The sequence below is a fragment of the Robinsoniella sp. RHS genome (genome assembly GCF_001029355.1).
In the GTDB taxonomy this organism is placed as follows: Bacteria; Bacillota; Clostridia; order Lachnospirales; family Lachnospiraceae; genus Robinsoniella; species Robinsoniella peoriensis.
On the sequence record NZ_JNGB01000013.1, the window covers coordinates 173015 to 267308 of the forward strand.

Sequence of the window (94294 nt, forward strand, 5' to 3'; positions counted from 1 at the left end):
CTGTAGTAGAATTTAGAGACAGTTCAGAGTGATAACATCCAGCTGGTTTATTGGTTTTTAAGTGTTCTATGCCAATAGCGTACAGCATGCCACAACCCCAGGGCCCAACCATGCTGAGAAAACCAGCTTTGTATCAATAAACTGCATCCCGGAAAGAGAAGGGGGCGGACCATGGCAGGCGTTTGGAAGGCGTATAGCAGATCTGAGCATTTACTTACCTTGCTGGAGTGTTTTTTGGCGGATAGTATTCGACTGGCTCCCATCGAATACTAAGCGGGCAGTGAGCTGCGAAATGCATCAGGATTTCGGAGCGAATGCCCGCGTGCCGCCAAAAAGCGCTCCGGGAAGGTTAGAAAATGCCAGTTCTGCGGTAAGCCTTCCAAACGCCTGCCATGGTCCGCCCCCTTCTCTTTTCGCGCACTACTTCCATCTACAAAGCGTCCCCTTCCTCAGCTAAACCCAAATTAAACAATTAAATTGTGAGCCAGTATTCCGCTCCGTCTTTCGTTCTTTCCATAAACCCATACATAACCAAATAGCGCCGTAAGGTCATATAATCTTCAAAGACCGGCTTCAATATCTCATTTACCTCTTTCTCGCTATAATGCTTTCCCCTATCAAATTCTTCTGCTATTTTTCCTAAAATAACAATCTTTTTCTTTTCTTTTGGGGAGAAGTTTTTTAATACTAAAGGTGAAAGTGTTTTGAAAGATGTTTCTAAAATGTGTCGCTTTTCCTGTTCTGTAATCAGATACCGGTCATCTACGTAAATTGCTTTGTCGTGAATGGGAATAAAGGCATTCTCATTTTCAGCATGTTCTTCAAACACCTGTTCATAAATAGCAAGATATAATCTGGCCTGTTTTGCTTTTTCCCGGAATGTAAATCTCTGGCGTCTGACCGTAGAATCGGAAATACCGGATTTTTTCGCAATTTCACCGTCTGTCAATCCCGCATAAAATAACGTCATTAATTCTCTTTGATTTTGCGTTAATGTATTGTACTTCGTGTCTGAATTTACCAGCTGAGCAAAGTTACTCTCATGCTCTGCTGCAATATGTTTTGCCACCGCGTGTTCCGCCACATAAAAATGACCTCCGATTGAAAAAATCTGACCTTCCTGAAAAGTCTGATCACAATAAATACAGACATAGGCATCTTTTTCTTTGTCAAACTGATATCCCTTTTTTAACTCTTCCAATGAGAGTTTACCGTAATCCATAATTCCCTCCTGTTCTCTTTATTTATAAACCTAATATAACATTGTTTATAGAAATTGTAAACATTTTTATTTTAATTTCCATATTCGTCCGCAGTATCACTTTACTGACTAGAAAATCTGTGTACACATCTTCTGCTGTCTGTTGGAATTAACCTTAACGGTCTTCTAAATAAAAAAATGTACCAACAGGGGATTTATGTCAGCAATACAAGAATAATTGAGACCCTGTTGGGGGAGACAAAGAATCACCTCGGAATCCTTGATAGTTAAGGCTTCCGAGGTGATTCCATCCTATATCACTAAATTTAATGATTTTATCCAGTTTATGCGAGATATAAAGCATGCTCATTACAACCATGAGCAGCATTAATCCCAGCAGAACTATAAATTCCTTCTTCCTACCAGGCTTTTCAACATACTGTTATGTGTATTTCTTTTCATTCCTTTACCTTATTAAAATCTTCAATTGCCTGAAACATTGCTATCATATTCTCGGCTGATGTCTGCCCCTGAATATTGTGAACCGGGTTAAATACAAATCCACCATCTTTTGAAAATAATTCCAGACGCTCTGAAACTTCTTTATATACTTCCTCCGGAGTTCCGAAAGGAAGTGTCTTCTGTGTGTCCACGCCCCCACCCCAGAAAGTGAACTTATCTCCCCACTTCTCTTTTAGCATTTTCCCATCCATTCCCGCTGCTGAAAGCTGAACAGGATTTAAGATATCCACACCCATTTCATGAAAATCCTGCAGGAATACAGAAACTGCACCACATGTATGATAAAATGTCTTCCAATTCGTATTTTCGTGTACCCAGTCATTGATTCTCTTATAAAAAGGCTTATAAAATTCCCTAAAGCTGCTAAGTGACATAAATGGTCCATTCTGTGTACCAAAATCTGTTCCAGAAATAATAATTGCCTGCAGCTTATCACCACATGCCTGCTTAAACAATTTTGCATTTTCGATGGCTATTTCTGTCTGCATCTCATACAATTCCAATATGTAGTCAGGACAAATCTGATGTGCCATCATAAAATCCGCTATATCCCGGATTCCTCTTGGTGTTTTTACATTCGGTCCCGGAATAATAGCAAAATCGCCCAGTCCGGCAAGGGCACCGCCACCTATCATGCCATAGGAAGTATTCTGGAAAATGTCATTGCAGCGATCTTCCAGCCTTCTCAAAGCATCATCTGTCAAAATGCCAAAGTCATCTTTAAAGTCTTCCCGGGCATTGGTTGTATCCTCGTCCAATTCTATATTTCCTCTCGTGATGTGATCGAAGAAATGTCCATTCTTTGGCATTTTAGAAGCCGGCGGATAATTCATATCGCCTTTTGCATACAAATAGGTATTCCCCTGTTCATCCAAGGTGGTATTAAACATTTCCGGGACTTCAACTTCTAAACCTGTCTGCAGCCTCCAAGGCTTCCATCCTTTATTCTCAAATCCATACATCGTATCGTTTGCCGTAATATCTACTACATCCAGATGGAGAGCTTCCCGCAGATCTTCTTCGACCATTCCAAGTAATTGCAATGGCTCATTAATTTTAATTTTGTGTTCTTCCAGGTGAAGTGCTCTGCGCAATTTGTCAAGCGCATTTGCATTGATACCAGTAATAGCAGTAGATCCTAAATCAACTACCACCTTTCCTGGATCTTCATGGTTCAATGTTTTAATTAATCTTTCTCTTGAGTTCATGCTGCTCCTCCTACGTGTTCGTGCACGGTTTACATAAGTTTACTCAAATTTTTTACATACTATATTTTGTAATAATCGAGAGTTCCGTATAATTTTTTTCATTTTTTGGCATTTGTTGGAACAAAAGGTATTTTCCCATTATCTGAACGCCATCGAACCCTTGCTTATATGGTTCCTGCAAGATTGTAGCAGCAATCAAATTATTCGACAGACCCTTTTTCACTGCCTCAATTAAGTCAAACGTCACTACTTTGAAGTTTGCATTTCTGTGGGAGGGCACCGCCTTAATCCCACCGCTGACCCCTGCACCAAGAAAGCACAGACCGTCTAAATTAGGATACTCTTTTAATAGTCTCTCTGTCACTTCATATGACAATTCATCACTATCATCATTCCCTAGTATATCCACAATCCTAATATTGGGGTAATCCTTTTCTATCGTTTCTACAAATCCTCTCTCTCTTCTCTCCAGTGCCAGGTTCAGCTTACTTCCTGTAACAATGGCCACCGTTTCTTCCCTCCCCTGACTCATAAGCCCAAACAGTCCTGCTGCAACTGTTCCGCTCTTTTTGTGTTTACATCCTACATATGCAATCCGTTCAGTGTTTAAAACATCAGAGTTAATCGCTACAACTTTAATATTTTTCTTATGGAACTCGTGAATTTTGCGTATAATCCTTTCTGAGTTAATCGGAGTCATAACAAGACCGGATATCCCAAGCCCCTCCAACTCCTCCATCAACTCTTCTTCTCTTTTATCGTCATATCCTTTCATTGTCCGCCACTCGTATTCCAAACCAAATTCGCATAAGTCCTGCAGGGAATCTTCAATCCCCCTCTTGACCTCATCAAAAAATTCATTTCCCTCTGAATTTAATATGATACCTATTTTTTTCACTACTTTTGTCTTTACCAATGCTTTCGCGGCAAGATTCGGGCGGTATCCCATCTCCTCTGCCGTCTTTTTTATCTTCTCTGCTATTTCATGATTGATTCCTGAACGATTATTCAGCGCTCTATCTACAGTTCCTCTTGAAACACCTACTGCTTCTGCTATTGATTTAATTGTAACCCGCATAGTACATCTCGCCTTCCGTGTTCGTGAACGTTTTATGTTTTTAAAGTATCATACTTCATTTTTTTTGGCAAGTTGTTCCTGAAACCTTCCATATTTTTTCCATATTTATTTCCATATATTTAAAACTATTGTTATTTTTAAGCTACTTAATTTTGCAAACTAAAAAAATTACCCGAATAATTTTAGATTAATAAATGAACAGAATCGAAAATTTTGCGTTAATGTATTGTGCTTCATATCCGCATTCACGAAATGAGCAATTCATCTTGAACGAACAATTTCATTTTAAATTGGGGTTTAGCTGATTAAGGGACGCTTTGTAAATGATAGGTAGTGTACGGAAAGATGGGTGTGGGAAACTGGCATGGGCTCCGTCAGCTGGCCGCAGAACTGGTATTTTCTAACCTTTCCGAAGCGCTTTTTGGCGGCACGCGGGCATTCGCTCCGAAATCCTGATGCATTTCGCAGCTCACTGCCCGCGTGCCGCCAAAAAGCGCTCTGGGAAGGTTAGAAAATGCCAGTTCTGCGGTAAGCCTTCCAAACGCCTGCCATGGTCCGCCCCCTTCTCTTTCCGCACACTACTTCAATCTACAAAGCGTCCCCTTCCTCAGCTAAACCCAAATTTAAGAAACAGTTCCCTGTAGTACTAGTACATCATTGCATAATTTACCATTATAAACAAAAAGCGGTTTTGAAATAGAAATCTCAAAACCGCCTTCACAGTATAACGTATTAAATTTATGATACTATCATTCGTGAGCTTTAAAAAAAGGTAAAAGCCCCTGATAAGCCAATTCAAATCTTTGTTTTACAAAACGATACACGTTCTCTTTTTCTTTGTCTGCCTGATATCTTTGACGGATGTGCAGAAATTTTTCCACTTCGTCAAAACTCTGAAACACCCCGGCACCAACACCGGCGATCATAGCCGCTCCAATGGAGGTCGCTTCTTCAACATGATCCGGAACCTGAAAATCTACCTGCATAACATCAGCCAGTATCCCTGCATTTACCGGGCTTTTGGCTCCGCCTCCGGTCAGTATCATCGTATCAACGGACATTTTCCTGCGGTATGCCTTTAAAATCAATTCCAGATTCATTGCTATGCCTTCCATCGAAGCTCGGACATAATCATCCTTCTTATGCTCCGGATGAATCCCTAGATACGCTCCGCTGGTGTCGGAATTCCACCTGGGGCTTCTTTCACCCAGAAGGTAAGGCAGGAAAATCAATCCTTTTGCACCTGCCGGGGAACGTTTCATCCGTTCATCCAGCAAGTCATAGTCCTCTCCGTCACAAATTACGCTGCGGACATATGAATAAGCACTTCCTGCTGCCTGCATCGTCCCGCATGGCATGTATTTTCCTGGAATTACATGGGCAAAACAGAACAATATCTTCTCTTCGTCTGCAAAGGGAACCGAAGAAGTCCCGCCAATCCAGGCAGAGGTACCAAAGGTGGTAAACAATTCTCCATCCTTTACACATCCTGCCCCTACTGCGGAACAGGGTCCGTCCCCGCCTCCACAGATTACAAGCGTATGCTCTCCCAGGCCACAGGCAGAAGATGCAATTGCCGTTACTTTTCCGGCAATGTCCGTAGAGTTATGTAATTCCGGAAATTTATCACCGTCTATCTCTGCTGCCCCCAATATTTCCCTGGACCATTCCATTTTTTTCAGGTCCATCGCCTGGGTGCCGGAACCGTCGGAATAATCCGTGACAAATTTTCCGGTCAGGCGGAATATAATGTAGTCTTTTGCCTGAAGTACTTTATAAGTTTTCTGATAGATATCCGGCTCATGTTTTTTCAGCCACATAAGCTTTTCAATGGTGTAGCTTGGACTGACTCTGTGCCCGGTCAGTTCATAGATGCGGTCTGCACCCAGTCTTTCTTCCAATAAGGCCGCTTCCTTCACGGCTCTATGATCCGCCCAGATAATCGAATTCCGAAGGGGATTCCCCTGCTCATCTACCGGAAGGCATCCCTGCATCTGGGCACTAAAAGAAACTGCCAAAACCTGCTCAGGGTGAATACCTTCCAGAATCTCTCCGGTTGCCTTACAAAAAGCATTCCACCAGTCCAGAGGATTTTGCTCTGCCCGCTTATCTCCGGAGAAATCCACGTCATAGTAAACCACCGCACTTCGAATCATCTCTCCTTCTGCAGTAAACAGCGTTGCTTTATCTCCCGATGTCCCAAGATCATGGGCAATCAAATACTGTTTCATAAAGTCCACCTTCCTTCCTGCTTTCATACGAAACATTTTCTCTACAGATCAGTAAGAGAGACATCTCCCCTGACTGCCACCCAGTCTGCTTTAAAGTCATCCACTGCCTTCTTCACTGCCGCCATTTCAAAAGAACTGTGCATCAGCATTGGCTGTACCGTAGCCGCATGTGCACCAACTGTAAAAGCACGGTTCACCTGGCGGATATTCTTAAAGCTGGCTGCAAGAATCTTACAGGAAGATTGATTTTCGTCAATCATCTGACGGAAATCTGCAATCGTTTCTTCAAAATCAACATCCAGATTTTCCATACGGTTGCAATAGGGTGCAATGAAATCCGCTCCGGCCATAATTGCCATAAATCCTTGGATCTTTGTATAAATAGCAGTAGCAGTGACACCGATTCCCTTGGATTTTAACATCATCATTGCTTTTAATCCCTCTTCTGTAGTCGGGATTTTTATAAATACTTTATCATCCACATTTTTCAAAACTGCCTCTGCTTCTTTTAGCATCCCATCTGCATCTTCTGCAAGTACCTGTACATGGAGAGACTTTTCCATGCCAATAACTTTCCTGATTTCACGAAGGGTACCGTACAGATCCACATTCCCCTCTGCCTTAAGTATACTGGGATTGCTGGTAACCCCTGTTATTGGATAATACTGGCTGTACTTTTTAATCTCATCTAAATTGGCTGTATCAAATAATAGTTCCATACTGATCTCCTCTTTCTTTTTCTATAAGAGGATTATAATTTTTTTTCTAAGGTTTGTCAACACCATATTTACTAATGAAACTATTTTTTATTTCTTTCGTAAGTTTTAATTACTTTCTATAATTACATTGTCCCCCTGTCTTTCAGTTCTTTTGATACCACCATAATCGCAATTTTTTATTCGAATCCAATATCTCTTTCTTACGAAACCAAATGATTGCGTTTCTGCTTTTCTTATGTTATAATAAATAAAATTTATACAACGAAAGGGAATGCCAGATGAATCATCGTGAAGAAAAAATCTTAGAACTGCTTACGCTGGAAAATAAAATAGAAGTAGCCAGGCTTTCTGACCTGTTAGACGTATCTAAAGTAACGATCCGAAAAGACCTGGACAGCTTGGAAGAAAAGGGATTAATTAAAAGGGAACATGGATTCGCGGTTCTTGGTTCCCGGGAAGATATGAATTACCATCTGGCATTCCATTATGAAAAAAAGAAACAGATAGCAAGGACAGCTGCCGGCATGGTACAGGACGGGGAAACGTTAATGATCGAATCCGGTTCCTGCTGCATCCTGCTCGCCGATGAACTGGCGCGTACCAGAAAAGATCTGACTATCATTACCAACTCTGCATTTATTGCCGGGTATATCCGCCACTATCCCACGGTTCAGGTCATTCTGCTGGGAGGAACCTACCAGAAAGATTCCCAGGCTGTTGTGGGTCCGTTAACCATTCATAATGTGCGTACTTTCTTTGTAAAAAGACTTTTTATCGGGATAGACGGATTCCAGGAGAGTTTTGGCTTTACCGGAAGTAATTTAATGCGCCGGGAGGTCATCCGTGCCATGTCAGAACAGGCAGAACACACCACAATATTAACAGAATGCGAGAAGTTTTCCCAGAAAGGAGCTGTCTCTCTGCTGCAATATCATGAGGTATCCTGCCTGATCACGGATAACGGGATTTCTCCAGAAAAGGTGGAGCTCTTAAGAAGCAAAGGGGTGGATGTCACCGTCACATAAATTCAGACTGTTGACCGTTTCTTCTTCCATCCAGAACCCTGCTCATTTCCGCTCTTTTTCTATCCAGATTATAAAAATACATCAAAATTCCAATTACCAGGCACAGTCCCAGGGGTATCCAGATAAAGCTTGCTTCAATACATGCCAGAGCCTTTGGAGACTGATTTTCATTCGCCGCATAGCCGCCCCACTTCAATATTCCTCCAATCACCGCACTTGCAAGTCCCATGCTTGCTTTCACGAAGAATCCCTGGAACGCTGCAATCAGTCCTGATATATTCTTGTTCTTTTTATACTCCGAATAATCGATAACATCCGGCTGAATGGCAAAGGTCACGCCAAAGATTCCGTAAATTCCAAGTCCGGTAACGACAAGGCCTGCCAGCAGGAAAAAGGAAGTGGACCTGCCGATATAAATCATCATATCTCCTGCAATATAGATGACGATACTTAAATACATCACCCACTTCTTTCCAAATTTTCTCTGAAGAGCCGGAAGAACTAACAGCATCGGAAGTCCTGAAAGAATTCCAAGAAGTCCCACCAGGGTCAGCCATTGTGTCTTTTGGAGATTATATGTAAAATAGTAAATTACGGTGGTACTTCGGAATACATACAGTCCAAAATATAGAAAATTCAATATAAAAAATAATATGCTCTGGTCTGTCAGTCCTTTCAGGCTTTCCCGGAGTGTTACCTTTTCTTCCTGTACGGTAGAAGGAACGACCTCTTTGGTACTGAGAAAAGTAATAACAAATATAATCATTGCCACAATGCCATACAAACTCATGGTAATTAAATATCCACGGGCCTTGTCGCCTTTTCCAAAGTACTCTACTAACGGAGCTGTAATGGTCATAACAATGGCCGTTCCAAGCATGGCACAGATCATCCTGGTGGATACCAGGCAGTTTCTCTCATGCAGATCAGAGGTGAGTCTTGGCACAATTGTATTCAGCGGAATATTTACAACGGTATACGCGGTGCAGAGAAGACAATACGTAATATAAGCCCAAACGATTTTCCCTGCACTTCCCAGCTCCGGTATATAGAAAGTCGCAATGGTAAATATGGCAAAGGGTACCGCACCAATCAGAAAATAAGGCCTGCCCTGTCCCCATCTGGTGTGAGTCTTATCCACGATAATTCCCATTCCGGTATCAGTTAGAGCATCAATAAATTTTGTAACAAGCATCAGCGTACCGGCAACTGCTGCCGATATGCCGAATACATCCGTATAAAATATCATCAAATAGGAAGCCATTGTACTGAATACAAGATTGCAACCCAGATCTCCGATTCCATAACCCACTCTTTTTCTCCACTTTTTCATAATCATTCTCCTCCAAAAGACTTACTGATTTATATCTTTGACAGCTTTTTCATATCTTCTTTTAAATTTTCATATGTGGACTGGTAAACACCGTAATACGCATTGTATTTTTCGTGGTTTTGTTGATCAGGCATTATTTTTGCATCCAGAACCTGCCATTTTTTCACTTGCTCATAGGTAAGCAGACCGGTTCCGATACCCGCCAGCATTACATCCCCCATATTTGCTTCCACATCATAGATGGGGCATACTACTGGATATCCTGTTACATCCGCAAAGATCTGTCTCCATACCTTTGACTTGGTAACTCCCCCTGCCAGCAGAATGTATTCACCCAGATATTCACCGGTAGCCTCCATGGCATTTCTAAGGGAATATGCCACTGCTTCCAAAAATGCCCGGTACAGATGTGCCTTTGTATGGGTCAGTGACAGTCCCAGGATAGTACCTTTTGCATCGGAATCCCAGACAGGGCTTCTTTCCCCCATAAAATAGGGCAGCACCACAAGCCCTTCACTTCCTGCTGGAAGCTTTTCTGCTTCTGCATTTAATACGTCGTATGCCTTTGGACCGCCTGCCTTTTCCACCTCAGCTTCGAACTGGCAGATCGTATTGCGGAACCACTTCACTATCGCCCCTGCAGTAGCTCCGCCTGCAAAATAATAGGATAATTTCTTAGCATCATACAGATAGGGCCATACGATCAGGCCTTTTCCTTTTACCGGTTTATCCGAAATCAGTGCTGCGCACATGGAAGTTCCGATGGCTGCTGCATAGATACCGGAATCAAAAACGCCAAGGCCTATATTCGCAGCTCCGCAGTCAATTCCTCCTGCAATTACCGGCATTCCTTCCCACAGTCCCAGTTCCATCGCCAGCTCTTTTTTAAGTCCTCCTACAATATCCGTGGACTCCACAATCTTCTGAGGCATCATTGACATGGGAATTCCCATGGCTTCCATCATTTCTTCAGACCACTCCCTCCGGTTCATATCAAATATGCCTCCGATATTTCCCGCTGAAGAATAATCAATGGCAATTTTCCCTGTCATTTTATATATTACATAGTCATTTGGAGGGAGAAACAGTTTGGTCTTTTCCCAGTTTTCCGGTTCATGGTTCTTCATCCATAGAATCTTAGTATAGCCGTAATAGGGATCTGCCCCGTTGTGTGTGATTTCAAGCAGTTTTTCTTCCCCAATCTTCTCCAGCACCCAGGAAGTCTCTTCATCTGCACGTCTGTCCATCCAGATCATACACGGTCTGACCGGGTTCATCCGTTCGTCCAGTGGAATACCGGATCCTCCATATAATCCGCTGACTGCAATTCCCCTGATGTCCCGGGGATTCACTCCCGATTCCGCTACTGTATTCTTAATGGATGCCAACGCTGCATCCGCCCATACATCCGGCCACTGCTCCGCCCACAATGGTTTAGGGGTCAGCACATCATATTCCTGCAGGTTCTGGGCTATCAATTTTCCCTCGGTATCCATTAAAATAGTTTTTGTTCCGGATGTTCCGATATCCGTTCCTAATAAATAATTCATCTTTCTTCCTCCTGTGGGATTTTAAACTGTTCATTTTTACTGGTTCTAGAAACAGGTAAATGCTCCATCCACAACAAAATCAGATCCGGTTGTAAAGGAGCTGGTATCTCCTGCCAGATAGACACAGATAGACTGGAGTTCCTCCGGCCTGCCCATTCTGCCAAGGGGCGCCATGGCATTCCACTGTTCAATCAGAGGCTGCAGGCTAGGTGAATTCAGGGTCAGTTCAGTCCCGATATATCCCGGGCTGATACTGTTAACCCGTACATTTCTCTTCGCCCATTCAATTGCCAGTGATTTGGTCAGCTGAATTACACCCGCTTTTGAGGCATTATAGGAACACTGCGGCTGCGGCACATTTACAATATGTGCAGACATGGACGCCGTATTAATGATGGAACCGCCGCCCTGCTTTAACATCACTTTTCCCGCTGCCTGTGCCGTTAAAAATACGCCGGTCAGATTGATGTCGATCACTTTTTTCCATTGTTCGTATGTCATCTCCTCTGCCGGGATATTCATACAGATACCCGCATTGCAAAAAGCAACATCCAGCCTTCCAAATTTGCTTAATATGGTTTCTATCATCGCATCAACTTCGTCCGGTTTTGTTACATCCGTTTTAACCGCTATTGTTTCTACTCCATATTCTGCGGCAAGCTGGTCAGCCGTTCTTTTCGCCTCTTCCATATCCACATCCACAATTGCCAGATCTGCTCCCGCTTGTGCAAATGCCGTGGCAACCGATTTGCCTATTCCTCTTGCTCCTCCTGTTACAAAGATTTTTTTACCGTCCAGTCTCATCTTTTCAATAATTCCCATATCCATTCCATCCTTCCTACCGTTTTATGTAGATTCGTTTTTTCGTTTTCATTTTATACATATTCATTTTATAAAATGATTTTCTAAAATGTAATTACATAATAGCTCTTTTTATCTTCTTGTGAAAGATGGAATAATACTCAAAATTGTGTTATATTTTTTAGATAATTTTACCAAAAGTCTTTTTCTAATTACTTTACATAAAATTATATGCTATAATGATTTTGCAAATCTATTTTACATAACGAAGTGAAATCCTCGTTTTACTTTTATATAAGGAGTTATCATGGAAAAATTTTCTCTTACCGACATAAAAAAAATGAACTATTCTGACGTTTATCATTATATCTATTCCAATGATAAATGTTCAAAGCAATCTATTGCAAATGCACTGCAAATGAGTCTTCCTACTGTAACACAGCATCTGAATATGCTTCTGCAAGAAGGCTTTATTGAGACCTGCGGACAGCTTCAGTCCCAGATTGGCAGAAAGGCAGTTGCATATACCATTACCCCTTCTGCCAGAGTTTCCATCGGTGTGGAAATTTTAAAAAACAAATTGACCATTGCTGTTCTGGATCTGTATGGGCATATCTGGTTTCAGAAAATATGCCGGATTCCATTCCGGGATTCTGCAGATTATTTCAAAGATGTCAGCACGGAAATCAGACAGTTTATCCTGGAGCAGGAAATTGAAAGTAAAAATGTTCTTGGCATTGCATTTGCACTCCAGGGGCTGGTATCCCAGGACAGCCGGAACATTATTTATGGAAAGATTCTGGACTGTACCGGTTTATCCATTTCCTCGTTTGAAGAACACCTGGACTATCCCTGCCGTTTTGTACATGACGCAGAGTGCGCTGCCATGACAGAACTCTGGGATCATCCAAAGCTTTCACACGCGGTATATTTTTCACTTGGGTACCATCTGGGCGGTGCAATTATAATCAATGGGGAAATACAGAGCGGGCGCACCGGTCGGAGCGGCACAATCGAACACATGACCCTTGTTCCGGGGGGGCTTCCCTGTTACTGCGGACAAATGGGGTGTATGGAATGCTATTGTTCTGCCAATGCCCTGCTTGCCGGAAACGGGGATTCCGGAAACGAAGATCTGGATGCTTTCTTCGAAGCGAAAAATGCCGGCAGCCGGGAACAGGAAGACCGCTGGGTACGCTATCTCAATTATCTTGCCATGGCAATTAATAATCTTCACATGGTAATCGACAGCGAGGTAATCCTGGGCGGACATCTGGCACCTTACATGAACGAGCAGGATCTGGAATATCTCCATGCCCGCATGCAGAAAACTACAGCATTTCCCGAAGCGGATACATTCCTGTCACTTGGAAAGAGAAAAAGCAGCACCGTGGCTACCGGAGCTGCTCTGTACTATATAAAAGATTTTCTTCAAAATTTAAGCGGCGGGCATGATTGGTAGAATGATTGGTAGATCATATCCCTGACTTCAAAATCAAAACGAAGTCCATCCGCCATCAGTCTGAACCACGGCACCTGTCATATGCGTCGCATCCTCTGAAACTAAAAACAAAATAGATGCTGCCTGTTCCTCTGCCGTCGCTTCTCTCTCCTGCATGGTCTTCGTTTTTTGTCCTGCCATGGACTGCGCTTTTTTCGGATCTAATCCCGCATCCAAAGCCTCTTTCTGCTTTTTCATTACAAATGCATAGGCTTCCTCTACCATAGGGGTTGACGTACCTGCAGGATTTACGGAATTGATACGGATACCATAACGTGCATAATCCAGGGCGAGATTCTTAGTCAGTCCATTTACTGCATGTTTTGAAGCTACATAAGCAGGATTTCCAGGAAGTCCTGTCACTCCTGCAATGGAAGAATTGTTAACAATTACGCCGCCCCTGCCCTGATTTAAGAATTGGGACAGCTCACTTTTGCAGCAAAAATATACACTGTAAAAGTTATTTGCCATTGTAAAATCCATATCTTCTTTTTTTAAGTTATGCAAAGGACCGGGGTTTCCCATCACTCCTGCATTATTAACCGCGATATCCAGTTTTCCATAATGAGCCACTGTTTCCTGTACCATCCTTTCTGCATTTTCTTCCGTGGAAATATCCAGATTTAAGAAGATCCCATCTCCTCCGCTTTCCTTTATTTCCCGCAGCACCTCTTCTCCCTGTTCTGCCCGTATATCAACTAATACCACCTTTGCTCCTTCTGCCGCCGCTCTTTTTGCCGTTGCTTTCCCAATTCCTCTGGATGCACCGGTTATGATCATAACCATATCTTCAAATCTCCCTTTAAATACCATCGTCATTCTAAACCTCCTTTTTCAGTAGTGTATACTTAACAAGCGGATCTTAGTCCATTATTTATCTGCAATATGAATGGCCCTCAGATGTTTCTGGGTTATTGCATAAAAATAAGAAGTATATGGGCGGATCGTCACTTCCGCTCTATACTTCTTATTTTCATTTTATCTAATCCTGTTCCTGCAATAATCTCAGGTAGTGGTTCGCTTCCCTCAGTACATGGTCTGCAAGGAGCGGAAGTATAATGGAGGAAATCTCACAATCAGAAATTCCTTTTGTTCCGGCTTCTTTAAAATCACGGTATCTGCAGGTTTCCTCCAGTGTTCTCTGGGTAAGTTCATCCATTGTCATGCAATTCTTTGTATTGGCTTCTTCCAGAAGACAGGCATATTCATTCGCAAAATTATTCGCAGTTTCTATGAGTTCCGCCTCTGAAGGATCCAGTAATCCACGGATAAACAAGGCATGTTCCATCATAATCTGATTCCAGAATAATTCCATCTCTCTTCTGTTTTCAGGACATATGGTACCTTCACACTCTAATTCCCTTAAAAATGACTGATATAGCTTTGCTTCCCGGATGATATGCTGAATGAGCAACGGATAATTGGCGGTAAAAAGCCGGCATGTATTAACATCTTTTAGAATATTCTCTTTGAAATCGATTAATCCGCTTACCAGCTCCAGGGCCCTTCGGTTTAATGCTCTCGTCCGTTTTTCTATCTCTTTCACATTACAAACCTCACAGTTACACCTAAGCTGATGCTCAATCAGGGTAATGTTACTATTGATTGGGATTCCTGTAAGATGCTGGGTCTTCTTTTCTGCAAGTAATGTATAAGGCGTTACAATTTCACAGGACTCCAAAACTTCACAGCTGATAATCCCATCGCTGATTCTTGCAGTTTCTGCTAATAAATTTTCAAATTGTATTCTGTAGCATGATGCTGTCCTGATACATGCCGCATCTTTTCTCATGAACCCTGCTTCAAGAAACAGTGAATGTTCTTTCATGATTCGTGCAAAAAAACAGATGTAATTCTAACGATTGTGAAATAAAGTGATGCATATTGAATCTCCGGTAAGTTTAAGCGTTCTTTTTATTTATATGCAAGACATTACGGAAGGGGTCCGTTTGTTTGAAATTTTTATAAATTCTATTCTCCCGCCATCTAGATCAATTTCAGCTTTTCAATGATAGCTGGCTTACAAAGCCAGAGTTGCTTCCAGCATCTCTTTTGAGCGATCTACAATCTTCTTCACTTCACCCATGCTCTTCCTGGTCAAAACATCCTGGTATTTTTCCATTAATTCATAATTGGGAATACACAGATAACCATCATGATAGGATAGGAAACCATAGACCACTATAGCTGATAAAATTTCATCCCTGGTATCCAGTTGTAATTCTGATGCACTATATCCTTTTAATTTCACAGGTACCTTAATTCCTGCTACCATTTTCACAATATCTTCCCGTACTTCATCTACGTTATGTTCGATGCAGTCTGCAATCTCATTCATAGGCCCGGTCTTCGTCCAGTAATTCAAACACATACCGCGCATTAAAGCTTTACTTACAGAACGAGGATTAAAAAGGCTTTTACTATCGCTCAGATAATAACCATCATACCACTGCTTCACTTCATCAAAAGATATACTCTGACCAAGATAATCTTCTTTTTCATCTTTTGTCATGAATTTTTTAAGATGGAATCCCATTCATCCAAAATACAACCAGCGCTTTCATACCGCCCAATGGGACCCGTCAGGTATAAAAACTATTCTGCAATCGCCCACATCCGCACCGGAAGCCCCGTTGCTCCTTCAATGGGAAGAAATGCCGCAATGACTACGGCTCCCGCAGGAGGGACTTTGTCCAGATTGCACATTACCTCTACCTGAAGCTTACCCTTTTTCAAAAGATAGCGTTCACATGCAAGATCCCCTGCTTGTGCAGCCAGCTCGGATGCATCAGTATCCAGTGTCTCATGGCCGTTTGCTGCAGCATTTCTCACCTCGTAAATATACTGCAGCGCCTCCATAGACCATCCCGGAAAATGTTCACCGCCATTTTCATCGAAATTGGAAATGGCATCCATATCCGGCCAGCGGGAACTCCATCCCGTATACAGTGCCACAAAGGCCCCGTCCGGGATTTCACCGTATTTTTCTTCATACGCTTTAAGGTCCTCTACCGTAACCGCATAGTGCACATCTTGTTTTACCTTATCCGAAATATCAATAACCACTAATGGAAATACCATATCCTTAACGGAATATGCTTCCGATAAAGCTTCCCCTTTAATAAAATGCCCCGGGAAATCAATATGCGTACCAAACTGACCCGGAAATTTGAAAGACTGAATCAGACACTCCAATTCATTGCCCCAGTCATATACCGTTTTTGAAAGCTCCACTGCTCCTTCCGGTATACCGCTCCAATAAGGGCTGGTGTTGTTCAGGGGATGCGAAAGTTCAATCCAGCGGTAATTTTTCAGTTTCTCTAGTTCTTCCCATAGTTTGTACATATATGTTTCCTCCCTATCTGTTATATTTTTACAAAAAGCCATAATATAAGCTATTTGTCAGTTAAAATGTTACGTAACGTAAATATCATGAATTATGAAAGACAGCTCTGCTGCAAATCTCATATTAGGCAAAGTATAGCAGGTAACATTGGAAGTTACAAGATATATAAGATAAATTATTTTCATTTTTCTGTACTTATTTATCATCTAATTAATGAATGATATGTTTATTGCAAAGCCTATTGTATTATAGTAATATAAAATATAAAACAAAAACAGACACAATTGAAACTTAACGTTTATCTGGCAAAGAGGATTCCCAATACATTTTCTGCAGCAGATATACAATGAGGAAGGACCACTATGTATATAAAACATTATTCCAATAAAAATACCTTACTATTACGAGTTACACTGATCATTCTATCTGCTGCTGTTTCCATAACGGCAGTTATACTTTTCACCACATTGTTTCGCTTTGACCAGCAAATGAAAGTGGATGGAAAGTTATTTCCTGTAGAAATCATCGGGGAATACAGTGAAGAAGGCGGCCCCTGGAAGACTTTAATCCACCAGACTGATTTTGAAAATAAGGATCTAAGGGATATTACGGTGCGTGGTCACTTCAGCAGGGATATTCCGGAAGGAGATAAGTTCTTTATTAACATCGACCATATGCGTGTTTCCCTTAGCATAAACGGTAAAGAAATTTATGCTACCGGACCTGTAAGAAGCCAGGGAAATCCCACCCAGGCAGTTGGGAAACAGTGGGTTACCATTGTTTCACCGGGCATTACCTCCAGCGACAGTGTGGAATTAAATTTTGGCAATCTCTATGGGAATGCCTATATGATTCAGTTTGATGAATTACTCCGGCAAATGCATACCGGTGATGAACGAATGATGTTGTTTAAAGCAATAAGCAATGACGGGTGGACGATGAGCATCGGTACGATTTTTCTGTTCCTGACGTTATTTTTGCTAATCGTTGCTCTGGAATGTGCCATTTTGAAACTTAAAGGTGCACGCCGTTTTCTGTGGCTTGGATTGGTTACACTGTTTTCCTCCATCTGGTTCTATACCCTGTCTCCTGCCCCTATGCTGGTTTTGCCCTTTCCTGTATTTCTGAATGTCCTTTATGCCTTTTCCATGCAGGGAATCGCAGTATTTGTTGTACTATTTGCAGCTGAACATCTCTCCGGCTGGAGAAAGCAATCCTTATTATACTGTACCGGCCTTCTGATGCTTGTCACCCTTGCTGCAATGCTGAATCAGATATTCCTTATACAGGATCTCTATACTGCCATTAATTATTTCTCCATTCTGGACCTGCTCATTGCACTGTGGGTAATCTTCTGCCTGTTTTACGAAACACGCAGGCTGAACAACAGAGAATCTGCCCAATTACTGAAAGCCATTTTCCCTCTGGCAGTCTGTGCAGTTTTAGAATTAATCAATGGATATGTGCAGTTTTCAGAGGCCGCCATTCTATTGGGACTGGGATTAATCTCCTTTTCCCTGATTGAGGAAATCTATACCATACGAAGGATCAAAGAGAGTATGAACAGTGAAAAACGTGCCCTTATCCTTGAAAATGAGTTAAACCAAAATCGTATTTCCGTGATGCTCAGCCAGGTACAGCCCCATTTTCTCTTTAATGCCCTGCAGGGTATCAAACAGCTCTGTGACACAGAACCTGCCCGGGCTTCAGAAGCATTAGAGCGTTTTTCCTTTTATCTCAGGGGTAACCTGGATTCTTTGATGGACAAACAGCTGATTTCTTTTGAGAAGGAAATGTTTCATGTGAACAATTATCTGTATCTGGAAAAGATGCGGTTTCCGAATAAGCTGCATATCGAAACCGAGATTCTGTATCAGGACTTTCTGCTTCCCCCTCTTACGGTCCAGACAATCGTGGAAAATGCAGTGCGGCATGGAATTATCAGGAGAAAATCCGGGGGTACGCTGCGTATTAAAAGTGAGCGAACTGACGATAACATTATGATTACCATCCGTGATGACGGACTTGGATTTGATTTGGAGATTCCGAAAGAGGATGGACGTACACACGTGGGAATCGAAAATGTACGCAGCCGGCTCATGCTGCAATGCGGCGGCTCCCTGGTGGTCGAGAGTGAAGCAGGTGTGGGTACAACAGTTATAATTATTCTGCCGCAGAACGTGGAGCTGAAATCTCAGTAATTGGGGGTGTCCATTGAAAGGTTCTAAGCTCAAAGGGCTTCAGCTCAAGCTCCTGCTCATACCCGTCCAGCGGAAGGCATACCTTCACCTTTCGCCTGCGTCCTGTGCTTTCAAACAGGCGAATCACATAAGCCTCCTGACCGGCAGCCTTTCTCCAGGAAGATAGAATTACAGCGGGATCATCCACTAAGAACCTGACTACAATTGCAATACAAATAGGCTTAAAAGATTCCCAGCACTTTTCAAAACTTTTTCTTAGCATAATAGGAATCACCCCCTTTAAGTATCGAAAACTTTTGAAACACGATGAATTAGAAAGTTGAATATATAACAAAAGAAGAGGATTCTGTAAACCAGAGTCCTCTTCTTTCACTATCAAAATCATTTACAATTAAAAGTTAAAACATGTTTCTATTCCAGCTCAAATGCACCTGTATACAACTGATAATACTTGCCTTTCTCTTCAATCAGTTTATCGTGACTTCCGCGTTCAATAATCTTACCATGATCCAGAACCATAATAACATCTGAATTTCTGACGGTAGAAAGCCGATGGGCAATTACAAATACTGTTCTGCCTTTCATCAGTGCATCCATTCCCCTTTGAACAATGGATTCCGTTCGCGTATCGATGGAACTTGTCGCTTCATCCAGAATCATTACCGGAGGATCGGCTACCGCGGCACGGGCAATTGCCAGAAGCTGTCTCTGCCCCTGGGATAAGTTCCCGCCGTTTCCGGACAGCTGCGTATGATATCCATCCGGAAGCCTGGTGATAAAGTCATGGGCACCGGAAAGCTTTGCTGCTTCGATGCACTCTTTCTCTGTAGCATCCAATTTTCCATATCTTATATTTTCCATAACTGTGCCTGTAAAAAGATTTGTATCCTGGAGTACAATGCCCAGTGATCGACGCAGGTCAGCCTTTTTAATTTTATTAATATTAATACCATCGTAACGAATTTTACCGTCCGCTATATCGTAAAAACGATTAATTAAGTTGGTAATGGTCGTTTTTCCTGCTCCGGTTGCCCCAACAAAAGCTACTTTCTGCCCAGGCTCTGCATAAAGAGTAATATTCTGAAGCACGATTTTATTTTCTTCATAGCCAAAGTCCACATCGAACAGCCGTACATCTCCGGTTAATCTGGTGTAAGTTGTGGTACCATTTTCATGAGGATGTTTCCATGCCCAGGTGCCGGTACGTTCTGTACATTCCACCATCTCTCCGTTAACTTCTTTTGTATTGACCAAAGTTACATATCCTTCATCTACTTCCGGTATTTCATCAATCAGGGTAAATACCCTGTCAGCACCAGCCAGACCCATAATAACCGCATTCAGCTGGTTGGATACCTGACTGACATTTCCGGAAAATTGTCTGGTCATATTTAAAAATGGAACTACAATGCTGATGCTGATTGCCATACCCGATATGCTAACATTTGGAACGTTACTAAGAAGCAGAATACCACCAACTAAAGCAACTATTACATAGAGTACATTTCCAATATTGTTAAGGATCGGCATCAGCGTGTTGGCAAATTTATTTGCCTGCTGGGCATCGTGAAACAATGCATCATTGTAACGGTCAAAATCTGATTTACTCTCTTCTTCGTGGCAAAATACCTTTACGACCTTCTGCCCATTCATCATTTCCTCCACAAACCCCTCTGCTTTTCCCAGAGCAATCTGTTGGCGGATAAAATATTTAGCTGAATTTCCTCCAATTTTCTTTGTGACAAGCACCATAAATACCACACCGATAACGACTACAATTGTCAGCCATACGCTATAGTAAAGCATAATAGAAAATATCGTCAGCACCGTAACGGCAGATACTAAAAGCTGAGGGAAACTCTGGGATATCATCTGACGCAGAGTATCAATATCGTTGGTATAGTAGCTCATAATATCACCGTGGTTGTGGGTATCAAAATAGCGGACTGGAAGATCCTGCATACCGTTAAACATTTTCTGGCGCAGCTTTTTTAGTGTACCCTGCGTGATTACAGCCATCATCTGGTTGTAAATAACAGATGCACACAGGGACAGTACATAAAAGGTTACCAACAGCAATACCAGTCCGATGATTTTGGCAGAAACCGAATCCCAGTCACCGCTCTGCCAGCTCTGTTCTATGGTTGCAATTACATTCTGCATAAAAATAGCCGGGATGGAACTGACAACCGCATTGAAAATAATGCAGATCAGTACCACAGGCATCATTACAGGATAAAAACTAAACAGTGTCTTAATTACCCGCCCTAATACTCCTTTTTTACTCTTCATCAGAACCACCTGCCTTATTTTGTGAATTGTATACTTCCTGGTAAATCGTATTTCCTCTTAACAGCTCTTGATGGGTTCCCACTGCATTAATGGTACCTCCATCCATGACCACAATGCGGTCAGCATCCTGTACAGAAGAAGTTCTCTGTGCAATGATAATCTTAGTCGTATCGGGAATAAACTCCCGAAATGCTTTTCTGATCTGGGCATCCGTTTTCGTATCCACCGCACTTGTAGAATCATCCAGAATAATAATTTTCGGTTTCTTCAAAAGAGCTCTGGCAATACAAAGCCTCTGTTTCTGACCGCCTGATACATTGGAACCACCCTGTTCTATGTAAGTATCATATTGCTCCGGGAACTGCATAATAAATTCATCCGCCTGAGCCAGCTTACATGCTTCTATCATTTCTTCGTCTGTGGCTTCTTTATTTCCCCACCGCAGATTATCTTTAATGGTACCGGAAAACAGGATATTTTTTTGCAGTACAACTGATACCTGGTTCCTAAGGGTTTCTATATCATAATCTTTAACATCAATCCCACCTACTTTCACTACCCCTTCTGTAGTATCATAAAGTCTTGAAATCAGCTGGATTAATGAAGATTTTGATGAACCGGTTCCTCCGATAATACCTATTGTTTCTCCTGATTTTATATGAAGATTAATGTCGGCAAGCGCCATTTTTTCTGCTTTCATTGAATATTTAAAATTAACCTGTTCAAAATCAACAGAGCCGTCTGCCACTGTAAATACCGGTTCTGCCGGATTCGCCAGCGAACTGTCTTCTCTTAATACTTCAACAATACGTTTCGAAGATTCACTTGCCATGGTGATCATAACAAATACCATAGACAGCATCATCAGGCTGCTCAATATCTGAAAGCTGTATGCTAACAGAGAGGATAACTGCCCTACGTCCAAGTCCAGGCCTCTGGAAGTAATAATTGTATAAGAACCAAATGACATCACAAATATCATTACAGAATAAATACAAAACTGCATTAGCGGATTGTTAATGGCTAAAATCCTCTCCGCTCTTGTAAAGTCATTGCAGACATCTCCCGCAGCTGTTCCAAATTTTTCTTTTTCGTAGTCTTCTCTCACATAAGATTTTACAACACGCATGCCTTTGATATTTTCCTGCACAGAATTGTTAAGAGCATCGTATTTTTTAAATACCTGCTTAAATAATGGCATTACTTTTCGGATTACCAAAAAGAGTCCAAACCCCAAAATCGGGATTACAATCAGGAAAACAAATGCCATTTTCCCACCCATAATAAAAGCCATGGCAAAGGCAAATAACAGCATTAACGGACAGCGGATAGCCGTTCTCACAATCATCATGTAGGCATTCTGTACATTGGTAACATCAGTGGTAAGCCGGGTTACCAGGGATGATGTTGAAAATTTGTCGATATTCTCAAAGGAATAACTCTGTATTTTATAGTACATATCCTTTCTGATATTACGGGCAAAACCGCAGGATGCCGTTGCGCATGCAGTTCCCGCCAGTGCTCCAAAAGTCAGGGACAATCCTGCCATGACTACCAGCAGCAATCCGTATTGAAGCAGAACTATAAGATCACAGCCCGCTTTTATCTGATTGACCAGTTGCGCAATCAAAAATGGAATAATACACTCCATAACAACTTCCAAAGAAACCAATATCGGTGCCTGTATGGAGGCTTTTTTAAATTCTCTGATACATTTCATAAGTTCTTTTATCATTGCTTTTCCTATCTCCTTTTCTATTTTCCATCATCTTTACCAACAAAATAACGGGCAGGTTAATCAACCGGATTTATGTGATTAACACTACTCGTTTCGCCTTTTTAGCTTCTCTATTTATTTGTGCCCGCAACTAGTTGGGTAAATGATTACCTTCCAAAAAAATATTCTGTTCCCTTGTTCCCTGCCTGCTTTAATAATGTGAGAAATTCTGCTGCCTGCTCTTCTGTCATATCCTCTGTAATCATAGTTTCCCAGTCTGACATTACTTTGTTTATTGTGTCAAATGCCTTATAAGCTTTTTTAGTGGGATATAACCTGCTGGTGCGCTTATCATTTACAAAAGTTTCTCTGGTGAGATACTCTTCTTTTTCTAAATAATCCAAAGCTCTGGTAATATTACTTGGATGGACATAAATTAACGTCTTCAGCTTATCCTGGGTAATGCCGGGATTTATACAAATGTGGATAATGAAGACATGATGGCTGCTGTTGATATTCAGCTCTTTAAATTGTTGATCAGCGTATACATTACTTAATCTTCCTAAAATAGACAGCCACTTAAATACTTGACCCATGACAGCACCCTGCTTTCTTTTTTAGTCATTATAGCACTATATTATTGCGTGCGCAACTTCTTTTTTATTTTTTATTCTTTTTTGATTTTAATTGTGACACACAGATGTCACAATATACATGGTATGATTATATCAAAAAGGAGGTATTTATTATGAATTACGAATGGAAAAAAGAAGAAAAAGAAATATATCTGCCGAAAGCAAAGGCTGTGCTGGTCTCCGTACCCAAACAAAGATTTATATCCCTGAAAGGAAAAGGAGACCCAAACAGCTGCGAATTCAGTGAAAAAATCAGTGTACTTTTCCCTGCTGCATACAGCATAAAATCCCAATATAAAAAATATTGCAAATCCACAGCCCAGGATGTTTTATATGATAATTATTCCGTTAACCCTCTGGAAGCTGTATGGGACATGACTGAAGACGGAAAACAGTCTGACAAATTAATAAAAAGTGAACTTATTTATGAAATGATGATCGCTATTCCGGATTTTGTGCCGGACGAAGTAATTGCAGAAGGGATTGCAAATGTTAAGAAGAAAAAACCGAATCCTCTCCTGAATGAATTATCTGTGATTACCATGGAAGAACGTTTATCCGTTCAAATACTCCATAGCGGATCCTATGATGATGAACCAGCCAGCTTTAAACTGATGGATCAATTCTGTCAGGATTATAACCTCAGAAGAACCGATGATACGCATAAAGAAATATATATCGTTGTTAAAACCGTCATTCAGGCTAATTTAAAAACCGTTCTGCGCTACGATGTATGCCCAAAATAAATATGTTCCTCTTGTTACATTTATGTTAGAATAATGACATGGGGTATACCAGGAGGGATTGCTATGCAGAGTAATCGGTTGTTTGAAATTATTTATATACTGCTGAATAAAAAAAAAGTTACTGCTACGGAGTTGGCTGAGTATTTTGAAGTGTCAAGACGTACCATTTGCAGGGATATTGAGATGCTCTCTTTCGCCGGCATTCCTATTTATGCCAATAAGGGAAGATACGGCGGAATCAGCCTGCTGGACAATTTCGTTTTAGATAAATCACTGATCACTGATTCGGAACAGCAGGAAATTCTAGCATCCTTAAAGATATTGGAAGAATTGAAATATCCAAATGCCAAAGAATCTCTTGGCAGACTGGCAAATCTATTTCAAAAGACCAACGATGATTGGATTTCTGTCGATTTTTCGCATTGGGGAAGTCATACAGATGAAATCGATACTTTTTCCATAATCAAAAGCTGTATTTTACAGCAGATAATCATTGAATTTGATTATTTTAATTCTTTCGGACAAAGCAGTTGCAACCGGATAGAGCCGTACAAGCTATGGTTTAAAGAAAAATCATGGTATTTAAAAGGATATAGCCTCAAACACGAGGATTTTCGAATTTACAAAATGACACGGATTAAAAATTTAAAAGCCGCATCCCAATCCTTTGCCAAAAGGGAACTGCCTTCCGAATCTGCCGGCATAGAAATGAAATCCCCCTTTGAACTTGTGAACTTAAAACTTCAATTTTCCAGTGAAATCGCTTACCGGGTTTATGATGAATTTGATTTGGAACAGATAAAAGAAGATGAAAAAGGAAATTTAAACGTAACTGCGGAATATCCCTTAAATGACTGGGTATACGGTTATATCCTATCGTTCGGAAAAGAAGTGGTGGTTCTGGAACCGGACCATGTAAAAAAGCATATCTTGGAGATTGTAAATAAGATTACCGGAAATTATGAAAGGTGACATACTAATGGCACCTTTCTTGCGTTACCATATCACTAAAGGAGCGAAAGTCTAATGAAAATGACATTAAAAATTGAGGAGCAGATGTTTGCGCCTTGCGGGATGAATTGCATGGTCTGTTATAAACATTGTTTCACAAAAAAACCATGCCCTGGATGTATGGGTATGAATAACCCCTGTTTATTTCACTATATTTGCTGCCGGTGTCACCTTTTCTTTTATAGGCATTAAAAGATCTAACTGTAAATGTTCATCATCTTTATCGGGTTGTTCAATATGATTGTAGAAATTCAAGTGTTCCTCCAATAGGCCGCACATATGCTCCTGATCTTGCAAGTCACCTGCAAAATCATATCTTTCGTTTTTCATAATCCAATCAAGAAATGAATCCCACTCATTAAAATTTCCAAAAGTAATCATATGAGCCGCATATAAGCCTCCGCAGAATTTCTTTTTTTCAAGTGGATCTGGTACTTCCATCTCATCAGGAATCGTTACCCAAGTCTCATAACCATGATAACCTGTTTCATCAACCGGATTAGGGTGATTAAAGCCATACAGTCTCAGATCCGGTTTTAATTTACCCAAAGCACTTTCCTTTACAAACTTGTCAATTAAGAAGTTTGCATTTAATTCAGGTTCATCCCCAATACAATGAGCCGCAGCTACAGTAGCCGGAGGCAGATAGATAATTCGTACATCATTGATTTTGGAGAGGCGCTCATCTGCTTTCTTTAATTTGTCTGCGGATTGTTCTTCTTTAAAATTAATACTAATAAGACTGAGAGACTCAATAGTCGCCAGCAGTGTATCATCCTGGGATATCAAATTCTTCAGTGGCAGCTCAGTCGACTTGCTGAGTTCTTCAACAAAATGATTTAGTATATCTCTAATTGTGGAAAGAGCTGTAATTTCTTCGTCTAATTCTTCCATGTTCTTCCGGAAAATTTCGATTGCCGCTACCGCATTTGTATTATTCAATATAATAGAAATTTGGCGGACAGGTATTCGCAGCTTACGCAATAGTATGATCTGTTTCATTCGGGTAACTGCATTATTATCATAGATACGGTAGGAATATCCTTCCCGCCGGGAACTGCTGATTAATCCAACCTTTTCGTAATAGCGAAGCATTCTCGTTGAAATTCCCAAACTTCTGGATACTTGGCTTATTGTCATTTCCTCCATTTTATACCTCCTTGTTATATCTCATGTTATAGTTTATATTTTAAACTGCGACACGGTGTCAAAGTCAAGTAAAATAAGTATCTGACTCAGATGAACATCTCTTCCCATGAAATTTGGCGTTGAAAACAGAAAAACGGTTATATTTCACTCTTTTTCTAAAATTCCTCTTTGATACATTCCAAAAATATTCTTGCTAAAAGGGGATCGAACTGGCTTCCCGCATTTTTTTCTATCTCTGCACAGGCGTACTCTTTTGTTCTATTTTCATTATTAACATCGTTAGCCAATGCATCATAACTGTCTGCAATACAGCATATCCGGGCTTCCAACGGGATTTCCTCACACCGAAGGCCATCGGGATACCCTTTTCCGTCCCAGCGTTCATGATGGTATTCTGCCATAGCCCACACCGTATTCTCATATTTCTCCTGGTCTTTTTTTAACATACAGACGGCAATGTCTCCGCCGTATTCGGCATGATTATGGATCATAGAACGCTCTTTTTGTGTCAGGGGAGCCTTTTTACAAAGTATTTCTCCTGGTATTAATATTTTACCTGCATCGTGATAGAGGGCACCTAAACGAACGGCTTCTATAGAAAGTTCTCTTGCAGCCTGCGCATACGTCTGGGCAGAACACATTTTTACAAACAGGGCACAAGCGTACTTTGCAGTAAGACCTTGATGAATATAAAGATCTTTCGGCAAATTTAAATAAAGCCTTTTGAAAATTTCCTGCACATTATTTTGTTTTAATCTTTGCATAATTTTCCCTCCTTCACCAGACTGCGATTCGTATACAAGAGGCGGCTAAAAATAATTTAAAATCCGGGAAAATTTTCCTGTATATTTCTCCACTGCTTCTGTTATATTATATCTTTATAATATTAACAAATCATGATATCCGGCTTATCTTTCGCAAAATACTTTATTTTACGAAAATAACCTTTTTCCCCTTTTCCTATCACCGTTCCCAGCAGCGATCCTGACGGCTTATGACGGCTTATATTTTTATGCTGTAAGACGATTCAGCTTTAACATGGATTTTTGAATATGCTGTTTTGTAGAGTGTCCATACCATTCCAGGGTGATCTTTGCGGAACTATGTCCCAGAATCTCTTTCAATGCCTGGATATCCCCGTTTTTTTCAATAAACCTTGTGGCAAACGTATGCCGCAGTGTATGAAAGTGAATGCCCTGAAGCCCGATTGATTCAGTTACCCTGGTCAGATGATATTGTAATACTCTGGGATCCATCGCATTTCTGCCTGCCCCAAAGATATAATCACTCCCCAGGGCTTGGTTATCTTTTTTGAACTGAACCAGTATCTTCACCAGAAAACGGGGGAGGGGAATAAATCGTCTGGATGAGTCTGACTTTGTTTCCGTCAGGAGCAGTTTCGTCTTCTGTTTCTGCTGATGATACAGCGAGACTCTTTGAATACTGTGTGATACATGAATTCCCCCGGTCAGCGGATCAAAATCCTGCCAGGTATAGCCACAGCATTCCCCTACCCTGCTGCCGCTGTAAAGAGCCAATAACACTGCCAAATCCTTTGATTTTTTATCATCCAGTTTCTCTTCTATCCGCTTCTGTTCATTCAATGTCATAAATCTCGGTTTTTTCCGCTTATATTTTTTCTTTTTATAGGGTAAAAGCGGAAGACCCGATATCAGGTTTCTATCCCGGGCGCTGCACAGAGCTGCCATAAACCGTTTACAGATATTTTGTGCAGTAACTGTTGTAATATTTTTATCAAGAATAGCATTGTAAACAATCTCCATTGTTTTGTTATTCATATTCTTCAATTTAATTTTACCAGCCGATGGAAGTATATGACGCTCTACCTGGCCTCTGTACACCGCGTAAGTAGAATACTTTACCTCTGGCTTAATTACTGCTTCCAGCCAAAACTCCAGCCATGCACCTATTGATCCGTCCCGGTAAATTTCTTCAGACCTGTCAATTGTTTTTGCCAGCGTCCTGTCCGCTTTGCATATCTCCAGTTTTTTCTTAACCTCTGTATAGGTCTTTCCATATATATAAGAAAAAGCAGTCCTGCCGTTAGGCTTCCTTCCTATTACATATCTGCCTTCCCACCTGCCATCCTTCCGTTTATAGATATTCTCTCCTCGTCTTGCCATGCTGTTCACTCTCCTTCTAAATTTGACGGCTTATCTGACGGCTTAAAAATTCCACCCCGTACTCTACAATACAGAACTTTTTGGACAAATGCTTCAAAGAACTTTATTATTTCACAAATTCTTTCATAAATATTGAGAAAAATCTACATAGTATTGACAATTATATCCAATTATGGTAGACTCATGCCATAATTTAAGTTGTTTTTAACAAGATTTTTATTCAATATCATAAAATAAAGTATTTTACGAACGGCAAATAGGCTTCAGGCTATTTCAGCGGTTCTTTTTTTGAGTATAAATAAGCTGAAAAAAAGGAACCAAAAAGAGATTCCGGAAAATTCATTCTATCCCTATCCCTTGACATAAGTCCATAACTATAATACGATGAAACCATCAAAATAACTAAAAACCTTTCAAAAACCACTCAATATAAATAAACTGTCCAAACCTCAAATAGAAATCAAAAGGAAAAGTAAGGAGAATGCAGACCATGACTACCGAAATTACAACCATTGACAGCTACATTAGCCAATACACGCCAGAGATTCAAGAGATATTAAATATCATAAGAAACCACATCAGGGAGTGTGCCCCTGACGCAGCCGAAAAAATCAGCTGGGGTATGCCAACCTTTACTTATCACGGTAATCTGGTGCACTTTGCCGCTAATAAACATCATTTAGGATTTTATCCCGGTGAGAATGGCGTTGCATGCTTTAAGCAAAAATTGACAAAATACAAGTGCAGTAAGGGAGCAATTCAATTTCCATATGCAGAACCATTGCCTCTTGACCTTATAAAAGAGATTGTTGCATTCCGGTTAAAGGAAAATATGCAGATATATGAAGAAAAGTTAAAGAAAAAATCTAAATGACACTGCATTTAATCATTTGTTTGACAGTGGATATAAAAAAGGCGCTGACCAATGACAAAGACTTTCATACTTCGTCATCAGGCAGCGCCCTTTTTTATAATTATTTACTCCACCACCACACCTTTTTGCAGCATTACATTTGCATAAAGCGCTTTTTCACTAGTAGTAATGATCGCATAGACTTTCTTAGCCTCTTCATAGAATGCGAACCGTTCGATATTACCAACTGCGTTCTCGCCTCTTTCATCATACTTTGCAACGATTTCTTTGTATGTATCCCAGATTGGTGTCTCTACATTGTCTCCAGCCATTACTTCCATAAGATTAACCGGCTGTTCTACATAGGTATCCAATGGCATTACCTTTAAAATGGCATCTAATATTTCAGGTACCCCATGTCCGTCACAGCGGATAACTATTGCATCTTTTCCCATGGATTCTGCCGGGAAATTGCCATCTGAAATGATGATTCTGTCACTGTGTCCCATTTCACATAAAACTTTTAATAATTGAGGTGATAATATCTGTGGTATTCCTTTTAACATAATTTAATGTCCTCCAACTTTTCTTTTATTTGCATAGATGCCGGTTAGAATCGGTACTACTACTGCACTGATAACAACAACTGCCGCAATCTGGGTTGCCGCTGTCTCAGCATATGGTTTCCAGGCAGGATCCACAAGGGCAATCGCCGCCGGCACTCCGATAGCATTGGCACCGGTGGCACAGGCTGCAAGCCCCGCATATCCCGGACGGCCTGCAATTAATTTATCGCATAGCACGGTAAATGCCCCGCCAATACCCAAAACGATGACACTTAATAGTATGCCTTCTATTCCGGCACTGGCTGCATTTTTCAAATCAATGCCCGCACCCAGGGTAAATCCTATAAATGGCAGCAGCAGCTGTATTCCGGGCTTTAAAAATTCCCTTATCGTTTTACTGATATTTCCAACTAATATTCCCATCAGCAGGGGGATTACCGTAGCGATCAACGAGATCGCTGAAAAACTGGCTGACCCCGATACGCCCAGAACAATTAAGGTAAGAAATGGGCCATTGGTCAATGAAAGGGGGCCCACTACTGCTGCATCCGCTTCATCTCCATAGGCCGCAGCCAGAGAGAGGTAAATGCTTCCGTTAATATTTGTAATGGCACAAACTAGTGCCAATAATGAAACTCCAAATATGCCTTCGTTTCCCACAAGCCTTCCGATCAACAAAATACTCAGGAAACCAAGCAGAAATTTGGATACCAGAAGCGCTGCACTCCGTCTTGCCACCAGACCCAATTCTTTCATCTGAAGCTGGCTTCCAAGGCACAATAGCTGCACGCCCATAATGGTAATTGCTCCTTCCGCAGAGAAGACAGCGGTTGTAAATGATCCGATTTCTAAGATATCCGGGAAAAAAGAGTGAATGATTATCCCCATAAACATAGGGATAATCATTAATCCTGCCGGTACTTTTTTTAATACCTTCCATATCATATATTATTTTACTATAAATCCGTCTTCATCCCATAAGTCATGCCAGTCATTGGCACCTTCCCATAAGAATACCTGACCTTTCACCAATCTGTTATTTCTCTCTAAAGTCGCAATAGACGCCATTTCTTCTTCGGTTAACGGATCTTCCGTTGTAAGTTTTAAATTGCTTACATATTCTGCTTCATGAATGGAGAATGGAATCGGAATCTGTCCTCTTTGTACGGCCCATTTCAGTGCGATAACCGCAGGATGACAATTGTGAGCTTTGGCAATGGAAACCATTTCCGGAGTCTGGATATCCGCGATATCTTCCGGACACATGTCTCTTTCCGGTCTTGTTGGGGAACCGATGGGCATAAAGCCGATTGGCTGAATATCATGAGCTGTCAGGTAGTCAAATAACTTCTGTTGCTGGAAGCATGGATGCAATTCCATTTCACATGCAACCGGTTTGATTCTTAGTTTTGGCAGTACCGCCTCTAATTTCGGAATTGTCATATTGGAGATACCGATGCTTTTGATTAATCCCTTTTCTACTAATTCTTCACATCTCTGATAAGTAGCCACAAATTCTTCAACACTGAATGGTTTGGAATTCGGATTACGGGAATCTACGTCACAGTGTGGTGCATGGTAATTCGGGAATGGCCAGTGGATAAAGAATAAATCCACATATTCACACTGTAAATCTGCAATACTCTTTCTGCAGGACTCCTCCACTCTCTCATGCATGTCATTCCATACTTTTGTCATTATGTAAAGATCTTTACGTTCTACCACACCCTCATCCATTGCATCTTTAAATACTTTTCCAATTTGATCTTCATTTCCATAGCACGCCGCACAGTCAAACATACGGTATCCGCAGCGGATTGCTCCCGCAACTGCTGCTGAAACCTGCTCAGCAGTAAAACGGTCGGAACCAAAGGTACCCATTCCGATGCAGGGAATTTCTTCACCTGTATAAAGTTTTCTTTTTGGCACGATAGCCGGATTAATAAAATTACTCATGTTTGTTTCCTCCTATTTATAATTATTTTTTATTGATAAGTTAATAAATCTGTATTATACATATCTCAGTTTATAAAGATTTGTATTTCCCTGATCTCCCGGTTCATTATATTTTTTTCATCAGACCTTTCAGGCTCTCATATAATTCCAGGTATGTTTCATAGTTTTTCCGGTAAAGCCGGTGCTTTTCCATATCCGGCTCATGCCGTCTGGTAACTTTGACCGTCAACTGTACCGCTTCTTCAAAATCTTTGTATACGCCGACTCCCACACCGGCGAGAATCACTGCTCCCAGTGTGGTTGCCGTATCAGAAGACGGAACTACAATCGGCTTTCCTGTAATGTCCGACTTTATCTGGGTCCACAGCAGTGAATTTGCCGAGCCTCCCATTGCTCTTAGTTCTTCCACCTTTGCCCCAGTGTCTTCTGCAATATCCAGGTTATGCTTTAAAGAAAAAGCAACGCCTTCCATAGCCGCCCTGACCATATGCCCTTTTGTTTTATTAAAGTCCAGGCCATAATAAACACCTTTTGCATTTGGATCCCATATCGGGGATCGTTCACCAGCCATATAAGGCAGGAATACTACACCGTCGCTTCCGGGTGATACCGATTCCGCAATCTCATTTAGCTGCACCAGTGATGGTTTACCGACTCTCTCTGCAATTTCCCGTTCATAATCAGCAAATTCCTTTTCAAACCAGCGCATGACACCGCCGCCGCCAACGGTTCCTCCCTGTAAAAGCCACTGTCCGGGAACTACATGGGCACCCATTATTAACCGGGGATCTGCTGCATACTCTTCCATACAGATGCTCATTCCACCTGCCTGACCACCCTGTTCCTGGGTTTCTCCAACGTGGATAACTCCGGCACCAAGTGTTCCGCACGCAGCGTCGAGTCCCCCTGCAACTACCGGAGTACCCACAGCCAGCCCGGTTTCTTGTGCTGCACCTGGGGTTACGGTCCCAACTACCTGATGGCAGGGTACCAGTTCCGGCAGAAAACTTCTGGGGATGCCCATTTTTTCACACATATCATCGTTCCAGCAGCCATTTCTCATGTCGAAGCAATGCACCCCATACCCCTGTGACAGGTCATGACTTAAAACATCCGTTAACCGGTATGCAATAAATGCATTTGACTGAAGAATCTTGTCAATCTTTTTATACATTTCCGGAAGGTGCTCTTTATACCATAGAATTTTTGCTGTGGTATAAGATGGCTGCAGTGAATTCCCTGTGAGTGCGAATATATTCTCTTCTCCGATTTCGCTGTTGATTCTGTCACAGATATCCTGCGCCCTTGTATCCATCCAGATCGGAGTATTTGCAAGCACATTACCCTCTTTATCAATTGGAATTGCCGACCAGCTTTGACCGTCGATTCCAACGCCTGCAATGTCTGCAGCATCTATATGATTCATTTCCAATAATGATTTAATCGTGCCGCATACAGCTTTCCACCATTCGTCCGGATTTTGCTCTGCCCAGCCGGGCTGTGGATAATAGACCGGATATTCACCGGTACCGGATGCAATTACCGAGCCATTTTTTTCAAACACTGCTATCTTGCAGGCACTCGTACCGATATCGATTCCTAATAATAATTGTCCCATACATGACCTCCTGGCGGCGGCTGACTATGCCGCTATTGTCTGGTATTCCCAACACCTTTTCTTATATTATAGATTTTTTTTAATATTAATACAAGAGATTAAATTGACAGAACAAACCAATATATGTCGCATTATCGAATATTTCTTGACTTTCGAATATCGAACTGGTACGATGAAGAAAAAAGAAGCTGGTTGGATACGAATTATGCGCACTGTTTATACGGATTTAAATATAAAATTTTCAATTGAAGACACTACATTCCATGTGCTGAATATTGTATTTGAACGTTTTTTGCGTTCCATGCCAAAGCACAGCCATGGAAGCAACAGTTATGAACTTCACTATATTCCTTACGGTCATGGTAAAGTAAATATTGACAACACAATCTATGATGTGGAGCCTAATACGCTTTATATGACAGGCCCCCATGTGGAACACGAGCAGATTCCCATTAAAGATGATCCGATGACCGAATACTGTATTTACTTCAAAATAAGTAAAGCGCCTTCTTCCTCTGCCGGAACTATGGCTAATACTGACTCCATTACGGTACAGTTTCAAAAAACGAAGTTCTGGTTCGGAAAAGACTCACAGGATATCTACCACCTGATGCAGCAGATTTTTTACGAATTGGAAAATAAGTACACCGGTTATATCACACAGGTTGAAACCCTGCTGCAGCAGTGCATTGTAAAGGTGGTTCGGAACTACGAAAATAAAAAGGAATCCAGGGCACATTTTTCTCCTTCGAACCTGGTAGACAGCAAATATCTCATTGTAGAGGAATGCTTTTTATATGACTACGAAACCATTACACTTGAAAAACTCTCGGTTCGTCTGGGCCTCAGCACCAGGCAGACCGAGCGGTTTTTAAAAGATTATTACGGCAAAACATTTTCCCAGAAAAAGAGCGAGGCCAAGATGTCTATGGCTAAAATCCTGTTATCGGACGAAACACTGAGTATTTCAGAGGTTGCCATCCGATTGAATTATTCCTCTGTGGAACATTTTTCTTATGCTTTTAAATTGTTTTATGGGATAACGGCTAGGCAGTATCGAAAGAATCATGCAGAAAATGAATAGGTAAGGGGGATGAGGGACTCCCATTTCAGTGCTTTTCTGCCTTCGACGGAACTCTTTCACAAAGCACTGCATACCGCTGCAGGTTAAATCCATAGGGATGGCAGGTAAGCAGCGTTATCAGATCTCTACCTTCCTGAATTAAAATTTCCTGAATATCTGTAGGTTTCAGTATTTTGATTTCCGCCACCCGATAAGTTAATGTTTCTCTGAAATTTTTAATGATTACTTCATCTCCCGGTTCCAGTTTTTCAATATCCCGGAACATTGCCGCTCTACTGTACCCACGGTGGGCTGCTATCACTGCATTTGAATTTATACCGCCCACAGGCAGGGATGTCTGAGTCAGATGTGCCGCTCCTTTTGCCATATTTTCATTGGTAGCTCCCAGGTAAACAGGCAGTTCGATGTCCATTTTGGGGATTTTTAAGCTTCCGATCATATCTTCATCGAATCCCCATTCCTTCAGGCTAAAACCGATCTGTTCATAGGAAAACGGATCAACCAGATCTTTTTGTCCTGATAAAAACAAGTTCCGGTTGTAAGCTAATATTTTTTCATAAAGTTCATCGAAAAATGGTTTGGGAACTGAGGTATCCGACACTTCCGCTATCATTTCCCTTTTCATCTTATCGGTTTTCTGATCAAACGCTTCCAGAACTTTTCTTACTTCCCGGTCATATACCTGCTGAGAAATGTAAGGATAGAGCAATAATCCCATACCTGCAGCTAAAGAAATTACTGCCATAATTAAAATGATTTTCTTTTTTAAGATCATCTCTCATTTCCTTTCTTTCTATTTCTAATGACTGCAGTAATAATGATAAGCAGTATGATCACAGCTGTTGTCAGACCTGTAATCCATAATGTCTGTTCCTCCCGGGTGAGCTTTCTCTCTGTCTTTTCAGCTGCCTGCTTTTCCTGCCATGCATGATAGTCTGTTCTTTTGCCCCGAACCAGAAGCCTGTGGCTGTTAACACCGTATGGAGTACATGTAACCAGAGTCACATAATCTTTTCCCGCCACGGGTTTTAAATCATCTGTATTTTCCGGTTCCACGACCTTAATCTGGTCAACCTGATAGGCGAGTACCCGGTCCAGAATATGCAGATAGAACATATCTCCCTCTCCCAGTTCTGTTAAATCGGTAAACAGTTTTGCCGTTGTAAGCCCTGTATGTCCGGTAAATACCGCATGGGTACCTGCCCCTCCTACGGGCAAAGAAGTCCCCTCCAGATGTCCCACACCTTTTTTTAATGTAGATTCACCTGTTCCATGGTAGACAGCCAGATTCACATCAATATCCGGAATATCAATATATCCCATAATTCCATTTATATTCAATACTTCTTTGTAATTATCCTGCAGCACCATACCGCTTCCTTCCATGAACGGATCCCTCAGCACATTTCCGCTCAGACTTTCATTATATTCTTCTGCTTTTTTCCATTCTTCCTCCATCTCATCCCTGGCTTTATTTTTCACCTGATCCTCAAAATTCTGAATGGCATATGACTGGTTTCTCTCCATGAGTAAATTACTGACATGAGGATACAGGAAGAATCCCATGCCCAGCAATAATAAAACCACGATTGAAATTATTCTCTTCATAATAGGCTCCTATTTGAATGGGTATTTGTTCCGGACACAGGAGACGCAGCGGGCTGCGCTGACTACTTTGCAGGCTGAATTACGGTATCTTTTTACAATGAAAGGGGGAAGCTGTCCTTCCCCCTCAAACCTTGTTGATCAGATATTAATGATTTACTTTACGCTTTTTAAAGGAATGTATCAGCAGTATGACAGCCAATACAATGAATCCGATACCTGCTGCCGTAAAGATTGTGGTACCCATTCCACCGGTTACCGGCAGTATAAATGCACTGCTGTTCTTCACGGTTACCTGGGCAATACAGCCGGTATTCTCAATCCCGGCAGGATTTACCGTTACCTTGATTGGCTCATTTAAAAGGTTATAACCATTCGGTGCCTGTGTTTCTACTAAATAATAGGTAGTAGGTTTGTTATCTTCCGTAACTTTATCACCGGTTACTCCATAAGCAAACCCTAAAAATTCAGCTGTTCCGTCTGCTTTTGTGGTTACGATAATGTCATTTCCGTTTACATCCCTGATGTATTTTTTATCTTTTGCATCGCTTAAACTGGCTGCAATGGCGAATTTGGCATCCGGAAGTTTCGTTTCCTGATCATTTGCGTCTACTTTCATAATACCAATTTTTCCGGTATGGACTTCCGGCTTATTTTCAGGCAGAACTTCATAGCTCTTATCCTGGTCAAACTGATTTTTATAATCCAGCCTGGCACCATTCTTAATCTCGGTCTGCATCGGAGCGTCTTCCGTCAGAGTTGTATCAAATACAACTCTTATAAATTTATATCCGCTGTCTGCAAGATATTGGCGTCCCGTCTGAGTAAAGCTGACTTTTATATTGCTCTGGGTTGTTTCTGAGGCATCATAATTCCCGGCTGGAATCAAAACTTCACCCTCACTGCCTGTCTCCGTACTTCTGTCTTTTACCCCATATACCTTAACGGAATCTGCTACGTACTTTAATACACCATCCAGTGCATCGGTAATATCATATTTTTTCGCTGCTGCTACATTAGTCGGTACGGAAGGCTGAATAATCCAGGTTACTTTCCCGCCGTGGGTATCCGAAGTTTCATGTTTGTTGGGAACTTTAGTCACATATTTATCAATGTCTGCACTTTCATTTTTGGGATAAACATGAACATCGGTAATCCACCCGTTACCTTCCGGATTCGTCATAGGCACGCTTACAATAAAAGGTGCGACAGGTTCTGCTACCTTTTCACTTGGAAGCTCGGTTACATAATAAAAACCTCTTGGCAGACTGTCAATTGCTGCAATACCCAGATCTTTACCATCTTCATCTGTTCCGGATGTGATAACCGTCTGTGCTGTATCTTTATCTAACATATCCTCCGTAACTTCCGATGCATTTGTGGGGATTTTCCCATCAGTTGAGGATACCGCATTTCCATCCGCATCCAGTGTAATCTTTAATTTTACTATTTCAAATTCAATTCCATTTAAAGGTACTGCGGATGCCGGTATATCTGTGGTCTCATTTCCGTTTCCAGGTGTATCTGCATCTGTTAAGTCATCCATTAAATATTTATGGATGGTAAGGCTGCCTGTGGCCTCCGGCAGATCAGTATTATTACCGGCTGCTGCTGCAGAAACAGCAAACATACCTGTTGTTAAAACTGCTGCCATAAAAACTGCACTCATCTTCTTTATCATTTTTTTCATTTTATTCTGGTTCTCCTTTTCTTGTTATTTGATTTACTGCCAGTAAAAACCAACAGAAATACAGCCAGCATTATTATGCCAACTCCGGTCACAGAGAAGAGCAGTGTTCCGCTGCCTCCTGCAAGCGGCAGTTCTGTGTTTTTAAAATTAGGCAATTTATATATTACTTTATCGCCCTGGATTTCCTTTATAAATGCAGGGGGCAATGGATCTCCTGCTGCTTTTATGGTTATGGGATTCTCTTTGTTGGTCACATCCACATGAATACGCCACTGTCCCAATGGCAGACTATATCCCGGATTGGTCTGAACCTCTGCCAGCTGATAATCACCGCTTGGAACATCTGCAAAGTCTACCAGTCCATTCTGGTCACTTACCACTGTATCTCTCTCGGTCCAGCAGTTTCCCGGTTCATTCGTTACCAATTCATCGTGTTGTGTATCCTGTTGATGTTTTGCAGAACAGCTGTAAAGTTTAAATTTCACATTGCTTAAAGGTTTACTATGATCATTTCCATCCACTTTGTAGAATTGAAAAGGAACTGCTATCAGAGTATTGACAAATAAAGCATGATCTGTATTGCTTGTCCCATCGGCGGATGTATAAGTAATGCTTTTCACTTCCAGGCTGTCTGTACCTTCGGCTTTCCCAATAGCAACTGCTGCTGCATAAACATTCGTGTCATATATATAATTGGGATCTCCGTTATCTTTTTCGGTAATCAGGTAATGATACACATAGTATGCTCCTTCTTTCAGGGTATCCTGTGTAATTTCACTTCCCAGACTGATGGTCTCGAATTTTGCTGTTCCATCGGCTTCATTTACTGTAATTAGCGGTGACGCCAATGCGGGTGTTGCCGGATATGCCGGATCGTTTTTCAACGAAAACTCAAACATTCCTTCCGGAATAGCCGTAATTTCTTTTCCTGTAGGGTATTTTAATTTTTTTAATACTTCTAAGGATACATCGACGGGATGCAAGGGATCCTGCTGCTCTGCTGTCAGGTGCTGGGTAAAGGCTGCTGCAACGGATACATTCTGATATAAATCCCGCGCTTCTGCAAGTTTTGCCTCTGCCGCCGCCTTAGCTGCCGCTCTGTCCGGTACATATGCAACTGCCGGATCCGTTGATTCGCCGCTGCCGACAATATAGGTAATCATACCGGCTTTCCCATTGTGATTTCCCGCAGTCCATTTCAGGGTTATTGATTCCAGATCTCCCCCTTCCGGAGGTATAATTTCCAAATCAATAGTATCCGTATCATCGCCGCCCAGGACAAATGACCCGTCTTCTAATTCCTGAACTCCCTGCAGCTCTCCCGTATCAATTATGCTGCCGCTTCTTCCATTGATTTTCAGTTTACCGTCACGTACAGAAAAAGCGACAGGCATCGGATTTTTGTCATATCCGCCCGGCGGACTGTCTTCTAAAAAATAATAGTCTCCTACCTCCAATCCCTCTACATCAATTCTCCCGTTTGCATCGGTGATATAACTTCCTGTCACAATATCCGATTCCGGAGACGGATTATCTCCCTGTTTCCGATACAGGACGTATTTTGCACCCGCTTTCGGTTTACCGTCATCCTGTCCCGTTTTGATAAGGGAGATCTTGTGAGTAGTGTTGACGGTACCTTTCTCAACTTTTGTATACATTTTAATTTCAAAGGGTATTCTCCAGGAAAGAGTTGATGCATTGGACTGCACGTCATCAAATCCGGAATCGGTTATAACAAACCAGTTCATTCTGGAATCATTTGCTGCTCCCAGGGTGATAAACAGTTTTCCGCTTCCCAAAATATTCGATAACTGAAGGCTTTCAATTTTACCACCCTGCTGGGAAACCTGCGCTCCTGTGGATATCCCGTCCAATTCCCGGATCTTAATGCTGTCTTCCCGGATATTGACATGGTCATCTCCTGCATAAAATGAGAGAGGCACTGTATATGTTCCGGCAAAGTTTTCTGTTCCATCCACGACATACTTCAGAACTTCATCATCCAGCTTCACAACGTTTTCTGTCAAAAGAGGCTGTAGATTAAATCTTCCTCCCACCCAAAGAGGATACTTGCGGATGGGATTACCATATACATTTACCTCCATGGACCGTCCAAAAATTCCATAGTAGGTCTGTTCTTCCGGTGTTACATCTGATTCAATAACCGCCTTTGATATGGACAGGGGTCTGATGTCCACAATATGATTATAGGAAATATCCCATTTCGCACATGATTTCAGTATAGAGATACCTTGTATATCTCCAATTTCTTTATTGCTTGCATAAATAGTTCCGGTATAAGACTTTAATAAATCTGCAACCGTTGAAAAACTATTTTTCTCCAATGTATTTCCATTCAGAAAGTTTGCAGGATCTGCCATAATAGAATCATAAATTGCCTGGGCAAAATTCTGATCCTTTATTCCGGCTGCCTGAATAGATTCCGGATTAAAATTGCTGATATCCAGTTTCGGCATTCCCTGATCGCTGCCGGGTGGTTCACTTTCCGATTCTGATTGTGCCTGGGATTCTGTTCCTGTGTGAGATTGCGTTTCTGGCTGAGATTCTGTCTGTTTACCTGTCTCTGCCTGCGTTTCATTCTCTGCCGGTGTCTCTGATTGTGCCTTTGACTCAGTTTGTGCCTGCGTCTCTGAATTTTCCTGCTTTCCGGATTCGGATTGTGTTTCTGTTTCAGGCTCTGCAGTTACTTCAGGCGGAATTGACACATCTCCTGTAAGCCCTGCAGAAGCTTCCACTTGCTGCTTCCAAATTGGATTAGCAGTGAGACATACAGCAAAGCATAAAACGAGTATTATCATTCTTGTTATCCTATTTTTAAACCTCAATGTATTCCCCCCTATCCACGATGCTGCTATTCTGACAGACTACCCTGTAAATATAAGCTCCAAAGCTTTGATGGAAATTCCTGCTGCCGGAATGATCAATACTGGCTGCTTTTTTTACTGCGGAAGACGGCATACGTTCCCAGTCCCATAAATATAATAGCTGCTATAACTGCAATGAGCTCACTTCCATTTTCACCTGTTTTCGGAGAAACACCAGTCTCTTCGCTTTTTCCCTGTTCTTTTTCCTGATATACCAATGCCACCGGTGATGCCGAATGAAAGACAGCACTTGCAATATTCCCATTCGTTGTGGTATCTAATAACTCCCATCCATGCTCCTCACATTTATGCAGCACATAAACCTGAATATTTGATGTAATACTATTGCATACCAGGTCAATGCTGACCGGGTTTTCACTGGATGGCATAGGATCCGCCTGAATTGTTAAATTGCTTATTTTCGTCAGGAATTTGTAATCAGACAGCTTCTCCAGGGAAATAACCTTTGTCTTACTGTTATAAAGTTCCAGTTCATCCTTTCCCAGTGCTTCCGCCAGATTCTTATTCAGATTTTCGTTAATCTTATCCACCTCACTTTGTATTTCCGGATCATCAAACTTATCTGACAAGCTTACGGTTCCTCTGTCGGAGCTGGCGCTTACAATGCCCCCGATACCTGTTGAGACACTGTGAATTATGCCGCTGGCATTTACCTGCATTCCAGTCATCAGCAGCATGCAGACAACTAAAATGACTGCCATTTTTTGTTTCATAGCCAAATCCTCCTTTTCAATAAAAGTATTTTTAATTCTTTTCTTAAGTTTTTTCTGTCGATGTGCACAATATATTTCACTCCTCCTCTCCTGAAGCGTTTTTTAACGCTTTCTATTTATCTAAAACTGCCACAGATATAAATGTTTTACTTTCTATGACAGGCAGATAACCCAATGGCCTTACTAATTTAATACTGGGAATAAATAAATGCTGTATTTCCGGGATAAAATAAGCTTAATAGGATCCAAATTAAAATACATATGAGTACCTTTGATGAAAACTTGTCCATAGGAAGCAGTTTGTAAAATCCATTTCCCTGATTTTTGAATTTAGCAATCAGTGTTGCAATAATCATTATCAGGGCAAATATAATCGTATATATGTAAATATAATCTATCCCCGGTTTCCAGCAGAAAATCCTGCCCAATATGAGGACTGCCTGTTCCACTGAGTCTGCCCGGAAAAATATCCAGCAGACGCAGACAAAAGCATAGGTAAGCAGCCAGGATACGAAAGCACCCACCCCCTGCATCGCCTTATTTTCAACTCTGACAGGATGCTTCTTCCTAAAGGTTAAATAGTTTTTATGAAGAACCAAAGCAAATCCATTGAGCAGCCCCCATACAATATAGGTCCAGTTAGCTCCATGCCAAAGCCCACCCAAAGTCATGGTTATCACCAGATTTAAATAAGTCCGCCCTCTTCCTTTCCTGTTTCCGCCCAGCGGAATATACAGATACTGCATAAGCCAGGAAGACAGGCTGATATGCCAGCGCTTCCAAAACTCTGATAAATTTTTCGATATGTATGGAATATTAAAATTGGGCGGGATCTCAAATCCCAATATCTTAGCAATTCCGATAGCCATATCGGAATAACCGGAAAAATCACAATATATCTGAATGGAATAAGAGATTACCGCAAATATAATAGAAAGCGCACTGTAGGCCGCCGGAGCCTGAAAGACTGCATCCACACATACAGACAACCGGTCCGCTATCACAAACTTTTTAAATATTCCGAAAAGTACAATCTGTATCCCTGCCTCTGCATTTGCTTTTGTAATCTGCCTTTTTTCATTGATCTGCTGAAGAAACTGTTTGTTCTTCACAATCGGTCCCGTTGAGATCTTGGGGAAAAAACCTGTTAACAGTGCCACGGATATGAAATCTGCCGGCTTTAATTCCTCTTTATAGATATCCGCCACATAGCTGATTGCCTGAAATGTGTAAAAGGAAATCCCAAGTGGCATTGCTATTTTCCATAGCTGTACATTGCTTTTTATCTGAAATAAAGACAGGAATGATTCTGTAAAAAAATGATAATATTTAAAAAATCCCAAAATAATTAACATAAAAGCAATATATATAAATAGAGTTGTTTTCCTTTTTGCAGGATTCTTATTTTCCCTGGCTATATTTTTCCCTGCAATATAAGTCACATAGGTCTGCAGGATTAGTAAAATTAAAAATCTCACATCCAGATAGGAATAAAATATGTAACTGCTGGCCAGCAGAATTTTGTTATGCTGTCTCTTTTCATGCGTAATCATTAACAAAATGATGGTTACACTAAATAAAATCAAAAACTGAATTGATATAAATCCCATAGTTAATTATCCTCACAAGAAATCAGATTTGCTTGACTCAAAGCATTGTATAGTTCTTTTGCAAGAATCCGATGCCCTGTCCTGTTCAGGTGCCCTTCACCCATCGAAGTGTTGTTAAAACCATAGGGAACGCAATACTCCTTCTCATAGCTTTCCAAAAATGCATTCCCGGTATCGATGATCTGAATATCCTGTTTTTTGCAGACCTGCTGAAAATATTGGTAAGTATCATCGCAGGTTACTTCCATATGGTCACCGCTTATTTTTACTATGGGATGGTATAGAATGAATATCTTACCCTGATATTCCTCTTTCATCTTCGTAAATATCTGATCCAATATTTCTTTATAGCGGTAAACGTTACTTATTTTATCCTGCGTCTCCGTTTCCTGCTCCTGTTGATGAATACCAAATGCCCCGCTGAAATCAAATTTAAAATCTGCAAATTGTTTTTGCTGTAATAAATTCAGCAGCGGCATATTTTCTTTTACTGTAATCGCCAGCTTTTGCATTCCGGATATATTTTCCGCGATAGCGGGTCCGTTTTCTTCCTTATTATATGGAATCTGATCCAGACATTTTTCTAAAGTCTGAATGTCACAATTGGTATTAAAGACTTCCAGTACAACCCCTCTGGCATTCGGAAACTCTTTCACTGCCGCCGAAAAATGTCTTAAAAGATCCGGCATATAATGTCCGTCCGTGCCGATATTATAGATATATTCCCTGGGCTCTCCTGTAATCTTCCCGTTCACCAGATCGGTATATCTTTCACCTATTGGAACTTCCTTTCCCTGTGTATGGGAAGATCCCATCACCAGAATATAGTTGTCCCTGGCAATCGGATACTGGTTGATATACCCATTCTCATCCACTTTTCCGATTCCAAAGCCTTCCAAAGCATTGGAATAAAAGGAACCGGGATTCCAAATTGCACTGGTAGCTGATTCCGATCTGCTGATCCACCCGGGCTGATGAAAATAGATGAATATAAATAAATTGACGAAGCAAAAGGAAATTATTATGGCAGATATCCAGGCTGCCAGGGTTTTGACTGTTCTTTTCATCTCTACATCCTTTCGTATCCGTGCAGCAGCTGCAGCTGCTGCAGCGAATATTCTAATCATTTTGCATTACCCCAAGGACCAGAAATCTGTAATTACTTCCCATCCCGTGGCAGGTTGATAACGTAAGAATTTTATCGGTTGGAAGGAGTGCAGTATTCTCGTCAGTATTGCTTCTCATATCACGGATATTCATGATTTCTTTTAGAAAGGGAAAGAAGGACTCATCGCCTGAAAAATCATAACTTTTCATAATATGCCGGTTGTCAAATAACACTGCTGCAAATATCCGGTAAGTCAGTTTCTTATCTTTCATATAAATATAAATCTCCCGGTTGGCATCGAAAAAACTTTTATCCTCAAAAAGGCGTAACTCCCCAAACATATCTCCGTTTTTCATGTTATGTCCGTATAAAACTGTTACAGGGTCCATAAAATCTTTGCTATTATAATCTTCACTGAAAATAGATCCTTCTATATTGGCACTGCCGTCCGGTGTCTTGTCCAGATAATAGCTATTGTCATCTTTTCGCTGGACAACCGGATAATTTACCTTTGTACCCGGTATCTCTATCCACGCATAGACATCCGGCATTTCTTTTTGTATCTTCACAATATTTACCGGTAGGTCCGTTGGCTGATCTGTTGTTGTATCGGTGGATGAGGGAGACTTCGAATCTGTTTCTTTTGGTTTATTGTCTTTGTTTACCGAATCCTTCTCGTCCTGGTTTTTAGTCCCTTCTTCTTCTGCATCATTTTCCGTTACCGCAGCATACTCATAGAGTTTCGCAGCAGCCAGCTTCTGCATTTGTCTGTTTACCGCAAAACCAATACATAACCCTGCCAGTAAAAATGCTGCAATTCCCACAATGAGCCACTTTAAACCTGCCCTTTTCTTCTTATTCAACTTCCATCACCGCCGCTGTTCTTTGTTTCGGTTTCTGCCTCCGCGTAAAAATTATCGAGTATTACATCATATAACTGATCCTGGTCTATATGAAATTCTTCATAATAAGTTCCTTTTTCTGTTTTACCGGGAAGCATCTGAATGTCGTCCCCGCTGAAATTTGTATCCAGCATCAGGGTTGCCAGGTAAACTGCATGATCAAGCCCAAGGTTTGTCACCATATTTTTAGACAGCTCCTGATAAAGCTTAACCGGCAAAGACGGGTCTTTTCTGATCGTTCCTTTTGCTGCATTTAAAAATGACAATATATATGTTTTCTGCCTCTGCATACGCATTCCATTGCCGCCGCTTTTAGTAATATCTCTTCTTTGGATAAATTTCATAGCCTGTTCTCCGGTCAGGGTGATTTTCGCCCCCTTTTGAAATGCCGGGTCATCATATTCCATATCTTCCGGTATGGTTACCGTAACGCCGCCTACCGCATCATTTAATTTTGAAACAGCTTCCAGATTAATCGCAGCGTATCCATGAATCGGGAGGTTATACATTAATTTTGAAACAGCTTCCTTCATCATTTCACAGGATTTTTCAGAACCATCCCCATATGCATAGGCAAGGGCCAGATGATTCTTTTCTTCACCAAGATAATTTCCTTCGTAATCATAATTTTTAATTGCAGTCATGGTATCTCTCGAAATACCAAATATTTTCATTTTTCGGGTATCCGGATTCAGGGAAAGGAGAAAAACAGCATCCGCCTGTCCACCTTTCCCGGATATTCCCGGTATGGTTTCTATTTCCTGAGTGCGCTTATCGATACCCATACATAAAATGTTGATTACGTTTTCCTGGTAACGATATGCTTTTCCATCATGGTAGTATAAGGACGGATCATACGCTTGCTCTTCATTTTTACCATCTTGCTTACCTTTGGCATCCTCACTTTCTTTTTCCAGTGTGGGTGCCTTGCTCAGTGTGTTCTTTTGCAGCAGGCTGTTCTTCCCCATAACCCGGTACGTATGATAGACTCCAAACCCGCCCATCCCCGTAAACACGCATAAAGTAAAGCAGACAAGCACAATCCTGATTAATATTTTAAATTTTCTGCCTTTTGAAAATACATAACGGTAGAACATCGCCAAACCAAATCCAAGGAATCCCCCTAAGGTGTTGCAAACAAGGTCATCTATATCAAATACACCTGTCCTGGTTTGGAACTGAATAGTCTCAATAAAAAGACTGCAAAGAGGAATCACCAGGAGTAAAAAATATTTCTTCTTTCCGTCGGATCGGATTAACTGTATAAAAACTCCCACCGGTACAAAAAGAAGGATATTACCAAATATCCGGACGATCGCCCTGTTGGGATATCCGGCACGAAATATTTCATCAAATAAAATCAGATTCACTTTCGCTTCTTTCATCGGTACTCTTGTAAAAAGTGTAATGCTGAGTATGATCCCTAGATACAGAAGCAGCATACTGATTACGGAGATATTCCGAACCTTTATCTTAGCAGTATCGGTGATATGCAGGTGCGCTGCGGTAAAATAAACCGCAATACACAATAAAACAGCTGACAACACCATAATCAGAAAGGAAAAGGGAACTTTTTCTAATTCTGCTGACATGGTTTCCAACACTTTACCGAAATTAATGATCGCTTTCATAACATCCTCCTTTGCATCTGTATTCTAAATCCGATCTGTATCTTTAATTTTCCCCATCCGATACTTTTTGTTTGTAATAACGGTAAGACTTTCCATAATAATAGTTGTGATATCCGTACTTTAGGAATCCTGCTTCCACATAGTTTAAAACGTAACCCACCAGCTTAAGTTCTGAATTTGCAAGCATTTCCATGCCTTCCCGCACGTACCTTGCTTCCACATAATCCTGTCTCACCAGATATATTCCGGCATCTGCATACTCGGATATCATAGATGCATCTGTAAAAAAAGAAACCGGCGGCGTATCTATGACCACATAATCATATTCACTGCCCAAAGAATCCAGAATTTCCTGAAAACGGGGATTGGAAAGAACATTTGCAGTATCTTCCCTTGCTTTTCCGGCACACAAAACCATAATATGATCCCTGTACTTTTTAACTGCCTTCTCTAATTCCAATTTATTTTCTATAACATCCTGCAAGCCTTCTCCACTGCTCTCTATTCCCAGCATCGTGCCGATGGAAGGATGCCTCAGATCACAGTCAACCAGAACCACTCTTTTTCCTTCATCTGCCATAGCCTGAGCCAGATTCACCGCAAATGTTGTCTTGCCTTCACTTGGCAGTGAACTGGTGATCATCAGGATTTTGGCATTCTCTTCTTTCAGGTGTTTTGCAGTTCTGGACTGTATGGACCTTATGGCCTGGCGGAAATCATAGGAAACCTTCTTGTCCGAAATTAAGATATGGCGTACTTCTTTATTGGTCCGCTTCTTCTCCTTCACTTTTGGAATGTACGCCAGGCAGTCCAGATTCACAATTTTTTTCATATCCGTCTCTCTGCGGATTGTTTTTCTTGTGAGGGCATAGCATACCAGAAGAACAAATACACAACAGCCTCCGGACAGAATACCCATAAGGATGTACTTTAACTGTGGATATGGATTCACTGGGTTCTCTGTTGCCAGAGTGTAATCGATTACATTTAACTCTACCGTTCCAACATTTTTGGATGCATATACCGGATAAGTTTCCTGGAAAGCTTCCATCATTGCATTTGCCTGGTTATAATCCGCAGAAGTTATCATTACATTTAGCATATTAGAGGAACTGGTATTATACATGCGGATGCTCCCGGGCAGCTTTTCTTCCTTAATCTGCACCTTCTGTTTTATATCAGAGGACAAACCGGTATTTGCCAGAATATCCGGAAACGATGCACTCAGCCGCCCTGTGATCACCACATCTGTTGCTGCATCTCCTGTTTTCGTCACCACGTATGTCAGTTTTGCCTGATAAAGCAGGGTATAATTCCAGGATTTAACTGCAACTATTCCGCCTGTAGTCATGAGAAAGACAAGCAGAAGCAGAATTTTCCAACGCTTCAAGCCATTCCACATATTATCAATAAAATTTCTCACGTCCAGAATTTTATCGTCATCATAAATGATGTCTATTTTATCATTGTATAGCTGCATGTTAATTCCTCACCTTCACGTCATGGTTATTCGCCGGACCTCTGTCATATCTTCCATAATATTTCTTATATCCATATGCCTTCGCTCCTGCCCTGCCGACAACTCTGGAACAAACCGCATTTAACACAAACCCGGTAACTTCCGTCCCTCCCCGTTCTAACAGATCAATGATGTCATTGATATTTCTGGCCTTTGCCATATTCTGCCTGATCACTAAAATTGTCTGTGGAATGATAGAAGCCAGAACTTCCACATCTCTGATGATTCCGGCTGGAGGGACATCCAGTATAATGTAGTCCATCTCTTCTTCTGCTCTTTTTAACAATTCTTTTGCTTTTTCATTTGTTAAGAGGATATCGCTTTCGATCATGGTTTTTGTGGAAAAACAATAGTTAACCAGATCATTTTTTTCCCGGAAAATAACGTCTTCATAGGATGCTTTGCCCTCCAGATACGAGACAATATCCCTTCCCTCCGGAATCTCCCGGTCTAAGATACGATACAATGCAGGTTTCTTCATATCTACATCAATCAGAAGTACTTTTTTCCCTCTGGATGCCAGTTTTAGTGCAAGGTTTGCAGCAATTGTAGATTTTCCTTCATTTTCCATAACACTGGTTACCATGAAAGTTTTATCCCGGCTTTTTTCCAGCTTACGCAGCAGCATCGTTACCGTTTTACTCATTTCTTCAGAATAAGTAAAGCTGACCGTAGGATTGGAAAGTAAGATACTCTTTTTTGCGTATTTATTTTCAAAGTGTATTTCACCCAGATAGTCAGCGTCTATCAGCTTCTTTGCCTGCGTGGCGTTCTGAATTCTCCCGCTGAATATATTGGCAATGCCTATCATACTTATTTCCATTAAGATCACAAATATAAAAATGGTTATGGAAATTGCCATGGCATTATTAGACTCACGGGTAATCTTCGCTGCCAGGGGCGCACCGGTTTTCTCCATCAGGTATCCGCCTGTCAGATAGGAGGATACCTTAGCATAATTCTTTAAAGCAGCAGACATCATCCGAAAGGAAGCCTCTGCTGATAAAGCCCTGGTTTCCAGCAGAATCATGTTGGAGCCCTCTACACTCTTTGCCTGTATCGTTCCTGGAAGTTTGCTGCAGTCAAGCTCTTCCCGGACACGGCTGCCCAAAACATCACTGTTCAGGGAGCTGACACATCTTCCCACCACATTGTTTATGTTATAATCCCCTAAGGAACTGAGTGTATTATCTCTGGATATTACAACCATGTTCATTTTGGATACATACACGTCCGGTCTGATCCGGTTCCAGATTCCGAAAAAACAAATTCCAAAGGTAAATGCCAGCATCAGTATGTACGGAATATTTTTCAGCAATGTCCGTCCTATCGATATATAATCGATTCCGGAATCCTTTATTTCCTCCTGACGATTGTCATAATCCATAATTTCCTCCTATTCTACTACCACCAGAAGCTCCGCATTGCAGGTATACTCCTGGCTGTCTGTGGTATAAGTATATACGACAGAGTAATTACCCTTTTTTCCGGTATCAACATTGGATGCGTATTTTATTCGGGAAATGTTAATCCATTTTCCGGACTTCTCTTTTGCTTCTGCTTCTGTGACTTCTTTCTTTTTCCCGTTCACTTTCATGCTTACCATAGGACCAAAATCGATACTCAGGGTCATCTGGTCATATACATAATCCAGATAATCCGTTGGCTCAAAAGCATCACCTTTTGAAAGATAAATGACATATTGCTTTAACATAATCTTAGGAACAAAGTTTCTTTCCTCATAACTGTCATCATAGATTTCCACTTTTACAGGCAAGGCGGCGGTATCCCCTACGCTGTTAGTCACCTGAAGTGTGCAGTCATAGATTCCCGCTTTAGGATCTTCATCAAATTTATCTTCTCCTTCAATTTTGATGAACGGACTGATATCACCATCCAGACAGTCATCTGCTTTTACATACTGAATCAGAGATATGTCTTCATTTTTAGAAAAACGAAGGGGACTGGTGATGGAAAACCTTGGGCTGTGATAATCTGTATAATGCAGTTTTCTCGTTACAGCTCCAATATTATTGGAATGGTCAAATGCCGCATAAGAAATCATAAATTCGTTATCAGCACCTGATTGATTTTTTTCAATACTCTCAATCAGCAATGAATCCGTAACATCTCCATCCTGTTCATCGATGGCTTTTATCCCTTTCATTAGTTCTTCATTCCCCGCCTCAATGGAAGCTGATATTTCCTCATTTTCACAAATAAGATCCGGACCGGTCACATCCCGCTTCTTCTGCATCTGATATACCTCATATACACCAAAACCCAGAGAAATGATAAAAGCCAATATAATGAATCTTTTAATCCATTTCATAATATGAATCTCCTCTTTCTGTACTATATAAACGTTAAATGATGCGGCTGTAAGGTTTGTATCTCTTCATTATTAATAATGCGGTCCGGATTTTTTTCCAAAAGTAATTCTGCGTATTCCACAGAAAATTCTTTTATCAAGAACCTCCGGATTCTATCCATGGAAATAGTTCTCCCGGCATAACCGTGTGCATCGGAAGCCACCAATTGTACCAGATTGGAGCGGAGCATTGCATATGCCAGCCTCGCTGCATATGTCCCAAACTCTCCAAAGAGACTTCCTTTGTTAATCTGCATTGCACAATCCTGCTTTATTAATTCATAAATAAATTCCGGATTATCCTGCATAAAATAATACCGTTCCGGGTGTGCCAGAATAACCCGGTACCCTATTGCCTGTATCTGACAAATTGCCTGGTTAACCTGCTGCGGTCGTTCCCGGAAATCAAACTCTAAGAGAACATAACTGCCGTGATTCATCGTGATCACTTCTTTGCGGTCCAGCTTCTCACATAAGTGATCATCGAAATACAACTCCATTCCCGGTAATATTTCTACCGGAATCTGATAACCCTTCAGTTTCTTTCGCAGATATTCCAGAACCTCATAATAATCTACCGTGGAATAAGGATAACAGTTTCCATGGCTGGCTGCGAAGATCCTGTCTGTGCCATTTTCATAAGCCGTATATATCATATCGATACTCTCTTCCACTGTCTCAGGTCCGTCATCAAGACCGGGTAAAATATGTGCATGGATATCTGTCACGGAAGATACCTCCTATCCTTTCATTTTTTTATATGGATTTTTCAACTGTGCAAAATGTAAGAAGGCTGAAAAAAGGATTACAAGTCCAAGCACCAGAACCGGTTTCACATACAGACCCAAATCTCCTGCAAAAAACGGTATCCGTTCCCAGAACTTTCCCACCACTTCAATGACAGCAACCTGACTAATATAAATATACAAATATAGATTAGAACCAATCTGTTCTATTAACGTTCCTTTTTTGCTGTTCCCGTTTTGTATTGCATAAAGGTAAAGTCCGGTAATAAACACTACATTTCCGGTATATAACAATGCATTGCCCACGAACCGGCTTTCCATTATAATCATTACCGTTCCCAACACTGAAATTAAGAGGGGAATATTTTTATTTTTTATCAACTGAATATCTTTTTCTTTGTTATGAAGATAATGTCCCAGCATAAAAAACGGATAACCTGTAAGCAGAAAATTCCGGTACCATTTCAAGTGGATACCAAAACCCAATACGGTTCCCAGTTCACAAAGTACCAGATTCCCAATCAGTAAAATACTTGCGGTTAAATAAAGAACAAAGTACCGTTTTCCAAATATCTTTACCAGAATCCCAAACAACAGATAAACATATAACGCTGCGGGAATATACCACAGTACTCCATTGATCGAATCGGTTACATTAAACAGCAGAAAATCAAATATATTCTGACTCTGAAAGATTGCCAGGCTCAGCCATTCCATCGCTTCTGCTATGCCGCCGCTTAATAATTTCGGCAGAAAGCGCCAGCCGATATAGCAGATCATGACCGCCACCAGTAACTGTAATGTTTTCTTTATCCTTCGCCCGGTGACCACAAGGGTTGTTTCCTTATCTGCAAAGAATGTATAATACCCGCTCAGCATAAAAAAGAAAGGAATACCGGTTCTTGCAAAAGCAGATATTACCGCACCGGGAACCGAAGGAAAGCGGCAATGGATTAATACAATTCCCATACAGGCAAGGCCTTTTAGGTAATTTAAAAAATAGTTGGTTTGATTTTGGTTTTTCATTTACAATTTACCCCACTTCTTTTTTACAGCAAGGTAAAGATCTAAAAAACCTACTTTATAATTATTGTTGTATTTCTGAAAAAAAAGCATATAGTAAAGCCATATAAATATATTTTTCTTCGTAAGAAATTGATAACGCAAATCATTGCATTGAATTGCCTTTTTTAAATATCTTTTCTTCTCGCCTGCAGATTTACTTTCTTCTTTTTCCGAAAGAAGCAGATTTAAAATGCTTTCATAATATAATTTCCATTGTGCGCATGATTTCACCCGCTTTTCCAAAGTCTTCACTTCATGCCAGGATGTATTCGTATCATGGCATCTGCGATAAATAGAGCAAAAATTTATTTTATAAGTACTATCCATAAAATTTGCAAATCCCCATAAATATAAGTCATGTCCTATCTCAAAAACTCCGTACTCTTTGATCTCATTGAAAAAATCCTTTTTAAAACACATACAGCAGCCCAAACCCTTTAAAATATGGTTAGTTCTAGAATAAGGTATATACCGGACCCTAAGATCATAATCTTTGGGATTACAGCTCTGATAAAATATTGCCTCGTCAGAATTATATTTCCCGGAAAAGTTTGCACATTCTGCTAAAAGTACGTTTATTTCTTTGTTTTCCTGCATCACCCCGGCCATGATCTCAACTTTTGTATTTACCCATATATCATCCTGATCGCAAAGAAATATATATTTTCCGGACGCCATTTCTATCGTATCCATAAAATTCCGAACATACCCCTTGTTGGGCCTGTTTACTGATATCCGCCAATTATGTAAAGAATGTTGCCGGATAAATTCTTTTATAAGTTCAACTGTATTATCGGCAGACGCATCATCTGATATCAGTACTTCATCTACCTGTAATGTCTGATTCCTTAATGATTCCAATTGTTCAACAATAAATCGCTCACCATTATAAGTAGCCAATACTACACTTATGCTCTTTGATATTCTGCTTTTTTCATCTTGCATTTTTATATACCCTGACTCCTCTTGTGAAAATATATCTTTATTGTTTTTTATAGATTTCATTCATAAATGATATCTTTTTATCCCATGTATAATTATCAAGTACTTTCTTATACGCTGCTAATCCCTTTTCCCTTACCAGTTCCGGCTTTCTAATACATTCTTCCATTATTTCTGCAAGCTTCATTATGTATTCTTCACGGCTATTCCCAGATATTAAAAATCCTTCCTGGTCGGTAACCATCAGGGCCGCCCCACCTTGATTTAATGTAATTACCGGTAATCCATGAGAAAAAGCTTCTACTAATACAGTTCCTGTAGTTTCCCTCAGACTTGGAAATATAAAAAGATCTGCTTTATCGTAATACTTTTGCATGTTTTCATATGATAATTTTCCAGTAAAAATCACTTTTTTATTTAAATTCTTTTTATTACAGGATTCTTTTAAATAGTCTGACTCCGGGCCATCACCGCACAAAATCACCTGATACTTCAACTCAGAATCCACAATCGATAAGGCATCTATTAATAGCGAAAGACCTTTTCGAAACACCATACGGCCTGACCATATAAAGGTCATTATTTTTTCTGGCTGATTCGATAATCTTGCTATTCTATCAGTCATTAGAACCTTTTCTTTTTCAATTGCCACATCCAGAAGCAAATAGCATTTTTGCTTATTTTTAATATGCGGCAGCAAAAAATCATACGTTTCCCGGTTGGTAAAAAAAATAGAATCTGCTTTATTAATGGCTCTTTTGTATCTGGGATTGCGAATCGTTATTTTATTAATCAATGATCGAATATCTTCTTCTGCCCTGTTATGCCTGGTATAATATTTAAGCGGCTTCGGCGTTTGCTGTGCACCGCCGATAGGTCCCAGCAGATAGCGGGTATTTATCTTGTACAGAAATCCTATTAAACGAAAATCGCTGGTAGAAACATGATGAATAAGATCAAACTGATATATCTTATGCAGCTTTTTTATCATACTATATGCCGGATACTGCCATAATTTCTGGTATACCAGAAACCCTTTTCCTGTTTTATAATAGAAATTCATCCAATTCGGTATATCACAATAGAAGAAATGCATATTGGTTATGTTATGCTCTGATAAGTATCTTTCAATCTGTGGTTCCCTGTCTTTTCGTGTCACCACATATACCTCATGGTCAGTTCTCATATAAAATGGCCAGAGCCATCCAAGCCCCTCATCACTCCCTGCATTGGGTTCACAGGAAAAAGAATAGTATAAGATTCTCATCTGGGTTTATCTCCTTTTACGTCCGTTATTCCACCTGTCGAATCTATCATGTCCCATTATTTTCAGAAGCATTTTCTTTAATGCCATTTTGATCGTATCCGATAATTTTTTTTCAAGCCAGGTCCCCATCATGTGATGAATCATATATGTATTTTCAGTTTTCCTGATATGTGAATTATCCATGTCATAACCAGTAAAATACTCAACCGGATAAATCTTCATATCGGAATGTATAATCTGTAAGGTATCATTGGTCTGTAAACCATACTTCTTTGCCAGCATAGTCAAATGATCATTGATGGGTGTTATGTCCATCGTTCCATCCTCTGACTGAAAATTGCGGGTATGATAAGTTCTTAAAAACTCTGCTAAAAATGGATGGTGCGGAACCGATGCAATGAATGCTGCCGTTAACAAAGTTTCTGTCACAAATCCGGATACAAAAGTTTCATTGTCTAAAATATCATTGAGGGATTTTACTACTTCAACATCCGTATCCAGATAGATACCGCCATAATTACACAACACCTGAACTCTTACATAATCGCTCACAAAAGCGTATTTATTGCATTCATAAGCCTGCTTTACATACGCAGGTGCAAGGTGTATCTCAAAATTGTTTTCATTCCACTCTATGATTTGGTATTCCGGGAGCATTTTTTCCCAGGTACTTATGCAAAATTGTATTAACTTACTTTTTTCTCCTTTACCAAACCAGCAGTAATGCAGTATCTTAGGAATTGTTTGCATATCTGTTTTACCTCCATGACAAATCCGAAAAATACTGGATCGTTTTTTCCAGTCCTTCTCTTAAGCAGATACCCGGTTCCCATCCCAGTTCTTTTCTCGCCAGTTCAATCACTGGTTTTCTCTGCATCGGATCATCGGAAGGCAGTGGGTGAAATACCAGTTTCGATTTACTTCCAGTCAGTTCAATCACAAGTTCCGCAAGGCTTTTAATCGTAAATTCACCCGGATTCCCGATATTTACAGGACCCGTAAATCCTTCGTGGGAATTCATAAGCCTCACCATTCCTTCAATTAAATCATCTGCATAGCAGAAACTTCTTGTCTGGCTTCCATCTCCATAAATGGTGATATCCTCATCTTTCAGCGCCTGAACTATAAAATTTGATACGACTCTTCCATCATTAGGATGCATCCTGGGTCCATATGTATTAAAGATTCTCATAACCTTTATATCTACGTTATGCTGTCTGTGATAGTCAAAAAATAACGTTTCCGCCACACGTTTTCCCTCATCATAGCAGGAACGGATTCCGATGGTATTCACACAGCCCCGGTAGCTTTCCGGCTGTGGATGAATCTCCGGATCGCCATATACCTCACTGGTACTTGCCTGCAGTATTCTTGCATGTACTCTTTTTGCCAGTCCCAGCATATTCATGGCACCCAGTACACTTGCTTTGGTTGTTTTTATCGGATTATACTGATAGTGAATCGGACTGGCAGGACATGCCAGGTTGTAAATCATATCTACCTCTGCATACAGGGGATTCACAATATCATGACGTAAAAATTCAAAATTCTTCTTATCAAACAGATGCTCTATATTTCTTTTGCTTCCTGTAAATAAATTATCTACACAGATTACTTCATGCCCCTCATTTACCAGACGTTCACATAAATGAGAACCTAAAAATCCTGCTCCTCCTGTTACTAAAATTCTGTTCTTCAATTTTTATCCTTCTTTCAATAAAACTTATTAATGTTAATTCCAACTTTTTTTAACAGATAAATGATGAAAAGTACTCCTAAACTCATATTGCATTTCAATAAAATCAATATAATTTTTAATTTGTATCCTCCACCATGCACTGTCAGATTTTTAATTGCCTCTTCCACACATGGCAATGATAAATATTTATTTAAAAGATAATATGACTTCTTTATCTTTTCTTTTTCTGTAATATTATTCATCAATTCTATAATAGATAAAACATTAGATCCGGAATATAATTCAAATATATCTACGCACATCTCAGCCATAACCTCAGACCGGATCCGTTCTCTCGCTTCTGACAGAGCTATTTTGTTTTGCAGTAAATTACTTCCCTGTAAAGTTCTCAGAAGCGCACCGCTATTTCTGATATAGTAATAATAGAGCTCTTTATGAATAGAACACATGGAACGGGCATGGATGCAAAACTCACAGATAAACATTGAATCTTCATTCAGAATAATTTTTTCATCAAAACGAATATGATGTCTGTCAATAATATCCTTTCGAAATAAATGCTTCCAGACCATACCTTTTTCTCTTTTCGGATCAATGTCTCCTTTACCATTCCACCTGCTGATACTTAGTTTTGATATTCCAATTAACCGTGGAAAATAATTTTTCATTATCAATTTATTGGAATTGTATTCATACTTATCTTTTGGCAATACACTTTCTGTTATCCCATCTGGAAATACAGCATAATATCCAAATGAGACAAGGTCTGACTCCTTTTGTTCAATTAAGGATGATAATATCTTAAGTGCATCTTTATCTATTTCGTCATCAGGATCTGCAAATAAAATGTATTTTCCCCTGGCTTGGTCCAAGCCTTTATTTCGTGCTGATGAGACACCACCGTTTTCTTTTTCTATATATATAATTCTCCTGTCTCTTGTCGCGTAATCTTTACATATAGCAGAAGTGTCATCATCCGATCCATCGTTAACCAATATTATTTCATAATTACGGAATCGATTTTCGATAATACTGTCCAGGCATACATTTAAATAGGCGCTCACGTTATAGCACGGAATTATAATACTAAAAAGACACTGTTCCATAATCCATAGCTCCTTTAATCCACAGAAATGAAATCAATTTTTCCCCACCCCAATCTGATAATATGTAAATCCAAGCTCTTCCACCGCTTTCTTCTCATACTGATTTCTGCCATCGAAAATAACCGGAGTTTTCATTCTCTTCAGCATCTCCTGAAAATCAGGTGAGCGGAATTCTTTCCACTCGGTTATCAGCAGCATGGCATCCACATCCACTAGTGCAGAGTATTTGCTTTTCACATATTCCACATGGGAGTTATCTTTCAGATAAAAGGTTCGGGCTTCGTTTTCCGCCTTTGGATCATAAGCCTTAATCTTCGCACCTCTTTTTGTCAGTTCCGAAATAATGGTAATGGATGCCGCTTCCCGCATATCATCTGTCTCCGGTTTAAAAGACAGCCCCCATACACCGAAACATTTATCACTCAGATCTTCACCAAAATAATCTGCCACTTTCTGTACCAGGACTTTTTTCTGCATAAAATTGACCTCTTCTACCGATTTTAAAAGGGATGCCTGATATCCGGACTCTTCTGCTGTGCGGATCAATGCCTGCACATCCTTTGGAAAACAGGAGCCGCCATAGCCGCAGCCGGGATAAATGAAACTGTAGCCGATCCTGGAATCACTGCCGATCCCAAGCCTGACATGATTCACATCCGCACCCACCAGTTCACAGATATTAGCCATTTCGTTCATAAAGCTTATTTTAGCCGCCAGCATGGAATTGGCTGCATATTTCGTCATCTCTGCACTGGCAATATCCATACAGATAAAATTATTGGTGTTCAGTACATAATGCTTGTAAAGTTCTTTCATCATGGAAAAGGCATGTTCATTATCTGCACCTATAACGATTCTGTCCGGGCGCATGGTATCTGCTATGGCATTACCTTCTTTTAAAAATTCAGGATTGGAGATTACATCAAATGTCAATTCCAGACATCGTTTATCCAATTCTTCCTGGATTTTTTTCCGTACCTTTCCTGCCGTTCCCACCGGAACTGTAGATTTATCTATAACAAAGACGTGGTTCTCCATATATTTTCCAATGGATGCCGCCACGGAAAGCACGTATTGCAAATCTGCACTTCCATCTTCACCCATAGGTGTTCCAACTGCAATAAAACAGATTTTAGATTTTTGAATTGCTTCCTGCAGCGATGTTGTAAAACTAAGGTGCCCCAGTTCTAAATTCCGGACTACAATTTCTTCTAATCCAGGTTCATATATTGGAATGGTTCCATTTTGCAGGTTTTTAATTTTAACTGCATTGGTATCCACGCATACTACTTCATTTCCCATTTCAGACAGACATGCCCCTGTTACCAGTCCCACATACCCTGTCCCAATGACGGTAATTCTCATAACCGGTTCCTCCGTATTTCAGTAATTTTCAGATTTGTACTTCTTCTATTGTATTATTCTTTTTGATATTTTCCTGTCTGCTGATCACCTGTCGTTTTCAATGGTTTCTAATACAATCCCGGCAATGGTATCCCAGGAATATTTCTTTATGTACTCTTCCTGATGACTGGTCACGTAATTTTTGATTTCTGCATTATTTAACAGCCGGTACATTTTACCAGCCAGCTCCAGGGGATTCTCCTCATCAATGAGATACCCGTTTTTCCCCTCTGTAATAATTTCTTTCATAGAAAATGCATTTCGGGCTATGCAGGGAAGCCCAAAGATTAATGCTTCTGCGAAAACGATACCAAAAGGTTCTGACCGTGATGGCATAACAAAAATATCACAAAGATTATAATATTCCGCCAGCTTTTCAGGCCTCATCAATCCAAGATACTTCACTCCGTCGGGTATTTCTCCCGGCAAAGGCCACGTTTCAGGACCTGCTATATAAAGTTCTGCATCCGGCATCTTTTCCTTTTTTAATATCCGAAATGCCTCAATTACCACTTCTCCGCCTTTTCGCTGGAATTCTTTTCCTACAAACAAGATCTTATTGGACTGCTTTCTTGAGCGGTCAATGCTGGAAATATCCACATTGCATCCCCCGCCGATTGCATGGACTTTCCCCGGATCTACTCCCGTGTTGCTGACCAGGTCGTCCACAAGCCATTGTCCCATAGTAAAAATCCCTTTACATTTTTTATAGAACTCCACTGCCTTATCCCTTCTCACTTTCATGACTTCGGCGGAAGTGTTCGGCGGCATTGCAGTATATTTTAAAATCGGGCTTTGCGCCTGGTACAGCCGGTAAAGGTAATCATCTGATAAATCGATATAGATATATGTATTTTCGGTTACTTTCGTATCATATTCCCGATACATAAAATAACGGTTTTGGGGAATAACCTTCAGGTTTTCATTCAGGCATTTTTCTCCCCAGGCAATATCATCTAACCGGTAATCTGAATGTCTTAAAAGTTTGTTCGCAGCACGGGACAGGAAAATCCGCTCCCTGCTCCTGTTCTTCAGGCAGTAAGCGCTGTCTGTGACTGCTTCCGACTGCTTTCTCATAGCTTCGAATAAACCATAAGGAATTCCGGACCAATCCATCACCGGGTTATCCGTCCATTTCCAGATATGTTCAATGTTCATATTCTTCTTCCTCTTTCTGTCTTTTCCATGGCTTTCTCTTCATAATAGCGGTCACTCTGCCAAACTCCGGTCTGTTACGGAATACAATCACATACAGCAAATTTGGTATGATCAGACATATTCCCGCCTGCCCTAAGAATGAAACTACAGATCCCGGGGTAGAAATCAATTGGCATAGTAAGTAAGTACACAGGGCAGCTGTCACAGTTATAAGCAGCTGTTTCAATAAATCCCAATAGTACTCCATGGAACTTCTTTTTAAAACAATGTTGTAAAATACCTTCAGCTCCCATGGATATGATATAAACAGGGATATGAAGATTGTGGAAAATAAAATCCCATTGATTCCAAATATATTTACCAATACAACATCTAAAATCAAATTCAAAATTACGGTAACCAGGGGTCTGAACCGATCTTCATACCAGACACCTGCCGCATCTCTGTATACTGTTACAATCTTCCTGACATAGCTGATATAGAAATACAAAACGCATAAAATCACCGTATCCATTCCAAACAGCCGGTCTTGTCCCACCCATAACCACATAAAACTCTGATACAGACAGAGCAGGCAGATGGCACACCATCCGCACAGCCAGTGATTAATAAAGATCAACATTTTATAATCCTGGTAATTCTTTTGCAAAGACTCTGTTTCCAGGCTGTTTCCCACGCCTGCAGTCAATGAATTATGAAATATGGTCAGCATACTTCCTACTGCAAACAGGATATAATAATAATTGTTGAATTTACCCAGAATCAGAAGTCCCAAAAAACTGGAAATCACTATATTATCTACCGAAACCAAAGCAGTACCGCCTAAACGATAACAAATTAATCCTAAAAGCTTCTGTTTCATCCCCGACCTGATATCAGCCGATACCTTTCCCCTGCAAAAATACCGCGGATACATTTTTCTGACGGCAACCGCTGTGATTACATTTATCAAAATAGTACAAACAGGCGTTAATATTACATAGATGTAATAATTCTTAAATAAAATCAAAACAGCTGCCTGCACCAGATATATCCCCACGTATACAAATAGAGATATTTTACTTGACACATCATTTCTTTGATGTGCAGCCAGTAAACATGCTTTATATCCCCAGAAAAAATAGCCGAAAACCGCATTAAAGAGGAATACCAGATACAAAACGTATATATTAATATCCCGGGGCCAGGCACCATGAATCAGGTGTTCCATAAATGGCATAATCGCTATTCCCAGCAGCAGCATCGCTGCGCCAACAAAATAATAAAATTTGCGGAACAGATTTAATAACGAACAAATCGTGTCTTCATCACCGGAAGCAATCGGTTTGTACATATAATAGACAATGGCTCCGCCAAATCCTAATTCCGCAAAGTTTAAAACACTAAAAATTGAAGTAAACAGGCTATTTAACCCAATATATTCTTCGCCCAGAATATAAAGCATTACCGTTCGGATTACAAAAGGAAGCAGCATCATAACAAGTGTATTAATAACCCCGTAAAAAGTACTTCTGACAAAATTTTTTGTTCTTTCCATTTTCATTGCTGTCTTCTCTCCAGTCTGTAGCTCCGCCTGACTACGATTAAAATTGTGATCATCATAAAGTACATCAGGTAACAGGTGCTGTCGTACAGTGGATTTCCGGTAAATCCATATACCCCAAAAACGAACTGGCCTGTAATTGAAAATCCGATCAGATCTCTTCTGCTGCTGTTCTCCCTAAAAAATCGTATGAACAGATGCACAGAAGAGAACAGACAGATTAACTGAACCGATACAAAACAAACTACGCCGGTAATTCCTGTCTCACAAAGTAATTGTAAGTATATATTGTGCACCTGAGATGTATTTTTAAATAAGTTAAAGTTCTGCTTAAACTCTCCCCATCCTATCCCAAACAACTTTGTATATGCAGATTCTCCCCACAATTTCCACGCAACAGCGTGAATATCGTTCCGGCTGTTTGATATATCTTTTTGCTCCGAAATATTGATCAGAGTTTCAATAATTCTGCCAATTGCATTTTCATTTCCATATGCTCTGTAAAACCAAATACTAAATCCTGCAAGTAAAATCACTAAAATCGGTAATAATAGAATACGTCGCATTCTTATCTTCTGATTACAATTGATAAAATAAACTAACATACATAATACAAGTGCAATTAACATGATGGTTCTTTTGTCCGTGAACACAAGTGCAGTAAAACAAAAAATAACAGACAGCATATAACCAACAGAGTTCTTTCCATTTTTGCAGAATAAAAATGCACCTATCCCAAAAACAATGATGTACGCTGACAGCGAAATACTCAGTGCCATTCCCCCGGCATCATAATTCCATGTTCCAAGAATACGCCAGGCAAATTTAACATACACCGGATAAACAAATTGCTGCAGTATCACAAAAAAAGCTTCAATCAACGCCCGGAGTTTCATATATAAAATAATGCCGTCAAACCTTCTTGCCGGTTCGTTAACTGCAAATATGCCTGACAGGGAAACAACATACCCAAGAATATCAATAAGTAAAAAGTCCGGGGTATGTATCAGATAATTGAAAAGCGGAAAAATTCCAATTAATATTCCCCAGAGAATATTAATATAGTTAAAATTGATCTGACGGCTTCTGATGATATAAACAATAAAAGCAATCAGAGTCATGGCATAGCTGTAATTCATATATCTTCCGATGGAAGAAGACAGCAAAGTAAGCATCCAACAGACTGTAAAAAAACTCCAGGCATCTGTTTTTATGTTTTGTCCTGTCGTATTTTTTAAACTAAGCATTGAGTGCCCCCTCTAAAAATTGAAAAGACAACTTCTGCAATTCCTTTAATCTATTTTTTACAGCCAGGTAATCAATTCCGTCTTTATCAAAAGTATACGTTTCTTTTCGCATATCCCACAGGTTGTTCGAAAGTTTCAGCGAATCTAACAGATCGTACATACGACTTTCCTGATGAACTCTTGGAATGGTTAAAAACCGTTTTTCAAAAATAATGGAAAATACCGTTCCGTGAAACGAGTTGGTCACGATATAACTGGCATTTTTGATATATCTGAGAAATTCCTCCGGAGAACAATACTTATCCACATATTTAATATTTTTTAATCTGGTAACCCCTGGAAAAATATCCACAATACTATAACCGTATTTTTCTCTCAAATATTCAACTGCCCGGTCCAGTTCCTGTGAATATTCCAACCCATACATCAGGATATAGGGTTCCTTTATATCAGACGGTTTTATAAATCCCAGCCATTGTTCTTTTGTTAACAGTAATGTGGGATCCAGTACGGTAACAACCTGAGCGGCACCCAGCCTGTGCATCTGTTCCTCCAGGCTTTTTTCCCTTACCGATACCGCCTTAAAATCTTTCGTCAATGATATGATTTTTTTAATATAGGTGTCGTCTCTTGCCCCGCCAATACTGGCTCCGTATGCTATTTTTTTGTGGCTTTCCGCGACAAAGCTTAAAAAATAACCTTTGTCAAACTTGTCCATGGTATAATAATTGTTCCATACCTGATCGCTGCCAGTGATATAATAATCACAGTCCGGATAATTGTCTTTTAACTCCCGGTAAGAGTGGTAATAAGGTGTTACCACTAAATATTTATGGACAAAATCTTGAAAGCCATCATGCTTCCTCTTCCGTCTGAAATAAAAAACATTGCTTAATGCAGTCTTACCCATTCCGGCTAAAATCCGGAATTTTGTCACAACTCCATGATTGCCATAGTAATGTATCCGCAGTTTCCGGTATCTGACCGGACTGTTATATATCGGCCATGATTTCTGATAATTCAAAAAAACCACCTCATGCCCCTGCTTTTTTAAATGTTCATTCAGCGCCACGGCCTGAAGAGCTCCACCATAGTTAATGGATTTATGTAATGTTACTACTCCTATTTTTGCCATATGATCTCCTTACCTGCTCGTAGTACTGTACCAAATTCTTCAGATACTGGTCTGCATCGAAATCTCTCTTTGCATTCGCCACTGCTTTTTCCCCCATGATCCGGTACTCTTCCCGGGAAAGCCCTGCCATCTTCTTCATACATTCCGCCAGACTTGCAGTGTCTTTGGGTCTGGCAATGTATCCGGTTTCCCCATTCTCTACAATCTCCGGCAGACCGCCGTTGCTGCTGACAATTACCGGTTTTCCCTGTGCCATTGCTTCCATAATGGTATATGGACCATTTTCATACCATTCCGAAGGAAGAACGATGCATTTTGCTCTCTGTACGATACGCTGCAGCACCTCCCCGGACAGAAACCCCATCAGCCTGATTCTTTCTTTTAATTGATGACAGCTGATATACTGCTGAATTTCGTCTTCTAAATCTCCGCTTCCGGCAAGATACAGCTGATTTTCCAGACCGGATTCCTGATAGGCTTTTAACATTGTCATGATTCCTTTTTCTTTGCTAAGCCTTCCGAAATAGAGAAAATAAGAGTCATTTTCCTGCACAGCCTGGTATACGCTTTTGGCAGGAAGGAAATTTTTCATATGTATGACCGGGGAAGTGGTAATGGCAGCTTCTTCGATCTTGCGTTTATAAAAATCAGAGGGTGTTATAAACAGATCAATTTTCTGATACGTCTTTTTCCATTTATAAAGGTACGCTTCTGCTGCAGACAAGAGACTTTTTACGCTGGAATCCTTTACGCACTGATTGCGGAAACATGCACCATAATGTCCGCTTTTGCATGCTTCACAGATATTTCCGTGGGTCAGCATCATGTAATTGGGGCAGATACAATTCAGGTCATGGGCGGTATAGACGATGGGGATATGATATTTTGTCACAGCATCAATTATTGAATGGGTCAGCTGCCTTTGAAACAGATTCAGGTGAACCACATCCGGCTTCTCTTTTTGAATCAGAGCACTGATTTTCTTTTTTGCCTCTCTGGAATATAATATTTTCATTCCGGTTTGAAGCATGGGGATCTTGTCCATTTTGCCGTTAAAATCCATATGTTCAGTAAAATACCCTTCCTGCCCGCAAGGGAAATTCCGGTCATCTTTCATGGAAAAATAAATAACCTCATGACCTTTTTCTTTGAGCAGTTCACCCAGTCCAAAATAATACGTTTCCGATCCGCCCTTAATATAATGAAATTTGTTAACCAGCAATATTTTCATATTCGTGTTATCTCCTCTCATTTTTTCCAAGGAACAGTTTCTCATATTGATCTACAATATATCCCCAGTTGTACCAGTCTGATATTCTCTTTTTTGCCGTTTTTCCCATGTCAGCAATCTGAGCAGGTGACATTTGATCTGCCTCATTAATTAAACGCGCAAGATTTCCGTCCTTTTTATTCCAGTATAATGCGCCGTCCTCTCCCACTTCCCGGTTAAATCCCACGTCCAGCAGAAGATTCAGATCCGTTGCACTGAGGGCTTCCAGCAGACTTGGATTCGTTCCTCCTACTTCATGACCGTGAAAATATCCATACGCATCTTCACGTATTTTCTTTAAGATTTCAGAATCATACATTGTGCCTGCGAATTTAATTCTGGGATCTTTTGCAAATCCTGTTTTCTGCTTTAATTCCTCCAGAAATTTTTCGCTGACATTCGTTATTAGAGCGAAATCTTTTGTTGTCCCGGACTTCATGAACTCCCGAATCATGATTTCATAATTATTCTCAGGAACAAACCTGCCAACCACCAGATAATACTCTTTTGGTCTTAATTTTTTATCCTGATACCAGTGAACCAGTTTTTCATCTGTGTCGGAAATTACAGATTTACCGGTTTCTGCACCATAGGCAATATAAGTGGTATTGGGGCTGTAAACTCTGTATTCCGAACGGATATAACTTTCGATATTTTTACTGTCACAAATTAAAAGATCCGCATACTTCACCATACGGGATTCCGAATATTTCCAATATCTTCTGACAATTGGACTCCACTTTTTACGCAGAAATTCATGACCATCGGGATTAATATATAAAAGTCCGCCTATTTCTTCTATCTTCTTTTTATAATGCCTGATAAATATTCCGATCCTGCATGCCAATATGTAGAAAACAGGCTGCCTGACGTGGTGCTTTTTTACGTAGCGGAGCGCCCATCGCAAGGCATCCGCATCATATAAGATAGCTCTTGCCGGACCTATCTTCTTCCACTTAATGGTATAACAGTCAGCACCATTATAAGAAAATTCGGCCTCCCGGGCATTGTAATCTTCCGGTTCTGCTGCACAGGCAACATGATACTCTACTTCATCTGACTTTTTAAACTTCGTCAGCTTCTCTACAAATGTTTCAAATCCGCCATATTTTGCTGGAATCCCTTTCGAACCGATGATAAATACATGCTGTACTTTTTTCTTATTCCTATTATCATTCGTAACCTTTGGTTTCATCTCGTATTTTCATCTCCATTTCATAATCATTTCATCATTTAAATCCTTCGTTTTCCAATCTTCAGGAAGAACCTTCCCTTTTTAAAACCACCCAAACTGTTTTCAAAAGGATTTTGACATCTAAAAAAATGGACCAGTTCATGATATAACTGACATCCAGCTTGACTATTTCTTCAAAGTTTGTGATGTTGCTTCTGCCGCTTACCTGCCATAGCCCCGTAATCCCCGGCTTAATGGCTATTCTTTTTCTATGGTGGAACTGATATTTTTCCCATTCATCCAGGGTAGGAGGCCTGGTTCCAACAAGACTCATCTCACCTTTCAATACATTCCAGAACTGCGGAAGCTCATCTATGGAAGATTTTCGTATAAAGTCTCCGATCCCTTTAATAATTCTGGGATCATTGTCCATCTTAAACATCAGCCCGTCTTCGATATTGTTTTGCTCCATCAGCTCTTTTTTTCTTTTCTCCGCATCCAGATACATGGAGCGGAATTTATATATATGAAAACGACGTCCGTTTTTTCCGATTCTTACCTGTGAAAAAAAGATCGGTCCCGGCGACTTAAAGTAGATAAGCGGTCCCACAGCCAAACCTATTACCAGTGTCATAAAGCACCCCACCAGCCCGCCGCAGATATCCAGTAACCGCTTCCAGAACAGCTGCCCGGTTGTCACCAGATTCACGGAACTGGAAAGCACCGTATATCCCACAATGTTTTCCACAAACTGATTGGTTTTTAGTTCCGGAATATGAATTAAATTAATATGTATTGTAAGTCCCATTTCCGTACATCCATCTATCAGCGGCTTGTAAATAGGGTCCAGCTCCGGTAATGAAAAAAATACTTCATCAATACATTCATTTTTCATATAGTCCAAAGCATTGCTGCGGTCAGCCAGTACCGGAATATCCAGAATCTTCTCTCCCCGCATGTCTTCATCCATAACAATGACGCCCATAATGCAAAAGTTCCCAAAACTACGGGTTTGGAAATCCAGGATCATTTTCCTGACACTTTTTTTATCTGTTATCAGAATCAAATTTCTTTTTCCCTGGCTCACTAAAAATAAGCTTCCGCTTTTTAAAGTCTTCTTTCTGACACATCGGAAACAAAAACTCAACAGGGTAAAGAAAGCCCACATAGTTACATAAACGGAACGCGAATACATATTCATGGTTTTTGCAAGATACAGATACAGCAAGAAACAAATCATCACACAGGACGTATGGTGGATCGTTTCCTTTACTTCTTTTCCAATACCTCTTTTTAAAATATCCTGATAGCTCCCAAATGCAAGAGCGATCAATCCATCAATAAAGATAAAAATGACTGACCAACCTAAATAAATATCTCTTAAGTAAAAAGTTTGAACTCCATATCTAATCATAAAGGCAATCATTAAGGCTGCTTCCACACAAATCAGATCAATAATGATAAAATCAAGGTGTTTCATCCAATTATTTAAATTTTTCTGGTACATAATTAACTCTTTTTCTACCTTATTTTTATATTTAACTGCTTTTTTGTAAAATTGTACTTTTCTCTAAATGCCTTTCACTTCGAATTCCCCAGAGCATTCCAATCTGATTCAATTTGAAGACCTCACTCTCCTCCAGTTTATTTTTCCTGGTCCCTCTGTATTTTTCCCGTTGAACATTGATCCATATTCCTAATTTAAATCCGGATTCCGTTACATAATTAAAAGGTACTTCCAGATTCCCATAGGTCTTATAGTAGCAGCTTGCCTGCTCATACCATTCATCCCATTCCCTTCTAGTACGGATCTGCCAGTTAATACCCAGCCGTTCTAATTTATCTGTTTCCTCCGGACGAAGTTTGTTTTGCTTGTAACGTTTCCTTTGATAACTGATCCATTCGCCCAATGGCAGATGCCTGACCATATATCCCTTTGGAATATCTATATTTTTGTACTCCTCATAATACTGGACACAATACTGATACCAGATCTCCCACTGTGTGCGTATCCCCAGCGTCCATTCCATTTCAATCTGATTCAACAGATATATTCTTCTTTCATCAATCTGGTAAACACCCTTTTCATGATACGCAGCTCTTTGCCGCTCAATCCACCGCCCAAGCAAAAGATCATTGTTTGTTCTGTATTTTACCGGTATTCTTAAGTGATGGTTTGTCTCATAATATTCCTTTGCCAGTTCATACCATACATCCCAATCAAGGCGCGTATACTGGCGCTTACTCGTCTTGTTCATTTTCTTTTTTCTCTGCATCCTTTCTTTTTTAGCAACGCCTCACCATATATGTGGTACAACTTTTTACATTTCCAAGAACGCGGTTCCTTACCGTTTTCCCTATTACATAATTACCATTATGTAGTATCAGGACCAGAGAAAAGGGATCATTTTGTGTTTTATATGCAATATGTGAAATTAATCTGAGTCAATAGGAAAATTTAAGATATGAAAAGAAAAGTCTTTTACAATTTTTAATGCAAAAGACTTGTTTGAATGTTCAAAATTAAGTAACTGATTAAAATTCGACTTTTTTTCTATTATGTATTTGCATTTTTATCAAAATAGTGCTAATATAATACCAATCGTAAAAAATAGTTATGTAATTTATAAATGTCTGATACTACATAATGGTAATTATGTAGTTTTTATTTTCTATAGGATTAATCCCAGTTTATCAATATCTCTCTGATGTTCATACCCCGATGTCATAATGTAGATACGTGTCGTATTTATACTGCTATGACCCAGTACATCTGCTAACTTGGCAATATCTTTTTTTAATTCATAAAAGCATCTGGCAAACAGCTTTCTCAGGTTATGAGGGAACACTTTTTCTTTTGATACACCTGCTTTTTGACATAATTTCTTCATGTCTGCCCAGATATTACTTCTATTCAGTGATTTGCCGCCTTTCGTAATGAAAACTTCTCCGCTTTTAATCCCATATTTCTTTGAAAAAAGAATTAGTACCTTTTTTAACTTTTTGGGTATCAGGATTATTCTGGTCTTATTCTTGCTGGATACCGTAATCTCTCCCTGTTTAATATCCTCGATCTTAAAATATTTCAATTCAGATATACGAATACCCGTTGATGCTATCGTTTGGAGTATTACAAACATTCTTTCGTTATTAATGGACTTTGCTGTATTCAGCAGGCGTATATATTCTTCTTTATTCAGTTCCTTCTCCGAAGAACGGTATGGCTTTTTTTGTACCTTCAGCTGCTTTACACAGAAATCATTTAGCCCAAAAAACTGCAGGAACTTATTCACTGCCGCTATCATGGAATTAACACTGGTTACTGCAAAATTATCCTTTAGATATTTCTTGTAAGCAATTACAAGGTCCTTTCTGATTTCATTTCCAGCAAGAAATACTTGAAATCTTCTGATATCCCGCATATATTTCTGTATCGTTAATTCACTTTTTTCCTCTTTTTGTAACTGTCTTATAAAAAGTACGATCGCGTCTTCCGAAACTTTCTCTGGTTTCATATTTTGTCTCCTAAAAATGTCTTCCTTATATTATTTAATTCTGGTATATCTTTATTTGACTATTATCTTCAAGATAATTAATAATTATGAGGTATTTTTAAAAAATAAAAAACTGTGTTAGCTAAAATATAAAAGCTTACACAGTTCTCCCAATTAAAATAAATAATAACGCTATCTAATTAGCATATTCACATTTCAATATAATATCAATCTTAACCGGAATAGCCCCGGTTGAATATCATAATCAATACTGCCATTATATTTCTTAACAAAAGCCTGAATGCTTCTGCTCCCAATACCTCGATTAAAGTAAACATTAATCCCAAAGTTATTGAAGTGGTCATTAGAACCTTAATGAGATTGTAAAGAATGTCATCACTAAATATTAGAATAGAAATCACTCTCCTGGGCTTCTTTGAATAAAAACTCCATATAGCTTTTTCTGGCACTTTGATAAGTTCGCGTAATTCTCAGCTCTTTTTTATTAATCAGAGTAAAACCTTTCTTTGAAATTTTATTGACAAATAACATGTTAACGATTACGGACGAGGAAACCTTAGTAAAACGGAAATCTTTTAACAGATCCTGCATTTTCTGACCAAAAGACTCCCGAAAAATAACACTGTCAATTACTTCTCCATTCTCCAGATAATAGGATAAATAATGATAATGATACTCAATATAGATAATGGAACTCTTACTGACTGTAACCATGCCATTACTTGTTTTTATATAGACACTAGTGTTAAACCGCTCGTAACGTTTCAATACTTTCTGTAAAACCAGGTACAGTTCTTCGTATTTCACTGGTTTTAACAAATAATAATAGGCATGTACCGTATAAGACTGAACTGCAAAATCCGGTGAATTTGACAGATAAATAATAACAGCCTGTTCATCTCTCTGCCTTATGAGCTGTCCCATCTCTATACCATTTCTTTCCGGCATGATAATATCCATCAAATAAATTTCGAAATTCTCGTAACGAATCGCATTCAATAGACTATTAGCAGTATGAAATACGGCAATTGAAATTTCCGTTTCCGAATATAATTTTATTATCTGCTGCACTATAACATTCAGCCGATGTAATTCTACCTCATCATCATCACAGATAGCAATCTTAATCATTTTATCCCTCCCAAGGTGTCATAACAGGCCATAACAAATAGCAAAAAACCTAATAGCTGCAGAATAATTGTATCTTAAGGTAATCCTGATGTCAAACAGAGATCAAATTCTTGAAATAATCTTGAAACTTTCAAATTTGAAATATTTGCAAAGAGAAGCCATCAGGATCATATACAGAGGATTCTCCTAATGGCTGAATATATTTTTTTCCTTACCTTTACACCTTTGGTAGTCATTTATATGGGCTGATTAATGGACCGCATTAACAGAAACTACTTCATCCTGGGCTATGTCATCTCATGACCAGGTATGTTCATCTAATGATACCCTATATTCATGCATCGATGGATTATAGACGGCATAACTGCCTTTGCCTGTATTTTTCACATAATAAAGCGCCTGATCAGCATGGCTGAAGAGGCTATAAAAATCCCTGCCGTCTTTTGGATAAAATGCAATTCCTATACTGCAGCTCAAATGAATATCATACTCTTCGAAAGAAATTTCTTTGATTCCTATTAAAATTTTATCTGCCAGTTCAGCTGCTAACTGATCTGACAACCCCGGAAGAAATGCAAGAAACTCATCTCCCCCAACTCTGCCTAGCACATCCGTAAAACGAAATTTATTTTTCATCATTGAAGCGATCTTTGATAACGTCTTATCCCCACACAAGTGACCAAACTGATCATTGACATATTTAAAGTCATCCACATCAATTAGAAATAACGCACCCTTTTCGCAATCCTTCCACTCCAGATACTCTTCCATTTTCTTCTGGGATACCGCCTTATTATAAAGCCCCGTTAGACAGTCGTTCTGGGATTTAATTATCAGCTCCTGCCGTTCTCTCTTCTCTTCCTCTATATCTACGATCACGCCGACTGCCCTTACAGGTCTTTTATTATTGTCATATTGTGTAGTAGCCCGAATACGGCACCAGGTGAATCTGCCCTTTGCATTTTTTATGCGAAATTCTGTTTCTGAATAAGGAACACCCGCTGCAGTGTCCGTCATAATTGCAATAAACGCAGCCATATCATCCGGATGTATATTCGGTGACTGGGGAATCCTACTGCTAATGCCTTCCCTTATGGCAGTATAGCCAAACTTCTTACTCCAGTTCTTGGAAAAAGTCAGACTATCCGCATCCATATCCCATTCAAAGATAATATCCGTCCCCTGATCCATAATAACCTGATGCCGCTCTAAAGAAAGCCGCAGGGCTTCCCTCTGCTTCCTCTGTTCTGTTATGTCCAACATAACACAATATAATGTCCGTTGTCCATCTTCTCCTACAGCAAGCCTCCCTTTATCCAGTATCCACACCAGACCGCCATCCTTAATCGGTATCCGGTACTCCAACTCCAGATCATTTTTAAATGCCAGCTGGTGTTTCATTGATTCAAACACAGCGTCCCGGTCTTCTTTATATATCATTCTTGCAAATCGATTCTGAAATCTTTCCTCAATATCGTTCCTGCTATATCCGAACATCTCGAAAAAACTGTCACTCATATTAATTATCGTCAGTTCCTCATCATCCTTACATTGGTGAAGTCCACATGGAACATTCTTTGTCAAGGCAGACATCTCCCTTAACTTAGACTGAAGCTCCTGTAATGTTTCCCGTTTAAATTCCACTTTTGTCTCCTTCCTCTAAACATTTATTCCATTTACAATCAGTATAGAATTCAGGATTATAATTTTTTTCTTCAAAATTAGAACATGGCTGAAAGTATAGGTCTAGTGAGTGTATTAAAATTGCTTTCTGGCAGCTGTGCATCACACTTTGTGGGTGATTTGTCCCGGATGAAGGGCGCGTAGCGGGCTACGTAACCTGAGTTCGGGGCAAATATGCCGCAAAGTAGGACGTGCAGATGGCGGGAATGAATTTCAAACACGCTATAATACTTATTTTCTATTTTAAGCTATTTTACTATAAAAGCAATACTTTAGGGAAACATACACTTATATGACATTTAAATTCACTTAAACGACACTTCACAACACCCATTAAAGCTGCATAAAAGCAATAAGCAGAACCGATATCAGCGCCATTGCGCAATATAACCATCTGTTCCAGCAAAAGACCCTGCTTCCGCCATAAGCTTCAAAGGGATAAAATGCCAGGATACGATAGATCAAAAGTATTTCTCCAATCCATGACGCATAGTGAAAAATCAAATGAGAAGATTGAAATATCATAGATACTCCCGTTAATACAATCATGAACAACCATTCTGCTAAAGCCACCATTCCCAAATCCCTGCGGAATTCGTTCGTGTTTTCGTAGTCCCGGGGATACCAGTTGCCGCTCATTGGAAATACTCCGCTAAAAAAATTTACGATTGCAGCAACACCTGCTCCTCCATTATTCATACGAAACTGCCATTCCCTCTTACTGGACATGGCCATTATTCTGCCCACGGCGATTCTGCCAGCCAGGATTCCTGCATAGACCCCCAGAAATATCATGGGTTCTTTTATGCGGTACAAAGTTAAAAGAATCAGCAAAACATTGATCAGAAGATATGCCCCAATCTGTCTGCCGGTGCTGTCTTTACTTTCCAGTGTCTCATTGCGCACTGCCAGATAAAAATCCATCCCGATAGCCAGCCAGAATAAATTTCGAATAAACTGGGACAAGACACCCAAAACCCCCAGATGCCGGAACATTTCCGGCAATCCAACCCTGGAAAATCCATTTTTCAGAAATAAACTCCAGGAACCGACATTGTCATCCTTTACTAATGCTGCCTGAGAGTCACATCCCTGCTCCCAAAGATGATTCGTGGTTGCCTGGTACAATTTTCTGCCAATTCCTCTCCCATGATAATCCGGGTCTACAAATGCATATTCAAAGTACCCCGTTCTCTTCCCCTGGACTTCCGTAATTTTGTAGATAATGGCTCCTGTAATTTTTCCATCAACTACTGCTACTAATGCATGTTTTGGTTCACTTACAAACATTCCTTCAATAAAATTAAATGCCCGCTTGCCAATTTTTTTCACCTCTTTGGCTTCTTCCTGCTCCATAGTGCGAATTACAATCTCCACTGATTTCCTCCTTTTTCATTCCAAGTTTTTTAGTAGATGCCCAATGGGAACGCAAAAAGGCATAGCCTGTATCTTCCCTTACAAGCCATGCCTGATTATTTATTTGTGGTTGACCCATATGAATATGATCCAAAAGGCAGCGTCTGATACGGCGTTGTCCATAGGTCCCTCCTTGTGGTTTATTTACTAAAAGTATATAAAAGCTTTCTCTTACTGTCAAGAAAAGTTTAATCCGTTCAGTTGGTTACAATAAGATCACTTTCACAAACATTGCAGCAGAGAAACCATAACCACTGCCCAGGCTTCACAGTTTATCATTTAAGAAAAATACAATAGCGAATAATGTCAATCATTTATTGATAATTTTTAGTTTACACACAGTTTTATATATTTTACATAATATTACATATTTTAATTATACAGTTTATATTGTATTTATATTATATATTTATTATATTTTATACAGTTTATAATATATTATAAATTTAAATAGTGTATGAAATACTTTTTTAAAACTATTTAAATTAGACATTGACATGTTTTTCCATATAATATACTATTAATTTATAAGGTATAAAACTTTAATCATTCTTCTGCCCACAATGAAATGGAGGGAATCTAATGAAAAGCATGGAAGCAAGCAGTTACAGTGAAAAATTAGAGCGATTGGACCGGTGCACCAGATTAGAAAAGGTCGACCGTGTACCAATCGGAGCGGCAACACTGTATTTTCCAGCAAAATATTCTGGTATCTCATATGAAGACATGTATTATGACCAGGATAAGTACATGAAGGCCTCAACTAAGTTTGCAAAGGATTTCAATTGGGATGCAGCATGTATGCTTCGCTCATTTGAGTCTGTGACACTGGGTTTGGCACTTGCAGGAACAGATCCGGAAACTGCGGTAAATGCAGCAGCTGCTTCTGTTCTGGGCGGCGGATTTGCACATGACATTCTAAAAGACAATTATTCATCCCAACCCGGCAGAGAGGTTCCGCCCTATGTGGAATCACAATTTAAAATCAAAAGTCCGGTCATGAGCGTTGAAGAATATGACGAATTTATTGACGATCCTTTTGGCTTCCTTAATAATAAGGTAGTTCCACGGGTATATGGCTCATTAAGCAGACCTGGCAGCAGTGAATCAACAACTGCCCTCATAAAATTTGGCATGAAGCTGGGTCCTGCATTGGGGGATTTACAAACCTTTACTCAGGAAATGAAAGACGTAAACTGCCCGCCATGGTATATGGCACTTAATCCAAATCCACTGGATGCACTTGGAGCATTTCTCAGAGATTTTGATCAGGTTATTTATGATCTCCGGCGTGTTCCGGATAAGGTTCATAAGATTTGTGCGGCTCTGGCTCCGGTACTATTGGCTGTTGGAAAAGCTACGGGAGAGATTTCATATCAGCTGACGGGCTCCAGGAGGGTATTCTGTCCGGTCTGGTATAACAGCTTCCTGTCAGAAAAACAGTTCCGTGAATTTCATTGGCCATATCTCAAGTACATTTGTGAAGAACTCATCAAAGCAGATTTTACACCACTCCTTTCTCTGCAGGGCAGTTATGACCATTTGTTGGATACACTTCTTGAACTGCCGGCCGGTAAAGCAATTGCCTGGTTTGACCGGACAGACCCTATAAAGGCAAAACAAGTCATTGGAGAGCACATGTGTATCGCAGGCGGTATATCACCGGCGCTTTTAATTGGTGGCACTGTTAAAGAAGTTGATACACGGGTAAAAGAACTTTTAGACGAAATGAAAACTGCGTCCGGGTTCATATTTACCCTTCCGTTTAACGCCATAGGTCCTGCAAAAATCGAAAATGTTGCCGCAATGACTGACGCTGTCCACAACTATGGTATCTACCGGTAGACCTCATACATAAATCAATTCGTTATTGGATCCCATACACAAACTAATTTGTTATTGGTTCCTATCTAATTCGTTATTGGATTTCATATCAGACTAATTCGTTATTGGATTGCACACCAAACTATTCGTTATTGGATCTCACACCAAACTAATTCGTCATTGAATCCCATACCATACTAATTCGTTATTTCATTAATAGTAACTATGAATCGTTTTCAAAGGAGGTTAATTATGATTGATTTAGCCACACTAACAAGAGCTCTCGGGGAGCTTGATGAAGAAAAAGTTCTCTTCATGCTCAATGAATTCGCTGCTGGAAACCCAACTAAAGCAGAAGCAAACAAAGCCATAGAAGCCTGCCAGAAAGGAATGGCAGTTGTCGGAGAGCAGTTCGAAACCGGTGCATATTATGTTGGCGATCTGATGTTTGCCGGAGAAGTGCTGTCAGAAGCGATTAAAATTCTGGAACCCATCATTGGCTCCGATTCCAGTGAAAAAGTCGGTAAAATTGTCTTGGGAACCGTCCATGAAGATCTGCATGATATTGGAAAAAATATCTTTAAAAGTATGGCGGAAGCTTCCGGTTTCGAAGTATATGATCTTGGCATTGATGTGCCCGTCAGTTCCTTTGTGGAAAAAGTACTTGAAGTAAAACCTGAGATAGTGGGACTGAGCGGAGTCCTCACTCTGGCAATCGATTCCATGAAAGATACCATCGACGGGCTGAAGGATGCCGGCATTAGAGATGATGTTAAAGTCACAATTGGAGGCGCATGTGCCAGTTATGACACTATGGTGGTAACGGGTGCGGATGCTTGGTCTAATAATGCGGCGGAAACGGTAAATGTCTGTTTGGACTGGGTGCGGGGGGCTTAGATTTGAACGGGAATTAAGAATTTAAGATCGGATTTCTCAGGTAATTGAGATTATAATTTTTTATTTCAGATCAATATTGTTTTTATAAAAAGGCTGACAGCGGAATCTGCCAGCCTTATGCTGTAGACAGAATTATTTTTATCTGTGCAAGAGCAAACCCTTCCAGGGGCTATGAGAGCAAATTTCATTAATTTCAGGAAATTAATGAAATTCTCTTAAAGGAAGCTTGAAAATCCAATGAAATTCTCTATGAAAAAAGATATACGGTGCTTCACTTTCACTTACTACTCTGATATACTTTAATTAAACAAAAATAAGTCTGTGAAAGGGGTGTTGATATGAGTTTAATAATTCTTGAACTTTTCATGTTAAAGTATGGGATTTGAGATTATTTGATTGATATCAAATAATTTTCCATTGAATTAGGAAATCCGTATAAAGGAGAAATTTCATATGAATAAACGACTTCTAGGACAGGCTGTATTGCAAGTAATCGGCTTATATTATGCAAAAATTAAGTATCGAAAAAAAGATATTGATCCCATAGATGATTATGTGCCAAAAGTAGAGTATGCATTGCCATTCGATGGAGAATGGTATATAGGAAATGGCGGTGTTACTAAAAACACATCCCACTCGTGGGAAATCTTACCACAACGTTTTGCTTATGATTTCTTTATCGTGGATGAAAATGGGGAGAGCTGCCAAGGCGATAAAAAGGATTTGCATAGTTATTATTGTTATGGAAAAGACATTCTTGCCCCTGCCGACGGCATAGTTATCTCAGTAAAAAATAACTTCCCTGATTGCCGCATAATGAACGATGGGCAGCCCGACCCAGACACACCTGATATTGGCGGTAATCGAATTATTATAAAACACTCGCCAAATGAATATAGTACCATTTGTCATCTTATGCCTGGGAGTGTAAAAGTACAAAAAGGGCAGACTGTAAAAAGAGGTGATGTTGTCGCTCAGTGCGGTAACTCTGGTAATACGACAGAACCCCACATTCACTTTCAGGTGCAGGACACTGCCCATTTTTATTCTTGCATTGGCTTACCTGTCTATTTTTGTAATATTCAAAAAAGGCTCTATGCCAAGTACAATATAGTTGATACACGCCCGCTGCCAGAAAAAGAAGATATAAAAGATGGATATATCCATCGGGGATTATTGGTAAAGAATTTTGGAAATAAATAATGTGCGTGAGGAGATATATATATGGAAATAAAAATCATTGAAAGTAACAAAAAAGACTTTCTCGATTTGTTGCTTTTAGCAGACGAACAGGAAAGCATGATTGATAAATATTTAGATAGAGGAAACCTTTTTGCACTATATGATGACGGATTAAAAAGTATCTGCGTTGTAACTGACGAGGGAAACGGCATTTATGAACTTCAAAATTTGGCAACTTACGAGCAAGTTCAAGGAAAAGGGTATGGAAAAAAGTTAGTTAGCCACATATCCCGTTATTACAAAGATAAAGGTACAACGTTATCTGTCGGCACCGGAGACATCCCCTGGATCATCTCGTTTTACGAATGCTGCGGATTTATTTTATCGCACCGTCTTGAAAATTACTTTATAGAACATTATGATCAACCGATGTTTGATTCAGGTATTCAGTTAAAAGATAAAGTTTATCTCAAAATGGATTTAGGTGTAGTGTAAGAATAGTGCGTGAGCAACTTTTTCGGAGTAACAACAGATTACATTTTAAAAGGAATTGAGCCAGTGCCAATGAAGGCAAAAAAAGCAAAGAACTTACAAGAAAAGTGCTTTATATTGCCTCAACAGCCTTTATTGCTATTGGGCTGTTTTGCGCTTTTGGTAGATAGTATGAAGAACAAACTATGGAAGCGGTGTGGGGTTCAAAGATTATTCAAACAGTGGGGATTGCCGGCTATTTTATTGGGAAAATACTGTCGACAGAAAAAGCACCATTTTATGTTGATTGGTTTAATATGGTTGGTATTGCTTTTATGCCATGTTCTATAATAACTGGATATATTTCAATACTTGTTTTTAATCAAGGGTGGATTGCATCCTATCCGATTGATACAATCCATACTTTAATTTTTAGCGTAGTATTATTTGTGGTCTTAGTTATGAGTTTTATCTTTATAAAAAAACAAAAGCAATCTTCGCAGTAATAAATTCAGTTTGAGAATTTTATATTTACATTTAAGCGGTTAGTCATACATGATTGACCGCTTTTTACGTTAAAGGAGGTGAAAACATGAAGTGTCGTTTTGTGCCTTTGATGAACAATTGAACTTTTTCGGAATGAATGATACATACCCAAGTGATGTTACACAATTTTGTGTTCATGGCTTTGCTATACCCGTATAGAATGACAAGCTGGCAAAGGCAATAAAACAGCTTACCCCAAAACAGCATGAAGCTATCCATGCTAAGTTACTTTGTAGGAATGAACGACAGAGAGATAGGGGAGTTTATTTCCGTTGCTCATTATACTATCTTCTATCGCAAACGCAGCGGACAAATTAAATTATTGTATTATAGAGTCGGATTATATCAGCGTATCAAAATACTTCTCAATAAATCGCATCCCAATCCCAACAGCAGAAGCTTCCCGTTCATACCGGCAAGTCTGCAGATAAGTAGTATCGTTATCAAAAGGATCCAGCTTCACTACCTTCTTATTGAGATCCATAATATATTTTTTCAAATAGCCTCCCACATATCCGCCTAATATGATGTCACAGTCAAAAACCATACGTAAGTCTGTCACCAGCACAGCTAAGTCTTCCAGATATTTTTCCCAGACTTTCTTTGATCCTTCATCCCCAGTTTGAAGCTGATCGAAAAATCTATCCAGACTTCCATTCCCATGACCCGCCAGAACTCTCGCAGAACAATATACATCTGCACAACCCTTTTTGCCACAATAACATTTCGCACCGTTTCGTACCAGATTCATATGTCCAAATTCCGCACTTCGGTAATGTTCACCAGTATAAATTCTTTGGTTGATGTAAACGCAGCCGCCTACAGTATCACTGAGAGAGACATAGACAGCATCCTTATTGCGGTTCGCAAACTCTGCAATTGCCGCACTGTTAGCATCATTTTCGTAGCAGACATCATATTCGAACAGCTGACTTAAATTTTTCAGACTCACATTATTTACTTTCAGAACATGTGAAGTAATAATCAATTGGTTTTGGGCATCTATAATTCCAGGAACAGAAATCCCCACCCCAAGAATTTTATTACTTTCGATCCGGCTTTCCTCCAGAAAGCAGGCAAAATTCTCATACAGGGCTTCATAATAATCAAGCGTATTTTCATAAGACCTGCGTATTCTCTTCTGGCATAATAAATCCCCTTTTAAATCAATAAATACATAACTGATATGATTCCGGGTAATATCAATACCTGCTGAATACATAAAATGATTTGCTATGGACAGGCCTTTCGCCTTACGCCCTCCGGTCGACTGATATTCATTTCCTTCTGTTACAATTCCAAGCTGAATGAGCTCCTTAATATTTTTAAATACTGTAGGCATACTCAAATCCAGCTTTGACGCTATTTCTGCTTTTGATATTTCTCCGCAGTCTAAAATACATTTAGCTATTCTGACTTTATTGGACTGCCTGCTTTCATCTACGCCATTGACTACCATACATATTCTCGCTTTCATAAAAAGTTATATAAAAGTATATTATACCAACGGCATGATTTTTGCAAGAAACTACACTATATTTCATTTATGTTTTTTACACTATCCCGTATCATCACATCCCACTCTTATCGTTGTGGAATCAAAGCTATAATGTTCTATCTTCTGAATAATCCGCTCCACAGCGCATATGGCAAACTGCTTTATATCTAACGGTTACTTGTCAAAGTGTGGGCTTTGTATTTTATATACTCACCCTCAACCTTCTTCATAGCTTGAGAATGGCTGATAGAGCCATTGCCATTGAGAAGTTTTTCCCCACTCATTGTCAGTATATTATCCAGATGTTTTGCCCAATCCTGCATTGTCATGGCTTGCTCTCGTTCTGCCTGACGTTCTGCAAAAACATTTTTTATGTGCTTAGAAATCACACTTCTATCTCTTTGGAAGAGGTCTGCCATTTGTCCTATTGACAACCATGCTGTCTCATTTTCAAAGGTAACATTAAAATCCTTCTCTGTTGCCTGACCTGTATTTTCCGCTATCCCGATCCTGAAATATTCCACCTTTTGGAAAACAACACTGGATTTTTAATGAAAAAGATGTTCGATTGTAGTAAAAAATAAGACCAGAGCTGCCGCAAACCCTTGATTCTATTGGGTTCCTTGCTAACTTGGTCTTATTATAACTTGGTTTTATTATAACACGCTCTCCTGCAACATTCGTCACTTAATCCATATGTAATTTGACCGATCATTAGAATTTAAACGTTCATTAATATATCAACTATCATTTAATTCAAACAATCGTCAAAATCTCAATTTAACACTCTGATTATTGTGCAACATATCCTCCATCCACAATCACATCCGACCCTGTTGTGTATCCGGCCGCATCGCATGCCAGATATAATATTGCAGGAATCAACTCTTCCGGTTTACCCATACGGTGATAAGGCATAAGCGGCATCCAGGCATTTTTTAATTCCTGAGGCGTATCAGCTGACATAGGCGTACCAATATAACCCGGGCTTAAACTGTTAACCCGAATTCCATGCTCTGCCCATTCAATGGCAAGAGACCTGGTCATGTGCATTACTCCGGCTTTAGAGGCATTATAAGATGCCTGCCACTGCGGGATATTAACAATTGTGCCAGACATAGATGCCATATTTATAATACTACCCTTGGTTCCGGACTCTATCATCCTTCTGCCGGCAGCTCTTGCCACAATATATTCTCCTGTCAGATTGACATCAATAACCTGTCTCCACTCTTCTATCGTAGCCTCTAAAGTATCCTTATGTATACAGATTCCCGCATTATTAAACACAATGTCATTATGTCCGGAACGTTCCATGATGAGATCCATCGCCTTCTCTACCGCCTCCTCATCTGTCACATTAGCCGTAATACTATACGCTTTACCACCTTCCCCTTCAATCTTCCTGACTGTCTCCCGGGAATCTGTCTTTCCCATAATAACTACCTCGGCTCCCGCCTTTGCCAATGCAATGGCAATTACCTGTCCGATTCCTACTCTTCCCCCTGTAACCAGGGCTGTTTTCCCCGCTAACCCAAAAATACTTTCCAGATACATTATAAATTCTCCTTTCCACCTCACAAATAATTCTTTATTTCTTTTGTATTAATTGTATTTCTTTTATAAAAGCTTTTATCTAAGTATTTAAATTATACTACGATATTTTTTAACTGTCAATCCACTATTATGTACAAATTGAAGATGCAGTATCGCCAACCTGTATTTTATATCATTTACACAATAAAAAGGCGATACAGCCTCCTGTATCACCCTTATTATCTATGTATCTAATGTGCCTGAACCTTCTTCTCAAAACAGTTCATCTAATAAAATATAATATTGAATCCGATCCCAATCCGGTTCTATCCCTAACTTGTCAAAAAGAATATCCGCATTAAAGTCTTCATATATTTTTCCTCCATACCTGCCTTCAAAATTATGCTTAAGACTTCGGTAGCAAAGAGCGATATCCTGGTATTTATCAGCTATTCCGCTTCTCCCCAGATCTATAAAACCACTGACTTTATTTTGATTGATAAAAATATTTGGAAGACAATAATCACCATGAGAAAATACAAGATTTTCGGCGGGTCTGTTATCTTTTAACCATGTAAGTAAATCAGCCGGAGAAGCAAATCCATTATCCCCATAGGTTCCCGGCTCTACTCCTTCCATTTCGCAGAGGTTATTAGAAACGAGAATTTCCGCCAGCCGCAGTTTATTATCAATCCCATTATGATAAGGACACGCTGAAATATCCACATTCCACAACATTCGCAGCCCTTCTGCCAGCAATTCCGTTAACAGCTCGGGATCTTCCAGAAATTCCGTGGAGCAGGACATTTCTCCAACCACCCGTTCCATAAGCAGATAATTTGTACTGCAGCTCTTTTCGGAGCAGAGCAGTTTCGGCACTGGAAGTCTGCCGGAGAGCCAGGACAGCATTTGATGTTCATTATCTGATTCTTCACATTGCTTTTCTATTTTAAGAATCATATCATCAAAACAGATAACCTGGGAATCGGACATCCCGGTTTTGTCTAAGGTAAATGAACGGGAACCGATTATATTATTAATTTTTGTAGGAATATCCATTATTTTACCTCACTTAATCATTGATATCATTTTCAACTCCAAATCATTTTCAGCATTTAATTCGAATTTAAAAATCTCCATGCCCCTCTACATCTCATCCTTAGATAACTGTGCATACCCCAAAAATAATTTTATTTTGATGGCGGCCTGCAGTTCTAATATTCCAGGACAGTAATTATTTGTTCCACGGTCTTTTCTTCCCGGTCCAACCTTGATTTACCCACCAGTCCCGATCCACCGGATTCCAGGCTGCGCCGGGACTGGACTGCATTTTCCGGAAAACATAAAAAAACAGTTTCCCCCTGATACTGGCTCTGGGCCGTTCTGCCCGCTGCCGCACCCTGGCTGCTATGCGGACAGCTTCCCGCTCCATTTTTTTCCGCTTTTTCACTTTTACATCTGATATCCCCATGGCATTGCTGACAAATGGGAAACAGAATACCCTTGATACGCTCATCCATTTTAACTGTCTTGCAAGTGAACGGGCAGTATGTCCGGCAGGGGCTCCCGCAGATGAGCAAAATGTCACACCCACCTTTTTAAACATTCCACCATGGGGCCTGTGAGTCACCCATCGATACGCCATATGATCCAGGAAATTTTTCATGGAACCGCTCATCTCCATAACATAGTTGGGGCTGTCCAGAAAAATAATATCCGCCCACTCCATTGCCCTGGCTATCGGCTGTACTTTTTTGGCGGCAGGACAATGCTCTTCTCCCTTTATAAAACAGCTGTTGCAGCCGCAGCAAAAATCCGGGCCATCCTTAGACAGAAAAAATTCCCTGATTTCATCCTGATCATTTGCCAGGTGTTTCAGCACTTCTCTGGTCATGGTATAGGTTACCCCTTTGTGTGACTGCCCATGTATAACCGTAATTTTCATCCTCTCATCCTCCTGTCTTCTGATACAACCGGTTAAACTGCCGGATATGCTGTTCCAATATCTTCAGGGCCTCCGGCTCACGTTTAGGCTGGCAGTCACACATGGTCAGCAGCAAATACAAAGGCGCATAAAAGTGAAGTGCCATAATCTGCACATTTTCCTGTTTGAAAATGCCCATATTGGAAAGCAGTCCAAGCAGAATACTTTGATAAGACAGCGGATCATCTGCATATTGTTTAGCATAAAGGTCTGCAAGTGTTTTGCTGTGATACTGCTCTATTGTCAGCAGCTTGCGAAATTTACAGACATATTCGTCATGGAGGAAATATAAAAACAGTTCCTTTCCCATTTGAATCAGCTGTTCCTCCGAAATATCCTTATAGCGGTCAATATCCTTATTTGGTTCCACTCCATTCATCTGCATGGAAGCAGTCTGCTGTTGATAACGAACTGCCATCTCATCGAGAATCGCATCAAAGATATCCTGTTTGCTCTTATAATGTTTATATAGAGACGGGGCTTTTATTCCCACTGCATCTGCAATCTGCCCTACGCTCACTGCATCAAAACCTTTTTCCGAAAACAGCGTTAAGGCATGTTCCAGGATTCTTCTTTTTGTAGATACTTTTCCAGATATTTTTCCGGACTCTTTTCCAGATACTTTTGCAGATACCGTTTTCATCTATAAATCTCCTTTGGCTAATGATAATTAGCTTTATTATATGCTAATTATCATTAGCTTGTCAATCTAAATCTGCGTAATGTATTTGCGTAATGAACGATTGTTTTTGAAAATACTCTATAGTATAATTGAATAACATTAAAATACCAAAGAACAAAATTTTAAAGTAAAAATTATGAATGTGAGGATTAAAAATATGAGTAAGAAAAGTATTATCGGAGGTGGGGAAGTAGGTGAACTATCTGCTTTATCTCCCCAATGCAAATTGAACGTACGAAAGAGTTCTTGACATCACAGAGAATTGACGCCAGACTTGTATGTGGACCAATGGAAAGTGAATGCGGAATACCCGAACAATATTTTGATTATGTTTATTCTATCTATGCGATAGGCTGGACAACGGATCTGAATGAGACATTCAGCAGAATATCATCCTATCTGAAAAAGGACGGCATCTTCATTTTCAGCTGGTCGCATCCTATACATAAATGCGTATCCGCAGAAAATAACAATCTCATCTTTTGCAATTCCTACTTTGATGAAGCATGGTATTCCGTAGCTTTGGAAGATAAAGAAATCATGTTATCAAATCGTAAACTTTCTACTTATGTTAACGCGCTGTCAGCGAATGGGTTTACAATTGAGCAGATGATTGAAGAAACAGATGAAGATATCATAAATGCATATGGGGAAGATGATTTTAGTAATAAAGCAAAAATGCTTCCTGTAACTTTTATTATTAAAGCAAGGAAGCTGTAGACCGTGATTTAATCTGCCGCAGGCGTTTCAATCATGCGCCTGTAAAGATATACCTATGATAGCCTGTAAAGGTTGACAAAACCGTCTGCCTAATATAGAATCACCATATAACTATTAAAGAAAAGGTGATGGAAGTCCGGCGTACCAGGTGTCACAAAATCAGTGGCATGGGGATGACTGGAAAAGAGTAGATAAAATCAATTCAATTAGGAAACAGAATGGCTGTTGATTCAGCTTATTTTGTGTACCGAATGTTTGGTTTTATTTTACTCTTCACTTTTCTTCATCTTACAAAGATGAGCCGTAGAGTAAAATCTACGGCTTTTCTTTATGCCCAAATGAAAAGGAGAGATCATTATGTTTCAGGAAATCATCAAAAATTTAGAATTACCTGTACTTTACAAAGAGACAGAAAGCGCGTTTTGGGATGATGATTATATCTCAAAACAAATGCTCAAAGCACACCTTGACCCGGAATTTAACGGTGCAAGCAGAAAATTAGCATTCATCGAAAAGTCCGTGTCATGGATAAAAAATATTTTGCCTCCCCATAGCTATCCCTCGTTGCTTGACCTTGGCTGCGGCCCCGGATTATATACAGAGAGATTTGCAAAATGCGGATATTTGGTAACCGGCGTGGATTTTTCAAGACGTTCTATTTCCTATGCACGCCATTCCGCAGAAGAAAAGAATCTGAATATTAAATATATCCGCCAGAACTATCTCACGCTGAATTTAGCAACACATTTTGATCTGGCTACCATGATTTACTGCGATTATGGTGCACTGTCAGCCGAAAACAGACGCATAGTCATGAAGCAGATATACCAGCATTTAAAGCCTGGCGGGAAGCTATTATTAGATGTTTTTTCCATGGTAAAATACAACCTTTTTCATGAAGAACAAACCTGGGAACTGCACCAGAGTGCAGGATTCTGGAGTGCAAAACAACATGTCGTTCTAAATAGAAATTGTAAGTATTCAGATAATATCACCCTGGAACAAATCATCGTTGCAGCAGATCAAGACCTTAAATCTTATTATCTATGGAATTGCTGCTTCACACAAGAAGCCCTGATACAGGAAGCAGAAGAAGCCGGATTTCAGGTATGCAGTGTATATGGTGATGTTGCTGGAAATCACTATGATGAAAAGAGCCATACTATCGCTATTCTTCTTGAAAAGTGTTCTGCGATCCATTAAAAACAGTAAATATATAATCCGGTAATAATTCGTTTTTTGACTATATAAGGCTGAGGAAAAACTCCTCAGCCCATTTCAGATACTTCCCCAAATACAATTGCGTTCTGCCGGCAGCTTCACTTACTGGAATGCCGCAGACCTGCAAATTCATCTGCAATAATTTCATAATCAATATATTCACCGGCAAAATCTGCAATGCCAGAATTTTTTCTTCGTAGGACTGTCTTAAATCCAACACTCTCATACATCCGTTGTGCCGGAAAAAGACCCGCATTAGTGGTTACTATTATTTTTTTCACATCATATCCCATGATTCTGTTGACAGCTTCCTCAAGCTGCATTGTCCCATAGCCCCTGCCCTTGTAAGTTGATTTAATACAGTTATGCCCCACCTCTACATACTCCGGCATATTTCTTGGATCCCAGGAAACCAGCCCGATTGCTTCGCCGTCTAACGTTGTGATAAAACCATATTGATCTGCAATCTGAAGATTATCAAAGAAAAAATCATCAAATTCTTCCCAATCAGATCTCCAGCATTGTCCCATTCTTTCATCAAAGGAATAAGCATCAGACAATAAATTTAAAATAGTCCCTCTATTAAATCCGCTCACTTTCCTGAACTCAATACACATGCATTATGTTCTCCTTTATCTGTTATATATCTGATATTTATCAGATGAACTCCATCAATTTTCAAATACGCGCTAACCTTTATGCAAGCGATACCCAATTCCCCATACCGTATCGATATACTCTTCCCGGGGACTTATTTCCTTCCCCCTGAACGCAGCAGGTCAATTTTATTCTGCAAGCCGCCACCCTATCTCCTGAAACTTTGTCTTATTATACTGCATTTATCTAAAATCCTCAACTGCATTATAAAGCAAACAACACTCCTGCCTTTTACCGCAGAAGTGTCTGTTATACGTTGTCACATACTCATTTCCTATTTATTTTTCAGGGGAAATAATATATTTTCCATTAGCACGCAATTCTGGTTTGCTTAATACGCCTTCCAGGTTTTCCAACCCGCAGACTTCATAAATCATGCTGCTGACATCCAGACGTCTGGTATCAATCAGATCCAAAGCACGCTTTTGTGTATAAGGATTGATGAAAGATGCCTTTAGCACAAGCTCCTTCTGGAAAACTTCGAATGGTTTCACCTGGATAGTTTCATCCGGTTTTGTGAGCCCGAACATCATAACCACAGCTTTATTTCCTGCAATATCAATTGCCTGCCGGATTGTAGACGGCCTTCCCACACATTCAATCACGGTTTTGATCCAGGTCATTCCTGCCGCTTTCAATACCGCCTGAACATCTTCCTTTATAGGGTCAATACAGATATCTGCACCCAATTTCTTCGCTACTTCTCTTTTATTTTCCACCGGCTCCAGCAGAGCTACTTTGGCTGCTCCAGCCAGTTTCGCCAGCTGCATCATCAATAGACCGATCATTCCGCCGCCGATTACCACTACCTGATGTCCGGGCTGAATCTCACACATATCAATTCCGTGCAGGCAGCAGGCTACCGGTTCCGCCATAGCCCCCTGCTCAAATGTTGTATTTTCACCCAGCAGATACACCTGTCTTTCGTTGACTGCACAATATTCTGCAAATCCTCCGTTTACGGTAGTTCCATATCCAATCATATTCTCACAGTAATGTGCCGCGCCATTGCGGCAGGGTTCACAGGTTCCGCAATAACAATTGGGATCTATACATACCCTGTCCCCGACTTTGCAATTTACTACTTCTGCTCCTGTCTGAGCCACCACTCCTGAAAACTCATGTCCCAAAATCGTGGGAGGGGTTACTTCTGCCGCCCCTTTATCTCCCTCATAAATATGTACATCCGTACCGCATACCCCACATGCTTTTACCTGGATTAATACGTCCTTTGGTCCGATTTCAGGTTTTTTTGATTCTTCCACTCTCAAGTCATGCTTCCCGTAAAATACTGCACTTTTCATGATCTTCCTCCATTTTTCTCTTTTATTTTATACTTATGCGTAACACCTAATCATAAGTAGAGTATATTACTTTATATTTAGAATAACAATTGATTTTTATCCCAATTTTCTTATTGATTTCTTGTATAAATTGCATAATAATATATTTTCATTGCTTTTTAAATACAGACATACTATGATAGAAAGAACGATAGGTCGATGAGATGAATTTAGCGAATTAGGAGGTTCTATGAGCGATAAAGGAATGACTACCATGGCAGTCAAAAGAATTAACAAAAATAAAGTATATTCTTTTATCTACCATGAGGGCACTACATCAAAACTGCAGATAGTCCAAAAACTGCAAATGGGTTTATCTACCGTAAGTCAGAACTTAAAAATTTTAGAAGAAGAAGGTCTGCTTGAAAAAAATGGATACTTTGATTCTACGGGAGGTCGGAAAGCCCGGGCAATCCAGATTCGACGTACTGCAAGAGTCTCGATCGGGATTGGAATTTTAAAAAAGATGGTTCATTTTGTGGCAGTCGATCTCTATGGTACTGTGATTTTTGATTCCACACTGGACATCCCTTATCAGACTTCAAGAAAATACTACCGGCAGCTTGGACAGGAACTAGAGGGTTTTATATCCGGAAATGTCTTAGACAGATCTTCCATTTTAGGGGTATCCATTGCTACCCAGGGGATTATTGCACCTGATGGACAATCTGTAAGCTATGGTGTAATCATGGATAATATTCAGATGAAACTATCTGATTTTACAGAATATATTACTTATCCCTGCCGGCTGGAACACGATTCCAAGGCAGCGGCTTACCTGGAACTATGGAATCATAAAGAAATAGACAGCGCAGTTGTGTTTCTGCTGAACCGAAATATGGGCGGCTCTATCATTACGAACGGTCTGGTCCACCAGGGGATTCATATGCACAGCGGTATTATTGAACATCTATGTCTTACGCACGACGGACCGATGTGCTACTGCGGCAGCCGGGGCTGCCTGGAAACTTACTGTTCCGCCAACGCATTGGAACAAGCTTCCGGTATGGGTATCACACCTTTCTTTCAGAAATTAAGGAACGGGGATTCTGACTGCCGGCAAATTTGGGACAGCTATCTGGAACATCTGGCTTTTGCCATGCGCAACCTGAATATTATGATCGACGGTTCCATTATTATCAGCGGATATCTGGCTCCATTTTTTCTGGAAGAGGATGTGGTAACTCTTCTGAATCAAATAAATTCCACATCACCTTTTACCCTTTCCAGAGATCAGATCATTTTGGGCACTCAGGGACAATATACTCCGGCAGTCGGTGCCGCTCTTCATTATGTCAGTGAATTTTTGCAGAATGTCTGAAAACATTAGATTATGAAATAATTTTCCATACATGCTCCGGAAACTGATCTTTCTGCCGCATTATAGCCAACATTAACACAAAAGTGTGTTTTAAAACGCTCTTGAGTTGATGTTGGCTTTTTTTTGTTTTTTTACTAATTTTAAAATTATATTTTGCGTGGAATTTACCCGGAAAACAGCCTCATTTTTACAAATACATTCAACCTTAATCCAGGATATGGCTCTGTACAAGCCTTGACAAAGTAACAACTTTCCAATATACTATGAGTAGTTACTTTGAAAGGAGGCTGACAAATGATTCAATTTGAACATATAACTAAAGCCTACAAAACACAAAGAGTTTTGTCAGATGTCAATTTTACCATTGACAAAGGAGAATTAGTTACCATAATCGGAGAAAGCGGATGTGGAAAAACTACCCTGCTTAAAATGATCAACCGGCTGGTTAAGCCCAGCAGCGGTACCATTACTATCCATGGAGAGAATATTAAAAACGTAGATGAGGTGGCACTGCGCAGGAAAATCGGTTATGTCATTCAGCAAACCGGTTTATTTCCCCACATGACCGTTCAGGAAAATATTGAGTTGATATCCAAACTACAGAAGACAGCTCCCGCAGAACTTGCCAAGAACACCAAAAGAATGATGCAGATGGTGGGACTTGACTGCGATGAGTTTTTGAACCGCTACCCTACCCAGCTTTCCGGCGGCCAGCAGCAGCGTGTTGGTGTTGCCCGGGCATTTGCAACCAATCCGGATATCATTCTTATGGATGAGCCGTTCTCGGCACTGGATCCAATTACTAGATCAGATTTGCAGGACGAGCTGATACAGTTACAGTCTAAACTTAAGAAAACCATAGTTTTTGTGACGCATGATATGGATGAGGCTGTAAAAATTGCTGATAAAATATGCATTATGCGGGACGGAACTATTCTGCAGTACGACACACCGGAAAACATTCTGAAAAATCCGGCAGATGAATTTGTTTCTCATTTCGTCGGACAGAACAGGATCTGGTCCTCTCCGGAGTTTATTAAAGTGTCAGATATTATGATAGAAAAGCCCATTACGACGGCAAAGGACATGTCTGTCTTGAAGTGCATTGACAAAATGAGGCAAAATAAGGTAGACAGTCTGCTGGTAGTGGATCCGGAAAGCAAGCGGCTTTTAGGCATTGTAAAGGCAAGCCGGCTCAGAGGCGTGGAGGACAAAACACAGACTGCTGAAGTATTCATGAAGCAAAATGTTCTGACTCTGAAACCTGAAGAAAGTATCTTGGATACAATCAAACTGGTGACAGAGAATCAGTCATCCACCGTTCCCGTTACAAATGAGGACGGCAGATTGGTTGGCTTGATTACCAGGAGCAGTCTGGTAACAACACTGAGTCAGCAATATCTGGATGTGGGAGAGGAGGATGAAGAGTGAATTTCATAGAATATATTCAATTAAATTATATTCAAATCATTAGCTTGCTGGTGGAACACATCAAGCTGACAGCTATTTCTGTGGGACTGGCGATTTTAATCGGTGTGCCTCTGGGCATTCTAATCTCCTATGTGAGCAAAGCAAGCAAGCCGATTTTATCGGTGGCAAATATTGTACAGGCAATACCAAGCATGGCGCTTCTGGGCTTTATGATTCCTTTTCTTGGGATCGGAACGGTACCGGCAATATGCGCGGTCGTGCTGTATTCTCTGCTGCCAATTATCAAAAACACCTATACCGGACTTGAGAACATCAACCCGCAAACCTTAGAGGCAGCAAAAGGAATCGGACTCACTCCTTTTCAGGTGTTAACACGGGTTCAGATTCCGCTTGCCCTTCCTGTCATTATGGCGGGTGTACGAATTGCATCCGTCACAGCTGTAGGCTTAATGACCATGGCGGCTTTTATCGGCGCCGGAGGGCTTGGCTATCTGGTATTTTCAGGAATTCGTACCGTTAACAACAATCAAATTCTGGCTGGCGCAATACCCGCATGTATATTGGCATTGCTGGTGGATTTTTTGATTGGCACCGTGGAAAAACTGGTAACGCCAATCAGCCTGCAAAAAGGGGATAACAGCATAAAGAAGAAGCATCGAAATATGCAGAAAGGTATTCTGGTGACAGCCGCTGTTGCTACTGCTGCCATTCTTATTTTTACTTCCATTGGCAGTACCTCCAGTACCGGACGAACAATTACAGTGGGCTCTAAGGATTATACAGAGCAGGCTATTTTAGGTAATATGGCAGCGGATTTTATTGAAGACCGCACCGATATTACGGTTAACCGACGGGTAGAGCTCGGCGGCACACAGGTTTGCTTTGGTGCCATGAAAACGGGCGATATTGATATGTATGTAGAATACAGCGGCACGGCATACAGCGATACCCTTCAGCATCCCCCTGTCAATGATGTGGAACTGGTCTATAATACCGCGAAGGCAGAGCTGAAAGAACTGTATGATATTGATGTTCTAAAACAGATGCAGTTTAACAACACCTATGTTATGGCGGTCACCCAGGAAACCGCACAGAAATATAAGCTTGAAACCATTAGCGAACTTGCAAAGGTTGCTAACACTATGAAATCGGGTACCGTATTTGAGTTCTCTAATCGTGCCGACGGGCTGCCCGGACTTCAGAAAGAGTACGGCTTTACCATAGGCGAAAGCCTGACGCTGGATGGTTCCCCCCGATACACAGCATTGATTAATGGTGATGTGGATGTCATTGATGCTTTTGCAACTGACGGCCTTCTGAAAAAATTTAATCTTAAGGTTCTGACGGATGACAAATCCTTTTTTCCGCCCTATTATGCAATGCCCATCATTCGTGGGGAAGTGCTGGAGGAATGTCCGGAAATTGCCCCCCTTATGGAGGAACTGGGAGAATATCTTACTGATGAAGTCATGATGGATCTGAATTACAAGGTAGACGAATTACAGCAGCCCCCCGAGCAGGTTGCCAGGGAATTTTTGACCGAGAAAGGTTTAATCAGTTAATAGCAATAGCTGGAATTCAAACCACGAAAAAATCCTTGTGACCGGTACTGGACTATGCTATATTTATAACAGATAATTTATTTATACAGGAGATGTATTTCACATGGAAGAAAACAAAAGTGAAAAAGTAGTTCAACTACCGGTTTATCAAAAAATCGCTGCAGATATCGCTGCCAAAATAGCAGAGAGAAAATACCTTGTGGGCGAGAAAATTTATTCACGCTCTGTGATTGCAAGTCAGTATTCTGTATCACCGGAGACGGCTCGTAAGGCAATCTGCATTCTGGCAGATTTAGAAATTGTTTCAACAACAAAAGGCAGCGGCGTTACGATCCTGTCCCAGGAAAAAGCGTGGCGGTTTCTGCAACAGTTTAACAGTGTACAAACCATTCACAACTATAAAAAAGATCTGCTTGACAATATTTCCCGTCAAAAAAAAGAACTGGACAATTTAAATGAAAAGGTAGCAGCACTGATCGAAAGTACAAACCGGTTTCAAATGCTGCACCCTTTTATGCCCTATGAATTTGAAATTCTTTCAGAGATGCTGTGCATAGGAAAAACTTTAGCAGAATTGCGATTTTGGGAACACACCACAGCAACTGTGATTGCAATTCGCAGAAATGGTGAGGTTTTAATTTCCCCCGGTTCCTATGCTACATTAAATGAGAAGGATATTATTTACTTTATTGGTGATGAATATTCACCGGATCGGGTCACAAACTTTTTGCTGCAAAAATGTTAATGTCGAGGAATTACGTCTGATTTCCTTGAAGCACTTTTTTGTGATATCACTAAAATAATGACTCTATAAAAATGATGACTTTATAAAATAGAAATTTAGAAAAACAGGTATTAGTACAGCATCGCACAAATAATAAAGCTATGCTGTACTAGAGCGTGTTTGAAAATTGCTACACATTGGTCATTTTAACCAAATTAATATTGAAGCGATACACAAAAATCCCAGATAGGTGAATGCAAGTTTGTCATAGCGGGTGGCAATTCTACGAAATGCCTTTAGCTTTAAAAAGAGTTTTTCTATCAGATGCCGCTCTTTATATAGCCACCAATCGCAATGACGTTCAAACTTTGCTCCCTTTCTTGATGGAATTGTTGGTTCACCACCTTGCTCATAGATATAGTCAATCAGTTTATCACTGTCATATCCACGATCAGCAAGTATGTTACTTCCTTTTAAATTTACATGTTTCAATAAGGGAATCGCGAAATTAATATCGTTGCGTTGTCCTTCACTGATCATGAAATACACTGGATTTCCATAAGCATCCACAATGGCGTGTATTTTTGTACTGGCTCCGCCCCGGCTGTGTCCTATTTCGCTAGAAGGCCCCCTTTTTTTGCACCTGCACTAT

83 protein-coding genes and 1 pseudogene are annotated in these 94294 nt (G+C 40.1%); 19 read left to right on the forward strand and 65 right to left on the reverse strand.

Translation table 11 applies throughout. The features are described 5' to 3' along the window. Positions 1-472: 472 nt before the first annotated feature. From RHS_RS06940 to RHS_RS06950, 3 genes are all read right to left on the reverse strand, one after another. Entirely contained in the window at positions 473-1222 is a 750-nt protein-coding gene (locus RHS_RS06940; protein WP_047832723.1) for a DUF2087 domain-containing protein, read from the reverse strand. Between the two features lie 437 nt (positions 1223-1659). Further along, positions 1660-2931, reverse strand: coding sequence for a uroporphyrinogen decarboxylase family protein (locus tag RHS_RS06945; RefSeq protein WP_047832724.1), 1272 nt, complete (start codon positions 2929-2931; stop codon positions 1660-1662). 52 nt (positions 2932-2983) lie between these two features. Further along, complete coding sequence (locus RHS_RS06950; RefSeq protein ID WP_047832725.1) at positions 2984-4009, reverse strand: LacI family DNA-binding transcriptional regulator; 1026 nt, start codon at positions 4007-4009, stop codon at positions 2984-2986. 333 nt (positions 4010-4342) lie between these two features. Between RHS_RS06950 and RHS_RS30430 the strand changes: the two genes are divergently transcribed. Further along, complete coding sequence (locus RHS_RS30430; protein WP_255348096.1) at positions 4343-4465, forward strand: hypothetical protein; 123 nt, start codon at positions 4343-4345, stop codon at positions 4463-4465. Positions 4466-4758: 293 nt separating this feature from the next. Here the strand turns inward: RHS_RS30430 and xylB (RHS_RS06955) are convergent, their stop codons facing one another. Further along, complete coding sequence (gene xylB / locus RHS_RS06955; protein WP_047832776.1) at positions 4759-6240, reverse strand: xylulokinase; 1482 nt, start codon at positions 6238-6240, stop codon at positions 4759-4761. 41 nt (positions 6241-6281) lie between these two features. Next, complete coding sequence (locus tag RHS_RS06960) at positions 6282-6959, reverse strand: fructose-6-phosphate aldolase (RefSeq protein WP_027292686.1); 678 nt, start codon at positions 6957-6959, stop codon at positions 6282-6284. Between the two features lie 278 nt (positions 6960-7237). Here RHS_RS06960 and RHS_RS06965 point away from each other — a divergent pair, with 278 nt between their 5' ends. Continuing rightward, positions 7238-7984: a DeoR/GlpR family DNA-binding transcription regulator gene (locus RHS_RS06965; protein ID WP_044295270.1), complete on the forward strand. Its 747-nt coding sequence runs from the start codon at positions 7238-7240 to the stop codon at positions 7982-7984. Here the strand turns inward: RHS_RS06965 and RHS_RS06970 are convergent. Genes RHS_RS06970 through RHS_RS06980 form a run of 3 tightly spaced genes read right to left on the reverse strand, consistent with a single transcriptional unit; the run spans position 7977 to position 11689 of the window. Next, on the reverse strand, positions 7977-9317 hold the full coding sequence (locus tag RHS_RS06970; RefSeq protein WP_027292684.1) for an MFS transporter: 1341 nt from the start codon (positions 9315-9317) through the stop codon (positions 7977-7979). The genes RHS_RS06965 and RHS_RS06970 overlap by 8 nt on opposite strands. Before the next feature lie 29 nt (positions 9318-9346). Further along, positions 9347-10867, reverse strand: a complete 1521-nt coding sequence (locus tag RHS_RS06975) for an FGGY-family carbohydrate kinase (RefSeq protein ID WP_047832726.1) — start codon at positions 10865-10867, stop codon at positions 9347-9349. 45 nt (positions 10868-10912) lie between these two features. Continuing rightward, positions 10913-11689 (reverse strand): SDR family oxidoreductase, encoded by a 777-nt coding sequence (locus RHS_RS06980; RefSeq protein ID WP_047832777.1) that lies wholly within the window; start codon positions 11687-11689, stop codon positions 10913-10915. Between the two features lie 286 nt (positions 11690-11975). On the opposite strand from RHS_RS06980, the gene RHS_RS06985 reads away from it, so the two are divergent. Then, positions 11976-13130 carry an ROK family transcriptional regulator gene (locus RHS_RS06985; RefSeq protein ID WP_047832727.1) on the forward strand — a complete coding sequence of 385 codons (1155 nt, stop codon included), beginning with the start codon at positions 11976-11978 and terminating at the stop codon, positions 13128-13130. Between the two features lie 33 nt (positions 13131-13163). Here the strand turns inward: RHS_RS06985 and RHS_RS06990 are convergent, their stop codons facing one another. The 4 genes from RHS_RS06990 to RHS_RS07005 all read right to left on the reverse strand — a co-directional run bounded on the left by RHS_RS06990 (position 13164) and on the right by RHS_RS07005 (position 16514). Beyond that, entirely contained in the window at positions 13164-13988 is an 825-nt protein-coding gene (locus RHS_RS06990; RefSeq protein WP_047832728.1) for an SDR family NAD(P)-dependent oxidoreductase, read from the reverse strand. Positions 13989-14151: 163 nt separating this feature from the next. Next, positions 14152-14961 (reverse strand): DUF2935 domain-containing protein, encoded by an 810-nt coding sequence (locus tag RHS_RS06995; RefSeq protein WP_395021612.1) that lies wholly within the window; start codon positions 14959-14961, stop codon positions 14152-14154. A gap of 228 nt (positions 14962-15189) precedes the next feature. Next, complete coding sequence (locus tag RHS_RS07000; protein WP_047832730.1) at positions 15190-15705, reverse strand: hypothetical protein; 516 nt, start codon at positions 15703-15705, stop codon at positions 15190-15192. A 59-nt stretch (positions 15706-15764) separates the two neighbouring features. After that, entirely contained in the window at positions 15765-16514 is a 750-nt protein-coding gene (locus RHS_RS07005; protein WP_044295276.1) for a cyclase family protein, read from the reverse strand. A gap of 363 nt (positions 16515-16877) precedes the next feature. Here RHS_RS07005 and RHS_RS30435 point away from each other — a divergent pair, with 363 nt between their 5' ends. Continuing rightward, positions 16878-18716, forward strand: coding sequence for a sensor histidine kinase (locus RHS_RS30435; protein WP_395021615.1), 1839 nt, complete (start codon positions 16878-16880; stop codon positions 18714-18716). Here RHS_RS30435 and RHS_RS07015 read toward each other — a convergent pair. The 4 genes from RHS_RS07015 to RHS_RS07030 form a co-directional block, all read right to left on the reverse strand. Beyond that, positions 18679-18978: a hypothetical protein gene (locus RHS_RS07015; RefSeq protein ID WP_047832731.1), complete on the reverse strand. Its 300-nt coding sequence runs from the start codon at positions 18976-18978 to the stop codon at positions 18679-18681. The two genes, RHS_RS30435 and RHS_RS07015, sit on opposite strands and share 38 nt — an antisense overlap. A 149-nt stretch (positions 18979-19127) precedes the next feature. Continuing rightward, positions 19128-21008: an ABC transporter ATP-binding protein gene (locus tag RHS_RS07020; protein ID WP_044288913.1), complete on the reverse strand. Its 1881-nt coding sequence runs from the start codon at positions 21006-21008 to the stop codon at positions 19128-19130. Next, positions 20998-22743, reverse strand: coding sequence for an ABC transporter ATP-binding protein (locus tag RHS_RS07025; RefSeq protein WP_027292669.1), 1746 nt, complete (start codon positions 22741-22743; stop codon positions 20998-21000). The genes RHS_RS07020 and RHS_RS07025 overlap by 11 nt, the downstream gene beginning before the upstream one ends. Positions 22744-22892: 149 nt before the next feature. Beyond that, positions 22893-23321: a MarR family transcriptional regulator gene (locus RHS_RS07030; RefSeq protein ID WP_047832732.1), complete on the reverse strand. Its 429-nt coding sequence runs from the start codon at positions 23319-23321 to the stop codon at positions 22893-22895. Positions 23322-23473: 152 nt separating this feature from the next. Here RHS_RS07030 and RHS_RS07035 point away from each other — a divergent pair, with 152 nt between their 5' ends. Beyond that, positions 23474-24106, forward strand: coding sequence for a GyrI-like domain-containing protein (locus tag RHS_RS07035; protein WP_395021619.1), 633 nt, complete (start codon positions 23474-23476; stop codon positions 24104-24106). 63 nt (positions 24107-24169) lie between these two features. Next, entirely contained in the window at positions 24170-25078 is a 909-nt protein-coding gene (locus tag RHS_RS07040; protein ID WP_047832733.1) for a WYL domain-containing protein, read from the forward strand. Between the two features lie 180 nt (positions 25079-25258). Here RHS_RS07040 and RHS_RS07045 read toward each other — a convergent pair whose 3' ends face one another. The 3 genes from RHS_RS07045 to RHS_RS07055 all read right to left on the reverse strand — a co-directional run bounded on the left by RHS_RS07045 (position 25259) and on the right by RHS_RS07055 (position 28410). After that, a complete protein-coding gene (locus RHS_RS07045) occupies positions 25259-26266 on the reverse strand; it encodes an effector binding domain-containing protein (RefSeq protein ID WP_027292665.1) in 1008 nt (335 codons plus the stop codon). 155 nt (positions 26267-26421) lie between these two features. Next, positions 26422-27030: an HD-GYP domain-containing protein gene (locus RHS_RS07050; RefSeq protein WP_395015451.1), complete on the reverse strand. Its 609-nt coding sequence runs from the start codon at positions 27028-27030 to the stop codon at positions 26422-26424. 246 nt (positions 27031-27276) lie between these two features. Next, on the reverse strand, positions 27277-28410 hold the full coding sequence (locus RHS_RS07055) for a site-specific integrase (RefSeq protein WP_047832734.1): 1134 nt from the start codon (positions 28408-28410) through the stop codon (positions 27277-27279). A gap of 490 nt (positions 28411-28900) precedes the next feature. Here RHS_RS07055 and RHS_RS07060 point away from each other — a divergent pair, with 490 nt between their 5' ends. After that, positions 28901-29284, forward strand: a complete 384-nt coding sequence (locus RHS_RS07060) for an iron chaperone (protein ID WP_330373732.1) — start codon at positions 28901-28903, stop codon at positions 29282-29284. A gap of 104 nt (positions 29285-29388) precedes the next feature. On the opposite strand, the gene RHS_RS07065 is transcribed toward RHS_RS07060, so the two are convergent. The 4 genes from RHS_RS07065 to xylB (RHS_RS07080) form a co-directional block, all read right to left on the reverse strand. After that, complete coding sequence (locus tag RHS_RS07065; protein WP_027292662.1) at positions 29389-29829, reverse strand: RbsD/FucU family protein; 441 nt, start codon at positions 29827-29829, stop codon at positions 29389-29391. 3 nt (positions 29830-29832) lie between these two features. Continuing rightward, positions 29833-30774 (reverse strand): 2-keto-3-deoxygluconate permease, encoded by a 942-nt coding sequence (locus RHS_RS07070; protein ID WP_047832735.1) that lies wholly within the window; start codon positions 30772-30774, stop codon positions 29833-29835. 3 nt (positions 30775-30777) lie between these two features. Next, entirely contained in the window at positions 30778-31785 is a 1008-nt protein-coding gene (locus RHS_RS07075; protein ID WP_047832736.1) for an aldo/keto reductase, read from the reverse strand. 106 nt (positions 31786-31891) lie between these two features. Continuing rightward, positions 31892-33403: a xylulokinase gene (xylB, locus tag RHS_RS07080; protein ID WP_047832737.1), complete on the reverse strand. Its 1512-nt coding sequence runs from the start codon at positions 33401-33403 to the stop codon at positions 31892-31894. Between the two features lie 172 nt (positions 33404-33575). Between xylB (RHS_RS07080) and RHS_RS07085 the strand changes: the two genes are divergently transcribed. Next, positions 33576-34487, forward strand: coding sequence for an AraC family transcriptional regulator (locus tag RHS_RS07085; RefSeq protein WP_242858508.1), 912 nt, complete (start codon positions 33576-33578; stop codon positions 34485-34487). Between the two features lie 25 nt (positions 34488-34512). Here RHS_RS07085 and RHS_RS07090 read toward each other — a convergent pair whose 3' ends face one another. From RHS_RS07090 to RHS_RS07245, 33 genes are all read right to left on the reverse strand, one after another. Next, positions 34513-35262 (reverse strand): class C sortase, encoded by a 750-nt coding sequence (locus RHS_RS07090; RefSeq protein WP_047832738.1) that lies wholly within the window; start codon positions 35260-35262, stop codon positions 34513-34515. Next, positions 35259-36095, reverse strand: coding sequence for a class C sortase (locus tag RHS_RS07095; protein WP_044295306.1), 837 nt, complete (start codon positions 36093-36095; stop codon positions 35259-35261). Before RHS_RS07095 ends, RHS_RS07090 begins: the two co-directional genes overlap by 4 nt. Positions 36096-36240: 145 nt before the next feature. Next, complete coding sequence (locus RHS_RS07100) at positions 36241-37782, reverse strand: SpaH/EbpB family LPXTG-anchored major pilin (RefSeq protein WP_047832739.1); 1542 nt, start codon at positions 37780-37782, stop codon at positions 36241-36243. Continuing rightward, the gene (locus RHS_RS07105; RefSeq protein ID WP_395021628.1) at positions 37779-40601 is read right to left on the reverse strand and encodes a SpaA isopeptide-forming pilin-related protein; all 2823 of its coding nucleotides are present in this window, start codon (positions 40599-40601) and stop codon (positions 37779-37781) included. Before RHS_RS07105 ends, RHS_RS07100 begins: the two co-directional genes overlap by 4 nt. 122 nt (positions 40602-40723) lie before the next feature. Beyond that, positions 40724-41401 carry an LPXTG cell wall anchor domain-containing protein gene (locus tag RHS_RS07110; protein ID WP_027292654.1) on the reverse strand — a complete coding sequence of 226 codons (678 nt, stop codon included), beginning with the start codon at positions 41399-41401 and terminating at the stop codon, positions 40724-40726. Between the two features lie 188 nt (positions 41402-41589). Next, the gene (locus RHS_RS07115) at positions 41590-43011 is read right to left on the reverse strand and encodes an MBOAT family protein (protein WP_052377670.1); all 1422 of its coding nucleotides are present in this window, start codon (positions 43009-43011) and stop codon (positions 41590-41592) included. Between the two features lie 2 nt (positions 43012-43013). Further along, positions 43014-44138 carry a hypothetical protein gene (locus RHS_RS07120; protein ID WP_047832741.1) on the reverse strand — a complete coding sequence of 375 codons (1125 nt, stop codon included), beginning with the start codon at positions 44136-44138 and terminating at the stop codon, positions 43014-43016. Beyond that, positions 44131-44982 carry a class B sortase gene (gene srtB / locus RHS_RS07125; RefSeq protein ID WP_052430832.1) on the reverse strand — a complete coding sequence of 284 codons (852 nt, stop codon included), beginning with the start codon at positions 44980-44982 and terminating at the stop codon, positions 44131-44133. The genes RHS_RS07120 and srtB overlap by 8 nt, the downstream gene beginning before the upstream one ends. Beyond that, positions 44979-46652, reverse strand: a complete 1674-nt coding sequence (locus RHS_RS30440) for an LCP family protein (protein ID WP_395021632.1) — start codon at positions 46650-46652, stop codon at positions 44979-44981. Before RHS_RS30440 ends, srtB begins: the two co-directional genes overlap by 4 nt. Before the next feature lie 43 nt (positions 46653-46695). Next, complete coding sequence (locus RHS_RS07135; protein ID WP_047832742.1) at positions 46696-48132, reverse strand: polysaccharide biosynthesis tyrosine autokinase; 1437 nt, start codon at positions 48130-48132, stop codon at positions 46696-46698. 1 nt (position 48133) lies between these two features. Further along, positions 48134-49558, reverse strand: coding sequence for a CpsD/CapB family tyrosine-protein kinase (locus tag RHS_RS07140; RefSeq protein ID WP_047832743.1), 1425 nt, complete (start codon positions 49556-49558; stop codon positions 48134-48136). A 9-nt stretch (positions 49559-49567) separates the two neighbouring features. After that, positions 49568-50503 (reverse strand): hypothetical protein, encoded by a 936-nt coding sequence (locus tag RHS_RS07145; RefSeq protein WP_047832744.1) that lies wholly within the window; start codon positions 50501-50503, stop codon positions 49568-49570. Positions 50504-50526: 23 nt separating this feature from the next. After that, positions 50527-51270, reverse strand: coding sequence for a tyrosine-protein phosphatase (locus RHS_RS07150; protein ID WP_047832745.1), 744 nt, complete (start codon positions 51268-51270; stop codon positions 50527-50529). A gap of 12 nt (positions 51271-51282) precedes the next feature. Continuing rightward, positions 51283-52314: an acyltransferase gene (locus RHS_RS07155; protein WP_047832746.1), complete on the reverse strand. Its 1032-nt coding sequence runs from the start codon at positions 52312-52314 to the stop codon at positions 51283-51285. Next, on the reverse strand, positions 52315-53298 hold the full coding sequence (locus RHS_RS07160; RefSeq protein WP_395021639.1) for a glycosyltransferase: 984 nt from the start codon (positions 53296-53298) through the stop codon (positions 52315-52317). Between the two features lie 37 nt (positions 53299-53335). Further along, positions 53336-54562: a glycosyltransferase gene (locus RHS_RS07165; RefSeq protein ID WP_047832747.1), complete on the reverse strand. Its 1227-nt coding sequence runs from the start codon at positions 54560-54562 to the stop codon at positions 53336-53338. Between the two features lie 6 nt (positions 54563-54568). Then, positions 54569-55312, reverse strand: a complete 744-nt coding sequence (locus RHS_RS07170) for a glycosyltransferase family 32 protein (protein WP_044295322.1) — start codon at positions 55310-55312, stop codon at positions 54569-54571. A gap of 7 nt (positions 55313-55319) precedes the next feature. Further along, a complete protein-coding gene (locus RHS_RS07175) occupies positions 55320-56261 on the reverse strand; it encodes a UDP-glucuronic acid decarboxylase family protein (RefSeq protein ID WP_027292643.1) in 942 nt (313 codons plus the stop codon). A 14-nt stretch (positions 56262-56275) separates the two neighbouring features. Then, a complete protein-coding gene (locus RHS_RS30445) occupies positions 56276-57367 on the reverse strand; it encodes a glycosyltransferase (RefSeq protein WP_027292642.1) in 1092 nt (363 codons plus the stop codon). Between the two features lie 33 nt (positions 57368-57400). Next, positions 57401-58732, reverse strand: a complete 1332-nt coding sequence (locus RHS_RS07185; protein WP_047832748.1) for a UDP-glucose/GDP-mannose dehydrogenase family protein — start codon at positions 58730-58732, stop codon at positions 57401-57403. 84 nt (positions 58733-58816) lie between these two features. After that, positions 58817-59929 carry a glycosyltransferase family 4 protein gene (locus RHS_RS07190; protein ID WP_395021645.1) on the reverse strand — a complete coding sequence of 371 codons (1113 nt, stop codon included), beginning with the start codon at positions 59927-59929 and terminating at the stop codon, positions 58817-58819. After that, positions 59919-61472 carry a lipopolysaccharide biosynthesis protein gene (locus tag RHS_RS07195; protein ID WP_047832749.1) on the reverse strand — a complete coding sequence of 518 codons (1554 nt, stop codon included), beginning with the start codon at positions 61470-61472 and terminating at the stop codon, positions 59919-59921. Before RHS_RS07195 ends, RHS_RS07190 begins: the two co-directional genes overlap by 11 nt. Further along, on the reverse strand, positions 61469-62719 hold the full coding sequence (locus RHS_RS07200; RefSeq protein WP_047832750.1) for an O-antigen ligase: 1251 nt from the start codon (positions 62717-62719) through the stop codon (positions 61469-61471). The genes RHS_RS07195 and RHS_RS07200 overlap by 4 nt, the downstream gene beginning before the upstream one ends. Beyond that, positions 62712-63854 carry a polysaccharide pyruvyl transferase family protein gene (locus RHS_RS07205; protein WP_027292638.1) on the reverse strand — a complete coding sequence of 381 codons (1143 nt, stop codon included), beginning with the start codon at positions 63852-63854 and terminating at the stop codon, positions 62712-62714. Before RHS_RS07205 ends, RHS_RS07200 begins: the two co-directional genes overlap by 8 nt. Next, complete coding sequence (locus RHS_RS07210; RefSeq protein ID WP_047832751.1) at positions 63823-65085, reverse strand: glycosyltransferase; 1263 nt, start codon at positions 65083-65085, stop codon at positions 63823-63825. Before RHS_RS07210 ends, RHS_RS07205 begins: the two co-directional genes overlap by 32 nt. A 7-nt stretch (positions 65086-65092) precedes the next feature. After that, positions 65093-66319 (reverse strand): beta 1-4 rhamnosyltransferase Cps2T, encoded by a 1227-nt coding sequence (gene cps2T, locus RHS_RS07215; protein ID WP_047832752.1) that lies wholly within the window; start codon positions 66317-66319, stop codon positions 65093-65095. A 61-nt stretch (positions 66320-66380) separates the two neighbouring features. Then, positions 66381-67805 (reverse strand): sugar transferase, encoded by a 1425-nt coding sequence (locus tag RHS_RS07220; protein WP_027292636.1) that lies wholly within the window; start codon positions 67803-67805, stop codon positions 66381-66383. Positions 67806-67836: 31 nt separating this feature from the next. Next, positions 67837-68556, reverse strand: coding sequence for a helicase associated domain-containing protein (locus RHS_RS07225; protein WP_176731048.1), 720 nt, complete (start codon positions 68554-68556; stop codon positions 67837-67839). Between the two features lie 414 nt (positions 68557-68970). Further along, positions 68971-69813, reverse strand: a complete 843-nt coding sequence (locus tag RHS_RS07230) for a tyrosine-type recombinase/integrase (protein ID WP_047832753.1) — start codon at positions 69811-69813, stop codon at positions 68971-68973. Positions 69814-70191: 378 nt separating this feature from the next. Further along, positions 70192-70944 carry a LytTR family DNA-binding domain-containing protein gene (locus RHS_RS07235; protein WP_044295339.1) on the reverse strand — a complete coding sequence of 251 codons (753 nt, stop codon included), beginning with the start codon at positions 70942-70944 and terminating at the stop codon, positions 70192-70194. A gap of 297 nt (positions 70945-71241) precedes the next feature. Further along, the gene (locus RHS_RS07240; RefSeq protein ID WP_395021652.1) at positions 71242-72588 is read right to left on the reverse strand and encodes a diguanylate cyclase domain-containing protein; all 1347 of its coding nucleotides are present in this window, start codon (positions 72586-72588) and stop codon (positions 71242-71244) included. A 77-nt stretch (positions 72589-72665) separates the two neighbouring features. Further along, positions 72666-72848 (reverse strand): DUF6783 domain-containing protein, encoded by a 183-nt coding sequence (locus tag RHS_RS30450; RefSeq protein WP_395021656.1) that lies wholly within the window; start codon positions 72846-72848, stop codon positions 72666-72668. A 112-nt stretch (positions 72849-72960) separates the two neighbouring features. Continuing rightward, complete coding sequence (locus RHS_RS07245; protein WP_044295349.1) at positions 72961-74004, reverse strand: GNAT family N-acetyltransferase; 1044 nt, start codon at positions 74002-74004, stop codon at positions 72961-72963. Between the two features lie 621 nt (positions 74005-74625). Here RHS_RS07245 and RHS_RS07250 point away from each other — a divergent pair. From RHS_RS07250 to RHS_RS30455, 5 genes are all read left to right on the forward strand, one after another. Then, on the forward strand, positions 74626-75888 hold the full coding sequence (locus RHS_RS07250) for a uroporphyrinogen decarboxylase family protein (RefSeq protein WP_044295350.1): 1263 nt from the start codon (positions 74626-74628) through the stop codon (positions 75886-75888). A 231-nt stretch (positions 75889-76119) separates the two neighbouring features. Beyond that, a complete protein-coding gene (locus RHS_RS07255) occupies positions 76120-76764 on the forward strand; it encodes a B12-binding domain-containing protein (RefSeq protein ID WP_027292630.1) in 645 nt (214 codons plus the stop codon). A 453-nt stretch (positions 76765-77217) separates the two neighbouring features. Next, complete coding sequence (locus RHS_RS07260; protein ID WP_047832754.1) at positions 77218-77967, forward strand: M23 family metallopeptidase; 750 nt, start codon at positions 77218-77220, stop codon at positions 77965-77967. A 21-nt stretch (positions 77968-77988) separates the two neighbouring features. After that, entirely contained in the window at positions 77989-78441 is a 453-nt protein-coding gene (locus RHS_RS07265; RefSeq protein ID WP_027292628.1) for an N-acetyltransferase, read from the forward strand. 182 nt (positions 78442-78623) lie between these two features. Next, entirely contained in the window at positions 78624-78923 is a 300-nt protein-coding gene (locus RHS_RS30455; RefSeq protein ID WP_070041092.1) for a hypothetical protein, read from the forward strand. Between the two features lie 380 nt (positions 78924-79303). On the opposite strand, the gene RHS_RS07275 is transcribed toward RHS_RS30455, so the two are convergent. The 6 genes from RHS_RS07275 to RHS_RS07300 form a co-directional block, all read right to left on the reverse strand. After that, positions 79304-80422, reverse strand: coding sequence for an ROK family transcriptional regulator (locus RHS_RS07275; RefSeq protein WP_047832755.1), 1119 nt, complete (start codon positions 80420-80422; stop codon positions 79304-79306). A 206-nt stretch (positions 80423-80628) separates the two neighbouring features. Next, complete coding sequence (gene rhuM, locus RHS_RS07280; protein WP_395021669.1) at positions 80629-80895, reverse strand: RhuM family protein; 267 nt, start codon at positions 80893-80895, stop codon at positions 80629-80631. 358 nt (positions 80896-81253) lie between these two features. After that, a complete protein-coding gene (locus tag RHS_RS07285) occupies positions 81254-82018 on the reverse strand; it encodes an SDR family oxidoreductase (protein WP_395021672.1) in 765 nt (254 codons plus the stop codon). A gap of 252 nt (positions 82019-82270) precedes the next feature. Next, positions 82271-83056: an APH(3') family aminoglycoside O-phosphotransferase gene (locus tag RHS_RS07290; protein WP_052377665.1), complete on the reverse strand. Its 786-nt coding sequence runs from the start codon at positions 83054-83056 to the stop codon at positions 82271-82273. A gap of 175 nt (positions 83057-83231) precedes the next feature. Continuing rightward, complete coding sequence (locus RHS_RS07295; RefSeq protein ID WP_047832757.1) at positions 83232-83942, reverse strand: NAD(P)H-dependent oxidoreductase; 711 nt, start codon at positions 83940-83942, stop codon at positions 83232-83234. A gap of 4 nt (positions 83943-83946) precedes the next feature. After that, complete coding sequence (locus tag RHS_RS07300) at positions 83947-84624, reverse strand: TetR/AcrR family transcriptional regulator (protein WP_395021675.1); 678 nt, start codon at positions 84622-84624, stop codon at positions 83947-83949. Between the two features lie 258 nt (positions 84625-84882). On the opposite strand from RHS_RS07300, the gene RHS_RS07305 reads away from it, so the two are divergent. Continuing rightward, positions 84883-85383, forward strand: coding sequence for a class I SAM-dependent methyltransferase (locus tag RHS_RS07305; protein ID WP_138003393.1), 501 nt, complete (start codon positions 84883-84885; stop codon positions 85381-85383). Positions 85384-85740: 357 nt separating this feature from the next. Beyond that, positions 85741-86586: a class I SAM-dependent methyltransferase gene (locus RHS_RS07310; protein ID WP_047832758.1), complete on the forward strand. Its 846-nt coding sequence runs from the start codon at positions 85741-85743 to the stop codon at positions 86584-86586. Between the two features lie 116 nt (positions 86587-86702). On the opposite strand, the gene RHS_RS07315 is transcribed toward RHS_RS07310, so the two are convergent. Both RHS_RS07315 and RHS_RS07320 read right to left on the reverse strand, forming a co-directional pair. Beyond that, a complete protein-coding gene (locus RHS_RS07315) occupies positions 86703-87221 on the reverse strand; it encodes a GNAT family N-acetyltransferase (protein ID WP_047832759.1) in 519 nt (172 codons plus the stop codon). Positions 87222-87539: 318 nt separating this feature from the next. Next, positions 87540-88565: an alcohol dehydrogenase catalytic domain-containing protein gene (locus RHS_RS07320; RefSeq protein ID WP_047832760.1), complete on the reverse strand. Its 1026-nt coding sequence runs from the start codon at positions 88563-88565 to the stop codon at positions 87540-87542. Between the two features lie 229 nt (positions 88566-88794). Between RHS_RS07320 and RHS_RS07325 the strand changes: the two genes are divergently transcribed. The 4 genes from RHS_RS07325 (at position 88795) to RHS_RS07340 (ending at position 93663) form a co-directional block, all read left to right on the forward strand. Continuing rightward, positions 88795-89925, forward strand: a complete 1131-nt coding sequence (locus tag RHS_RS07325) for an ROK family transcriptional regulator (RefSeq protein ID WP_047832761.1) — start codon at positions 88795-88797, stop codon at positions 89923-89925. A gap of 294 nt (positions 89926-90219) precedes the next feature. Next, complete coding sequence (locus RHS_RS07330) at positions 90220-91356, forward strand: ABC transporter ATP-binding protein (protein ID WP_044295368.1); 1137 nt, start codon at positions 90220-90222, stop codon at positions 91354-91356. Continuing rightward, the gene (locus RHS_RS07335; RefSeq protein ID WP_047832762.1) at positions 91353-92918 is read left to right on the forward strand and encodes a glycine betaine ABC transporter substrate-binding protein; all 1566 of its coding nucleotides are present in this window, start codon (positions 91353-91355) and stop codon (positions 92916-92918) included. The genes RHS_RS07330 and RHS_RS07335 overlap by 4 nt, the downstream gene beginning before the upstream one ends. A gap of 103 nt (positions 92919-93021) precedes the next feature. Beyond that, positions 93022-93663 carry a TrkA C-terminal domain-containing protein gene (locus RHS_RS07340; protein WP_027292617.1) on the forward strand — a complete coding sequence of 214 codons (642 nt, stop codon included), beginning with the start codon at positions 93022-93024 and terminating at the stop codon, positions 93661-93663. A gap of 180 nt (positions 93664-93843) precedes the next feature. Here the strand turns inward: RHS_RS07340 and RHS_RS07345 are convergent. After that, positions 93844-94269 (reverse strand): annotated as a pseudogene (locus RHS_RS07345) (IS5 family transposase); the annotation flags it as partial. Positions 94270-94294 lie beyond the last annotated feature (25 nt).

Excerpts from the sequence above, each read along its gene's own strand:
- RHS_RS06940 (WP_047832723.1), bottom strand. The coding sequence starts at position 1,222 with ATGGATTACGGTAAACTCTCATTGGAAGAGTTAAAAAAGGGATATCAG.
- RHS_RS06945 (WP_047832724.1), bottom strand. The coding sequence starts at position 2,931 with ATGAACTCAAGAGAAAGATTAATTAAAACATTGAACCATGAAGATCCA.
- RHS_RS06950 (WP_047832725.1), bottom strand. The coding sequence starts at position 4,009 with ATGCGGGTTACAATTAAATCAATAGCAGAAGCAGTAGGTGTTTCAAGA.
- xylB (WP_047832776.1), bottom strand. The coding sequence starts at position 6,240 with ATGAAACAGTATTTGATTGCCCATGATCTTGGGACATCGGGAGATAAA.
- RHS_RS06960 (WP_027292686.1), bottom strand. The coding sequence starts at position 6,959 with ATGGAACTATTATTTGATACAGCCAATTTAGATGAGATTAAAAAGTAC.
- RHS_RS06965 (WP_044295270.1), top strand. The coding sequence starts at position 7,238 with ATGAATCATCGTGAAGAAAAAATCTTAGAACTGCTTACGCTGGAAAAT.
- RHS_RS06970 (WP_027292684.1), bottom strand. The coding sequence starts at position 9,317 with ATGAAAAAGTGGAGAAAAAGAGTGGGTTATGGAATCGGAGATCTGGGT.
- RHS_RS06975 (WP_047832726.1), bottom strand. The coding sequence starts at position 10,867 with ATGAATTATTTATTAGGAACGGATATCGGAACATCCGGAACAAAAACT.
- RHS_RS06980 (WP_047832777.1), bottom strand. The coding sequence starts at position 11,689 with ATGGGAATTATTGAAAAGATGAGACTGGACGGTAAAAAAATCTTTGTA.
- RHS_RS06985 (WP_047832727.1), top strand. The coding sequence starts at position 11,976 with ATGGAAAAATTTTCTCTTACCGACATAAAAAAAATGAACTATTCTGAC.
- RHS_RS06990 (WP_047832728.1), bottom strand. The coding sequence starts at position 13,988 with ATGACGATGGTATTTAAAGGGAGATTTGAAGATATGGTTATGATCATA.
- RHS_RS06995 (WP_395021612.1), bottom strand. The coding sequence starts at position 14,961 with ATGAGAAAAGATGCGGCATGTATCAGGACAGCATCATGCTACAGAATA.
- RHS_RS07000 (WP_047832730.1), bottom strand. The coding sequence starts at position 15,705 with ATGGGATTCCATCTTAAAAAATTCATGACAAAAGATGAAAAAGAAGAT.
- RHS_RS07005 (WP_044295276.1), bottom strand. The coding sequence starts at position 16,514 with ATGTACAAACTATGGGAAGAACTAGAGAAACTGAAAAATTACCGCTGG.
- RHS_RS30435 (WP_395021615.1), top strand. The coding sequence starts at position 16,878 with ATGTATATAAAACATTATTCCAATAAAAATACCTTACTATTACGAGTT.
- RHS_RS07015 (WP_047832731.1), bottom strand. The coding sequence starts at position 18,978 with ATGCTAAGAAAAAGTTTTGAAAAGTGCTGGGAATCTTTTAAGCCTATT.
- RHS_RS07020 (WP_044288913.1), bottom strand. The coding sequence starts at position 21,008 with ATGAAGAGTAAAAAAGGAGTATTAGGGCGGGTAATTAAGACACTGTTT.
- RHS_RS07025 (WP_027292669.1), bottom strand. The coding sequence starts at position 22,743 with ATGATAAAAGAACTTATGAAATGTATCAGAGAATTTAAAAAAGCCTCC.
- RHS_RS07030 (WP_047832732.1), bottom strand. The coding sequence starts at position 23,321 with ATGGGTCAAGTATTTAAGTGGCTGTCTATTTTAGGAAGATTAAGTAAT.
- RHS_RS07035 (WP_395021619.1), top strand. The coding sequence starts at position 23,474 with ATGAATTACGAATGGAAAAAAGAAGAAAAAGAAATATATCTGCCGAAA.
- RHS_RS07040 (WP_047832733.1), top strand. The coding sequence starts at position 24,170 with ATGCAGAGTAATCGGTTGTTTGAAATTATTTATATACTGCTGAATAAA.
- RHS_RS07045 (WP_027292665.1), bottom strand. The coding sequence starts at position 26,266 with ATGGAGGAAATGACAATAAGCCAAGTATCCAGAAGTTTGGGAATTTCA.
- RHS_RS07050 (WP_395015451.1), bottom strand. The coding sequence starts at position 27,030 with ATGCAAAGATTAAAACAAAATAATGTGCAGGAAATTTTCAAAAGGCTT.
- RHS_RS07055 (WP_047832734.1), bottom strand. The coding sequence starts at position 28,410 with ATGGCAAGACGAGGAGAGAATATCTATAAACGGAAGGATGGCAGGTGG.
- RHS_RS07060 (WP_330373732.1), top strand. The coding sequence starts at position 28,901 with ATGACTACCGAAATTACAACCATTGACAGCTACATTAGCCAATACACG.
- RHS_RS07065 (WP_027292662.1), bottom strand. The coding sequence starts at position 29,829 with ATGTTAAAAGGAATACCACAGATATTATCACCTCAATTATTAAAAGTT.
- RHS_RS07070 (WP_047832735.1), bottom strand. The coding sequence starts at position 30,774 with ATGATATGGAAGGTATTAAAAAAAGTACCGGCAGGATTAATGATTATC.
- RHS_RS07075 (WP_047832736.1), bottom strand. The coding sequence starts at position 31,785 with ATGAGTAATTTTATTAATCCGGCTATCGTGCCAAAAAGAAAACTTTAT.
- xylB (WP_047832737.1), bottom strand. The coding sequence starts at position 33,403 with ATGGGACAATTATTATTAGGAATCGATATCGGTACGAGTGCCTGCAAG.
- RHS_RS07085 (WP_242858508.1), top strand. The coding sequence starts at position 33,576 with ATGAAGAAAAAAGAAGCTGGTTGGATACGAATTATGCGCACTGTTTAT.
- RHS_RS07090 (WP_047832738.1), bottom strand. The coding sequence starts at position 35,262 with ATGATCTTAAAAAAGAAAATCATTTTAATTATGGCAGTAATTTCTTTA.
- RHS_RS07095 (WP_044295306.1), bottom strand. The coding sequence starts at position 36,095 with ATGAAGAGAATAATTTCAATCGTGGTTTTATTATTGCTGGGCATGGGA.
- RHS_RS07100 (WP_047832739.1), bottom strand. The coding sequence starts at position 37,782 with ATGAAAAAAATGATAAAGAAGATGAGTGCAGTTTTTATGGCAGCAGTT.
- RHS_RS07105 (WP_395021628.1), bottom strand. The coding sequence starts at position 40,601 with ATGATAATACTCGTTTTATGCTTTGCTGTATGTCTCACTGCTAATCCA.
- RHS_RS07110 (WP_027292654.1), bottom strand. The coding sequence starts at position 41,401 with ATGAAACAAAAAATGGCAGTCATTTTAGTTGTCTGCATGCTGCTGATG.
- RHS_RS07115 (WP_052377670.1), bottom strand. The coding sequence starts at position 43,011 with ATGGGATTTATATCAATTCAGTTTTTGATTTTATTTAGTGTAACCATC.
- RHS_RS07120 (WP_047832741.1), bottom strand. The coding sequence starts at position 44,138 with ATGATTAGAATATTCGCTGCAGCAGCTGCAGCTGCTGCACGGATACGA.
- RHS_RS30440 (WP_395021632.1), bottom strand. The coding sequence starts at position 46,652 with ATGAAAGCGATCATTAATTTCGGTAAAGTGTTGGAAACCATGTCAGCA.
- RHS_RS07135 (WP_047832742.1), bottom strand. The coding sequence starts at position 48,132 with ATGCAGCTATACAATGATAAAATAGACATCATTTATGATGACGATAAA.
- RHS_RS07140 (WP_047832743.1), bottom strand. The coding sequence starts at position 49,558 with ATGGATTATGACAATCGTCAGGAGGAAATAAAGGATTCCGGAATCGAT.
- RHS_RS07145 (WP_047832744.1), bottom strand. The coding sequence starts at position 50,503 with ATGAAATGGATTAAAAGATTCATTATATTGGCTTTTATCATTTCTCTG.
- RHS_RS07155 (WP_047832746.1), bottom strand. The coding sequence starts at position 52,314 with ATGAAAAACCAAAATCAAACCAACTATTTTTTAAATTACCTAAAAGGC.
- RHS_RS07160 (WP_395021639.1), bottom strand. The coding sequence starts at position 53,298 with ATGCAAGATGAAAAAAGCAGAATATCAAAGAGCATAAGTGTAGTATTG.
- RHS_RS07165 (WP_047832747.1), bottom strand. The coding sequence starts at position 54,562 with ATGAGAATCTTATACTATTCTTTTTCCTGTGAACCCAATGCAGGGAGT.
- RHS_RS07170 (WP_044295322.1), bottom strand. The coding sequence starts at position 55,312 with ATGCAAACAATTCCTAAGATACTGCATTACTGCTGGTTTGGTAAAGGA.
- RHS_RS30445 (WP_027292642.1), bottom strand. The coding sequence starts at position 57,367 with ATGGAACAGTGTCTTTTTAGTATTATAATTCCGTGCTATAACGTGAGC.
- RHS_RS07185 (WP_047832748.1), bottom strand. The coding sequence starts at position 58,732 with ATGAGAATTACCGTCATTGGGACAGGGTATGTGGGACTGGTAACAGGG.
- RHS_RS07190 (WP_395021645.1), bottom strand. The coding sequence starts at position 59,929 with ATGAACATTGAACATATCTGGAAATGGACGGATAACCCGGTGATGGAT.
- RHS_RS07195 (WP_047832749.1), bottom strand. The coding sequence starts at position 61,472 with ATGAAAATGGAAAGAACAAAAAATTTTGTCAGAAGTACTTTTTACGGG.
- RHS_RS07200 (WP_047832750.1), bottom strand. The coding sequence starts at position 62,719 with ATGCTTAGTTTAAAAAATACGACAGGACAAAACATAAAAACAGATGCC.
- RHS_RS07205 (WP_027292638.1), bottom strand. The coding sequence starts at position 63,854 with ATGGCAAAAATAGGAGTAGTAACATTACATAAATCCATTAACTATGGT.
- RHS_RS07210 (WP_047832751.1), bottom strand. The coding sequence starts at position 65,085 with ATGAAAATATTGCTGGTTAACAAATTTCATTATATTAAGGGCGGATCG.
- cps2T (WP_047832752.1), bottom strand. The coding sequence starts at position 66,319 with ATGAAACCAAAGGTTACGAATGATAATAGGAATAAGAAAAAAGTACAG.
- RHS_RS07220 (WP_027292636.1), bottom strand. The coding sequence starts at position 67,805 with ATGTACCAGAAAAATTTAAATAATTGGATGAAACACCTTGATTTTATC.
- RHS_RS07225 (WP_176731048.1), bottom strand. The coding sequence starts at position 68,556 with ATGAACAAGACGAGTAAGCGCCAGTATACGCGCCTTGATTGGGATGTA.
- RHS_RS07230 (WP_047832753.1), bottom strand. The coding sequence starts at position 69,813 with ATGAAACCAGAGAAAGTTTCGGAAGACGCGATCGTACTTTTTATAAGA.
- RHS_RS07235 (WP_044295339.1), bottom strand. The coding sequence starts at position 70,944 with ATGATTAAGATTGCTATCTGTGATGATGATGAGGTAGAATTACATCGG.
- RHS_RS07250 (WP_044295350.1), top strand. The coding sequence starts at position 74,626 with ATGAAAAGCATGGAAGCAAGCAGTTACAGTGAAAAATTAGAGCGATTG.
- RHS_RS07255 (WP_027292630.1), top strand. The coding sequence starts at position 76,120 with ATGATTGATTTAGCCACACTAACAAGAGCTCTCGGGGAGCTTGATGAA.
- RHS_RS07260 (WP_047832754.1), top strand. The coding sequence starts at position 77,218 with ATGAATAAACGACTTCTAGGACAGGCTGTATTGCAAGTAATCGGCTTA.
- RHS_RS07265 (WP_027292628.1), top strand. The coding sequence starts at position 77,989 with ATGGAAATAAAAATCATTGAAAGTAACAAAAAAGACTTTCTCGATTTG.
- RHS_RS30455 (WP_070041092.1), top strand. The coding sequence starts at position 78,624 with ATGGAAGCGGTGTGGGGTTCAAAGATTATTCAAACAGTGGGGATTGCC.
- RHS_RS07275 (WP_047832755.1), bottom strand. The coding sequence starts at position 80,422 with ATGGTAGTCAATGGCGTAGATGAAAGCAGGCAGTCCAATAAAGTCAGA.
- RHS_RS07285 (WP_395021672.1), bottom strand. The coding sequence starts at position 82,018 with ATGTATCTGGAAAGTATTTTTGGGTTAGCGGGGAAAACAGCCCTGGTT.
- RHS_RS07290 (WP_052377665.1), bottom strand. The coding sequence starts at position 83,056 with ATGGATATTCCTACAAAAATTAATAATATAATCGGTTCCCGTTCATTT.
- RHS_RS07295 (WP_047832757.1), bottom strand. The coding sequence starts at position 83,942 with ATGAAAATTACGGTTATACATGGGCAGTCACACAAAGGGGTAACCTAT.
- RHS_RS07300 (WP_395021675.1), bottom strand. The coding sequence starts at position 84,624 with ATGAAAACGGTATCTGCAAAAGTATCTGGAAAAGAGTCCGGAAAAATA.
- RHS_RS07305 (WP_138003393.1), top strand. The coding sequence starts at position 84,883 with ATGCAAATTGAACGTACGAAAGAGTTCTTGACATCACAGAGAATTGAC.
- RHS_RS07310 (WP_047832758.1), top strand. The coding sequence starts at position 85,741 with ATGTTTCAGGAAATCATCAAAAATTTAGAATTACCTGTACTTTACAAA.
- RHS_RS07315 (WP_047832759.1), bottom strand. The coding sequence starts at position 87,221 with ATGTGTATTGAGTTCAGGAAAGTGAGCGGATTTAATAGAGGGACTATT.
- RHS_RS07320 (WP_047832760.1), bottom strand. The coding sequence starts at position 88,565 with ATGAAAAGTGCAGTATTTTACGGGAAGCATGACTTGAGAGTGGAAGAA.
- RHS_RS07325 (WP_047832761.1), top strand. The coding sequence starts at position 88,795 with ATGAGCGATAAAGGAATGACTACCATGGCAGTCAAAAGAATTAACAAA.
- RHS_RS07330 (WP_044295368.1), top strand. The coding sequence starts at position 90,220 with ATGATTCAATTTGAACATATAACTAAAGCCTACAAAACACAAAGAGTT.
- RHS_RS07340 (WP_027292617.1), top strand. The coding sequence starts at position 93,022 with ATGGAAGAAAACAAAAGTGAAAAAGTAGTTCAACTACCGGTTTATCAA.